Origin of the sequence: Halomonas sabkhae, assembly GCF_030409265.1 — a bacterium.
In the GTDB taxonomy this organism is placed as follows: domain Bacteria; phylum Pseudomonadota; class Gammaproteobacteria; order Pseudomonadales; family Halomonadaceae; genus Halomonas; species Halomonas halmophila.
The window spans coordinates 10073-125415 of sequence record NZ_JAUFPM010000003.1; the positions used below are offsets into that span (position 1 = coordinate 10073).

Sequence of the window (115343 nt, forward strand, 5' to 3'; positions counted from 1 at the left end):
TGCAGCTCCGGAATCAGGTCCGAGGGGCGCGACAGGTGGAAGGCGCCGGAGGCGATGAAGAGGATGTGGTCGGTCTTCACCATGCCGTGCTTGGTCGACACCGTGGAGCCCTCGATCAGTGGCAGCAGGTCGCGCTGCACGCCTTCGCGGGAGACTTCGCCGCCGCTCGACTGGCCGCTGCCCTTGGCGACCTTGTCGAGCTCGTCGAGGAAGACGATGCCATGCTGCTCGACGGCCTCGATGGCGCGCTGCTTGATGTCATCCTCGTTGACCAGCTTGGCGGCTTCCTCGTCACGCAGCAGCGAGAAGGCATCCTTGACCGCGACACGACGCGTCTCGGTCTTCTGCTTGCCCATGCTGGAGAACATGCTCTGCAGCTGGCTGGTCATTTCTTCCATGCCCGGCGGGGTCATGATGTCCATGCCCTGACCCTGGGGCGTGACCTCGATATCGATTTCCTTGTCGTCGAGTTCGCCCTCGCGCAGCTTCTTGCGGAAGCTCTGGCGGGTGGCGTTGTCGGTGCGCGGCTGGTCTTCCTGGCCGCGCGGCGGTGGCAGCAGCACATCGAGGATGCGGTCCTCGGCGGCATCCTCGGCACGATGACGTACCTCGTCCTTGGCCTGCTCGCGCACCAGCTTGATGGCGGCTTCGGTGAGGTCGCGGATGATCGATTCGACATCGCGGCCCACATAGCCCACTTCGGTGAACTTGGTGGCCTCGATCTTGATGAAGGGCGCGCCGGACAGCTTGGCCAGGCGGCGGGCGATCTCGGTCTTGCCGACACCGGTGGGGCCGATCATCAGGATGTTCTTGGGTGTGACTTCCTGGCGCAGCTCCTCGTCGAGCTGCATGCGACGCCAGCGGTTGCGCAGGGCGCTGGCCACGGCACGCTTGGCGTCCTGCTGGCCGATGATGTACTGGTCCAGGGCATGGACGATTTCGCGGGGGGTCATCTGAGTCATGATCAGAGCTCTTCCAGCGTGACGTGGTGGTTGGTGTAGACACAGATATCGCCGGCGATTTCCAGCGACTTCTCGGTGACCTCGCGGGCCGACAGGTCGGTATTCTCGAGCAGGGCGCGCGCCGAGGCCAGGGCATAGTTGCCGCCGGAGCCGATGGCGATGATGCCGCGCTCGGGTTCGAGGACGTCGCCATTGCCAGTGATGATCAGCGAGGCATGCTTGTCGGCCACCGCCAGCAGGGCCTCCAGGCGACGCAGCGCGCGGTCGGTGCGCCAGTCCTTGGCCAGCTCGACGGCCGACTTCACCAGGTTGCCCTGGTATTTTTCCAGCTGGGCCTCGAAGCGTTCGAACAGCGTGAAGGCGTCGGCGGTACCGCCGGCAAATCCGGCCAGTACCTGGCCACGGTAGAGGCGACGCACCTTGCTGGCGTTGCCTTTCATCACGGTATCACCCAGTGAGACCTGGCCATCGCCGGCCAGAGCCACCTGGTCGCCGCGGCGCACGGAAACGATCGTGGTCATGGAGGGAACTCCTTGTGGAAGCGAATGGCTCCCGATGACTGGCGGCGTCAGCGGGCTGACGCCGAGAACTAGCGTTATCCGGATAGGTGCGGGCAGCCGGGGGGAAATTCAACCGCCTGATGCGGGGCGGCAGGGCCGCCCCGTGGTCAGTTCTGCAACTGGATGAGCAGCGGCTCGATGCCCTGGGTGACCATCAGGTCCTGGGCGCGGGCGAGTTCGTTGCGGTCGGTGTAGGGACCGGCCTGAACACGGTGCCAGGTGGCGCCATCGCCGGTCTTGACCTCGGTGATGTTGGCCAGCAGGCCGAAATCCTTGAGGCGGTTGGCCAGTTTCCGGGCGTCGGCCGTCGAACGGAAGGAGGCCGCCTGCAGCATGTAGCGGCCGCCTTCCTCGACTTGAGGCTGGCTGGAGGATGGTTCCGAGGACTGGTTGGTATTGGCGGCGATGACCTCGGCGATCGGATCATCGGCAGGCGCGTCGCTGCTGGTGTCCGACTCGTCGCCGTCAGTGTCCTCGCCTTCCTGAGCCTGATCGCGAGAGGGCGGCGTGGCGGTGGATTCGGGCATGTTGCCGCCCGGGGCGACGACTTCGGATTCCGGCAGCAGGGTGTAGAATTCGAAGGTCGGCATGGCCGGTTCGCTGGGCTCGGCGTCGGCCTGTGACGCCGACTCGTCGTCCGCCCCGTCAGTCGCGGCCTCCTCGGTGGCCTGAGGGGCAACGGCGGTTTCGGGCGATGTCGTGTCGGCCTGCCAGGGAGCGGTGCCGTGCTGGTGCTGGGAAATCAGGAAACCGGCCACCAGGCCGCATAGCCCCCAGAGCCAGCCGGGAACGACACGCCGCGGCGCCGCTTGCTTGGTCTTCGAGCGCTGGTTGGTGGCGCCGCGCTTGCGTGGCGGCGCCTTCTTGCGGGTGGCCATGGCTTACATCTCCTCGGGGGCGCTGACACCCAGCACGTCCAGGCCGTTGCGCAGCACCTGGCGGGTTGCCAGGCCCAGCGCCAGACGGGCATTGCGCGCGGCCGCGTCGTCGACCATCACCTTGACGGCGTTGTAGCAGGTGTGGAATTCCGCGGCGAGGTCCTGCAGGTACTGTGCGACCTGCTGAGGTTCACGGGCGATGGCGGCACGTTCGACGACTTCCGGATAGCGCGACAGCCGGTTGAGCAGGGTCTTTTCCTGTTCGGTATCCAGTCGACCGAGATTGGCCAGGGCCTGGTCGTGGTCGAAGGGGCGTGATTCGGCCTCGGCCTTGCGCAGCATGCTGCAGACACGGGCATGGGCGTACTGCACGTAGTAGACCGGGTTGTCGTTCGACTGGGAGCGCGCCAGGTCGATATCGAAGGTCAGCTGAGAGTCGGCGCGGCGCGCGGCCAGGAAGAAGCGCGTCGCATCGCGTCCCACTTCGTCGATCAGGTCGCGCAGGGTGACGTAGCTGCCGGCACGCTTGGACAGCTTGACCTCGACGCCGGAGCGGGTGACCAGCACCATCTGGTGCAGCACATAGTCCGGCCAGCCAGCGGGGATGCCGGCTTCGAGGGCCTGCAGGCCGGCGCGCACGCGGGTCACGGTGGAGTGATGATCGGCGCCCTGCTCGTTGATCACGGTCGTGAAGCCACGCTGCCACTTGTCCAGGTGGTAGGCGACATCGGGCAGGAAGTAGGTGTAGTGACCATCCTGCTTGCGCATCACCCTGTCCTTGTCGTCACCGAAGTCGGTGGTGCGCAGCCAGGTGGCGCCATCCTGCTCGTAGGTGTGGCCGTTGTCCGCCAGGCGTGCGGCGGTGGCGGCCACCTTGCCTGCGTCATACAGCGAGGACTCGAGGAAATAGACATCGAAGTTCACGCCGAAGGCGTGGAGGTCCAGGTCCTGCTCGCGACGTAGATAGGCCACGGCGAAGTCGCGTATGGCATCCAGATCCTCGGGGTCGCCGCGGCCGGTGACATGGCGGTCATCCGCATGCACGGTCTCGCCGGCCATGTAGCTGCGGGCGACATCCGCGATGTAGCCACCGCGATAGCCGTCCTCGGGCCAGGCGTCGTCGTCCGGGGTCAGCCCCCGGGTGCGTGCCTGAACGGATAACGCCAGGTTGGCGATCTGCGCCCCGGCGTCGTTGTAATAAAACTCGCGGGTGACATCGAAGCCCGAGGCGGCCATCAACCGGCACAGGCAGTCGCCGATGGCGGCGCCACGACCATGGCCGACGTGCAGCGGCCCCGTGGGGTTTGCCGAGACGAACTCCACCTGGACCTTCTGGCCGCGGCCGATCATGCTGCGGCCGTAGGCATCGCCACTGTCGAGGATGTGGCGTACCACCTGGGCGGCGGCGTCGGTCGCGGCGAAGAAGTTGACGAAGCCGGGGCCGGCGATCTCGACCCTGCTGACGGCCTCGCTGTCGGGCAGTGCCGCCACCAGCTTGTCGGCCAGTTCGCGCGGGTTGAGGCCGGCCGGCTTGGCCAGCATCAGCGCCAGGTTGGTGGCGTAGTCGCCATGAGCCTTGTCCCGGGCCGGTTCGACCTTGATGGTCGGCGCCAGCTCGGCGGGAAGAACTCCCTGGTCCCGGAGTTCGGCCAGGGCGCTCTCCAGTAGCGAGATGATGGTGTCTTTCATGGGGCGTCGTCGATGTCCTGTGGCGCGGGCTTGTGGGGAGCGGCGGATGACGCGGCCCGGCAGGACCGCCACCCGGCGCCCCCGGCGCTCGCCCTTCAATGGGCAGTTGGTCGCGTATTATCGACAATTGTGGCGCGGCTTTAAACCCCGGTCGGCAAGGACGCGGCTACGCCGCTTGAAGAGGGAAGAGCGCCCGGCCTGTCGGCCGGGCTGGAAGTCGGAAGGATGGGAACTCGCGCCGAGCCTTGAGTCATGAAACTGCACTTTAGTATCTGGGCCCAACATACTTTCCTGCGCGCCACCTCCTTCTTCCTTCTTTTCTCTTCCAGCCTTCAGCTCAGTGTCTGCGGGTCGATGTCGAGCGACCAGCGGACGCGGCGTGCGCCGGGTTCGGCTTCCATCCAGGCGATCAGCTGGGCGCAGGCGGCGTGCAGGCGGCTGCGTTTGTCGGCGCCGAGCATGATCTGCATGTGGTAGCGGTTCTGGCGGCGTTCCATGGGCGCGGGGACGGGGCCGAGGCAGTCGATGTCCAGCTCGCTCTGCTCGATGAAGGCACGAGTGGCGGTGGAGGCGCTTTCGGCCAGACTGCTGACATCCTGCTCTGCGGGGCTCTCCAGGCGCAGCAGGGCGAGGTAGCGAAAGGGCGGCAGCGCGGCGGCGCGGCGTTCCTCCAACAATTGCTCGGCCAGGGCGTCGTAGCCGCGTGCGGCCAGCAGTCTCAGGTTGGGGTCATCCGGGTGCAGGGTCTGCACCAGGACACGACCCGGATGGGCGGAGCGTCCGGCGCGTCCGGCGACCTGTTCCAGCAGCTGGGCGCTGTGCTCCAGGGCGCGGAAATCGCTGGCGTAGAGGCCGGCATCGGCGTTGACCACCACCACCAGGTTGACGTGCGGCAGGTGGTGCCCCTTGGCCAGCATCTGGGTGCCGACCAGCAGACAGGGCTCGCCGCGCCTGACCTCGGTCAGGGTCTGTTCCAGGGCGTCGCGGCGCCGCGTGCTGTCCCGGTCGATGCGGTGAACCGGGGTGTCGGGAAAACGCTCGGCCAGGGTCTCCTCGGTGCGTTCCGTGCCACTGCCCAGCGGACGCAGGTCGGCGCTGCCGCAATCGGGGCAGGCATCGGGCAGGGGGCGACGGTGGTCACAATGGTGGCAGGCCAGCAGCGGTGGCTGACGATGCAGTGTCATGTGGGCATCGCAGTGATTGCACTCGGCCAGCCAGCCGCAGGCGTGACAGGCCAGGGTGGGCGCGAAGCCCCGGCGGTTGATGAAGACCAGCACCTGATGGCCGGCGTTCAGCGTCGTGGTGATGGCCTCGAGGACCGGCGTGATCAGGCCGCCCTGGCGGGTGCGGCCGCGCAGGTCCACCAGCTCGAGGCGTGCCGGCGCATGCCGGCTGGCACGCTGTGTCAGGCGAAGGTGGTGATAATCCCCGGCAGTGGCGTGCTGCAGGCTTTCCAGGGCGGGCGTGGCGCTGCCCATAACGACCGGGATGGCGTGATGCTGGGCGCGGATGATGGCCAGGTCGCGGGCGTGGTAGCGCAGGCCTTCCTGCTGCTTGAAGGAGCCGTCGTGCTCCTCGTCGACGATGATGGCCCCGGGGCGGGCCAACGGCGTGAAGATGGCCGACCGCGTGCCGATGACAATGGGCGCGCGGCCGCTGGCGGCGGCCTCCCAGGCGTCCAGGCGGTCGTTGTCGGTGAGCCCGGAGTGCAGGGCGACCACGGTGCACTGGAAGCGTTTGCGAAAGCGCTCCAGGGTCTGGGGTGTCAGGCCGATCTCCGGGACCAGTACCAGTGCCTGGCGCTGCCGGGTGATGACCGCCTCGATCAGTTGCAGATAGACCTCGGTCTTGCCGCTGCCGGTCACGCCATGCAGCAGGCAGGGATGGAAGGTATCGAGGCCGGCGTGGAGCCTGGCCATGGCGGCAGCCTGCTCGCCGTTCAGCGGCAGGGCGGGCTCGGCCAGTACCGCCCCCTGCGGCTGTTGCCCGCCGGTCATCGGCTCCTCGTGGCGTTCGACCAGCCCCTTGTTGACCAGCGCCTTGAGTTGTTCGCGAGTGAATGACTGGGCCAGCACGGCCTGGGTGACCAGACCCTGGGCATGCTGCTGCAGCATGTCCAGCAGAGCCGCCTGGCGCGGGGCCCGCGACAGTTCCGGAGGGGCGTCGCCGCGGGCCGCGTGGCTGGCCGTCCAGCGTTCCCGGGTGCGTGGTGTCAGCGAACGGCCCTGGCGCAGCAGGGCGGGCATGGCATTCTGCAGGGTGTCGCCGATGGCATGCTGGTAATAGCGCGCGGTGAAGCGGCACAGCCACAGCCAGTCCGCGGGGAGCGGGGCATCATCCAGCCGGGCGTCGATGGGCTTGAGCTTGTCCAGCGGCAGGTCACTGGTGTCGCGACACTCGATGACGACGCCGACGACCTGGCGGCGGCCGAAGGACACCTGCACACGCAGCCCGGGTTGCCAGCCGTCGGTGGGCGCCGGGCCGTCCGGCCGGTAGTCGAACAGGCGGCGCAGCGGCGAGGGAATGGCGACCCCCAGGACGCTGGGCGTGGTGCAGGATGTGTCGAGCAATTGGCCTCCGGTGCCGGCTCTGCTAGAATACAGGCCCGCCGCGTGACTGTCATCGACGCGGCCAGCCGGTTGAACGTTCCGATAACCCGTATGCGGTGCCTGGCAATGGATCAGGTGGCGGCATACAGCTTTGCGAGGCTCAAGATGAAACAAGGTATCCATCCGAATTACAAGACGGTCAGCGCGACCTGTTCCTGTGGCGCCACCTTCGACGTTGGCACCACATCCGGTCAGGACATCAACCTGGACGTCTGCTCTCAGTGCCATCCCTTCTACACTGGCAAGCAGAAGCAAGCGACCACCGGTGGTCGTGTCGAGCGCTTCAACAAGCGTTTCGGCGCTGCGATGAAGCGCTGAGACCCGCCGCTGCCGGCACGCCTCACGGCTGCATGCCGTCGAGACGCGACGAACCCGCCCTTCGAGGCGGGTTCTTTTGTTTATGGCGCCGCCAATGCGGGCGTGTGACTAATAGCGGCTGCAGGGCACCGGGGGTACGGGAAAGGAATTTGGTTATTTTACGAGAAAAGTCATAAAATAAGTGTGAATATCGCTAAAATGGCGTGAAAACCGGTCGAGTTGAGTCCCTGAGGGTTTTTCTATAATCTTTGCCGCCCTACCGCAAGGCAACCGGATCCATAGCATGACAGATGCGAAGAGACAGGCAGCGCTGGACTATCACGCCCACCCCATCCCGGGAAAACTGTCGGTGGAACTGACCAAGCCCACCGCCACGGCCCGTGACCTCGCCCTGGCCTATAGCCCCGGGGTCGCCGAGCCGGTTCGCGAGATCGCCAAGGATTCGGAAAATGCCTATCTGTATACCGGCAAGGGCAATCTCGTGGCGGTGATCTCCGACGGCAGTGCCATCCTCGGACTCGGCAACCTGGGCCCGCTGGCCAGCAAGCCGGTCATGGAAGGCAAGGGCGTGCTCTTCAAGCGCTTTGCCGGCATCAATGCCACGGACATCGAGGTCAATGCCGAGAGCCCGCAAGCCTTCATCGACACGGTGGCGCGCATTGCCGATACCTGGGGCGGCATCAACCTCGAGGACATCAAGGCACCCGAGTGCTTCGAGATCGAGCGCGCCCTGATCGAGCAATGTCATATCCCCGTCTTTCATGATGACCAGCACGGCACCGCCATTGTCACCGCGGCCGGCATGCTGAATGCCCTGGATATTGCCGGCAAGTCGCTGGAAGAGGCGCGGATCGTCTGCCTGGGCGCGGGCGCGGCCGCGATTGCCTGCATGAAGCTGCTGGTGTCATGTGGCGCACGCTCCGACAATCTGATCATGCTGGATCGCAAGGGAGTGATCCATACCGGACGCGAGGATCTCAACCAGTACAAGGCCATGTTCGCCGTCGATACCGACAAGCGCACCCTGACCGATGCCATCGAGGGTGCCGATGTCTTCGTCGGGCTCTCCGGTCCCGGCCTGATGTCGGCGGACCATATCCGTCGCATGGCCGACAATCCGGTGGTCTTCGCCTGTACCAACCCGGACCCGGAAATCGCCCCGGACCTGGCGCATGCGGCACGCCCCGACGTGATCATGGCCACCGGCCGTTCGGATTATCCCAACCAGGTGAACAATGTGCTGGGTTTTCCGTTCATCTTCCGTGGCGCGCTGGATGTGCGGGCCACGCGGATCAATGAGGAAATGAAGGTGGCGGCCGTGCATGCGCTCAAGGATCTGGCGCGTGAGCCGGTGCCTCGGGCCGTGCTGGAGGCCTATGATAGTCCGGCCATGAGCTTCGGGCGTGACTACATCATCCCGACCCCCATCGACGTGCGGCTGCTCGAGCGGGTCTCCTCGGCGGTCGCTCAGGCGGCCGTGGATTCCGGCGTGGCGCGGCGGCCCTATCCGTCGCATTACCCGCTGAAGACGGTGGATGACGTCTACGCCAGCTGATCGCTGGCACTGGCCCATACGACAATGCCGCCAGCGGGTGAACCGTTGGCGGCATTTTCTGGTGGGTCGTGAGTGGCCAGGGACAGCGCCCTGGCCCGGCACTAGAAGATGGCTTCATAGGTCCCGGTACCCTGGGAGCCGCTTTCCTGCTCGATTTCCTCGTCGACGCGGCGGGGTTGCTGGCTCGGCAGGTAGTCGGCGCGGAAGATTTCCGTGATGCCGCCGCCCTGATTGTCGCCCAGCAGGCGGCCGGTTTCCGGGTCGACCCGGCGTTCGACCACATTGTCGGGGCGCTCGGGCAGGCGCTCCGGGCGTCCTTCCAGGGCCTGGCTCATGAAATCCACCCAGATGGGCAGGGCGGCCTGGGAGCCATACTCGGCGGTGGGCGAGTTGTCGTCCTTGCCGACCCAGACGGTGGCGGCGAGGTCCATGTTGAAGCCGGCAAACCAGGCATCGCGCTGATCGTTGGTCGTCCCCGTCTTGCCGACGATATCCCCGCGCTCGAGGGCCAGGGCGCCACGCGCGGTACCGCTTTCCACCACTTCGCGCAGCATGTCGCGGAGGATGTACATGGAAGCCGGGTCGGCGACGCGCGGCGCGACACGGTAGGTCTCTCCGTCGATCTCGGTGGTCTCCTGGTCGGGCGCACAGTCGCGGCAGGCCACTTCGGGGTCGGCCTGTTCGATAATGGTCTGCTGCTCACCGCGCGAGACACTCTCGATGAACCAGGGCTGCACGCGGAAGCCGCCATTGGCGAGGGTGGCGTAGGCGCGGGTCATTTCCAGCGGCGTCAGGCTGGCACTGCCCAGTGCCAGCGAGAGGCCATTGGGCAGGCGTTGCGGATTGAAGCCGAACTGGTCGAGAAAGTTCAGGGTGTTGCTCAAGCCGATGGATTGCAGCAGGCGAATCGTCACCAGGTTGCGCGAGCGGGCCAGGCCGACACGCAGCCGGGTGGGGCCCCGGAAGTCGCCGCTGGCGTTGTTGGGACGCCACATCTCGCCGCTGCCATCCTGCATGACCACGGGTGCGTCATTGATGACCGTTGCCGGGTTGACCTCGCCGCTTTCGATGCCGGCCAGATAGACGAAGGGCTTGAAGATCGAGCCGGCCTGACGGCGCGCCTGGATGGCGCGATTGAACTTGCTGGCATCGAAGTCGAAGCCGGCCTGCAGGGCGAGAATCGCTCCGGTCTGCGGTTCCATCACGACCAGCGAGCCCTGGGCGCCGGGCTGCTGGGAGAGCCGCCAGCTGTCATCCTCCTGCTGAAGGATGCGCACCAGTGAGCCTGCCTCGGCAATCTCGGCGGCGTTGTTCGGTGTGGCGCCGCGACTGCTCGCGCTGAGGTAGGGGCGCGCCCAGTCGAGGCCTTCCCAGCCGATGGTCACGATCTCGCGGTCGGTGGTCAGCACCCGCATCTCACGGCCTTCACTGGCGATCACGATGGCCGGCTTGAGCGGGCCGAGCTCGGGAGTGCGCTCGAGTACCTGCAGCCAGTTGCTGACATCCCCGTCGATGCCCTCGACGCTGGTCTGGCTGCGTTCAGCGGCCTGACGTGCGGTTTCCATGACCTCCGGGGATTCCGACAGTTCTTCCTCTAGCCCCTGGCGCTCGGTCCGCTCCTGGGCTTCGGCCAGGCTGCGCGGAATATCGGTCTCTTCCGGTCCGCGCCAGCCATGGCGAGTGTCATAGGCAATCAGGCCGTTGGCCAGTGCCTGGCGTGCCATGGGTTGCAGCTCGCTGTCGAGCGTGGTGGTGATGCGATAGCCGCCGGTGTAGGCCTTGTCCTTGAAACGGTCGACGGCGAACTGGCGAGCCATCTCGGCCACGTAATCGGCCTGCACTTCGGCCTTGGTGATATGGCGGCGCGCGGTGACCGGACTCTGGACGGCCTCTTGATAGGTTTGCTGATCGATATAACCCAGGTCGCGCATGCGGAACAGGATCCAGTTGCGGCGAATCAGGGCGCGCTCGGCATTGGCCAGCGGGTTGAATGCCGAGGGGGCCTTGGGCAGGCCGGCGATCATGGCCTGTTCGGCCAGCGTCAGCTCGTCGAGCGGGCGGTCATAGTAGACCTCCGCCGCCGCGGCGATGCCATAGGCCCGGTGCCCCAGGAAGATCTTGTTGACGTAGAGCTCGAAGATGTCCTCCTTGCCGAGGATCTGCTCCATCTCGAGGGACAGCAGGATTTCACGCACCTTGCGGATATAGGTGCGATCCAGAGTCAGCAGGTAGTTGCGGGCGACCTGCATGGTGATCGTCGAGCCCCCCGACTGGATGTCGCCACCACTCTCGACCAGCTCGAAGGCGGCGCGCGCCAGGCCCTTGGGGGCCACGCCGTGGTGGTCGAAGTAGCTGGAATCCTCGGCGGCCAGCAGCGCCTGCACCATGCCTTGCGGTATCTCATCGAACTCCACCGGCATGCGCCGTTCTTCGCCGAACTCGCCGATCAGCTTGCCGTCCCGGGTGAAGATGCGCAGCGGGGTCTGCAGTTCGAAATCCTGCAGCTGTCGCACGTCGGGCAGTCCCGGGGCGAAGTAGAGCGCTGCGCCGACGACGGCCAGCACCGAGGCGGTGGTGAGTGAGACCAGCAGCCAGAGTGCTGAGAAAACCAGGGTTCTGAGGAACTTCATGAAAACGCGGTATCCGTGCTGAAAGCGAGAACGTCGTAGCGAGGTGCGGTCTTGGGCCTTGAGATTCGAGGGCCATTATAGGAAGACGGCAAGGGGACCACCAGCGTGGATCTTTGGCGACAGTCGGTTTGTGTGAAATTTGTCATTTATGGCTACCCTCGAATTACGGATCGTCGAGGCGATTCGTCGCAGCGCACGGAAGCGCTGAATGTCCGCACTGGTTGGAGGTACCTGCCGTGTTGCGACTCGGATCAGCCAGCAAGGGAAGGCTCGGCATCGATATAGGCGCGTCGGCCGTCAAGCTTGTCGAGCTTCGCATGGCGCGCGGCGCAATGCGGCTGTGCGGTCATGGTGTGGCGGCGCTGCCCCGCGGTGCCGTCAGTGACGGGCGCATCCACGATACGGATGGCGTCGTCGAGGCTCTCCAGCGGGTCAGGCGGCAAGCCGGAAGCCGTGCCCAGTGTGCCAGTGTTGCGGTGCCGGCTGAAGCCGCCATCATCAAGTCGCTGTCGTTTCCTGCTGGCTTGACGGAAGACGAGCTCGAGGCGCACCTGCAACTCGAATCCGACCAGCATATCCCCTTTCCGTTCAGTGAAGTGTCCTTCGATTTCCAGCCCCTGGGCGCGTCCGCCGATGACCCCGAACAGCAGGTCGTTCTGCTGGTGGCCTGTCGCCGTGAGGCCGTCGAGCAGCGTGCGCAACTGCTGCATCGTGCCGGCCTGAAGCCGGTCGCGGTGGATGTCGAGACCTTTGCCGTCGAGCGCTCGATGGCAAGGGTCATGGGCCGAACGGGGGCGCCCGACGATGCCGGGGAGCCAGCGGCGCTGGTCGACATCGGCAGTGAGCTCAGCAGCTTCCAGGTGCTGCAGCACGGCCGAACCCTCTATCGACACGAGATGACGCTGGGGAGCCGGGCGCTGCTCGAGGACGTGCTCGACCACGGCGGGGGCACCGCGCCCGACGTCATCCCGGGGAATCACGGCGCTCTGCCCGACGACGATCATGGCCGGCTGTTGGTGCCCTTCGTCGAGGACCTGGCCCAGCAGATCGACAGAGCCCTGCAGCTGTACCATACCGCCGGCCAGCGTCGGGAGGTCAATCACTTGTGGCTGGCGGGTGGCGCCAGCGTGCTGCCCGGGCTGGTCGAACGACTGGCCGAGGCGAGCGGCATGCAGCTCGCCCTGGCCGACCCACTGCACGATGTCGACCGGCACCCGGATGTGGATGCAGCCGCGCTCGCCGGCGTGGCCCCGGGCCTGCTGACGGCGTGCGGGCTGGCGATGCGGGGGTGGACATGACCATCGAGATCAACCTCCTGCCCTGGCGTGATGAACGGCGTGAGGCGCGACGTCGACGCTGGCGCGGCATGCTGCTGGGCTCGGTGCTGCTCGGGCTGGCTCTGGGATACGCCCTGGACATCCATTATGCGGCGCGCCTGGACGCCCAAAACAGCCGCCTGGCCATGATCGAACGCCATATGCAGGCCCTGCAGCCGTCGCTGCAGGCACGCGCGGAGGTGCAGGCGCGTCGCGACGTGCTGGATCAGCGTCTCGTCGCGCTGCGGGCGCGTCTGGGACAGCGCGGTCGAGGACTGGCCCTGTTCAACGGCCTGGCCGCCACCCTGATGGAAGGTGTGACCTATACGCGGCTCGAACAGCGCGAGGACAGGCTGGTACTCAAGGGCGTGGCGGCCAGTCATCAGCATATCGCGGCACAGTTGCAGTCGCTGCGGGCATCGTCTGTCTTCCGCGCGCCTTCGCTGTCGTTGGTGGCGCCGCAGGCGTCCGGCTGGCGTTTTCAGTTCAGCGTCGCGCTCGCGGAGGGTCGCTCATGAAAGGAGAGGCCATCAGACAGCGCCTGGCGCGGGTGGAATGGCGGGAGCTGGACCTTCGCGATGCGGCGCACTGGCCGCCGCTGGTGCAGTGGCTCTGCTGTCTGTTGCTGGTCGTGGCCCTGGCGTCGCTCAGCCTGTATTACCTGGCGCGACCCGACATGCAGGCCCTGACCATGGCGCAACGCGAGGAGGCGGAGTTGCTGAGTCGCTATCGCCACCAGCTGGATAGGGTGGCGAGTCTGCCGCAGCAGCGTGAGCAGCTGGCGCGACATCAGGAGGCTCTGTCCTGGCTTGCCGGGGCCTTTCCCGACTCGTCCGGGATGGCCGCGCTGATCGATGCGATCGGCAGGGCGGCACAGCAAAGCGGCGTGAAACTCGCCAACGTTGAGCTGCAGCCCGTCATCGAACGGCCGCCACTGGTCGTGCACCCCGTCTCCCTGAAAATCTCCGGGGCCTTTCATGACCTGGGCCGGTTCGTGGCGGATATCTCGACGCTCGAGCGCCTGGTGACCTGGCACGAACTGCGCATGGTCGAGAGCGATGCCGGGGTACGGCTATCGCTGCAGGCGCGCGCCTATCAGTTCGTCGCCTCGGGTGAGGAGGGTGGCGAGTGAAGGTCCGGAGCGGCTGTCTTGCGTTGCTGGGGCTGGCCGGGTTGCTGGCGGGCTGTCAGGAGGCTCGGCTCGAGACGCTCGAGCAGCGCCTGCAGGAGTGGCGTGCCGGCGCGGCCGCGCCGCCTGGTCAGGGGCTCATGACCTGGGTGCCGTCCGGAGCGCCGGCCTATCGCCATGCCCGGGCACGCAGCCCCTTTGGAAACGGGCCGCCGCAGGCGCCGACGAGTGCAGGGCCGCCGGCGGAGTCCGGGGCAGGCACCGCCAATGCCGCGGCCGTGGCGCTGGCCGAACTGCGCCTGGTCGGCACCCTGCGGGTGGCCGGTGAGGCCTGGGCCCTGGTCAAGCCACCCGACGGGCGGGTGCAACTGGTGCGTGCCGGCGACTCGCTCGGCGGAGGGAGTGTCCTGGCGGTCGAGGCGACTCGGATACGCCTGATGGCGGGACGCGGCACTGATACGGCAGGCGAAGCCGGGAAACGGGAAGTGCAACTGACGCTGGATGACTGAAGCGTCTGCCGACAGCAAGGAGGCTGGGGACATGACAATCCGGATATGGCGGTTGGTGCTGGTGGGGGTGGCCTGCCTGGTCGGGAGCGGTTCGGTGTCGGGGCAGGTGGCCTCGTCGGGCGACCCGGGTGAGGAGGTGCCGCCCATCTCGTTGAACCTGCGGGACGTGTCGGTGCGCACGGCGCTGGCCACCATCGCCGATGTCACGGGGTTCAATCTGGTGGCCAGCGACAACGTCTCCGGTCGGGTGACCCTGAACCTCGAGGAGGTGCCCTGGCAACAGGCGCTGGCGCTGATTCTCGAGAGTCATGGCCTGGCCAGTCGTCGCCGGGGCAACGTGATCATGGTGGCGCCACGCGAGGCAATGGCCGGGGCGCCGGCCAAGGCGGCCAGCCCGCCGGCGGCGCCGTTGACCACCGAGCGATGGCGCGTCGAGTATGCCCGGGCCGCTGAACTGGCGGCCATGTTGCGCGGCGAGAGTGGTGTCGGGCTGCTCACCGAGCGTGGTCGGGTCGCCGTGGACGAGCGCACCAACAGCCTGCTGGTGCAGGACACGGCCGAGCGGATCGCGGCGGTCCGGCAGATCATCGCGCAGCTCGATGTCGCGGTGCGCCAGGTGCGCATCGAGGCGCGTATCGTGATTGCCCGCGACAGTGTGGCCCGCGAGCTGGGCGTTTCCTGGGGCATCTCCGCCGCTGAGCAGGGCCAGCCGAGCGGACTCAATGCCAGTGGTGCCTCGAGCGGCATCGCCGAGAATGGCGGGTTGGCGGTGGATCTGGGCAGCGCCGAGGCGCCGGGGACCCGCTTTGCCTTCGGCTACCTCGCCGATGATGTGCTCCTCGACCTGGAGTTGCGTGCCCTGGAGAGCGAAGGCAGGAGCCGCATCATTTCCCAGCCCAGCGTGATCACGGCCAATCAGCGTGAGGCCCTGATCAAGCAGGGCACCGAGATTCCCTATCAGGAGGCGACCTCCAGCGGGGCGACCAATGTGGAGTTCAAGGAAGCCGTGCTGTCGCTGAAAGTGACCCCGCGGATCACGCCGGATGATCGCATCATCATGTCGCTTTCCATCAACAACGATACCGTGGCCCAGGAAACCTTCGGCGGGGCGCCGGCCATCGATACCAATCAGATTGCCACCCGAGTGCTGGTCGATGATGGTCAGACCGTGGTGCTGGGCGGCATTCTGACCACCCGGGAGGTCAGTCAGCTGTTCAAGACGCCCCTGCTGGGCGACCTTCCATGGCTGGGCCACCTATTTCGCTATACCGAGAACAGCAGCGATAAGGTAGAGTTGCTGGTATTCATCACGCCTCGAATACTGGTCGAAAATTTGGCGGCTCATTAATGTCAGCACTACCCAACCTCATCCTCGTCGGCCCCATGGGCGCCGGAAAAAGCACCATCGGTCGCCTGCTGGCGGCCGAGCTCGCGCGCGATTTCGTGGACAGCGACCACGAGATCCAGTCACGCTGCGGTGCCGACATTCCATGGATCTTCGATGTGGAAGGCGAGGCCGGTTTTCGCGATCGCGAGGCCCAGATGATCCGTGAGCTCGCGGGGCGCGAGGAGATGGTCATTGCCACGGGGGGAGGCGCCGTCCTGCGTGAGGAAAATCGTCGGGTGCTGCGCGACAGTGGCACCGTCATCTATCTGTATACCACGGTCAGCCAACAACTGCGGCGCACCGCCAAGGACCGCAACCGCCCCTTGCTGCAGCGTGATGACCGCCGCCAGGTGCTCGAGCGGATGTTCGGCGAGCGGGATCCGCTCTATCGGGCGACGTCGGACATCGTGGTACGCACCGACCGGCGCGGTCCGCGCGCCGTGGTGGGCGACATCCTGCGCCGCGTGCAGAGCCTGACCGATCCACTTCACTGCAAGGCCTGATGCCATGAACCAACCCGATGCCGCATTGACGACCCTGCGGGTCTCGCTGGGCGACCGCAGTTACCCGATCCATATCGGCCCCGGTCTGCTGGGCGACCCACAGTGGCTGACGCCGCACCTGGCCGGGCGCCAGGTGATGGTGGTGACCAATGACAGCGTGGCGCCCCTGTATCTCGAGACCCTGAAGCAGGGGCTGCCCGACGACCTGGACGTGCGTGAGGTCATCCTGCCGGATGGCGAGGCGACCAAGAGCCTGGCAAACGTCGAGCGGATCTGGGATGCGCTGCTGGCGGCGGGGTTCAATCGACGCTGTACCCTGATCGCCCTGGGGGGCGGAGTGATCGGCGACATGGCCGGCTATGCCGCCGCCAGCTATCAGCGTGGCGTGGCCTTCATCCAGGTGCCGACGACCCTGCTGGCCCAGGTGGACTCATCCGTGGGCGGCAAGACCGGCGTCAACCACCCGCGCGGCAAGAACATGATCGGCGCCTTCTGGCAGCCCCGGGCCGTGCTGGTCGATACGCATACCCTGGCCACGCTGCCGCCGCGTGAACTGTCCGCGGGGCTCGCCGAAGTCATCAAGTATGGCCTGATTCGTGATGTCGACTTTCTGGCCTGGCTGGAAACCAGCATGGCGATGTTGCGTGACCTCGATGCGGCGGCACTGGCCACGGCCATCGAGCGCAGTTGCAGCATCAAGGCCGAGATCGTCGCCGAGGATGAAACCGAGCAGGGGGTGCGGGCGCTGTTGAACCTGGGGCACACCTTCGGTCATGCCATTGAAACCCATCAGGGCTATGGTCACTGGCTGCATGGCGAGGCCGTGGGCGCCGGTATGCTGATGGCCGCCGAGCTTTCTCATCGGCTGGGCTGGCTCGAAGCATCCGATGTGGCCCGTGTCCGCGACCTCCTGGAGGCCGCCGCCCTGCCGCTGGCGGCGCCGGGCGACATGCGGGCCGAGGACTTCCTGTCGCTGATGCGCCTGGACAAGAAGAACCTCGATGATCGCCTGCGTCTGATCCTGCTGCGCCGGTTGGGCGATGCCTGCGTGCATGATGCGACGCCGCCCGAGATGCTGGTGACATTGCTCGAGGAATTTCCGCGTGCCTGATCGCTGACGCCAATCCTCTGCCCGCATGACGCCCGCGTTTCGAACGCGGGCGTCGTCGTCTGGGGGCAGGTCAGCGCTCTGCTTGCGGTAATCTGCATGTGTTATGCCATATCGGCATGGGGAAATTCGGCCTTATTAGACCAAAGTCGTATGCTTGGCATGGCGAAGCGGAAGCCGTCGTGGGTGCTTTGCAAGCCGTTGAGTTGCAGGGCCTTTTTTATCGATCCGGTGTGCAAGTCGCGGATTTGCTGGACAAAAAAGCGTGATGGAAGCTGTCGGGCGTTGCGCTGCTGGCGAGGGGTGGCTATTCTGGATTGCCTTTTACCGCGCAATAGACAGGCTGCTTTTTCAAGCCTTTATAAAAAGAAAAACCATAAAATATAACACGCAATACTCTTGTATAAAATACCTACCTAGCTGAGGCACGTCCATGAACCGAGGTCTCCACCAGCCCGACGAATTCCGTGACAATTGCGGGTTCGGCTTGATCGCCCACATGGAAGGGCAGGCAAGCCATGACCTGCTGAAGACGGCCATCGAGTCACTGACCTGCATGACCCACCGCGGCGGCATTGCCGCCGATGGCAAGACGGGGGATGGCTGCGGCCTGTTGTTGAAGATGCCCGATGCCTTCATGCGCGACGTGGCCCGCGAGGCGCTGGGCGTCGAGCTGGGCGAGCGCTATGCCGCGGGTGCGGTGTTCCTGCCGGATGATGATGCGCGTGAAGCCCATTGCCGCGAGACCCTGGAAGGCGAGCTCACCCGGCGTGGCCTGAAGGTGCTGGGCTGGCGCGAGATGCCGGTGGACCCGAGCGTCTGTGGCCCCATGGCCCTGGAGTGCCTGCCGCGGATTCGTCAAGTCTTCGTCGAGCCGGGCGACGTCGATGACACGACCTTCGATGTCGAGCTGTTCATGGGGCGTCGCCATGCCGAGCAGGCTCTGGCCGCCGAGACCGATTTCTATGTCAGCTCGCTGTCACCCAAGGTCGTTTCCTACAAGGGGCTGGTCATGCCGGTGGACCTGCCGGCCTTCTATCGTGACCTGGGGGACGAGCGCCTGGAAACGGCGATCTGCGTCTTCCACCAGCGCTTTTCCACCAATACGGCGCCGCGCTGGCCGCTGGCTCAGCCGTTTCGCCTGCTGGCGCACAATGGCGAGATCAACACCATCCAGGCCAACCGTGGCTGGGCCAACTCGCGCAAGGAAAACTTCACCAGCGAGCGCCTGCCCGACATCGCCGAGCTCGACGAGATCGTCAATACCACGGGGTCGGATTCGTCGAGCATGGACAACATGCTGGAAGTGCTGCTTACCGGCGGCATGGACCTGCACCGCGCGGTGCGCATGATGGTGCCGCCGGCCTGGCAGAACGTCGAGATGATGGACGGCGACCTGCGCGCCTTCTATGAATACAACTCCATGCATGCCGAGCCCTGGGACGGGCCGGCGGGCGTGGTCATGACCGATGGCCGCCAGGCGCTGTGCATGCTCGACCGCAACGGCCTGCGACCGGCGCGCTGGGTCATCACTCGCAATGGCTATATCACCCTGGCCTCGGAAATCGGCACCTATGATTACCGGCCCGAGGACGTGGTCGCCAAGGGCCGGGTCGGTCCCGGCCAGGTGCTGGCGGTGGATACCGAGACCGGCGAGGTGCTGCACACCCGCGATATCGACGAGCGGCTCAAGTCGGCCTATCCCTACAAGCGCTGGCTCAAGCAGGAGGCCAACTACCTGGAGTCGGCACTCACCGAGCTGGCCCGCTTCCAGAACATGGACGCCGACAGCCTGGCGGTGCAGCAGAAGATGTTTCAGGTCAGCTTCGAGGAGCGCGATCAGGTGCTGCGCCCGCTGGCCGAGAGCGGCCAGGAAGGCGTCGGCTCCATGGGTGACGACACCCCCATGGCGGTCCTCTCCCGCAAGCAGCGTTTGCTGACCGACTACTTCCGCCAGAAGTTTGCCCAGGTCACCAATCCGGCCATCGACCCGTTGCGCGAGGCCATCGTCATGTCGCTGGAAAGCTGCATCGGCGCCGAGCGCAATGTCTTCAAGTCGACCCCGGAGCATGCCCACCGCCTGATCCTGACCACGCCGGTGCTGTCGCCGCGCAAGTTCACGGCCCTGGTGACGCACGAGGACCCGGCCTTCGCCAGCCAGACCCTGTCGCTGGCCTATGATCCGCAGACCACCGGGCTCAAGGCGGCGCTGCAAGCGCTGTGTGCCGAGGCGGAAGAAGCCGCACGCGGCGATCGGGTGCTGCTGGTGCTGTCGGATGCCGAGCTCGAGAAGGGGCAGCTGCCGATCCAGGCGGCGCTGGCCGTCGGGGCCGTGCACCACCACCTGAACAAGACCGCGCTGCGCCCGCGGGTCAACCTGATCGTCGAGACCGGCTATGCCCGCGACGCCCATCAGATGGCCGTGCTGTTCGGCGTGGGCGCCACGGCGGTCTACCCCTGGCTGGCCTATCAGGTCATGGCCGACATGCATCGCACCGGCGAGCTGGTCGGCAATCCGGCGGATGCCCGCGAGAACTATCGCAAGGGCCTGCAGAAGGGCCTGTTCAAGATCCTCTCCAAGATGGGGATCTCGACCCTGGCCTCGTATCGCGGCTCCCAGCTGTTCGAGGCGGTGGGCCTGGCCTCCGAGGTCATGGAGCTTTGTTTCGATGGCATGGCGTCACGCATCGAGGGCACCGGCTTCGCCGAATTGCAGCTCCAGCAGGAACTGCTGGCCAAGGATGCCTGGAAGCCGCGCAAGCATATCGCCCAGGGTGGCCTGATGAAGTATGTGCATGGCCACGAATACCATGCCTACAACCCGGACGTGATCAAGGCCCTGCAGGAAGCCGTGCAGGAAGGCGATTACGCCAAGTGGAAGAAGTTTGCTTCGCTGGTCAACGAACGCGACCCGGCGACCATCCGCGACCTGCTCAAGCTCAAGCCCGCGGAGACGGCCCTGCCGCTGGAGGAAGTCGAACCCGTCGCGGACCTGCTGCCGCGTTTCGACAGTGCCGGCATGTCGCTCGGTGCCCTGTCGCCCGAGGCCCACGAGGCCCTGGCCCAGGCCATGAACGAAACCGGCGGGCGCTCCAACTCCGGTGAAGGCGGCGAGGACCCGGTGCGCTACGGCACCATTCGCAGCTCCAAGATCAAGCAGATCGCCTCCGGGCGCTTCGGCGTCACGCCGGCCTATCTGGCCAATGCCGAGGTTCTGCAGATCAAGGTGGCCCAGGGCGCCAAGCCCGGCGAGGGTGGCCAGCTGCCCGGCGGCAAGGTCAACGGCCTGATTGCGCGCCTGCGCTATGCGGTGCCCGGCGTGACGCTGATTTCGCCGCCGCCGCACCATGACATCTATTCCATCGAGGACCTGTCCCAGCTGATCTTCGACCTCAAGCAGGTCAACCCGGAGGCCCAGGTCTCGGTGAAGCTGGTCTCGGAGCCCGGCATCGGCACCATCGCCACCGGTGTCGCCAAGGCCTATGCCGACCTGATCACGGTATCCGGCTATGATGGCGGCACGGCGGCCAGCCCGCTGACGTCGATCAAGCATGCCGGCAGCCCCTGGGAGCTCGGCCTGCCCGAGGTGCACCAGGCGCTGCGCGTCAACGGCCTGCGCGACAAGATACGCCTGCAGACCGATGGCGGCCTGAAGACCGGCCTCGACGTGATCAAGGCGGCCATCCTGGGCGCCGAGAGCTTCGGCTTCGGCACGGCTCCGATGGTGGCGCTGGGCTGCAAGTACCTGCGCATCTGCCACCTCAACAACTGCGCCACCGGTGTCGCCACCCAGCATCAGGCGCTGCGCGACGAGCACTTCCGCGGCACGGTGGACATGGTCAAGCACTATTTCCGTTTCATCGCCGAGGAAGTACGCGAGCTCATGGCCATGCTGGGGGTTCGCCAGCTGACCGACCTGATCGGGCGTACCGATCTGCTCGAGATCCTGGAAGGCACCACGGCGTCGCAGCGCGGGCTGGACCTGTCGCCGCTGATGACCAACGACTTCGTGCCGGCCGAGGCGCCACAGTTCTGTCGCGTGAATCGCAACGTGCCCCACGACCCCGGGGCCAAGAACCAGGAAATGCTGGCGGCGCTGAAGACGGCCATCGAGACCAGGTCCGGCGGTGAGTTCGACTTCGCCATCACCAACTGTGACCGCAGTGTGGGTGCTTTGGTCTCCGGTGCCATCGCCAAGCGCTATGGTGAGGCCGGCCTCGAAGACGCGCCGCTGACGGTGCGTTTCCGCGGCGTGGCCGGCCAGAGCTTCGGGGTCTGGAACGCCCGTGGCCTCCATCTCTACCTGGAAGGCGATGCCAACGACTATGTCGGCAAGGGCATGAATGGTGGCCGAGTGGTGGTCGTGCCGCCTCGCGAGAGTCATTTCGAGAGCCACAGGACCGCCATCATCGGTAATACCTGCCTGTATGGCGCCACCGACGGCAAGCTGTTCGCCTCCGGTACGGCCGGCGAGCGCTTCGGGGTGCGCAACTCGGGCGCCCATGCGGTCATCGAGGGCGCCGGTGATCACTGCTGCGAGTACATGACCGGCGGCGTGGTGGCGGTGCTCGGCGAGACCGGCATCAACTTCGGTGCCGGCATGACCGGCGGCTTTGCCTATGTCTACGACGAGGACCGCACCTTCGTCGACAAGTACAACCACGAACTGGTGGAGATTCACCGGGTCAACACCGAGGCCATGGAGGCCCATCGCCGACACCTGAGGGAAGTCATCGAGGAGTTCGTCACTGAAACCGGCTCACAGCGCGGGCGCGACATGCTCGAGGACTTCAGCGACTACATCCGTCATTTCTGGCTGGTGAAGCCCAAGGCGGCGAGCCTCGCCAGCCTGCTGGATCAGTCCCGGAGCCAACCGGAATGACAATGGCGCATCGATCAGGTTCGTTCTCCAGGAGCACACAACATGGCTAACCGTCTGCACAACGACTTTCAGTTCATCGATGTCGGGCGCCAGGACCCCGACAAGAAGCCGGCGCGCACGCGAGCGAAACAGTTCGCCGAGATCTACGAGCCCTATCAGCCGCAGGATGCCGCGGCCCAGGCGCATCGCTGCCTGCACTGCGGCAATCCCTACTGCGAGTGGAAGTGCCCGGTGCACAACTATATTCCCAACTGGCTGCAGCTGGTCAGCGAGGGCAATATCCTGGAAGCCGCCGAGATGTCGCATCGCACCAACTCGCTGCCGGAGGTCTGCGGCCGCGTCTGCCCGCAGGATCGCCTGTGCGAGGGCGACTGCACGCTGAATGACGGCTTCGGTGCGGTGACCATCGGCTCGGTGGAGAAGTACATCACCGACACCGCCTTCGCCATGGGCTGGCGCCCGGACATGTCCAAGGTGTCCTGGACCGACAAGCGCGTGGCGATCATCGGGGCCGGCCCGGCCGGACTCGGCTGCGCCGACATCCTGGTGCGCAGCGGCGTCAAGGCCGTGGTCTACGACAAATACCCCGAGATCGGCGGCCTGCTGACCTTCGGCATCCCCGAGTTCAAGCTCGAGAAGACGGTCATGGAGCGTCGCCGTGCGGTCTTCGAGGAAATGGGCGTGGAGTTCCGCCTCGGCGTCGATGTCGGCAAGGACCTGGCCTTCGACGAGCTGCTCGACGAGTTCGATTCGGTCTTTCTGGGCATGGGCACCTACAAGTACATGGAAGGCGGCTTCCCCGGGGAAGACCTGCCCGGCGTGCACAAGGCGCTCGACTACCTGGTCGCTAACGTCAATCACTGCCTGGGCTTCGAGACCGACCCGGCCGACTATGTCTCCCTCGCCGGCCAGCGGGTGGTGGTGCTGGGCGGCGGCGACACCGCCATGGACTGCAACCGTACGGCGATTCGCCAGGGCGCCGCCGCGGTGACCTGCGCCTATCGGCGTGACGAAGAGAACATGCCGGGGTCACGCAAGGAGGTGGCCAACGCCCGCGAGGAAGGCGTCGAATTCCTGTTCAACCGCCAGCCGGTAGCAGTGGTCGGCGAGGAGCGTGTCGAAGGCATCAAGGTGGTGCGTACCCGTCTGGGCGAGCCCGACGAGAACGGCCGCCAGCGCCCCGAGGTGGTACCCGGGTCCGAGGAAGTGGTGCCCGCCGATGCCGTGGTCATCGCCTTCGGCTTCCAGCCGAACCCGCCTCCCTGGTTCGAGAGTGTGGGCATCGAGCTCGACGACAGGGGCCGGGTCAAGGCGCCGGAAGAGGGCGCCTACGCCTTCCAGACCACCAACGAGAAGATCTTCGCCGGTGGTGACATGGTGCGTGGCTCCGATCTGGTGGTAACGGCGGTGTTCGAGGGACGCCAGGCCGGCGAAGGCATTCTCGATTATCTGGATGTGTGACGCGCTGTTGGCGACGAGCTACGAGCTACGAGCTACGAGCTACGAGCTACGAGCTACGAGCTACGAGCTACGAGCTACGAGCGACGAGCTACGAGCTACGAGCTGCGAGTGAAGAGCTGCGAGTGAAGAGGGAAGAGGGAAGAGGGAAGAGGGAAGAGGGAAGATGCAGGCTGCCAAGCGTGTCGTGGGTCGAACTCTGACTCGGGACAATGCATTGGGGCCCGGGGACTAGTCGAAGAGGAGGTCCGACGCCATGGATGGCGTCGGTAGCCTACAGGGAAGTATTCATGGCGCCTCCTCGCAGACTTGTCGACGGGCCACTCCGCTGTGAATCGCCTCGATGTGGCCAATCGCCAAAATTGAGCGGGCGGTCCGGATCTGCTAATCTGTCGTCCCATCCTGGCGCGGCTTTCTGCCGGGCCTACCGATCACGTTTCGACAGGTTCTCCATGACACGATATATCTTCGTGACCGGCGGCGTTGTGTCCTCACTCGGCAAGGGCATCGCGTCGGCTTCGCTGGCGGCGATTCTCGAGGCCCGCGGCCTCAAGGTCACCATGCTCAAGCTCGATCCCTACATCAATGTGGATCCCGGCACCATGAGCCCCTTCCAGCATGGTGAGGTCTTCGTCACCGAGGATGGCGCCGAGACCGACCTCGACCTGGGGCATTACGAGCGCTTCATTCGCACCAAGATGACCCAGGCCAACAACTTCACCACCGGGCGTGTCTACGAACACGTGCTGCGCAAGGAACGCCGCGGCGACTACCTGGGGGGCACCGTTCAGGTCATCCCGCACATCACCGACGAGATCAAGCGCCGTGTCTACGAAGGCGGCAAGGGCTTCGATGTGGCGCTGGTCGAGATCGGCGGCACGGTCGGTGATATCGAATCGCTGCCGTTCCTCGAATCGATTCGCCAGATTCGCAGCGAACAGGGGGCCAGCAAGGCCATCTTCATGCACCTGACGCTGGTGCCCTATATCCAGACGGCGGGCGAGACCAAGACCAAGCCCACCCAGCACAGCGTCAAGGAACTGCGTTCCATCGGCATCCAGCCGGATATCCTGATCTGTCGCAGCGAAGTCGAGCTCGAGGAAAGCGAACGCCGCAAGATCGCGCTGTTCACCAACGTCGAGGAACGGGCTGTGGTGCCGCTGCAGGATGCCGATACCATCTATCGCATCCCGCTGATGCTGCACGAGCATGGCCTGGACGACATCGTCTGCGATAAGCTGCGTCTCGAACCCGGCGAGGCCAGGCTCGACGAATGGATTCGCGTGCTCGATGCCAAGCTCAACCCGCTCAAGTCGATCAACATCGCCATGGTCGGCAAGTACATGGAGTTGCTGGATGCCTACAAGTCACTGAACGAGGCGCTGATCCACGCCGGCATCCAGTCGCGCATCAAGGTCAACATCGATCATATCGACTCCGAGGACATCGAGCGTCACGGCCCCGAGCGCCTCGCCGGCAAGGATGCCATCCTGGTGCCCGGCGGGTTCGGCGAACGCGGCGTCGAGGGCAAGGTCGCCACGGCCCGCTTCGCCCGCGAGAACAATATTCCCTTCCTGGGCATCTGTCTCGGCATGCAGGTCGCCGTCATCGAGTACGCCCGCCACATGGCCGGCTGGGACGATGCCAACTCCACCGAGTTCACGCGCGACACCCAGCATCCGGTGGTCGGCCTGATCACCGAGTGGATCAGCCCGGAAGGCAAGATCGAGCTGCGCGACGAAGCCTCCGACCTCGGCGGGACCATGCGTCTCGGCGGCCAGGTCTGTCGCCTGGCGCCGAATACCCGCGCCCGCGAGGCCTACGGGGATGACGAGATCGTCGAGCGTCACCGCCATCGTTTCGAGGTCAACAACCAGTTCGTCGAGGGCCTGGAAGAGGCCGGCCTGGTGGTCTCGGGCAAGAGTGTCGATGGCTCCCTGGTCGAGATGGTCGAGCTCCCCGACCACCCCTGGTATGTGGCCTGCCAGTTCCATCCCGAGTTCACCTCGACACCGCGCGACGGCCACCCGCTGTTCACCGGCTTCGTCAACGCGGCACTGGAGCACAGGGCACTGCGCATGCGCGCTCATTCCACGCCTCAGGAGTAAGGCCGATGACCGACCCCGAACGCCTCATTGAATTTGCCGGCCTTCGGGTCGGCAACGCCCTGCCGCTGACCCTGTTCGGCGGCATGAACGTGCTGGAATCCCGCGACATGGCCATCGAGGTCGCCGACGCCTATGTCCAGGCCACCGCGAAACTCGGCATGCCCTATGTCTTCAAGGCCAGCTACGACAAGGCCAACCGCAGCTCCATCCACTCCTTCCGCGGCCCGGGCCTGGAAAAGGGGATGGAGATGCTCGCCGAGGTCAAGTCGCGTTTCGGGGTTCCGGTGATCACCGATGTGCACGAGCCCTGGCAGGCGGCCCCGGTGGCCGAAGTCGCCGATGTCATCCAGCTGCCGGCCTTTCTCGCCCGCCAGACCGACCTGGTCGTGGCCATGGCCGAGACCGGTGCGGTGATCAACATCAAGAAGCCGCAGTTTCTCGCCCCGCACGAAATGCGCCACATCCTGCGCAAGTGCGAGGAAGCCGGCAACGACCGCCTGATCCTCTGCGAACGGGGTTCCAGCTTCGGCTACAACAACCTGGTGGTCGACATGCTCGGCTTCGGCGACATGAAGCAGACCGGCTACCCGCTGCTGTTCGATGTCACCCATGCCCTGCAGCGCCCCGGTGGGCGGGCCGACAGCGCCGACGGGCGCCGTGCCCAGGTCGCCGAGCTGGCACGCGCCGGCGTGGCAGTGGGACTGGCGGGGCTCTTCCTCGAGGCCCACCCCGATCCCGCCAATGCCAAGTGCGACGGCCCTTGTGCCCTGCCGTTGAACCAGCTCGAGCCCTTCCTGACGCAGCTCAAGGCGCTGGATGACCTGGTGAAGGGATTTGACCCGCTGCGCATAGACTGATTTCTTCAACGCTGACCGACTCGATAAGGATGACAGGACCCATGACCAAGATCGTCGATATTCGCGCCCTCGAGGTGCTTGATTCACGTGGCAACCCGACCGTGCATGCCGAGGTGCGTCTGGACACCGGTGCCTGCGGCGATGCCTGTGCGCCCAGCGGGGCCTCCACCGGCTCGCGCGAAGCCCTCGAGCTGCGTGATGGTGACAAGACTCGCTATCTTGGCAAGGGCGTCTCCAGGGCCGTGGACGCGGTCAATGGCCCGATCCGCGAGCGCCTGACCGGCATGGACGCCACGGACCAGCGTGCCCTGGACAACGCCATGCTCGAGCTCGACGGCACCGACAACAAGGCCAACCTGGGCGCCAATGCCATCCTGGCGGTCTCGCTGGCCGCTGCCCGTGCCGCCGCCAGTACCCGCGACATGCCGCTCTATGCGCATATCGCTGAGCTCTATGGTCAGCCGGCGCAGTACCTGATGCCGGTGCCGATGATGAACATCCTCAACGGCGGCGAGCATGCCGACAACAATGTCGATATCCAGGAGTTCATGATTCAGCCGGTGGGCGCCGACAGCTTCCGCGAAGCGTTGCGCATGGGAGCCGAGGTGTTTCATGCCCTGAAGAAGGTGCTGGCCGGGCGGGGTCTGGCCACCGCCGTGGGCGACGAGGGCGGCTTCGCCCCGAACCTGGATTCCAATGCCGAGGCGCTGGCGGTGATCAAGCAGGCCGTGGCGGATGCCGGCTACGAACTGGGGCGCGATATCACCCTGGCCCTGGACTGCGCTTCGAGCGAATTCTATCGCGATGGTCAGTACACCCTGTCCGGTGAAGGCAAGTCCTATGATGCCGCCGGCTTCGTCGACTACCTGGCCGAGCTCTGCGACCAGTACCCGATCCTGTCCGTCGAGGATGGCATGGACGAGTCCGACTGGGACGGCTGGAAGGCGCTCACCGACAAGCTGGGTGACAGGGTGCAGCTGGTCGGGGACGACCTCTTCGTGACCAACACGCGGATCCTCAAGCGCGGTGTCGAGGAGCACATCGGCAATTCCATCCTGATCAAGTTCAACCAGATCGGCTCGCTGTCCGAGACCCTGGACGCCATCCGCATGGCTCAGGATGCCGGCTTTACCGCCGTGATCTCGCATCGCAGCGGCGAGACCGAGGACACCACCATTGCCGACCTGGCGGTGGGCACCAGTGCCGGCCAGATCAAGACAGGCTCGCTGTGTCGCAGTGACCGCGTCGCCAAGTACAATCGCCTGTTGGTCATCGAGCGCGATCTCGAGTCGCGCGCCCAGTATCCCGGGCGCCGCGCGATCAAGGGGCAGTGAGGCGGTTTCGCCGCCTTCCGCGCTTTGCCATGTAAGAAATATCCTACGCATGGCCGAAGAGATCTGATACAAAACTCCTCGGAAGACCGCTGCCTCAGGCAGCGGTCTTTTTTTATCCTTTTGATTCTCAGGAATTTTTTCTGAGAGATCGAGCCTGGTGGTATACGTTTCCGGCCGAGCCGCCGGCTTGTTAAGCCATCCAGACATGCCACAATGTACTCGGGACAAGGGAGAGCGGAGCTCTTCCGGCAGGATGCTACGGGATGCATCTCGAGTGCGCACGGTGTGACAGGATGTCGCCTCCGTGCAGGGACAGCACTCACAGGAAGTGGGCGAATGGATTCGCTCGAGGACTTTGCTAGGAGCGGGCGGCCTGCGGGCCGCCTTTTTTATGTCTGGCCACCGGGCATGCAGGGCCGGAAACAGGAGCGCCGAATGTCGCGAGACATCCGGCGCTCCTGTGTATCGGGGCCCTGGTCGGCCAGGCGCTCAGCGCTCCAGGTGTGCCAGCTTGCCGGGCTGACCGTCCCACTGTTCGGCGTCCTCCGGGGGATCCTGTTTCTCGGTGATGTTCGGCCAGGTCTCGGAAAGCTCGGCGTTGATCTCGATGAACTGCTCCTGACCCTCGGGCAGCTCGTCCTCCGAATAGATGGCCTCGGCGGGGCACTCCGGTTCGCACAGGGCGCAGTCGATGCACTCGTCGGGTTGGATCACCAGAAAGTTGGGTCCTTCGTAGAAGCAGTCCACCGGGCAGACCTCGACACAGTCGGTGTACTTGCACTTGATGCAGTTTTCGGTGACGACGAATGTCATGTCTGTCTCCCTTCCTCGGGCCGAGGTATTGTCGCGGCCAGTCGGTCACTTGTGATGAAGCTTGGTTATAAAAAAGAGCGATTTTATAATATGTTGGTGCTTTGGGCCCATTTTAGTCGCGGCGCGACGCCGATCGCAAGACGACTAGAGCCTTTCCTTCCAGTGATACAGCCACTCCAGCGCCTCGCGCGGTGTCATGTTGTCGATGCCCAGGTTGCTCAGGCTTTCGACCACCGGGTGGGGAGCGCTGGCGAAGAGATCGGCCTGCTGAGGCGCCTGGCGCGTCGTGGTGCCTTCCGGCAGTGACTGACCGCGCTGTCCCTGGTCGATCTCCTGCTGCTCGAGCAGCGCCAGCTTGTCGCGCGCGCGGGCAATGACGTCCTGGGGTACGCCCGCCAGCTGGGCGACCTGCAGGCCATAACTCTGACTGGCCGGCCCGTCTTCCACGCGATGCATGAAGACGATGCCGTCCTGGTGCTCGGTGGCGGTCAGGTGAACGTTGGCCACGCCTTCGACCTGTTCGGCCAGTGCCGTCATCTCGAAGTAGTGGGTGGCAAAGAGCGTGAAGGCCCGGCTGCGGGTCAGCTGTTCGGCACTGGCCCAGGCCAGCGACAGGCCGTCGAAGGTACTGGTGCCACGCCCGATCTCGTCCATCAGCACCAGGCTGTGGTCGGTGGCATTGTGCAGGATGTTGGCGGTCTCGGTCATCTCGACCATGAAGGTCGAGCGCCCTCCGGCCAGGTCATCCGAGGAGCCGATGCGCGTGAAGATGCGGTCCACCGGCCCGACCGAGGCGGCATCGGCGGGCACGAAGCTGCCGGTATGCGCGAGCAGGGTGATCAGCGCCGCCTGACGCATGTAGGTGGACTTGCCGCCCATGTTGGGGCCGGTGATCACCAGCATGCGCCGCTCGTCGTCCATGCGCAGGTTGTTGGGCACGAAGGGCGCGTCGCTGACCTGTTCGACCACCGGGTGCCGACCGCCCCGGATGTCCAGCCCGGGGGCTTCGGCCAGCTCGGGCTGAACGAAGTCGAGGGCCCGGGCGCGCTCGGCCAGGGTGGCCAGCACGTCGAGGGCGGCGAGCGCCTGGCCGGTGGCCTGCAGTGTCGCCAGCTCGGCGTTGAGGTCGTCCAGCAGGCTGTCATACAGCAGCTTCTCGCGTGCCAGGGCGCGAGACTTGGCGGACAGGGCCCTGTCCTCGAACTCCTTGAGCTCGGGGATGATGAAGCGCTCGGCGTTTTTCAGCGTCTGGCGGCGGATGTAGTCCACCGGCGCGTCCTGGGCCTGGGCGCGCGGGATCTCGATGAAGTAGCCGTGCACCCGGTTGTAGCCGACCTTGAGGCCGGGCAGGCCGGTGCGCTCACGCTCGCGGGTTTCGAGCTCGACCAGGTAGTCGCCGGCATGTTCGGCCAGTCCACGATGCTCGTCGAGCTCGGCGTCGAAGCCTTCGGCGATGACGCCGCCGTCGCGGATGACCACCGGCGGGTTGTCGACCAGGGCGCGACTCAGGGTATCGGCCAGCGTCGGGTAGGGGTGAATGCGGTGCTTGAGGTCGTCGAGCGCGGTGCCCGCGTCGAAGCGTGCCAGCTCGGCCTCGAGCTCGGGCAGGGCGTTCAGGGCATCGCGCAGCCGGGCCAGGTCGCGTGGCCGCGCACTGTAGAGGGCCACCCGGGCCAGGATGCGCTCCACGTCGCCGATGGCCTTGAGTGCGGTACGCGGGGCCTCATGGGCGTCGCCATCCAGCAGTGCGGCAACGGCCGCCTGGCGCCCGGCGACCTGGGCACGATCGCGCAGCGGGCGGTTCAGCCACCGCTTGAGCAGGCGCGAGCCCATGGCGGTGGTGGTGGTATCGAGCACACTGGCCAGGGTGTTGTCGTGGCCGCCGCCGAGATTGACGCCGATTTCCAGGTTGCGGCGACTGGCCGCGTCGATCACCACGGCGTCGTCGCGGTTCTCCACGCCGATGGCGGTGACGTGGGGCAATTGCGAGCGCTGCGTATCGCGCGCATAGTCGACCAGCACGCCGGCGGCGGTGATGGCGGCTTCCAGGTGGGCGCAGCCGAAGCCCTTGAGGTCCTGAACGGCAAACTGGTCACAGAGGGTGCGGGTGGCGCTTTCCAGATCGAACAGCCAATCGTTCTCGCGGCGCAGGCCCTGGTGGGTTTCCAGTTCCGGCGGCAGGGCCAGGCTCTCGGCGACCAGCAGCTCCGCCGGGTCGAGGCGCGTGATCTCGGCCAGGGCCTCGCTCTCGCTGTCGACCTCGAGCACGCTGAAGCGGCCACTGGAGAGCTCCAGCCAGGCCAGCCCCCAGCGCTCTCCCGCGGCGTTCAGGGCGACCACCAGGTTGTCGCGACGGGCATCCAGCAGGGCCTCGTCATACAGGGTCCCCGGGGTGACGATGCGCACGACCTGGCGTTCCACCGGCCCCTTGGCGGTATTCGGGTCGCCCAGCTGTTCGCAGATGGCTACCGACTCGCCGGCGGCGACCAGTCGCGCCAGGTAACCTTCGGCGCTGTGGTAGGGCACGCCCGCCATGGGAATCGGCTGTCCGGCGGACTGGCCACGCTGGGTCAGGGTGATGTCCAGCAGGGCGGCGGCACGCTTGGCATCGTCATAGAAGAGTTCGTAGAAATCGCCCATACGATAGAAGAGCAGCACGTTCGGGTGTTCGCGCTTGATCTTCAGATACTGGGTCATCATCGGGGTGTGAGAGGTGCTGGCCTTTGACATGGGCTTCCTTGGCTAGCCAGTGGCATGAGGCGATGAATGACAGTGGCGTACGTCATGCATGTCGCGGACAAAGCCAGTATTCTACGCTCAAGGAAGTGTGGCGTCAGGGCCTCGCGCGCTTCGTTGTTGCCCATCACCCTGTCAGCGACCGGAGGAGACATCATGGCGGTGCATGCCGAAAGCTCGGAACCCCTCGATATCGTGAGCCTGGCCGAGCGCCTGGGGGCCCTGTGTCGTCAGCGCCGGGTGGTGCTGAGCACGGCGGAGTCGTGTACCGGCGGGGGTGTCGCCAGTGCCATCACGGCCATTGCCGGCAGTTCCGACTACTTCGAGACGGGTTACGTGACCTATTCGAATGCCGCCAAGATGCGTCTGCTCGGCGTCGACGAGTCGCTGCTGATCAGCCACGGCGCGGTCAGCCGGGCCGTGGTCGAGGCCATGGTCGCCGGTGCCTGTGTCGACAGCGGTGCCGACCTGGCGGTGGCCATCAGCGGGGTGGCCGGGCCCGGTGGCGGCAGCCCGGAGAAGCCGGTGGGCACCGTCTGGCTGGCCTGGGGGCATCAGGGGCAGAGCGTGGCGGAATGCCTGCACCTGACCGGAGACCGTGATGCGGTACGCCAGGCCGCGGTTCAGGAAGCCCTGGCGGGGCTGGTGCGCTGGTTGTCCGGGGATGAGTGAGTCCCGCTGCGGGGCTGGCCGAGCGCCGCTTTTTTCGCCATAATACTGTTCAATCATACAGTGACAGGGGCAGCCCCGTTCCGCTGTCACCGATATTCTGCTATCGCTTAGGAGGCCTTTCATGGCTCAGGACGAGAACCGTTCCAAGGCGCTGGATGCCGCGCTATCGCAGATCGAGCGCCAGTTCGGCAAGGGAACCGTGATGCGGCTGGGCGACACGCCGCGTGTAGTGATGCCCTCGGTATCCACCGGCTCGCTGGGCCTGGATATCGCGCTGGGCATCGGCGGCCTGCCGTATGGCCGTGTCGTCGAGATCTTCGGCCCCGAGTCCTCGGGCAAGACCACCCTGACCCTGTCGGTCATCGCCGAGGCCCAGAAGCAGGGCAAGACCTGCGCCTTCATCGATGCCGAGCATGCGCTGGACCCGAGTTATGCGGAGCGCCTCGGCGTCAACCTGGACGATCTGCTGGTCTCGCAGCCGGATACCGGCGAGCAGGCGCTGGAGATCTGCGACATGCTGGTGCGCTCCGGTGGCGTCGACCTGATCATCATCGACTCGGTGGCCGCGCTGACGCCGCGCGCCGAGATCGAGGGGGAGATGGGCGATTCGCACGTCGGCCTGCAGGCTCGCCTGATGTCCCAGGCATTGCGCAAGGTCACCGGCCACATGAAGAACGCCAACTGCTCGGTGATCTTCGTCAACCAGATCCGCATGAAGATCGGCGTGATGTTCGGCAGCCCCGAGACCACCACGGGCGGCAATGCCCTGAAATTCTACTCCAGCGTGCGCCTGGACATTCGGCGTACCGGCTCGGTGAAGCAGGGCGATGAAGTCACCGGCAACGAGACCCGCGTCAAGGTGGTCAAGAACAAGGTAGCGCCGCCCTTCCGTCAGGCCGAGTTCCAGATTCTGTATGGCAAGGGCATCTACCATGCCGGCGAGGTGGTCGACCTGGGCGTGCAGTGCGGCCTGGTGAGCAAGGCCGGCGCCTGGTACAGCTACCAGGGCAACAAGATCGGTCAGGGCAAGGCCAATGCGGCGCAGTACCTCGAGGACAATCCGGCGGTGATGGAAGAAATCGAGAGCCAGATCCGCGGCCAGTTGCTGGCGACCCCGGAGCCGCGCGAGGAAGAGAGTGCAGACGAAGCGCCGGCCGGAGAAGCCGACGAGCGCGAGGATGGTCTGCTCTAGGCCATGCAGGCGACGAGCGACAGCACGCCGCGCGATGATGCCATCCGCTTGCTGGCGCGGCGCGAATATGCCCGGGGCGAGCTGCGGCAACGCCTCTCGGCCAAGGGGCATCCGCCGGACGAGGTGGAGTCCTGCCTGCACGAGCTGGAGCAGCAGGGGCTTCAATCGGACCGGCGCTTTGCCGAGAGCTTCCTGCGTTCACGCGTGGCTCGCGGGCAGGGTCCCGTCAAGCTGCGTGCCGAGCTCGGACAGCGCGGCATCGATGACGCCATCACGCGCGAGGCCTTTGAGGCAGTGGCCGACGAGGTCGACTGGTTCGAGCTCGCGGCGCAAGCGCTGGCGCGACGCTTTGCGGGCCCCGGCGACTCCCCGCGTGACAGAGCGCGGCGGGAGCGCTTCCTGGCCGGTCGCGGTTTTGATTTCGACCAGCTCAGGCACGCCATGACGCACGCCTGGGACGACATCTGACCCTGACCGGCCATTCCCACCCTGTCGTTGACGGATGACTGCGCTATAATGGCCGCCTTTGCCACGAAAGCAAGGTCGTCATGCCGCAAGGTGCCGGGTCAGGAGCCGGCGCATCCCGGAGCCTTCCCGCGGGCCGGATGCCGCCCGGACCGACACCTCTCTGCATCGTTATAAAGCAGCACAACAACGGGCATGTTCATCTGGCTTTCCAGTGCCCCGGGCAGCATGCCCGGCGGGCCACCATGCTTATTGTCACGGATATTCCATGAAAAGTGCAGACATCAGACAGGCCTTTCTGAGCTACTTCGCGGAGCGTGGGCATACCATCGTCCCGACGAGCTCCCTAGTGCCGGACAACGACCCGACCCTGCTGTTCACCAATGCCGGCATGGTGCCGTTCAAGGACGTCTTCCTGGGCCGCGACCCGCGTCCCTATGTGCGCGCGACATCGGCGCAGCGTTGCGTGCGTGCCGGCGGCAAGCACAATGACCTGGACAACGTCGGCTACACCGCGCGCCACCATACCTTTTTCGAGATGCTGGGCAACTTCAGCTTCGGCGATTATTTCAAGCGTGATGCCATCCAGTTCGCCTGGAGCTTTCTGACCGAAGTGCTGGGGCTGCCGCGCGAGAAACTGTGGGTCACGGTGCACGTCAGCGATGAAGAAGCCGAGCGCATCTGGAAGGATGACGTCGGCATCGACCCCGAGCGCTTCTCGCGACTCGAGGACGACAACTTCTGGCAGATGGGCGATACGGGCCCCTGCGGGCCGAGCTCCGAGGTCTTCTTCGATCACGGCCCCGAGGTCTGGGGTGGCCCGCCCGGCAGTCCGGAAGAGGACGGGGATCGCTACATCGAGATCTGGAACCTGGTGTTCATGCAGTTCGATCGCGACGCCGGCGGCAACATGAACCCGCTGCCCAAGCCGTCCATCGATACCGGCATGGGGCTGGAGCGCATCGCGGCGGTCATGCAGGACGTGCACTCCAACTACGAGATCGATCTCTTCCAGAATCTGCTGCAGGCCGCCGCCAGGGCCACCGGGCATAACGACATCATGGCGCCGTCACTCTGCGTGATCGCCGATCATATCCGTTCCTGCTCCTTCCTGATTGCCGATGGCGTCATGCCGTCCAACGAGGGGCGCGGCTATGTGCTGCGGCGGATCATTCGCCGCGCCGTGCGGCATGGCCACAAGCTGGGCGCCCAGGGCAACTTCTTCCATAAGCTGGTGACGGCGCTGGATGCGGAGATGGGCGCGGCCTATCCGGAGCTGCGCGAGGCCCGCGACCAGATCGAGCGTGTCCTGCTCAAGGAGGAAGAACAGTTTGCCCGCACCCTGGAACACGGCATGGGGATGCTGGGAGAGGCGCTGGACGCCCTGGAAGGCGATACGCTGCCCGGCGAGACGGTGTTCAAGCTCTATGACACCTACGGCTTTCCCTACGACCTCACCGCGGATGTCTGCCGCGAGCGAGGAGTGTCGCTGGACGAGGCGGGCTTCGAACGCGCGCTGGAAGCCCAGCGCCAGCGTGCTCGCGCGGCCAGTCAGTTCGGCGTCGACTATGGGGCGGCGCTGGAACTCGACGGCGAGACCGAGTTCACGGGTTATGAGCGCCTCGATGACACGGCCGGCGTGGTCGCCCTGGTCGACGCACAGGGTAATCCCCTGGAGCGTCTCGAAGCCGAGCAGGCCGGTGTCGTGGTGCTCGAGCGCACGCCCTTCTACGGTGAGTCCGGCGGCCAGGTGGGTGACACCGGCTACCTGGAACTCGAAGGCGGGCGTTTCCTGGTCGAGGATACCCAGAAGCAGGGCGGACACCACCTCCACCATGGGCGGCTGCTCGAGGGCGAACTGCGGGTCGGAACAAGCGTGACGCCGCGTGTCGACCCGCAGCTGCGCGCCGCCACGGTGCGCAATCACTCGGCGACTCACCTGCTGCACCAGGCCCTGCGCATGGTGCTCGGCGACCACGTCCAGCAGAAGGGCTCGCTGGTGACTCCGGAACGCCTGCGTTTCGACTTCAGTCACTTCGAACCGCTGACGGCGGAGCAGCTGGCCGAGGTCGAGCGCCTGATCAATGACCAGGTACTGGCCAATGCGCCCACTCGTATCGAGCAGATGACCCTCGACGAGGCCAAGGACAAGGGGGCGGCGGCGCTGTTCGAGGCCAAGTACGCCGACAGCGTGCGCGTCCTGACCATCGGCGCCGACGACTTCTCCATCGAGCTGTGTGGCGGCACGCACGTGGCGCGCAGCGGCGACATCGGCTGCTGCCACATCGTCGCCGAAGTCGGTATTGCCAGTGGCGTACGTCGCATCGAGGCCATCACCGGGGAGGCGGCGCTGGCCTACTTCCGTGAGCAGGAGGCACGCCTGGCCCGGATCGGCGAACGCCTCAAGGCCAAGCCGGAACAGGTCGAGGAACGCGTGACCTCGCTGGTCGACAGCAACCGCCAGCTCGAAAAGGAGCTCGAGCGCCTCAAGGCCAAGGTGGCCAGCGCGGCCGGCAGTGACATGCTCGCCGAAGCCCGCGATATCCAGGGCGTGAAGGTGCTGGCCAAGCGCCTCGAGGGAGTGTCCGGCAAGGAATTGCGCGGCCTGCTCGATCAGGTGAAAAACAAGCTGGGATCGGGCGTGGTGGTTCTCGGCGTCGGTGACGAGGCCTCCGGCAAGGTCAGCCTGATCGCCGGTGTCACCGCGGACCTGACCGGCCAGTTGCAGGCCGGCGAGCTGGTCAACCATGTGGCCTCCCAGGTGGGCGGCAAGGGCGGTGGGCGCCCCGACATGGCTCAGGCGGGCGGCAGCGATGTACCGGCACTGCCGGGCGCGCTGGACAGCGTCCCGGACTGGGTCGACGCCAAGCTCCAGTGACGCTCCCCGGGGCCGAAGGCGCAATACCTTCGGCCCCGGTTTTATCCGGAGCGTCCGTTTTCATTCGAACGTTAACCCGCAGATGAGGGGCAACGATAAATGGCACTATACGTACAGAAGTTTGGCGGTACCTCGGTGGGCTCGGTCGAGCGCATCAAGGCCGTGGCCGAGAAGGTCAAGCGATACCGCGATGAAGGACACCAGGTGGTGGTCGTGGTATCGGCGATGAGTGGCGAGACCAATCGCCTGATCGGCCTGGCCAACGACATCAATGACGAACCGACGCCACGCGAGATGGACATGCTGGTCTCCACCGGCGAGCAGGTCACCATCTCGCTGCTGGCCATGGCGCTGCACAGGCTCGGCGTGCCGGCCACCTCCTACACCGGCTCCCAGGTCGGCATCCTGACCGACAGCTCGCACACCAAGGCGCGAATCCAGCGCATCGAGACCGAGGACATGCGTGCCGACCTGAATGATGGTCAGGTGGCCGTGGTCGCCGGTTTCCAGGGCGTCGACGAGGAAGGCAACATCACGACCCTGGGGCGCGGTGGGTCCGACACCACGGGCGTTGCCCTGGCCGCCGCCCTGAATGCCGATGAGTGCCAGATCTACACTGATGTCGATGGCGTGTATACCACGGACCCGCGGGTCTGCTCCCGGGCCCGGCGCCTGGACGCCATCACCGTGGAGGAAATGCTCGAGCTGGCCAGCCTGGGCTCCAAGGTCCTGCAGATTCGCGCCGTCGAATTCGCCGGCAAATACAATGTCCCGCTGCGTGTGCTGTCCAGCTTCGAAGAGGGCCCGGGCACGCTGATCGTCGCTGACTCCGATAAAGACGAGGATTCCATGGAAGAACCGCTGATCTCCGGTATTGCCTTTACCGCCAATGAAGCCAAGCTGACCCTGCTCAATACGCCGGACGTGCCGGGCGTGGCGTCGAAGATTCTGGGGCCGATTGCCGATGCCAACATCGAAATCGACATGATCGTGCAGAACGTTGCACCATCGGGTGGCTATACCGACTTCACCTTCACGGTCGCCAAGGGCGATTACAAGCAGACACTCGGCATCCTCAAGGACCAGGTGCTGCCGTCGCTGGGCGAAGGGGAGATCAAGGCCGACGACAATATCGCCAAGGTCTCGCTGGTCGGGGTCGGGATGCGCTCCCATGCCGGCGTGGCGTCCAAGATGTTCCGTGTGCTGTCGGCGGAGAACATCAATATCCGCATGGTGTCCACGTCCGAGATCAAGATCTCGGTGGTCATCGACGAGAAGCACATGGAGCTGGCGGTGCGTGCGCTGCACGAGGCGTTCGGGCTCGACAAGGCCGACATCGAGCAAGAATAATACGCCAGATTCCGGCGACAACTTCTACGCTGGTAATCAGGCACCCGGGCACGGCCATCTGTGCACCCACGTGCGTACTGCCTCATGTCCCGGCAGTACGCTTGGCTCGAAGGCGACGACGTGCCATGGTCTAGATGCTATGGTGCTAGTCATGTCGTTCTCGGCCGATGAATGCATCCCATAGCTGCAAGCCAAAAGTCTGAAAAGGAGATCAGTCATGCTCATCCTGACCCGCCGTGTGGGCGAAACCCTGATGGTGGGTGACGAGATTACCGTCACCGTTCTCGGGGTCAAAGGAAACCAGGTCCGCATCGGCGTGAATGCGCCCAAGGATGTCGCCGTGCATCGTGAAGAGATCTATCAGCGCATTCAGCGCGAGAAGACCGACGACGAGCCCGATGACGAGACCCCCTGAGCCGTATTCCGATAGCGCTTGATGCCGGATTTCAACGAGAAAAATCCACCGAGCACTGGACAAGGCGCTATGTGATCGGTAGTATGCGCACCGTGCCGATGAGGGAGAGGTGGCCGAGTGGCTGAAGGCGCTCCCCTGCTAAGGGAGTAAGGGGTTAATAGCCCCTTCGAGGGTTCGAATCCCTCTCTCTCCGCCACACTTGGCACACTGAAGGTAAGCGCCCGTAGCTCAGCTGGATAGAGTACCTGACTACGAATCAGGCGGTCGGAGGTTCGAATCCTCCCGGGCGCGCCACTTGCGAGATGAGTCCTGCTTGTCCCGTCTGTTGAATCCCCTTCTTGCACGCCGACCATCACTCAGTCGTGTGATGCCTCGTGCCCCAGCGCCCGTAGCTCAGCTGGATAGAGTACCTGACTACGAATCAGGTGGTCGGAGGTTCGAATCCTCCCGGGCGCACCAGATATTGACCCGTCCTCTTCGCGAGGGCGGGTCTTCCTTTTTGGCAAGCTTGCCATTGGCGGAATCCGCGCGATCATTGTCCGGATTCCGCGATCGTTGAAGCGCCACTGCCTCGCCAGCCCCTGTCATCGGGGCGTCGAGCGGTGAGCGCTTCTTTTTTTGTGGGCCTTTGGCGTCCGCCGCCCGGCGCTCAGGCCGTGGACGCCAGCCGGGTGGTGTCCCGCGAGTCACGCAGTCCCGCCAGAAAATCCTCCAGCTCAGTGACCCGACGCAGGGCCTGGAAACAGGTCGCGGCCTCGGCATCATGGGCGCGCATGTGGTTCATCCACTGCTTTAGTCGAGCGACCACCACCCGCGCGGAAAGTATGCTACGCTGCAATGCAGCATAGGCGAGCAGGGTATCGGCCTTGCGCGACCAGGGGGTGGTCGGCAGCCGTTCGCCGGTGCGTTGCCAATGACGGATCCGTGCTGCCAGGTCGGGATCGGCGAGGGCGCTGCGGCCCAGCATGACATCGCGGCACCCCGAGAGGGTGCGGGCCTTCCAGTAATCCTCGAGGGTCCAGATATCACCGTTGGCCACGACCGGAATGCTCAGGCGCTGGCGCATGCGGCCGATCCACTCCCAGTGTGCCGGGGGGCGATAGCCCTCGTTACGGGTTCGGGCATGGACCACCAGCTGTTGTGCCCCGCCATCTTCGGCGGCATGCGCGCACTCCAGTGCCCGGCGTCGGTCGGCGAAGCCCAGGCGCACCTTGGCGGTGACCGGGATGGTGTCGCCCACGGCGTCATGAACGGCGGTGACGGCGGCGCGAAGACGCTCCGGGTCGCGCAGCATGGAGGCGCCCCCGTCGTGCCGGTTGACCAGCTTGGCGGGGCAGCCGAAATTGAGGTCGAGGCTGGTCGTGCCCAGGGCCAGCGCCTGGCGCGCATTGGCGGCCAGCGCGGCGGGGTCCGAGCCCAGCAATTGCAGATGCACGGGTGCGCCGCCGGGCGTGAGCGGCCTGCCATCGGCCAGCTCAGGGCAGTGGCGCAGGAAGACGCGCGGCGGCAGGCGGGTGTCCACCACGCGCACGAATTCGGTCACGGTCCAGTCGATGCCGGGCGAGCGGGTGAGGAGGTCGCGAGTCGCGGCATCGATGACCCCTTCCATGGGGGCTAGGCCGATACGACCCTGATGTTGTAAATTAACTACGTCAATGTGTGGCATGACGTCATTGTAATGCATAACGAAGCGGGCAGGTCACCCGGCCCCGAGATACACGCGCCCGTCGGCCCGGCGGCTGTCGGGCGCGGCAGGAGAAGATCGCATGCAGGATACGCAGTTGTTGAACGAGGGCCTGGCCCTTATGGGGCTCGGCATGGGTTTCGTGTTCGTCTTCCTGACGGTTCTGGTCATCACGACCACCCTGATGTCGCGGGTGATCGGCCGTTTCTTTCCCGAGCCGGCGCCGCCCGGGTCGCCATCGGTCGCCGGGCGGTCGGTCCCGGCTGCCGATGAAGATGTCATGGCCGCCATCAGTGTCGCCGTGCATCGGCACCGCCAGCGCCATCGGCACTGAATGGACGGCCACGGGATCCGCTCTCGTCTAGTTATATAACAAGATATTCAGGTTACAACGATAAGGAAACCTCTCATGACGGAGAATGCCAACCCTCTCGGCATCACGGATGTGGTGCTGCGTGATGCGCATCAGTCGCTGTTTGCCACGCGCCTGCGTCTGGACGATATGCTGCCGATTGCCGAAAAGCTCGATCGGATCGGCTTCTGGTCACTGGAGTCCTGGGGCGGCGCGACCTTCGATGCCTGCATTCGCTATCTCGGTGAAGACCCCTGGGAGCGCATTCGGGCGTTGAAGGAGGCCATGCCCAATACACGCCAGCAGATGCTGCTGCGCGGGCAGAACCTGCTGGGCTACCGTCACTATGCCGATGATGTGGTCGATCGCTTCGTCGAGCGCGCCAGGACCAACGGGGTCGATGTGTTTCGCGTCTTCGACGCCATGAACGACCCGCGCAACCTGGAGCGGGCGCTGCGTGCCGTGCGTGCCAATGACGGGCATGCCCAGGGCACCATTTCCTATACGGTGAGCCCGGTGCACACCATGGAGAGCTGGGTCGAGCTGGCCGGCACCATTGCCGACATGGGCGCCGACTCGCTGGCCATCAAGGACATGGCGGGCCTGCTGACGCCCTATGATGCCCATGAGCTGGTCTCGCGCCTCAAGCAGACGCTGGACATCCCCGTGCATCTGCACTGCCATGCCACCACCGGAATGTCCACGGCCACGGCACTCAAGGCGGTAGAGGCCGGCGTCGACAATGTCGATACCGCCATCTCGTCGATGTCGATGACCTATGGTCACAGCCCCACCGAGTCGCTGGTGGCCATGCTCAAGGGCACGCAGCGGGATACCGGCCTGGATCTCGAGGCGCTCGAGGACATCGCCGGCTACTTCCGCGCCGTACGCAAGAAGTACGCGCCATTCGAGGGCGCTCTCAAGGGCATCGACTCGCGCATCCTGGTGGCTCAGGTGCCGGGCGGCATGCTGACCAACATGGAAGGCCAGCTCAAGGAGCAGGGGGCCGGCGACAAGCTGGACGACGTGCTGGCGGAGATTCCGCGGGTGCGCGAGGACCTGGGTTACATCCCGCTGGTCACGCCGACATCGCAGATCGTCGGGACCCAGGCGGTGATGAACGTGATGATGGGCGAGCGTTACAAGTCGATCTCCAAGGAGGTTCAGGCGCTGCTCAAGGGCGAATACGGAGCCGCGCCGGCCGACTACAACAGCCAGCTCCAGGCCCGCGTCCTCGAGGGTGCCGAACCGATCACCGAGCGTCCGGCGGATCGTCTGTCGCCGGAGATGGAGCGCCTGTCCAGCGAGCTCGAGGACAAGGCCGCTGCCGATGGCATGCGCCTGGCCGAAGGTCAGTATCGGGTCGACGATGTCCTCACCTATGCGCTCTTCCCGCAGATCGGCCTGAAGTACCTGGCCAACCGGGATGATCCGGGTGCCTTCGAGCCGGCGCCACAGGCCCCGGAGGAAGCGTCGGCGACGGCCGCGCCCGTCACTGCGCCCGCCGCCGAGCCCGGTGCGCCCGAGACCTACACCGTCAAGGTCAATGGCAAGAGCTATGTGGTCGAGGTCGCCGAGGGCGGAGAGATCGACCGGGTCCAGGAGCAGGGCACGGCGCCCCAGGCCGGCGCCGCGCCTGCCGCCACCTCCTCGGGCGAGACCATCGCCGCGCCCCTGGCCGGCAACATCTTCAAGGTCAACGTCAAGCCCGGTGACAGTGTGGCCGAGGGCGATGTGGTGATCATCCTCGAGGCCATGAAGATGGAGACCGAGGTACGAGCCGCCAGTGCCGGCGTCGTCTCGGAGGTCAGGGTCAGCGAAGGAGACAGCGTGGCCGTCGGCGATACGCTGATCGCCCTCTAGGCGGCCGCACGTGCTCTGCGGAAAGCGCCGCGGCGGGCCTCGGTCCCGCCAGGCATTCTTTCGGCGCCTTCATCAAGGACATGGTAATGACAGATAAACTACTGACCCTGTGGCATGGCTCGGGACTCTACAATCTGGACCTCGGCCAGGCGGTCATGATTCTGGTGGGGCTGGGACTGCTCTACCTGGCCATCAACAAGAAATTCGAGCCGCTGCTGCTGGTACCGATCGGCTTCGGCGGCATTCTGGCCAATATCCCCGAAGCCGGGCTGGCCCTGTCGGCCGCCGAGCAGGCCGCGCATCATGCCGGTCCCCAGTTGCTCGAGCGCATGGCGGCGGCGCTGGAAGTGTCGCTGGAGCCGTCGGCGGGCATTGAAGCCGGCCGGCATCTGGTGAGTGAAGCCCTGCATGGCGATACCGCGCCGGACCTGGTGCGCGCCGCCAATGACGTGGCGGCCTCCGCCGGCTTTGCCCCGGGCATGCTCTATCAGTTCTACAGCGTGGCCATTGCGTCCGGTGTGGCGCCCCTGGTGATCTTCATGGGGGTGGGGGCGATGACCGACTTCGGTCCGCTGCTGGCCAATCCGCGCACCCTCTTCCTGGGCGCCGCGGCGCAGTTCGGCATCTTCGCCACCCTGCTCGGCGCGGTGGGGCTCTCGGCCATGGGCGTGCTCGACTTCTCGCTCAAGCAGGCGGCGGCCATCGGCATCATCGGTGGCGCCGACGGCCCGACCTCGATCTATGTCTCCAGCCTGCTGGCCCCCGAACTGCTGGGCGCCATCGCGGTGGCTTCCTACTCCTACATGGCACTGGTGCCGCTGATCCAGCCGCCGATCATGCGCGCCCTGACCTCGCAGCGCGAACGCGAGATCACCATGACCCAGCTGCGCCCGGTCTCCAAGCTGGAAAAGATCGTCTTTCCGCTGGCGCTGTTGGTGCTGGTGGTGCTCTTCCTGCCGGACGCCGCGCCGCTGCTGGGCATGTTCTGCTTCGGCAACCTGATGCGTGAATGCGGGGTGGTCGAGCGCCTTTCGGACACGGCGCAGAATGCCCTGATCAATACCGTGACCATCTTCCTGGGACTCTCGGTGGGCTCCAAGTTAATGGCAGACCGCTTCCTGGCCGTGGAAACCCTGGGCATCCTGGGGCTCGGCATGGTCGCCTTCGCCATCGGTACCGCCTGCGGCATCCTCATGGCCAAGCTGCTCAACGGGGTCAGCAAGCAGGCGATCAATCCGCTGATCGGCTCCGCCGGTGTGTCGGCCGTGCCCATGGCCGCCCGGGTCTCCAACAAGGTGGGGCTGGAGTCCAATCCGCACAACTTCCTGCTGATGCACGCCATGGGGCCCAATGTGGCGGGTGTCATCGGCTCGGCGGTGGCGGCCGGGGTAATGATCAAGTATCTCGGCTGAACGGCACTGCCTGCCCGACGCTGAACCCCTTCCGCGGCGCCCGAGTGGCGCCGCGGGTCGTTGCGGGGCGCCATCGTCCTGTCATCTTTCGCTCCTAGTCTGTGGCCATCGGCGCGCGGGCGCCCGGCTGGAGCGAGTCCCGGATGATCGATATCGAACAATCCCTGCTGAGCAGGTCCACCCGAGTGGCGGCCTGGCCCGCCTGGATGCGCCGGCCACTGGTGGCCGGGCTGCGACGGCTGGTGCATGAGCGCGAGGTCAACGACTTCCTGTCGCGCCATGGCCAGTTGGGCTGGCTCGAGTTCATCGACCAGGTCTTCGACCATTTCCGCTTCGGCTACACCCTGTCGTCCCGGGAGCGTGACAATATTCCCGCAACCGGCCGGGTGGTCATCGTGGCCAACCATCCCCTCGGGGCCCTGGATGGTCTGGCACTGCTGCGAATGGTCGCCGAGCTGCGTCCCGATGTCTGCATTCTGGCCAATGATCTGCTGTGCCAGATCGGCCCCTTGCGCGACGTGATCCTGCCGGTGGACAACCTGTCGCGCAAGGGCTATCGGCGCAGCCTGGGGCGCATGGTCGAGGCTCTGGAGGATGACCGTGCGGTGATCGTCTTCCCGGCCGGCGAGGTATCGCGAGCCGGCCCTGCCGGCGTGCGCGATGGCAAGTGGTTGTCCGGGTTTCTGCACGCCGCGCGGCGTACCAATGCGCCGATCCTGCCGGTGCATGTCAACGGCCGCAATTCAGCGTGGTTCTACGGCCTGGCGTACCTCCATGGCCCGCTGGGCACCCTGATGCTGCCCAGCGAGATGTTTCGTCAGCGGGATCGCCAGGTGGCACTGCGCGTCGGTGGCCTGATCCCGCTGGCACGCTTCGACCGGGAGGATCTGACCACCGCCGTCAGGATGAAACTGCTGCGCAAGCATGTGTATCGCCTGGGGCGGGGACGCAAGGGCGTCTTCGTCAGCGAGACCGGCATCGCGCGCCCCGAGAGTCGTCAGCGTCTGCGCGAGGAACTGCGCGGAGCCAGACGCCTGGGGGTCACCCAGGATGGCAAGCGGATCCTGTTGTTCGACAGCCATCCCGACTCGGCGGTAATGCGCGAGCTCGGCCGGCTGCGGGAGATCACCTTCCGGCGCGTGGGGGAGGGCTCCGGCAGCAAGCGTGACCTGGATGATTTCGATCACTACTATCGCCACCTGATCCTGTGGGATGACCAGGATCTGGAAATCGCCGGCGCCTATCGCCTGGGAGAGGTCGGCGCGATTCTCGATCGCCACGGCGTGGCCGGCCTCTACACTTCCACGATCTTCCAGCTCGATCAGGCCCCCTGGGAGCGGTGGCGTCATGGCGTCGAGCTGGGGCGCAGCTTTGTCCAGCCGCGCTACTGGGGACGGCGCAGCCTGGAATACCTGTGGGTCGGACTGGGGGCCTATCTGCGCGAGCATCCCGAGGTGCGCTGGCTGTTCGGGCCGGTCACCATTCCCAACCTGATGCCGCCCCTGGCGCGCGAGCTGCTGGTGGGCTACTACCAGCATTATCATGGTGATGGCAGCACCGGGATTCGGCCGCGGGCGCCCTATCGGCTGTCGCTGGCGGGCGAGCAGGAGGTCGAGCGCCTGCTGAGCGGTGATGATGCCCAGCAGGACTTCCGTCGCCTGCGTCATGCCCTGCAGGCGATGGGGGCCGGTGTGCCGGCGCTGTACAAGCAGTACATCGAGGTCGCCGAACCCGGCGGGGCTCGCTTTCTGGCATTCGGCGTGGATGCCGGCTTCGGTTACTGCACCGATGGCCTGGTGGAAGTGGATGTCACCCGGCTGAAGCCGGAAAAGCGGGCGCGTTACATCGGCCATGCGACACGGGGCGAGGAGCCGGCCGGGCGGCCCCGGGAGCCCCGTGATCCGTCGCTTGTCGTCGAGTGACAGCCGGAGCCGCGGGCTGGGGCGGTCAGCTCGGCGTGAGCAGGGTCATGCGGCCCTTCAGCCGGGCATTCAACGGGTCGAGGTCCGGGTCGCTGTCGAGTGGCCAGCCCAGGGTCAGGGTCACGCCATCGGCCTGATAGTCGACCGCTTCGACGGGAATGTCGTGCTCGCTGCACCAGGTACGGGCAATGGCTTCCCCGGCGAAGTCGACCCTGACGTCGAGCGGGGTACGCTCGACGACCTCGCGGCGCGGCAGGCCTGCCAGGGCGTCGCTCACGGCCTGGGCATAGGCGCGCGCCAGGCCGCCCGTTCCCAGCTTGATGCCGCCGAAGTAGCGGATCACGACGCAGCCGACCCGGCCCAGGTCGGCGCCTTCCAGCACCTGGAACATGGGGCGGCCGGCGGTGCCGCCGGGCTCGCCGTCATCGGAGAAGCCGATGGCGTTCTGCTCCCCGGGCGGGCCGGCGATGAAGGCCGAACAGTGGTGGCTGGCGTTCGGATGGGCCCGCCTGGCGGCGTCGAGCAGCGCCTCGAAGGCAGCCGTATCCGCGAGGCAGGCGGTCCAGGTGAGGAAGCGGCTGCGTTCTATCTCGAGCTCGGTCTCGCGCCACTCGCCCTCGGCCAGGTCGGGAATCGCGTAGCGCATCAGGCGGCCAGGTCCGGCTGGCGCACCACGCCCATGACCATGCCCAATACCTGGATATCACTGTTGTGCAGGAAGATGGGCGCCATGGATTCATTGGCCGGCTGCAGGCGAACGCCGGATTTCTCGATATAGAACTTCTTCAGCGTGACCTCCTGATCATTGATCATCACCACCGCGGTTTCGCCGTTCTCGGCACTCTCGCGGCGCGAGATGATAATGACATCGCCATCGAAGATGTTGCAATCGACCATGGAGTTGCCGTTCACTCGCAGTGCATAGGTGTTGCGGCGAACCATGCGCGTGGGCACCTCGATGCTGTCCGCATCCAGGCAGGCTTCGATGGGCATGCCCGCCGATACGCGCCCCAGCAGGGGGATCTCGACCTGCTCCTCGAGGTCGGCGGCGTCCAGCGGTGCCCAGGCCTCGGCAATCGGCAGGTTGGGCTGACGGAACAGGTACTGTGGTGAGGAACGAGGCATGGCGTGACGTCTCCCTGTTGGCAATGACTGTCTATTCATACAGTACTTGGTCAGGATAGCAGGCAATTCGCATCTGGCAAGGGTCGTGCCGTTGAAGCGCTGCCGGCCGCGTCGCGGCTCCGTGAACCCGGCCCGACTGGCGATGCGAACGATTTGCGTGTAACGTGCCGGGCCTGATGCCTGTTGTCCGGAGCCTATCTTGAGCCTGCAGCTGCAAGCCCGAAATCTGGCCTGTGAGCGAGACGGCCGCTGGTTGTTCGGTGCGCTCGATCTGGAGATCCAGGGCGGTGACATCCTGCGTGTCGAGGGCGCCAACGGCAGCGGCAAGACGACGCTGTTGAAAATCCTGTCGGCCCAGTCCCTCGACTATCAGGGCTCGCTGCTGTGGCGGGGTGAACCATTGCGCCGCGTCCGCCGGGACTTCCTGTCGCATCTGCTGTACATCGGTCATGCCTCGGCCCTCAAGCCGGCGCTCAGCGCACTGGAGAACCTGGCCTGGCATGCCGCCCTGGCCGGCCAGCCGTCCACCGAGGCGGAGCGGGTTGCGGCCCTGGCGACGCTGGGGCTGTCGGGCTTCGAGGACCTGCCGGTCGGTCAGTTGTCGGCCGGTCAGCAGCGCCGCGTCGCCCTGGCGAGGCTGGTGCTCGTGCGTCGCTGGCTGTGGATGCTCGACGAGCCCTTCACCGCCCTGGATCGGGACGGTATTCAGGCGCTTGAAGCGCTGCTGTCATCCCATGTCAGACAGGGCGGGAGTGTGGTGCTGACCACGCATCAGCCGCTGCGGGTCGAGGTGCCGGTGCGCCGCTTGCGTCTCGGCGAGGAGGGCGTGGATGTCACGACCTGAGCGATACGCCGAGCCCTCGGGGGCGAACAGGCCCCTGGTCGCCATGATGCGCCGCGATCTGCTGCTGCTGATGCGATCTCCGGGCGCCTGGCTCAATCCTTTGGCCTTTTTCGCCCTGGTGATTACCCTTTTCCCCGTGGGCATCTCGCCGTCGGCGTCGGTATTGGCGACCCTGGCGCCCGGCCTACTGTGGGTGGCGGCGCTGCTCGCGACGCTGCTGTCGCTGGAGGGCATGTTCCGGGATGATGCCGAGGATGGCAGCCTCGAACAGTTGTTGCTGGCGCCTCAGCCACTGCCGTTGCTGGTACTCGCCAGGGTCGCGGTACACTGGGTATCGACGGGGCTGCCCCTGGCGCTGATGGCGCCGGTCCTGGGGATCATGCTGGCGTTGCCGCCCGGGAGCTACCCGATGCTGATGGCCTCGCTGGCCCTGGGCAGTGCCGCGCTCAGCCTGATCGGTGCCATCGGGGCGGCTCTGACCATCGGGGTGGCACGTGGCGGCATCCTGCTGTCGCTGCTGGTACTGCCTCTTTACGTGCCGGTGCTGATCTTCGGCAGCGGGGCGGTTCAGGCGGCCATCGGCGGCACGCCCGTGGCACCACACCTGGCGCTGCTGGGTGCCTTGCTGGCGCTGGCGCTGGCGCTGGCACCCTGGGCCACGGCGGCTGCGCTGCGTATCAGTCTCAACGCTTGAGGTATCGTCGCATTGATGTGGGCCTTTCTTCACAAGCTGGCTTCTCCACAGGGCTTCTATGCCCTGAGTGCCCGGCTGTCGCCCTGGTGCTGGGGGCTGGCGGCGAGCCTGATCGGGGGCGGCATGATCTGGGGGCTGGGCTTCGCCCCGGCCGATTATCAGCAGGGCAACAGCTTTCGCATCATCTATGTGCATGTGCCCGCGGCCCTGCTGGCGCAGTCCATCTATGTGGCCATGGCCGTGGCCGGACTGGTGTTTCTGGTGTGGCGGGTCAAGCTGGCCGACATGGCCGCCACGGCGATGGCCCCGCTGGGCGCCGGCATGACCTTTCTGGCGCTGTTTTCCGGCGCCGTCTGGGGCGTGCCGACCTGGGGCACCTGGTGGCAGTGGGACGCCCGCCTGACCTCGATGCTCATCCTGCTGTTCCTGTATATCGGCGTCCTGGCGCTGCGCGGGGCGCTCGGCACCCGCCAGAGTGCGGCACGGGCGGTGTCGGTGCTGACCCTGGTGGGGGTGATCAACATTCCGATCATCAAGTACTCGGTGGAGTGGTGGTATACCCTGCATCAACCGGCGACCTTTTCCGTGACCTCGCGTCCCGCCATGCCCGCCGAGATGTGGTTGCCGCTGCTGGTCATGGTGCTGGGGTTCTACTGCCTGTTTCTGGCCGTGACCCTGACGCGAACCCGCCACGAGATCCTGCGTCGCGAAGCGTCGCGGCGCTGGGTCCAGGCGCTGACCGGGGAGGGACCCTGATGGCCTTCGACTCCTGGCATGCCTTTCTGGCCATGGGCGGCCATGCCACCTATGTCTGGTCCGCCTATGGTGTCACGCTGTTGTTGCTGGCGGGCGTCGGCCTGCATGTGCGCCTGGAGCGCCGGCAGCTGTGGCGCAGGCTGCAACGCCAGGCGCGACGCGAGCAGCGTCCGGCGCGCCGGGCGCATGACGGGAGGTCGCCATGAGGGCGCGCCGCCGGCAACGCTTGCTGATCATCCTGGCGATGCTGGCCCTGGCCGCCATTGCCGCCGGACTGATGCTGTATGCGCTGCGCAGCAACATCAATCTCTTCTTCAGTCCGGTGCAGGTGGTGGCCGGTGAAGCGCCCCTGGAACGGCAGATACGGGCCGGCGGCCTGGTTGCCGAGGGGTCGGTCGAGCGCGACCCGCAAAGCCTGGATGTACGCTTCTCGGTCACCGACCGTGTCGAATCCATCGAGGTTCGCTACAGCGGCATCCTGCCCGATCTGTTCCGCGAGGGGCAGGGGGTGGTCGTGCTCGGCGAGCTGCAGCCGGGAGGCTGGGTACGCGCCGAGGAGGTGCTGGCCCGCCACGATGAAAACTACATGCCGCCGGAAGTGGCCGAGGCGCTGAAGGAAGCCGGCTATGCGCCGGAGGACTATCGCGACAAGGCTGCCGAGGCGGGCCAGCGACTGGACAGCCGGCAGCGTGCCGACCAGGAGTAGAGCGGAGTCGCCATGCTGATCGAGATGATCCCGGAAGTCGGCCTTTTCGCCCTGATCATTGCCCTGCTGATGGCCGTGATCCAGGGCACGGTGCCGCTGGTCGGTGCCGCCACGCGACACCCGCTGTGGATGGCCTATGCGCGACCCATGGCCAGCGGGCAATTCGCCTTCGTGCTGCTGGCCTACGCCTGCCTGACCGCCAGCTATATGCTGGATGACTTCAGTGTGGCCACGGTCGCCAACAACTCGAACTCGATGCTGCCCTGGTACTACAAGTTCAGCGCGGTGTGGGGCAATCACGAAGGCTCCATGCTGCTGTGGAGCCTGATTCTGGCCGGCTGGACCTTCGCCGTCGGCCATGCTTCCCGGGCACTGCCCCATGACATTCTGGCGCGGGTGCTGGGGGTGATGGGCCTGGTCAGCAGTGGTTTCCTGGCCTTCGTGCTGTTGACGTCCAACCCCTTCGCGCGGCTGCTGCCGGACGTGCCCGCCGACGGCTCGGACCTGAATCCGCTGCTGCAGGACGTCGGCCTGATCATCCATCCGCCGATGCTCTACATGGGCTATGTGGGCTTCTCGGTGGTCTTCGCCTTTGCCATTGCCGCCCTGCTGAGCGGGCGACTGGACGCCGCCTGGACACGCTGGGTCCGCCCCTGGACCAATATTGCCTGGGCCTTTCTGACCCTGGGGATCGCCCTGGGCAGCTGGTGGGCCTACTACGAGCTGGGCTGGGGCGGCTGGTGGTTCTGGGACCCGGTGGAGAATGCGTCGCTGCTGCCCTGGCTGGCCGGTACGGCGCTGATTCACTCGCTGGCGGTGACCGAGAAGCGCGGCGCCTTCAAGAGCTGGACGCTGCTGCTGGCCATCTCGACCTTCTCGCTCTCGCTGCTGGGTACCTTCCTGGTCCGTTCCGGCGTGCTGACGTCGGTGCATGCCTTCGCCAATGACCCCTCGCGAGGGGTCTTCATCCTGATGCTGCTGGGCCTGACCGTGGGCGCCTCGCTGTTGCTGTTTGCCCTGCGGGCGCCGCGGGTCGGGCAGCGAGTGGGGTTCACCGGGTTGTCCCGGGATACCCTGCTGCTGATCAACAACCTGCTGCTGGTGATCATGACGGTCAGCGTGCTGCTGGGCACCATCTATCCGCTGCTGCTCGATGCCCTGGGGCTCGGCAAGATCAGTGTCGGCGCGCCCTATTTCAACAGCCTATTCGTGCCGCTGACGGTGCTGCTGTGCCTCTTCATGGGGCTCGGCCCGGTGTCACAGTGGAAGCGCACGCCGGCGCGGGCGTTGTGGCGTCACTGCTGGCCGTCTGCCGTCCTGGCTGTGGTCATCGCCGCCCTGGTGCCGCTGATCTATCGCGGGGCCTGGAGTCCGCGTGTCTCGCTGGGGCTGGCGGCCGCCCTGTGGATCCTGTTGCCGATGCTGAAAGGGCTCGTCGTGCGCAGCCGGCAGGCAACGTCGCGGCTTGCCGGCCTGCGCCGCCTGTCGCTGGCCTACTGGGGTATGCTGGTGGCCCATCTGGGGGTGGCGGTGACCATCATCGGTGTCAGTGTGGTGGCCAATTACTCCATCGAACGCAATGTCCGCATGGCCGAGGGCGACACGGCGAGCCTGGCCGGTTACACCTTCACCCTGACCGAGCTCGGCGAGCGTCGCGGGGCCAACTTCGTCGCCGACACCGCGCGGCTCGAGGTGCGTCATCAGGGGCAGTCGCAGGGTTTCGTGATGACACCGGAGAAGCGTCTCTACCTGGCCACCGGCATGCCGATGACCGATGTTGCCCTGCGCCCGGGGCCCTGGCGGGACCTGTACGTGGCCATGGGCGAAGAACTGAAAGATGGCAGCTGGGCCCTGCGGCTGCAGTACAAGCCGCTGGTCCGCTGGCTGTGGCTGGGGGCACTGTTGATGGCAGTGGGCGGCCTGCTGGCCGTGGTGGATCGCCGCTATCGCCGCCGCTCGGCGCGTCATGGCGCCGAGGAGGCAGCGGCATGAAACGACGCCTCCTGCTCTCGCTGCCGTTGCTCGGATTCGTCGTGCTCAGTGCGCTGCTGTATCGTGGCCTGGCGATGGATCCGGCGACGCGCGAGTCGGCGATGCTCGGCGAGCCCTTTCCCGATTTCGAGCTCACTACCCTGGCGGACCCCGATCGGCGGGTGGATGCCACCCTGCTGCAGGGCGAGGTGACGCTGGTCAATGTCTGGGGCGAGTGGTGCCCCACCTGCAAGCAGGAAATGCCGCAGCTGCAGGCACTCGCCGAGCGCGGCATTCGCCTGGTGGGCGTCGACTACAAGGACACCCGGGCCAAGGGGCGGGCCTTCCTGGCGGAATTCGGCGACCCTTTCGCGGTCAACATCTTCGACCCCGAGGGCCGCCTGGGCTTCGACCTGGGGGTCTATGGTGCGCCGGAGACCTTCCTGGTCGATGCCGAGGGCATCATTCGTTATCACCACACCGGTTACATCGCCCCGCCTGAGGTAACCGACGTGATCCTGCCGGAGGTGGCAAGATGGCGCGATTGACGACCTGGCTGCTGTGCCTGCTGACCGCCCTGGCCCTGCCGGCGCTGGCGGCCGTCGAGATGCGCGAGTTCGAGGATCCGGTGCTTGAGGAGCGTTACGCCGAGCTGACCGCGGTGCTGCGCTGCCCCAAGTGCCAGAACCAGGCCATCGATGATTCCGCTTCGCCGATCGCCGGCGACATGCGCGACCGGGTTTACCAACTTTTACAGCAGGGGCAGTCGGATCAGCAGATCCTGGACTACATGGTGCAGCGCTTCGGCGACTATGTGCTTTACAATCCGCGCCTCGAGGGTCGCACCCTGCTGCTCTGGGGTCTGCCGGTCGCCCTGGTGCTGATGGGCGGCCTGCTGGTGTTCATGCTGGTACGCGCGCGACGCCATGTGGCGGCGCGCGGGCTCAGCGAGACAGAGCGCGCCAGGCTCGATTCGCTGGTCAAGCGCGAGGCGCCGGACGACGCCGGGAGTTCACACGAGTCGACGCGGCGCTCCACGCGCGGGAAGGGTTCATGACCGCGTTGTGGCTGGCCTTTGGCGCTCTGCTGGTGCCGGCACTGTGGTGGCTGGTGATGCCCCTGCGCCTGGCCCACCGCGTACGCGCCGCACAGCGCGATACCGAGGCCCGGGAGCCGGGAACCGAGGACAACCTGGCGGTCTATCGGCGTCGCCTGGCCTCCCTCGAGTCGGCGCTGGCCCGCGGCGATTTGTCGACGCAAGGCTTCGAGACTGACCGCCTGGAGCTCGAGCGCGAGCTGCTCGAGGATACGCGGCGCACTCGGCGGTCGCCGCTCAGGGCCAGCCGTGCCGGGCGCTTACTGGTCCCGGTGCTGATGGTGGCCGTGGTGATCACCAGCCTGCTGGCCTATCAGCAGTCGGGCTCCGAGGGCGACCTGGCCCTGCGTGCCGCCCAGCAGCAGGTGCTGAACGGGCCCGAGGCGTCGCCGGCCCGGCTCATCGAGGCGCTGGAAGAGCAGGCGGCGCGCCAGCCCGACAACCCGAATGTCTGGCGTTCGCTGTTTCCGCTGTACCGCGACAGCGGGCGCCTCGAGGCGGGGCAAAGGGCGCTGCAGCGCCTGATCGAACTCCAGGGCCGGCGTCCCGCGCTGCTCGCCGAACTGGCGCAGTTGCGCTACTTCGCGGGCGGGCGGCGACTCGATGCCGACATCCAGGCACTGGTCGACGAGGTACTGGCCGAGGCGCCGGCACAGCCCACCATCATGGGCATGCTGGGCATCGAGGCCTTTCAGAATGCCGAGTATCAGCTGGCCATCGAGCGCTGGCGCAAGGCCATCGCGGGCATGGGTGACGAGCGCTCGAGTCGCGCCCTGCGTCAGGGCATCGAGGCGGCCAGGCAGCGACTCGGCGCCGACCAGGCGCCGCGCCCTGATCCCCAGGACAAGACGAGCACAGAGAATTCCCGGGCGCCCGAGCGCGTCATCGACAAGGTGGTCGAATAAAGCATGCGTCTGACATCCATCCGCCTGGCCGGCTTCAAATCCTTCGTCGATCCCATCAATGTGCCCTTCGACGGCAACATGACGGCGATCGTCGGCCCCAATGGCTGCGGCAAGTCGAACATCATTGATGCCGTGCGCTGGGTGATGGGCGAGTCCTCGGCCAAGACGCTGCGCGGCGAGTCGATGGCGGATGTCATCTTCAACGGCTCGACCGGTCGCAAGCCGGTCGGCCAGGCGTCCATCGAGCTGATGTTCGACAACCGCGATGGTTCCATGGGCGGCGCCTACGCCCAGTATGCCGAGATCTCGGTCAAGCGCCAGGTCACCCGGGAAGGCCAGTCCAGCTACTTCTTCAATGGCCAGAAGTGCCGGCGGCGGGACATCGCCGACCTCTTCCTGGGCACCGGACTGGGGCCGCGCTCCTATGCCATCATCGGCCAGGGCATGATTTCGCGCCTGATCGAGTCGCGCCCCGAGGAGCTGCGCGCCACCCTCGAGGAAGCGGCGGGCATTTCCAAGTACAAGGAGCGTCGGCGCGAAACCGAGAATCGCATGCGCCGCACCCAGGAAAACCTCGAGCGGCTGGAAGATATCCGCGAGGAGCTCGACAAGCAGCTGGAAAAGCTCAAGCGCCAGGCCGATGCCGCGAAGCGCTACCAGACGCTCCAGCAGGAGGAATATCAGCTCAAGGGCGAGCTGGCAGTGCTGCGCAAAAGGGCGCTGGCGGCCAGCCAGGCCGAGGAAGAAGCGCGCGTCGCCGAGCTCGAGACCAGAGTCGAGCGCGAGGTCCTGGGGCTGCGCCAGTGCGAAACGCGCCTCGAGGAGGCCCGGGCCGAGCATGATCGCCTGGCCTCCGAACTGGAGGGGTATCAGGCGCGGTTTCACGAGACCACCACGGCTATCGCGCGGCTCGAGCAGGACCTGGAACACACCCGCTCGCGTGATCAGCAGCTGGCCAGCGACCTGGAGAGTGCGCGTCGCGAGCTGGAGGACCTCAAGCAGGTCGGCGAGGACGATGGCGATCGCCTGGCGCGCCTCGACGAACGCCTCGAAACCCTTGGGCCGGAACAAGAAGAGGTCGCCGAACGCCTGGCCGAACTGGACGCTGCCCTGGAGGACGCCGAGCCGCATGCCGAGCAGGCCGATGCCGACTGGGAAGCCTTCGGCGAACGCTGGCAGGCGGACAGCCGCGAAGCCGAGCGCGCCCAGGACCGGCTGCGCGAACAGGAGTCACGGCTGGAGCGCATTCAGGGAGACATCGCCAAGCGTCGCGAGCAGCGCGAGGAACTGCCGGACCTGGCCGAACTCGAAGCGCAGCGCGGCGAGGTGGCGGAACGGCTGGCCGAATTCGATGAACGGCTCGCCGCCAGCGAGGAACAGCGTGCCAGCTGGCAGGCGCAGCGCGATGACGCCCGGGAGCGTGGGCGTCAGGATGAAGAGGCCCGCGATCTCGAGCGCCAGCGGCGCAGTACTCTGCAGGGCGAGCTGGCCTCGCTGGAAGCCCTGATTCAGGCGGCGCTGGCCGACCATGACGAGCAACTCGACCAGCATCTGGCCGAGCATGGCCTGGAAGCGGCCCCGCGACTCGGCGAGCGGCTCGAGGTCACCCCGGGCTGGGAGGACAGCGTCTCCTGGGTGCTGGCGCCCTGGCTCAAGGCGCGCATGGCAGTCGCCGATGACGCCGCCGGAGTGTTCGGTGCCGAGCTTTCGGCCGAGCTCGGGCTCTTGTCCGAGGCCACGCACAGCCGCCCGGCAGGCAGCCTGGCGGCCGAAGTCCAGGGGGCAGGGGCCGCGACCCAGTGGCTGGCCTCGATTCGCTGCGTGGCCAGTCGCGAGGCGGCCTGGGCCGGTCAGGCATCCCTGGCCCCCGGGGAAAGCCTGATCACGGCGGACGGTCTCTGGGTCGGTGATGGCTGGGCGCGGCATCGTGGCCAGGCGGACGGCCCGGATGCCTTGCTGGTCAGTCGGCGCCGCGAGGCCGAGGTGCGTGAAGAGCTCGCCGAGGTCGAGGAGCGCCTGGAGAACCTGGCGCAGCGTCTCGCCGATGCCGGCGAGGAAGAGCAACGCGCCGAGGCCGGACTGGAAGACGTCCGGGTCGCGCAACGCGAGCTCGACCAGCAGCGCCAGCAACTGGCGGTTCAGGACAGCGGGCTGGCGAGCCGTCTCGAGCATCTGCAGGGCAGGGCCGCGGAGCTGGCGGACGAGATCGAGGGGCTCGAGGCCTCGGCGGAACAGGCCCGTCTCACCATCGAGGAAACGCGCGAGCACTGGCAGGCCGCCCTGGAGCGCCTGGAAGACGGGGCCGAAACCCGCGAGCGACTGGAGCGCGAACGACGCGAGGCACGCGAACGCTTGACGTCCCTGCGCAGCCAGCGGCAGCCACTGGCCGAGCAGGCGCAGCGGCTGGCCCTGGAACAGCAGCGGCTGTCTGCCGAACGCTCCGGCCTGGCCGAACAGCAAGGGCGCTCGGGGGAGGCCCGCCAGCGTCTCGAACAGCGCTGCCGCGAGCTCGAGGAGGCCCGCGAGGGGCTGCACGAGCCGGATGAAGAACGCCGCGAGCAGCTCGACGAGCTGCTGCACCGCCGCGAGCGCGAGGAACGCGAGCTCAACGAGGCACGCTCGCGGGCCTCGGCCCTCGTCGAACGGCTGCGCGAGGACGAACAGTCCCGGCAGGGGCACGAGCGGCAGCTGGAGGGGATGCGCGAGCGTCTCCAGGAAGCACGCATGCAGGGGCAGGCACTGGCGCTGAAGGCCGAGTCACAGGACGAGCAGCTACGTGAGCTGGGCCATGACGCGGATGCTCTGGCCGAGGGGCTGGATGCCAATGCCACGGAGTCGGCCTGGCAGACGCGCCTGGAGGAGGTCGGCGAACGCATTCGCCGGCTCGGGGCCATCAACCTCGCGGCGATCGAGGAGTACGACCAGCAGGCCGAACGGCGGGACTACCTGGAAGGCCAGCATGCCGAGCTCAGTGATGCACTGGAAACCCTCGACCGGGCCATCCGACGTATTGACCAGGAAACCCGGACGCGTTTCCGCGATACCTTCGAACGAGTCAATACCGGGCTGCAGACACTTTTTCCCAAGGTCTTCGGCGGCGGGACCGCGTGGTTGACGCTGACCGGCGACGATTTGCTGGAGACCGGTGTCGCCATCATGGCACGCCCGCCCGGCAAGAAGAACACCACGATTCACTTGCTGTCTGGGGGAGAAAAGGCCCTCACAGCGTTGGCCATGGTGTTTGCCATCTTCCAGCTGAATCCGGCACCTTTCTGTATGCTGGACGAAGTCGATGCGCCGCTGGATGATGCCAATGTGGGACGCTATGCCAGATTGGTGAAGGAAATGTCGGAGTCGGTACAGTTCATCTATATCACTCACAACAAGATTGCCATGGAGTCATCGGAGCGATTGATGGGGGTGACCATGCAAGAGCCGGGGGTATCGCGGCTCGTCTCGGTCGGTGTCGAGGAGGCCGCAGCCTTGGCCGATGCCTGATGGACTTGAACAATAATGACTCGAGGGTTTACAACTAAGGCAGCAATGTTGCAATGCGTGCTTCTGCAGGGATTGGTGAAGGGTGAAAGTTCAAGGCCCATTCCTGGCTCGAGGGAAATTTTTCGAGCTTGACAAACAAAAAAAGTGGTCTTTTTTGGGGCAATCGCGCTATGCTGTTGTCGAACAACCTTCAGGCATGGAGCCTTAGCAAAAAGGCATGACGACCCATGGAACTTAGAGAGTGGCTGATCATTCTTGGGCTGGCACTGGTGACACTCATCGTCATCGATGGGGTGCGTCGCCTCCAGCGCCAACGTCAGGTACCGCGTCTCGACCGGGCCGGCTCCGAGCCGGCAAACGACGAGGCAGCGGATTCCGAACAGGACCCGGATGAGGCGGCGCTTCAGGCCGAGCTCAGCTGGGAGCTGCCCAATGGAGGGGCACGCGTCGTCAGGCCGGCTGAGCAGTCCGATGTTCAGTCCAAGCCCAAGTTGCAGCGCCAGGATCATCCTGGTCCATCCCGCGTGCTCTCGGAATTCCGTCGCCAGCGTCACGAGGATGACGCCGAGGTCGGAGTCGCGGATGAGTCGGTCGCGGCGCAGACTGCCTTCACCGCACGATCCGCCGATGCCGGCATGGCGCCTGCGTATGCGAGTGCCGACATGGCCGGTGCCGGTCGGGCCGAGGCCGAGCCCGTCGCAGCGCATCCCGGCGATGCGTCGCCCGGAGCCGCCGAGGAGCCGACGCTGGCCTTCACCGATGACGGCGAGGGCGAGCGTCGCGAGCCCGGCCTGGACATCGGCGACTCGGAGGCCGAGCAGCCGGCGCCGACGTCCGCGGATGAAGAGCAGCGCCGCGCGCCGCTTGCGGCCGACCCGAGCGATCACGACGCCTATCAGGATGAGGAGGAGCGTTATCGCCTCGTCGACCTGGAAGGCATGGGCGATTCGCTGAAGAGTGGCTCCAGGCGCATGGGATCCTCGGTGCATCGCTTCGGCTCATCGCTGCAGAAGTCGCTTTCCCAGCGTCGTGCCCGCAAGGAGCAGGAACGCGCCGAGCGCCGCAAGCGTGAAGAAGCCGAGCGCGAGGAAAAGGCGCGCCGCGAGCGTGAAGCGGCGGAAGCCAGGGCGGCCCGCGAAGCCGAGCCGGCCCCGGCGCCTGAAGCCGAACCGGCCCCGGCGGCGGCCATGGATCATGCCGATGACGTCGATGAGGCGGATTTCGAGGATGATGTCGTCACCACGCATCCGGTGCTGGAGAAGGCGCTGCGCCACGATGTGACCGCCGAGCATGCTCGCCAGACGTTGAGCAATGCCGACGAGGTCATCGTCATCAGCGTGATGTCACGTGATGAGAAGGGCTTCTCGGGCGCGGCACTGCTGGACCTGATGCTGGCCTGCGGCCTGCGTTACGGTCGCGACATGGGCATCTTCCACCGCTTCGAGACCGCCGACAGCGAAAGCCCGCTGCAATTCTCGATGGTCAACGTGGTCAAGCCGGGCACCTTCCCCATCCACTCCATGGATGACTTTGCCACGCCCGGCGTCACCCTGCTGCTGCCTCTGCCGAGCACCTGCGATACCTCGGCGGCCTTCGAGGCCATGGTCGAGACGGCCATGGTCGTGGTTCGTCACCTGGGTGGCGAGCTCAAGGACGAGAACCTCAGCGTTATGACCGCCCAGACGGTGGAGTTCGCCCGTCAGCGGGTTCAGGAATTCGAGCGCCGCCACCGGCTGGGTCGCTATCAGGTCAACTGAAGCCGGAAGCCGGAAGCCGGAAGCTGGAAGCTGGAAGTCGACCCCCCGGACATGATGTCCGGGGGGTTTGACGTTTCTGGGCAGTCGGGCAAGATACTGCCTTCGAGCTTCGAGCTTCGAGCTTCGAGCTTCGAGCTTCGAGCTTCGAGCTTCGAGCTTCGAGCTGCGCCCGCCCTGGAACGAGAAACGGACTGTCATGACCCAGCCTGATCAGCGCATCCTCGATGAAGTGGCACAGTTGCGTACCACCCTCGATGATGCCAACTATCGCTATTACGTGCTCGATGAGCCGCAGTTGACCGATGCCGACTATGACCGCCGACTGCGGCGCCTCCAGGAGATCGAGGCGGAATATCCCGAGCTGGTGACGGCGGATTCGCCGACCCAGCGGGTGGGTGCCGCGCCGGCGGACGGCTTCCCCGAGATCGAGCATGCGGTGCCCATGCTGTCGCTCGACAATGCCTTCGATGAAGAGGAACTGGCGGCCTTTGTCAGCCGTGTCGCCGAACGCCTGGAGGTGGATGGCGAAGCCCTGGCGTTCTGCTGCGAGCCCAAGCTCGACGGCGCCGCCGTGTCGCTGGTCTACGAGCGAGGCGAGCTGACCACCGGCGTCACCCGTGGCGATGGGCGCACCGGCGAGGGTATCACCTCCAACCTGCGCACCCTGAGGTCGATCCCCCTCAAGCTGCGCGGCCAGCAGTGGCCGGAGGTACTGGAAGTGCGTGGCGAGGTCACCATGCGCCATGCCGACTTCGAGGCCATGAATGAGCGCGCCCGCGAGGCGGGTGGCAAGGTGTTCGCCAACCCGCGCAATGCCGCAGCCGGCAGCCTGCGTCAGCTCGATCCGCGCATCACCGATCAGCGCCCCCTGGAATTCAGTGCCTATCAGGCTGCACGTATCCAGCCCGATGCCGGTGATAGCAGTCACAGCCAGCTGATGGCGCGGCTCGCCGAGTTCGGTTTTCGCACCAGCGCCGAGCTCGAGGTGGTGCAGGGGGCCGCGGGCATCATCGACTACTGCCGTCGACTCGGCGCGAGGCGCGACGCCCTCGGCCATGACATCGATGGCGTGGTGATCAAGGTCGATAACCTGCGACTGCAGCGTGAGCTCGGCTTCGTCGCCCGGGCACCGCGCTGGGCCATTGCCTTCAAGTTTCCTGCCCAGGAAGAGGTCACGCGCCTCAATGATGTCGAATACCAGGTCGGACGCACCGGTGCGATCACCCCCGTGGCGCGTCTCGAGCCGGTGTCGGTGGCCGGCGTGACGGTGTCCAATGCCACCCTGCACAATGCCGACGAGATCGCCCGGCTGGGCGTGATGATCGGCGACCAGGTGACCATCCGGCGTGCCGGTGATGTCATTCCCCAGGTGGTGCGGGTGCAGGTCGACCAGCGGCCGTCGGATGCCCGCGCCATCGTCTTCCCCGAGCGTTGCCCGGTCTGCGATTCGCAGATCGAGCGCCTCGGCGACGAGGCCGTGGCACGCTGTTCCGGCGGACTCTATTGCCCGGCTCAGCGCAAGGAGGCCTTGAAGCATTTCGCCAGTCGTCGCGCCCTGGATATCGAAGGCCTCGGCGACAAGTTGATCGATGGTCTGGTCGAGCGCGACTGGGTGAAGACGCCGGCCGATCTCTTCCTGCTCGAGGTCTCGCGTCTGGCCACGCTGCCTCGCATGGCCACCCGCTCCTCGGAGAACCTGGTGGCGGCCCTGGAGAAGGCCAAGGCCACGACACTGGCGCGCTTCATCTTTGCGCTGGGTATCCGCGAAGTCGGTGAAGCGACGGCTGCCAACCTGGCCAGCCACTTCGGCACCCTGGAAGCACTGATGGAAGCCGACCGCGAGGCACTGGAGAAGGTCGCCGATGTCGGCCCGGTCGTGGCGGCCCATGTGCACACCTTCTTCCAGCAGCCCCACAACCGCACCACCATCGAGGCGCTGCGCCGAGCCGGTGTCCACTGGGAGGAAACGACCGTGGTCGCCGGCCCGACGCCCCTCGAGGGCCAGACCTGGGTGCTGACCGGCAGCATGGAAAGCATGACGCGTGATGACGGCAAGGCACGCCTGCAGGCACTGGGGGCCAAGGTGTCGGGCAGTGTCTCGAAGAAGACGGCCTGCCTGGTGGCGGGCGAAGCCGCCGGCAGCAAGTTGACCAGGGCCGAACAGCTGGGCGTTGAGGTCCTCGACGAAGCGACCTTCCTGGAGCGCCTGGCGGCCTGGGAAGCAGGAGACGATAGCGATGGGTGAGCGTTTCATCGAAGTGCCGTATCGCATGCTGCCGGGGGAAACCCTGGATGCCCTGCTGGAGGCCTTCGTGACCCGGCAGGGCTACGACACCAGCGACACCGAGCAGGGCATGGGCGGCTGGACGCAGCAGCTGAAGCACCAGCTAGAAAGCGGCGAGCTGCTGATTGCCCACGACCTGGAGACCGAGACCACCGAGGTCATGACCCTGGCGCAGTGGCGAGCCTTCGGCCGCGACCTGGCCGACGACGAGGAAGAAGGCTAGCGGGCGGACTGTGTTGGGCGAAGGGCGGGATACCGGCTCGAGCCGCCCATCGGCCGGACTTCATCATGCTGCTCGCAACTCGCAACTCGCAACTCGCAACTCGCAACTCGCAACTCGCAACTCGCAACTCGCAACTCGCAGCTCGCAGCTCGAAACTCGTCATTTGCCCTGTATCAGATCGCGGATCAATCGCCGGCCCGGGTGCAGGTGGTCGATCAGTGGCGCTTCCAGCGGCATGGGCTCATCACAGATACGCGAGGCGATGACTTCGGCACACAGTGGTGCGCTGGCCAGTCCGCGCGATCCGTGGGCGGCGCTGAGCCACAGGCCGGCATGATGGCGGCCCGGGGCGTCGGGCACGCGCGTGGCGTCCTTGGCCAGCAGCGCATAATCCTCCCGCCAGCCTGCCGCATCGGGGACGGGGCCGGCATAGGGCGTCTTGTCCGGGCTGGCGGCGCGAATGGCGGCGCGCCCCGTGAGGGCGGAGGCCTCGAGGCCAGCTCCATGGGCCGCGAGCTGCTCGGGATAGCCGGGCAGGGTCCGGGCCAGCTCCTCGAGATTGGCCTGATGATCCGCGGCGGTGACGCCTCGATCGCGCTGCTTCGGCTGGAAGGTGGCGCCGAAGGTCAGTTCGCCGTTCAGCGGAGGCGTCACATAGCCGCCGGCACAGACGGCACGCTGCGGCGCAGGCGCGCCCTCGGGCAGCTTCAGCGTCGATACCTGGCCGCGCACCGGCTGTAGCGGGATCTCGGCGGTCTGCGCAAAGCACTGGGCCTGGCTCGCCGTGGCGATGACCACCTGGTCGGCCTCCAGGTGATCGGGGTCACCGTCGCCGCTCAGAGTTAGCCGCCATCCCGACGCGGTAGCGTGGAGCGAGCGGACCTCGGCACACAGCGAGGTGACGCCCGGGCTGGCAGCGAGATGCCGGCACAGGGCATCCGGGCGCACCCAGCCTCCACATGGATACGCCAGGCCGCCGTGCTCGAGGGGCAGGCCGGCGAGCCGGCTGGCGCCCGCCGCGTCGACGGCGTGGGCCACACCCTCGGGCAGCGGGTGATTGTCCACGAAGCGGGCCTGACGGCGCTGCTCGCGGGCATGCGTGGCGAGCTGCAGGACACCGCCCGGCTGCCAGAGTGTTCGGCCCGGGTCGATGGCCTCCAGCCAGCGCCGGCTGTGCAGCAGGCCGGCGAGATAGCAGCGGCTCTGGTCGTTGGTCTCGGCGGCGAGCTTGATGTAGAGCACGCCCTGAGCATTGCCGGACGCACCGGCTCCGGGGCCCTCACGGTCGATCAGCGTGACCCGCACGCCGCGTCTGGCCAGGCAGGCGGCCACACTGGCGCCGGCGATTCCGCTGCCGATGACCGCCACATGGCGTCTCGGCAGCGGGGCCGGGGGCGTGAACCAGGGCGTGTGGCGACGACGCTGGTCGGCCGGTGGATGGTCGAGCTCGCCGGCCAGCATTTCGCGCTTGTGGCCGAAGCCTGGCACCTTGCGCCAGCGAAAGCCGGCGGCGGCCAGCCCGCGCTTGACGACACCGGCGCAGGTGAAGGTCGCCAGCGTCGCGCCGGGGCGTGAACGGGCGGCCATGGCCTCGAACAGTGCCGGCTGCCACATCGCCGGGTTGCGTGCCGGGGCGAAGCCATCCAGGAACCAGGCGTCGACCCGGCCGTCGAGGCGTTGGAGACGCTCGGTGGTGTCGCCGAAGTGCAGGTCCAGGGTGACCCGGGTGTCGAGCCACAGACGGTGCACCCCGCGGACCGGTTGCGGCCACTGGGCCAGCAGGATGGCGGCGCGTTCGGCGAGGTCGGGCCAGGCGCTCAGCGCCCGCGACAGATCCTCGTGTGCCAGTGGGTAGAGCTCCGTGGAGATCAGGTGCAGGCGGGCCTCGGGGGGCGCATGTTCATCGAAGCAGGCCCAGGCGCAGAGCATGTTGAGCCCGGTGCCGAAGCCGGTCTCGCCGACCACGAAGGGGCGGGCCTCGTGCCATTCCCGCAAGCGCTGTGGCAGCCGGTTGGCCTCGATGAAGACATGCCGGGTCTCGGCACGGCCGTCGTGGCGCGAGAAATACACATCCTCGAACTCGCGGGAGTGCGGCGACGCCGTGCCGTCGGCTGCGCGCGGCCAGTCGAGATGGGCCGGCGTCAGGCCGGCGAGAGGCGGCAGGGCGTCATGAGCTGGAGGCAAGGTGGCTCACCCGGGGTTGGTTAAATGTTGACCGGTATCGGCATGGCGGCATGCCGACCGGCTCCTGGCGATGCATCCGCGGCGTTTCAACAATCTTGTCCACAACAGCTGTGGGAAACTGCCGGTGGATAACTGCATGGCGTCGCCCAGCCGGCATGGCCCGTTCATGTGGCGTCAGGGGAGGGTGCGCTTGAAGGGCTTGACGGTCACATTGGCGTAGACGCCGGCAATCACGAAGGGATCGGCATCGGCCCAGGCCCGGGCGCTTTCCAGGTCCTCGAACTCGGCGACCACCAGGCTGCCGGTGAAACCGGCGTCGCCCGGGGCCTCGCTGTCGATGGCGGGATGCGGGCCGGCCAGCACCAGGCGACCCTCGTCGCGCAGTGCCTCGAGCCTGGCCAGGTGGTCGGGACGGGCGGCCAGACGCCGCTCCAGGCTGTTGTTCACATCCTCACTGATGATGGCGTAGAGCATCTCGGAACATCCTCGGTTGAGCGGACTCGTGCCGCGTGATCACGGGCTCGCCATTGACCCCCGCAGGAGCGGCGAGCACCATGGCGGATATTCTGACAAAGACTCCTGCCAGCGTCATGCCAATGAATGCACTTCCCGAGCGTTTCGATGGGCAAGCGCTGCCGATAGATCTCCACATGCACTCCACGGCGTCCGATGGTGCCCTGTCGCCCGAGGCGCTCATGGAGCTGTGCGCGTCCCGCGGACTGACGCACGTCGCGTTGACCGATCATGACAGCGTGGCCGGCGTCGAGCGGGCGGTGGCGGCCGGGCGGCAGGAGGGCATCCGGGTGCTCCCGGGGACCGAGCTGTCCTGTCAGTGGCGCGGCATCAACATCCATGTGGTGGGCCTGCTGCCGTCCGGCGTCAGCGACGCGCTGGCGGCTGGCTTGACGGCTCAGGCCGAGGCCCGCCGGCGCCGTGCCGAGCAGATTGCCGAGCGTCTCGAAAGGGTCGGCCTCGTGCAGGCCCTCGAACGCGCTCGCGAGCAGGCGGGCAGTGACCGCCCCCTGGGGCGTCCCGACTTCGCGCGCGCCCTGGTGAGCGCCGGGCTGGTGCCGGACATGGCCACGGCCTTTCGACGTCACCTGGGTAGCGGCAAGGCCGGTGACATCAAGGCGCACTGGCCGACGCTGGCCAGCGTGGTGGCCTGGCTGCTCGAGACCGGCGGCGTGGCGGCCCTGGCGCACCCCCTGCGCTACGGCCTGACGCGCCGCAAGCGTGGCCAGTTGCTCGAGGATTTCCAGGCGGCAGGCGGGCAGGCAGCCGAGCTGGTCAGCGGGTTCCAGAACCCCGATGTCACCCGTGATCTGGCGCGACAGTTGGCCGAGCGGGGACTCCATGCCTCGCTGGGCAGTGACTTCCACTTCCCCGGTGGCCATCTGGCACCGGGCAGCATGACGACGGTGCCGCGCAGTGCCGTGGCACCGGTATGGACGCACCCGCGCCTGCAAGCGGCGATGGGTGACGTTGCCCCCGTGGCGTGACGCGCCATGGGCAGGCCGGCAGGTCGTCTGGCGATGCCCCGTTCACCGCCAGCGCCGCGCCGATGAACAGTCCCGACGAAAAGGAAGTGCTCATGAGCCAGTTCTTTCAGATGCATCCGGAAACGCCCCAGAAGCGCCTGATTGCACAGGCGGTCCGCATCATTCGCGAGGGGGGCGTGGTCGCCTATCCCACCGATTCGGGTTACGCCCTGGGCTGTCATCTCGGTGACAAGAAGGCCATCGAGCGCATCAAGTGGCTGCGTTCGCTGGACGACAAGCACAACTTCACCCTGGTGTGCTCGGACCTGTCCGAGATCGGCACCTACGCCAAGGTGGACAATGCCGTCTTTCGCCTGCTCAAGGCACATACGCCGGGCGCCTATACTTTCATCCTGACGGCCACCACCGAGGTGCCCCGGCTGCTGTTGCACCCCAAGCGCCGCTCCATCGGGGTCCGGGTGCCGGATCACCCCATCCCGCGCGCCCTGCTGGCGGAGCTGGGGGAGCCGCTGATGAGCGTGACCCTGATCCCGGTGGGCGAGGACCTGCCGATGACCGATGCCGAGGCTATCCGCGAGCGGTTCGGGGCCCATCTGGATCTGGTCATCGATGGCGGTGCCTGCCACCTGGAGCCCACCAGCGTCATCGACATGCGCGAGATACCGCCGCACATCGTCCGCGAAGGGCGCGGTGACACCTCGGCCTTCGCTGAGTGACAGGCCGCGACGACTCAGGCGGCCGTGCGCCGCCTGCCCGTGAAACGCAGCACGATCAGGCCGATGCCGGCGACCACCAGGGCCCCGCCGAGCAGCTTGTGAGGCCCCAGGGAGTCGCCCAGCATCACCACGCCCAGTCCCACCGCCAGCACCGGCACCAGCAGCGTCAGGGGAACCACCCGGTTGACCGGATGACGCCGCAGCAGGCCATACCAGGCGCCATAGGCCACGATCGATGACATGACGGCGGTGTACAGCACGGCGCCCCAGCCGGTCCAGCCGGCCGCTCCCAGGGCCGTCAGCTGTCCCTGCTCGAACCACCAGGACCCCAGGGCCACCTGGGGCGTGGCGAACAGCGCCACCCAGCCGGCCAGGGCCATGGGCGAGATGTTGGGCCCGCGCTTGATCAGCAGTTGCGAGACGGCCCAGCCCAGGGCGCTGGTCAGCAGCAGGGCGGTGGGCAGTGCGGCCGGGAGTGTCGGTCCGCCGGCGAGGACCACGATCCCCGCAAAGGACAGGATCAACCCGACCAGGCGCCGGATCCCCAGTTTTTCCTTGAGCACGATGACGGCCAGCAGGGTGGCGAACGGCGTCCCCATCTGCACCAGCAGGGCGCCGGTGCCGGCCTCGGCCTGGCTGAGGCCGATGAACAGCAGCGCGAAGTGCAGGGTGCCGAAGGTCAGCGAGAGCACCGCCAGAAAGGGCAGCTGGTGACGCGCGACAGGGTGAAAGGGCACCAGCAGGAGTGCCACCAGGGCAAAGCGCAGGGTGGTCAGCAGCAGGGGCGGCAGGTCGGTCACGCCGACCTTGATGACGATGATATTGAGTGCCCAGATGAGGATGACACCCAGGCCGATGGCCAGGTCGCGAAGCGGCACGAGAGGTCCTTGTCTACGGTTGCGGTATGGAGGCCAGCATATCAGAGGTCGAGCCCGTCGCGACCTGCCACTGCTTCCCGATCAGGCCTTGTGGAAGGACCTGCCTTCCATGCATATTGAACAAGGATGACACCACGAAAACCAATAACCGCCCTGCGGACATCAAGGACACGCCATGCCCATGACTCGCCCTCTCGCCCGATTCGCCGCCGGCCTGGCCGGTGCTGCTCTTCTGACTTCCGCCCTGAGCGTCCAGGCGCGCGAGCTATCCGTTTCCACGGTACTCTCCGATGCCTTTCCCTGGGGCCAGGCCGCCGAAAAATGGGCGGATCTTGTCGAGGAGCGTTCCGACGGTGAACTGACATTGCGGGTCTACCCCAATGCACAGCTGGTCAGCGGCGACCAGACCCAGGAATTTTCCGCCATGCGCTCCGGGTTGATCGACCTGGCCGTGGGTTCGACCATCAACTGGTCGCCTCAGGTACCGGCCCTCAACCTCTTCTCGCTGCCCTTCCTGTTGCCCGATACCCAGGCCGTTGATGCGGTGACCGGCGGCAAGGCCGGCGAGATGATCTTCTCGGCCATCGAGGACAAGGGGGTGATCCCGCTGGCCTGGGGCGAGAACGGCTTCCGGCAAGTGTCCAACTCGAGCGGCGCCATCGATGAGCCCGCGGATCTCGAGGGCCTGAAGATTCGCGTGGTGGGCTCGCCGTTGTTCCAGGATACCTTCTCGGCGCTGGGCGCCAATCCGACCCAGATGAGCTGGGCGGATGCCAAGCCGGCCCTGACCACCGGTGCCGTGGACGGCCAGGAGAACCCCTTGTCGGTCTTCGACGTGGCGCGCATCGATCAGGTAGGCCAGACGCACCTGACGCTGTGGAACTACATGAACGACCCACTGGTGTTCGCCGCCAACCGTCAGGTATGGGGCTCGCTCAGCGAATCACAGCAGCAGATGCTGCGCGAGACAGCCGTCGAGGCCGGTGCCTGGGAAATCGCCAAGACACGCGAGGAAGAGGCCGACCGGCTGGAGGCGATCCGCGAACGCGGCGTGACCGTGACCGAGCTCGACGAGTCGCAGCATGAAGCCTTTGTCGAGGCGACCGAGAGCGTGCATGACAAGTGGGTGCCGCGCATCGGCGAAGACATCGTCGAGGCCGCGCGCAACGACATCGCCGCGCCCTGATGTGACACCGGCATGCGCCCGGCGAGTGCGTCGGGCGTGATCTGACTCACGCCAGGACAACCTGTCATGAAAGATCCCGATGCAAGCATCGAGCGCGTACTGGCGACCCTGGCGATCGTCATCATTGCCTTGATCAGCCTGGCCAATGTGGTCGTGCGCTACATCACCGATGCCTCCTTTGCCTTCACCGAGGAATTCTCGGTCTTCCTGCTGGTGCTGCTGACCTTTGCCGGCGCCTCGGTGGCGCTGCGGCGCAACCGCCACATCCGTATCAGTCTGCTGGAGCGCTATCTGCCCGGCAGGCTGCGTCAGGGGCTGATCCTCTTTCAGGGCCTGTGTGGTCTGGTCGTGCTGGGCCTGGTGGCCTGGTTCGGGGCCAGGCTCGCCTGGCAGGAATATCAGTGGCAGACCCTTTCGCCGGGCCTCGGGCTGCCGCAATGGTGGTATCTGGTCTGGTTGCCGCTGCTCGCCGTGATGATGCTGTGGCGTCAGTGCCAGCAGATCCGCGATCGACTGCGCGGGGGGCTCGATGATGAGTCCTGATCTGTGGATGCTGCTGGCCTTCGCCGTTCTGTTGGTCGCCGGTGTCCCGGTCGCCTTTTCACTGGGGCTGGCCGGGGCGGTGGGCATCATCGCCGGCCTGTCGCCGGACATGCTCGCCACCCTGGGCACCAACACCTACAACAGCGTCGCCAAGTACCCGCTGATCGCGATTCCGCTGTTCATTCTCACCGGATTGATCTTCGAACGCGCGGGTGTCGCCGCGCGCCTGGTGCGCTTCGCCCGGGCGCTGATCGGCCCGCGTCACGGCGGGCTGGCGCTGGTCGCAGTGCTGGTCTGCATGATCATGGGCGGCATGAGCGGCTCGGGCCCGGCGGATGCCGCCGCGGTGGCCATGGTGATGCTGCCGAGCATGACGCGGGCCGGCTATCCGCGACCCTTCTCGGCGACGCTGATCGCCGCCTCGGCCTCCACGGCGATCCTGATTCCACCCTCGGTGGCCTTGATCCTGTATTCCATCGTGGTCCCCGGCGTCGATCTGCGGGCGCTGTTTGCCGCCGGGCTGTTCCCGGGAGTGCTGGCGGGGATGGCGCTGCTGGTGCCGGCCTGGTGGCTGTCGCGCCGACATGGCTGGGAGGCGCCGGAGGAGGCCGAGCGAGAGCCGCTCGGCGAGAGCTTCCGTCAGGCCATTCCGGCCCTGTTTGCCCCGGTACTCATTCTGGGCGGCCTGCGCAGCGGACTCTTCACGCCCACCGAGGCCGCCGTGGTGGCAGTGGCCTACGGGACGGTGGTCGGGCTCTGGCTGACCCGCGAGCTGCGCTGGAGGGACCTCTGGGAGCTGTTCGGCGAGGCGGCGGTGATTTCCGGCGTGGTCATGCTGATCATCGCCCTGGCCGGCATCTTTGCCTGGGCCGGCACCATGCTGGGTACCTTCCGGCACCTGGCCGAATGGGTGATCGGTCTTTCCGACAATGGCACGCTGCTGCTGGTGATGATCATGCTGGCGGTTCTGGTGGCCGGCATGCTGCTGGATGCCATCTCGATCTATCTGATCATGATGCCGATCCTGATCCCCGTCATGCAGCATTTCGAGTGGAACCCGGTGTGGTTCGGCATCCTGCTGGCCATGAACATTGCCATCGGGCAGTTCACGCCACCGGTAGCGGTCAACCTGATGGTCACCACCGAAGTGGCCAGGGTGCGTTTGGAGCAGACCCTGGGCTGGGCGATGATCTTCGTGGTTGCCATGGCCGGTGCCCTGGCGATGGTGGCGGTTTTTCCCGAGATCGCGCTGTGGTTGCCCAGGGTGCTGGGGTATAACGTCTAGTCGCTAGCTACGAGCTACGAGCTACGAGCTACGAGCTACGAGCGATGCGGTGGGGTAGCGTGGACCATGGACATAAAAATTAACGAACGCTAAACGCTGCAGCCAGCTAGACTGTCTCGGTAGTTCCGTTACTGCATGAAGTTGCTGTATTTTCGGTAAACTGGAAAAGGGCGGTTATGCCGCCGGTGACCGGCAACTTCAGCCTGTCGGTCAAGCGCTTCGACCATAACGTCACAATGAGGTGTGTTCATGAAACGCCATGCTTTCTCTGCCGCCGCCTTCTCGGGTGCCCTGCTCGGAGCCGCGATGTTCGCGTCTCCCGTCATGGCCCAGGAAGAAGAGCAGTTCATCACCATCGGCACCGGTGGTCAGACCGGCGTCTACTATGTGGTCGGTCAGTCCGTCTGTCGTCTGGTGAATCGCCTGGAAGACGCCAACATCAAGTGTAACGCGCCCTCCACCGGTGGTTCCGTGGCCAACATCAACGGCATCCGCAGCGGTGAGCTGAACATGGGCGTTGCCCAGTCCGACGTTCAGTACCAGGCCTATAACGGTACCGGCAATTTCGAGGACGATGCCTACGAAGAACTGCGCGCGGTCTTCCGTGTGCATGGTGAGCCGCTGACCATCCTGGCGCGTTCCGATGCCAACATCGAGAACCTCGACGACCTGGCCGGCAAGCGCGTCAACATCGGCAACCCGGGCTCCGGCCAGCGCAACACCATGGAAGTGGTGATGGATGCCAAGGGCTGGACCGAGGACACCTTCTCCCTGGCCTCGCAGCTCGATGCCGCCGAGATGGCCTCCGCCCTGGCCGACAACAACATCGATGCCATGGCCTATGTCGTGGGTCACCCCAACGGCGCCATCCAGGAAGCCACCACCACGGTCGATGCCAACCTGGTGCCGTTGAACGATGAAGCCATCCAGGGACTGGTCGAAGAGTATCCGTATTACTCCATGTCCACCATCCCGGGTGGTCTCTACAAGGGCAATCCGGATGACGTCGAGACCTTCGGTGTCGCGGCGACCTTCGTGTCCACCACCGAGACCGATGCGGATGTCGTTTATCAGACCGTCAAGGCTGTGTTCGACAACTTCGATCGCTTCAAGAAGCTGCACCCGGCCTTCGCCAACCTCGAGCCCGAGTCCATGGTCTCGGAAGGCCTGTCGGCCCCGCTGCATGAAGGAGCCGCACGCTACTATCGCGAGCAGGGCTGGATCGAGTAAGTCGTATTCAGTGACAGCTCGTACCTTGTAGAAGGATGCGCGGCCCCTTGCCGAGGGGCCGCGCTTTGCGTTTGCGGTGCCGGTCGGTCGCCGGCGACGCACGAATCGTGTCAACCGATACAGAGCAGGGCTCACATATGACGGAAGATAAGAAGAGGGGGCCGGAAACCGAAGTCGACCTCGAGGACATGGTGGCCTCGACCGACTCGGGTGCCCGTAAACCGGCGGGAATGCCGGGCAAGCTGCTGGTGAGCATTGCCGCGGTATGGTCGCTCTTTCAATTGTGGATCTCGTCACCGTTGCCCTTCATGATGGGCTTCGGGGTCTTCAACGCCACGGAATCGCGCTCCATTCACCTGGCCTTTGCGCTCTTCCTGGCGTACATGGCCTATCCGGCGCTAAAGCGTTCGCCCCGTGACCGGATTCCCATCCAAGACTGGATCCTGGCCGCCCTGGCGGCCTGTGCCGGGGCTTACATGTTCGTCTTCTATGAACAGCTGGCGCAGCGACCGGGCGCGCCCATCCTGCAGGACGTGATCGTCGGGGTGGTGGGTATCCTGCTGCTGCTCGAGGCAACGCGCCGAGCGCTCGGGCCGCCGCTGATGATCATCGCCAGCATCTTTATCTTCTATTCGCTGGCCGGGCCCTGGATGCCGGGCATCCTGGCGCATGGTGGCGTCAGCCTGGCGGGCCTGATCAATCACCAGTGGCTGACCACCCAGGGGGTGTTCGGTATTGCCCTGGGGGTCTCGACCAGTTTCGTCTTCCTCTTCGTGCTGTTCGGCGCCCTGCTGGACAAGGCCGGGGCCGGCAACTACTTCATCAAGGTGGCCTTTTCCATGCTCGGCCACTACAAGGGCGGGCCGGCCAAGGCGGCCGTCGTCGCTTCCGGCATGACCGGCCTGATCTCCGGCTCCTCGATCGCCAATACCGTGACCACCGGCACCTTCACCATCCCGATGATGAAGCGGGTCGGCTTCTCGTCCGAAAAGGCGGGCGCCGTCGAGGTTTCCTCCTCGGTGAACGGTCAGATCATGCCGCCCGTCATGGGCGCGGCGGCCTTCCTGATGGTCGAGTATGTCGGGATCTCCTATGTCGAGGTCATCAAGCATGCCTTCCTGCCGGCGTTGATCTCCTATATCGCGCTGATTTATATCGTCCACCTCGAGGCCCTCAAGGCCAACATGCAGGGCCTGGAAAGCAGTAACCCGGCCAAGCCGCTGGTGCGCAAGGTGGTCGGCTTCCTGGGTGGCCTGTTGCTGATGATGATCACGGCACTGGCGGTGTATTACGGACTGGGCTGGTTGAAGCCGGTACTCGGGCCGGCGACCCCCTGGCTCGTGGCCGTCGCCCTGGTGGCGATCTATGTGGCCCTGCTCAAGCTGGCTTCCGGGTATCCCGAACTGGAAGTCGACGATCCCAACGAGCCCATCTTTACCCTGCCGCAGACGCGCCCCACGGTGCTGGTCGGGCTGCAGTACATTCTGCCGGTCGTCCTGCTGATCTGGTGCCTGATGGTCGAGCGTCTGTCGCCCGGGCTGTCGGCGTTCTGGGCGACCGTGCTGATGATGTTCATCATGCTCACGCAACGTCCCATCACGGCCATCTTCCGGCAGCGCAGCGATTTCGCGGCCGACGTCCGCGAAGGCTTCCTCGACCTCTGGGATGGCCTGGTGACCGGTGCGCGCAACATGATCGGCATCGGCATCGCCACGGCGACCGCCGGCATCATCGTCGGCGCCGTGTCGCAGACCGGCGTGGGGCTGGTACTGGCCGACGTGGTCGAGACCATTTCCATGGGCAATCTGCTGCTGATCCTGCTGTTCACCGCGGTGCTCAGCCTAATCCTCGGCATGGGGCTGCCGACCACGGCCAACTACATCGTGGTATCGGCCCTGCTGGCCCCGGTCATCGTGCACCTGGGCGAGCAGAACGGCCTGCTGGTGCCGCTGATTGCCGTCCACCTGTTCGTGTTCTACTTCGGCATCATGGCCGATGTGACACCACCGGTGGGGCTGGCGTCATTCGCCGCGGCGGCGGTGTCGGGCGGGGATCCGATCCGCACTGGCTTCCAGGCGTTCTACTACAGCCTGCGTACCGCCGCTCTGCCGTTCCTGTTCATCTTCAATACCGACCTGCTGCTGATCGATGTCTCGCTTATGCAGGGGGTGCTGATCTTCGTGGTGGCGACGCTGGCGATGTTGATCTTCGCGGCGGCGACCCAGGGCTTCATGATCACGCGCAACCGCTGGTATGAGTCGGTCCTGCTGCTGCTGGTGGCTTTCACCCTGTTCCGTCCCGGTTTCTGGATGGACATGGTGCATGATCCCTATCGCTCGATTTCGCCGACACAGTTCGTCGAGGCGTTGGGCAATGTGGATGGCGACAGCACGCTGCGCCTGCAGATCCAGGGCGAGGATGCCTACGGGGATCCGATGACTACCTACATGACCATGCCGGTCCCGGATGGAGAAACCGGGGAAGAGCGCCTGACCAACCTGGGCATGGAGCTGCGCATGGAAGGCGAGAGTGCCGTGGTCGACATGGTGACCTATGGCAGCCAGGCATCCGAGCTCGGCTTCGACTTCGATCAGGAAATCATCGAGGTCCTGGCACCGGTGGATGGTTGGTCCAAGGAGTGGATGTGGATACCCGCCTTCGGGGTGTTCGCTCTGGTGGTGATGCTGCAGCGCCGGCGTCGTGATCGCGATGTCGCGCCGGCAACGGCCTGAGGAGGTACACGATGTACAGCAAGATCCTGTTCCCGGTCGACCTCAACGAGGAGGCCTCGTGGTCCAAGGCGTTGCCGACCGCCCTGACCCTGTGTCGCAGTTTCGGGGCCTCCCTGCACGTGGTGACGGTGTTGCCCGATGTGCAGATGCCGCTGGTCGGGGGCTACTTTCCCCCCGACTATGCCGGCAAGGCGCGCGAAGCGGTCGGTGAAGCCCAGCGCAACTTCATTCGCGACAATGTGCCCGAAGATGTCCAGGTGCAGAGCGTGATTGTCGAGGGTTCGCCCTGGGAGGCGATCATCAAGGCGTCCGAGCAAGTGGAAGCCGACCTGATCGTTATGGCCTCGCATACCAAGCGCAAGTTCGTCGACTATGTGCTGGGGCCCAATGCCGAGCATGTGGTGCACCACAGCAAGGTATCGGTGATGGTCGTGCGCTGAGACCTCGCGGGTCGTGGCCGTATCCCGGAGTCATGGCTTCGGGGTGCGGCTTTCGGGATGGAGGCTGCACGAGGACGCTATATCGCGTAGTATCCCGACCACGACCGGTTTGCGAGGAGTACGACATGCCCCTCAGATCATTGCGAGTGATGCCCGTCGTCATTCTCCTGGTCGTCGCTCTGGCTCCCTTCAGGGCCGTGGCCGCTCTCGAGCCGCTGCCCGAACCGAGCGGAGAGGTGATCCTGACCATCAGTGGTGATATCGCCCATGCCAATGCGGGAGACGAGGCACGTTTCGACCGTGCCATGCTGAATCGTCTCGCTTCGCGCACTATCGTGACCGATACCCCCTGGCATGAGGAAACGGGCCGTTTCGAGGGACCGCTGTTCACGGCCCTGCTGGATGCCGTCGGTGCCGAGGCCGAGCAGGTTCGGGTTGGCGCCCTGAACGGCTTCGAGGCGAAGATTCCGGTGACGGACTTTCAGCGCTACGATGTCATCCTGGCCATGCGCTTCAATGGCGACAGGGTGCCGATCCGCGATTTCGGTCCCCTGCTCGTGATGTATCCCTTCGATGAACACCCCGAACTGCATACCGAAGTGATCCGCTTCCGCTCGGTGTGGCAGGTGGATCGTATCTTCGTCTACTGATTCGCTCTGGAGAGCCTGGTGCTGCAACATTACCCTCTGCGCCTCAAGCTCGGGGCGATTTCCGCCCTGTTGCTCTTCGTGGGGGCCCTGCTGGTAGTCGGCCTGGTGGTCTGGCGTCAGGACAGTCAGTTGTGGCGGGTCGGCGAGGACATGACCTGGCATGCCTACAAGCTCGATCGGGATGTGGTGCAGCTGCGCAATTTCCTGCTGTCGGACCGGCCCGGTGCCGAGAGTCTGGAAGGCGTGCGCCTGCGCTTCGAGCTGCTCTACAGCCGCCTCAACCTGCTGGAAAGCGGCGACATTGCCGAGCTTCTCGACTCGGTCCCGCCGGCCGCGAGCCTGGCCCAGGATATCCAGGCGCATATCCGCACCATCGATGACATTCTCGGCCAGGCCGATGTCATGAATGACACCGTCAGGGATCGCATGGAGCGCGAGCTGGCGGCCATGAGTGAGCCCACGGAACGCCTGGTGGTGTCGATCAATTCACACCTGGCGGAGTCGACGACCCAGGAGCGCGAGCGCCTGAAGTGGTTGTACGGCCTGCTGCTGGTGCTGATTCTGGCCATGAGCGTGGCGGCGATGATGGTGGTGGCCTTCCTGTTCCGCGAGTCGCGGGACAATGCGCGGGCGCGCCGCACCCTCGAGGAGTTGAGCGACGAGCTCGAGATCACGGCTCACCAGGCCCAGTCGGCCAGCCAGGCCAAGTCGGAGTTCCTGGCCACGGTCAGTCACGAGATCCGCACGCCCCTCAACGGCGTCATCGGCATGAGCGAGCTGCTGACCGAGCATGACCTGCCGAGTGACGCCAGGCACTATGCCGACACCATTCATGACAGTGCCCAGCGCCTGCTGGAGCTGATCAACGACATCCTCGACTTCTCCAAGATCGAGGCCGGCCGCCTCGACCTGGAAGCGCGATCGCTGCCGCTCGACGAGCTGTTGAGCGGCGCCACCTCGCTGTTCGCACCCCATGCCGAGGCGCGTGGAATCCAGCTGACAACCTGGATCGATCCCGAGCTGCCGTCCCATGTGGTCAGTGATCCGGGGCGTTTGCGTCAGATACTGCTCAACCTGCTGTCGAATGCCATCAAGTTCACCGACCAGGGCGAAGTCCGGGTGTCGGCCTTCGTCGCCGAGGGAGACGAGCTGGCCATCGAGGTGGTCGACAGCGGCTGCGGCATCGAACCCGAGCGTCAGGCACAGCTGTTCGAGCCCTTTCATCAGGGCGACCCCTCGACCGCCCGGCGCTTCGGTGGAACCGGACTGGGACTGGCCATCTGCAAACGCCTGGTCGAGGCCCTGGGAGGACGCATCGGCATGCACAGCCAGGAGGGGCTGGGCAGTCGTTGCTGGGTTCGCCTGCCGCTCGTGGCGGGTGTCGAGGAAGTCGAGGACGCGGCCCTGGGTACCGCGGACGACGATAACAGTGCCCTGCAGGGCACTCGTCTGCTGGTCGTCGAGGACAATCCGGTGAATCGTCAGGTGGCAATGGCCATGCTCGAGCGCCTGGGATGCCGGGTCAGCCTGGTCAGCTCCGGGGCGGAGGCGCTGGAGCGCATCAAGACGCAAGTGTTCGACCTGGTGTTCATGGATGTGCAGATGCCCGACATGGACGGCCTGGAGGTCACGCGCCGCCTGCGCGCCAGTAATGGCTGGGCCGCCGAGGTGCCCATCGTGGCCATGACGGCCGGCGGCTATGGCGGCGATCAGGCACGTTGCCTGGCGGCCGGCATGAACGGCTATCTGGTCAAGCCGATGTTCCAGGACGACCTGCAGGCGGTATTGCGGCGTCATCTGCTGCACGCCCAGGGGGAAATCCGGGCGCGTGAGGTGACGGTCGGTCCCGAGCAACTGCTGGATGAGGCCGTCATCGAGGCCCTGGAACAGAGCCTCGGGCGGGGCGAGCTGCAGGAGCTCCTCGCGCATTATCGTCATCAGGCCGGGCTTCAGCTAACGGCGCTGCGCGAGGCCATGGCGGGTGGGGACGACAGTGACGCCATCCACCAGGCGCATCAGCTCAAGGGGGAATCGGCCAGCCTGGGCGCCGTCAAGGTCGCCGGCGCGGCCATGCGCCTGGAGCTGGCCGGCAAGGAGCAGCGGCTCGACGCGCAGCAGCACGAGCTGCAACACCTGGAAAGCCTCCTCGAGTCGAGCATTCAGGCACTCGAGGCCCGCTGGGGGTAATCATTCGCGGGAGCGTCGGCGCAGGGTGCGCGCGATGACCTGCTGGCCGGGCGAATAGTCGCCGTGGATGGCGGCTTCCACACGGGCCAGGGTGGCCTCGGCGATCTGCACGTGATTCTGCACCGCCGAGTCCACGGCCAGTGGCAGGAAATCCAGCAGGCGATCGTCGCCGAAGGTGGCCAGGCGCAGCCGGTCGGGCAGGCCGCCACGCTCGAGCAGGGTATCGAGGACCCCTTCGAGCAGGGTATAGGACGCGGTGACCAGCGCGTCCGGCAGGCCTTCGCCATCGAGCAGGTCGCGCATCAGGCCTGCGCCGGTGGCCCGGTCATAGCGTTCGCCACTGTACAGCTCGGCTGCCACGCTGCGTGACGCCAGGGCCTGCTGAAAGCCGGCACGCCGTTCGCGGCTGATCGACAGCGCCGGTACTGCATCGAACCAGGCAATCCGCCGGTCCGGCGACGGCAGTACCGCGCGGGTGAGATGCGCCGCGGCATCCCGGTCATTGCTGACGACACTGACGAAGTGCTGCGGGTCCAGTCCCCGGTCCATGCCGACGACCGGCAAGCCGCCCTGCATCAGCTCACGATAGAAGGCGGCCTCCATGGGCAGGCAACTGGCGGTGATCAGGGCCGCACAGCCCTGGGCACGCAGCGCCATGGCGACTTCCTGCTCACCCGCCGGGTCGTCTTCCGAGCCCGCGATCAAGAGGTGGTACCCCCGCTGACGGGCCTTCTGCTCGAGCAGCTTGGCCAGCCGTGCATAGCTGGCATTCTCCAGATCCGGGACGATCAGCCCCAGCAGCTGGCTGGAGCCGCGGCGCAGCGCGGCGGCCTGGGCGTCGACCCGGTAGTGATGCTGACTCACCACGGCCATGACCCGATCGACCGTCGCCTGGCTGATGCGGCGCTGGGCGGCCTTGCCGTTGATGACGTAGCTGGCGGTCGTGCGTGACACGCCGGCCAGCCGGGCAATTTCAGCGAGTGTCATGAGTCCTTCCGTTGAGTGGCGGGCGGCGATGAGGGTACCCCAGGTCGCCGGAGCATGCGAACTCCTGCCAAAGTCGTAGAGATTCGAGCTTGCCTTGTAGCATGAATCGATTCAGCATTGCACCTACAAGGTGACACGATTCAGCAAACAGGCCATCCCGTTCGCGTCACCACCGCACAGGAGACATGCATGCTGACGCTACGCGAGAGTGATATCCAGCTCGATTGCCGCGCCGATGACTGGCGCGCGGCCCTGGACCAGGCCGCCGCCTGCCTGGTGGATGCCGGCCTCACCACCCCGGACTACCGTGAAGGGCTGCTGTCCCGCGAGACCCAGTCCTCGACCTATCTGGGCAATGCCATTGCCATTCCCCATGGCACGCCGGAAAGCCGCGCCCATGTCCTCAACACCGGGGTGCGCGTGCTGCAGTTTCCCGAGGGCGTCGAGTGGCACGATGGTCAGAAAGTGCATGTGCTGGTCACCATTGCCGCCCGGAACGACGAACACCTGGACATCCTTCGCCAGCTGACCCATGTGCTGGACCGCGACGATGTCGCCCAGCGTCTGGCCGGGGCCTCGGACACAGAAGAAGTCGTGGGCCTGCTGTCGCGTGCACCGCTCAGGGCGCGGCTGGATGCCGAGACCCTGTGCCTGGGCATGCCCGCCCGTGATCTCGGGGAGCTGGCCATGGCCGGGGCCGCCCGGTTGCGTCAGGCCGGCTGTGTGGGCGATGGCTTCATTGCCGAGCTGGCGAGCGCCCGGCTGCAATGGCTGGGGCAGGGGATCTGGCTGGCCATCTCGAAGCGTGACGTGGTGACGCCGGCCCTGTCCCTGGTCACGCCGGCGGACGAGTTGGAGGCGCGCGGCGAGAGCGTCAACGGCGTCTTCTGTCTGGCGGCCAGTGGCGACAGCCACCTCGGCCTGCTCGATCAGGTCGCGATGCTGCTCGAACACGGCGAGCTGGAGACCCTCAGGCGTGGCGATGCCGCGACCCTGCTGGCGCTTCTGGCCGGCGAGGGCGGGGCGACGCGGACCCGTCAGGTGCGCGTGCTGAATGCTCATGGTCTGCATGCCCGTCCGGCCAAGCAGCTGGTGCAGGTGGCCCGCGAGCAGGCGTTGCCGATTGGCGTACGCCTGGCGGAAGGCGGCGTCGAGTCGGTGTCGGCGACCAGCCTGACCAAGGTGATCGGCCTGGGCGCACGGCGTGGCCAGTGGCTGGTGCTGTCCGCCGCTGGCGAGGAAGCCGACAGCGCCCTGGCCGCCGTGGCGGATGCCGTCAATGATGGTCTCGGTGAAGCCGTGGAAGCCTTCGATGACAGCCATGAGGACATGCCGGCGGCCACGCCGGCGGAGGCGTCACCGGCGCCCTCACCCTTGCCGGACGACACCGCCCATCAGGCGGTGGCCGCCTCGCCGGGGCTGGCCATTGCGCCGGTCTTCGTCATGCGCCTGCCGCGTTTCGACTATGCCCGGCTGGCCGAGGATGCGGCCGCCGAGACCCGGCGGCTCGAAGCCGCGGTCGCCGAGGGCGCGGCGCAGCTGGCGACCCTGACCCGCAGCGCACCGGGTGGTGAGGTCGCCGAGGTGCTGTCCATGCACGAGGAGATGCTCGATGACCCGGAGCTGCTGCAGGCCGCCCGTGAAGGCATTCAGGAGGGCTACTCCGCCGAGGCCGCCTGGTGGGAAGCCATCGATACCGCGGCATGCGCCCAGGAAAGGCTCGCCGATCGCCTGCTGGCGGAGCGCGCGGCCGACCTGCGCGATGTCGGCCGGCGTGTCCTGGGGCGGCTGTGTGATGTGGAACTGCCCGAGCCGCCGGCCCATCCCTACATCCTGGTCATGGAAGACGTGGGCCCCTCGGATGTGGCGCGCCTCGATACCCAGCGCGTGCGCGGCCTGCTGACGGCGCGTGGCGGTGCCACGGCGCACAGTGCCATCCTGGCCCGGGCACTGGGAATTCCGGCGGTGGTCGGTGCCGGAGATCGGATCATGGCGCTGGCCAATGACACGCCGCTGATTCTCGATGGCGAGAGTGGTCGCATCGTGCCGGCCCCCAGCGCCGCGCGCCGCGAACGCGCCGAGCAGCAGCTGGCGGACCGCGAACGCCGCGAACGTGACGCCTGGGAGGCCCGTTTCGAGCCCGCCCAGACCCGCGATGGCCAGCGCGTCGAGGTGGCCGCCAACCTGGGCAACACCGCCCATGCGGCCGATGCCGTGTCGCGCGGCGCCGAGGGCGTCGGCCTGCTGCGTACCGAGTTCCTGTTCATGGCCCACGCCCAGGCACCGGACCTGGACACTCAGATCACCGAGTACCGTGAGGCCCTGGATGCCCTGGACGGGCGGCCCCTGGTGGCGCGGACCCTGGACGTGGGCGGTGACAAGCCGCTGCCGTACTGGCCCGTGCCCCAGGAAGACAACCCCTTCCTCGGCTTGCGTGGCATTCGCCTGGCCCTGACACGCCCCGAGGTACTGGCGACCCAGCTCGAGGCTCTGCTGAGAGCGGCCGTCGGCAGGCCACTGCGCATCATGCTGCCCATGGTCAAGGATGTCGCCGAGCTGCGCACGGCGCGTGCCATGCTCGACCGCCTGCTTTCGGACATTGCACCGGACGCGCGGGCCACCGATGTACAACTGGGCGTGATGATCGAGGTGCCCTCGAGTGCTCTGCTGGCCTCCAGCCTGGCCGTGGAAGCGGATTTCTTCTCGGTGGGCACCAATGATCTGACCCAGTATGCGCTGGCCATCGACCGTGGCCATCCCGAGCTCTCGGCCCAGGCCGATGGCCTGCATCCTGCCGTGCTGCGGCTCATCGAGATGACCGTCGAGGCCGCCCATGCTCAGGGCAAGTGGGTCGGGGTGTGCGGCGAACTGGCCTCGGATGCCACCGCCGTGCCGGTGCTGGTGGGACTGGGCGTCGACGAGCTGTCGGTCAGTGCGCGTCAGGTGCCCATGGTCAAGGCCCGGCTGCGCGACATCAGCATGGACACTGCCCGGGATCAGGCGCGGCGGGCGTTGAGCCGGGCCACGGCGGCCGAGGTGCGTGACGCCCTGGAGCAGGCATGATGGCGTCGATTCTGGTGGTCAGTCTCAATCCGGCACTCGACCTGTCGGTGACGCTCGAACAGCTCACCCCGGGCCGGGTCAACCGCACCCACCACACCCAGTTGAGCGCCGCCGGCAAGGGCTTGAACGTGGCCAGCGTGCTGGCGGCGCTGGGCCACCGCGTGACCCTGTCGGGGTTCCTCGGTGCCGACAACGACGAGGCCTTTGCTCAGGCCTTCGCGAGCCAGGGTATCGTCGATGCCTGCCGACGCCTGCCCGGGGAGACGCGCATCAACGTCAAACTGGCCGAGGATGATGGTCGTGTCACCGACATCAACGGCCCGGGCATGACCATCGACGACGCGGCCTGGCGGGCCCTGAGCGACGGCCTGGCCGAGACGCTGGGCGAGCGTTCTGCCGGGCCCCGGGCCATGGTCATCGCCGGCAGCCTGCCACCCGGGGTCACGCCGGCCATGCTGGCCGAGCTGGTGAGCCGGGGACGCGACGCCGGACTGCCGGTCTGGGTGGACACCAGTGGTCCGGCGCTGGCCGCCGCCATCGACGCGGAGGCCACGGCCGTCAAGCCCAACGAACATGAACTGGCCGCCTGGCTGGGACGTCGGCAGCTTGCCGCTGCGGACCATGCCGGGGCGGTTCGCCACCTGCAGCAGGCCGGTGTCGAGGAGGCCGTGATGTCCGCCGGGGCCGAGGGCGTGCTGTGGTTCAGCCGGCGTGGTGCCTGGCAGGCGATACCGCCCGAGGTACCGGTGGTCAATACCGTCTGTGCCGGCGACACCCTGGTCGCGGCCTTGCTGCACGGCGTGCTCGAGGACGTGCCACCCGAAGAGGCCCTGCGGCTGGCCACCGCCTTGTCCGCCGAGGCCGTGCGACACCCCGGCGTCGGACGCCTGGACGCCGCCGATCTTTCCCAACTCCAACGACAGACTCGCGTATGCCGCCTGGCAGAGGGTGGCGACGCAGGGGGAGCTTTTGCATGAATGTGATTCTGATCACCGCCTGCCCGAGCGGCATGGCCACCTCCTATCTGGCGGCGCGTCGCCTGCAGGGGGCCGCTGACCGCCGTCATTGGCAGGTCAGCGTCGAGGCCCATGGCGTGGCACAAGCCGCCACGCCCGTGGATGCGGCGACCCTGGCGGCGGCCGACCTGATCGTGGTGGCCGCCGAGCATGTGCCCGAGGGCGAGCGCTTCAGCGGCAAGCCCGTCTTCCAGGCGCCCATCGAGACGGCCCTGCCGGACCCCGATGCCTTTCTGGCGCGCGCCGAACGCGAGGCCCGGGCCTACCAGCCGGAGACGGCGGCCCGCTCGAGTCCGGCAAGCGCCTCCCAGGCTCAGAACATCGTGGCCGTGACGGCCTGTCCCACCGGCGTGGCGCATACCTTCATGGCCGCCGAAGCGCTGGCCGAGGCCGGGCGCAACCTGGGCCATCGGATGCGCGTCGAGACCCAGGGCTCGGTCGGCGCCCAGGATGCATTGACCGATGCGGAAATCGCCGCCGCCGATGTGGTGATCCTGGCCTGTGATATCGAGGTGGACCCGGCCCGTTTCGCCGGCAAGCGGACCTACCGTACCTCCACCGGCAATGCCCTGAAGAAGCCGCAGCCGACCATCGAGGCGGCCCTGGCGGAGGCCCGGGTGGAGAGCGCAGGGGCCGGGTCGGGCAACAGCAGCCAGAGCGGGCAGAGCTTCAAGGAGAAGGGCGTCTACAAGCACCTGCTGACCGGGGTGTCCTTCATGCTGCCCATGGTGGTCGCCGGTGGCCTGCTGATTGCCCTGTCCTTCGTCTTCGGTATCGAGGCCTTCAAGGAAGAGGGCACCCTGCCCGCGGCCCTGATGCAGATCGGCGGGGATACTGCCTTCGCGCTGATGATCCCGGTGCTGGCCGGTTACATCGCCTATTCCGTCGCCGACCGGCCGGGCATCGCGCCCGGCATGATAGGCGGCATGCTGGCGTCGAGCATCGGCGCCGGCTTCATCGGCGGTATCCTGGCCGGCTTCCTGGCCGGCTACACCGCCTGGGCGATCACCCGCTACATCAAGCTGCCGGCGAGCGTCGAATCGCTCAAGCCGATCCTGATCATTCCGCTGCTGGCCAGCCTGGTCACCGGTCTGGTGATGATCTATGTGGTCGGCGAGCCGGTGGCCGGCATTCTCGCCGCCCTGACGGCCTTCCTGGAGAACATGGGCTCGGCCAATGCCGTGCTGCTGGGGACCCTGCTGGGCGCCATGATGTGTTTCGACATGGGCGGGCCGGTCAACAAGGCGGCCTACACCTTCGGCGTGGGCCTGCTGGCCTCGGAAAGCTATGCGCCCATGGCCGCCATCATGGCCGCCGGCATGGTGCCGGCCATTGGCATGGGCATCGCCAGCATGGCGGCGGCGAGCAAGTTTTCCCAGCCGGAGCGCGAGGCGGGCAAGGCCTCCTTCGTGCTGGGGCTGTGCTTCATCAGTGAAGGCGCCATCCCCTTTGCCGCCAAGGATCCGTTGCGCGTGATTCCGGCCAGCATGGTCGGTGGGGCGCTGACCGGCGCCCTGGCGATGCTGTTCGGCGCCGAGCTGATGGCGCCGCATGGCGGCATCTTCGTGCTGTTGATCCCCAATGCCATCACGCCGGTCGTGCTCTACCTGCTGGCCATCGTCGCCGGTTCCCTGGTCACGGGGCTGGGCTATGCCATGCTCAAGCGTGGCGAGAACCCGGTGGCCGTGGAGGGCTGAATCACCGGGCCGGATGAGGTACTCCCGCCGCACCCCCGTCGCGCCAGGCGCGACGGGGGTGTCCTGCCAAAGGCGTATATTCCTGTCACGCGCAATGGCCAACACTGAGGGGGCATATCCCCATCAATGTCAGGAGCCATGTCATGATCTACGCCAATCCCGGTACCCCCGAGGCGCTGGTCGACTTCGCGGCGCGCTACGGCAACTACATCGGCGGTGAGTTCGTGCCGCCGGTCAAGGGGCAGTACTTCGATAATGTCAGTCCGGTCAATGGCGAGGTGTTCTGCGAGATACCGCGCTCCAGCGGAGCCGACATCGACAAGGCGCTGGATGCCGCCCATGCCGCGGCCCCGGCCTGGGGTCAGACCTCGGCGGCCGAGCGCAGCAACCTGCTGCTGAAGATCGCCCAGCGCATCGAGGACAACCTGGAAGCCCTTGCGGTCGCCGAGTGCTGGGACAACGGCAAGGCGGTCCGCGAGACGCTGAATGCCGACCTGCCGCTGGCCATTGATCACTTCCGCTACTTCGCCGGTTGCATCCGTGCCCAGGAAGGCACGGCCGCCGATATCGATGCCAATACCGTGGCCTATCACTTTCATGAACCCCTGGGCGTGGTCGGCCAGATCATTCCCTGGAACTTCCCGCTGCTGATGGCGACCTGGAAGCTTGCCCCGGCGCTGGCCGCGGGCAACTGCGTGGTGCTCAAGCCGGCGGAGCAGACGCCGGCCTCGATTCTCAAGCTGATGGAGGTGATCGGCGACCTGCTGCCGGCCGGCGTGCTCAACATCGTCAACGGCTACGGGGCCGAGGCAGGGGAGGCGCTGGCGACCAGCTCGCGCATCGCCAAGATCGCCTTCACCGGTTCGACACCGGTGGGCTCGCACATCCTCAAGTGCGCGGCGGCCAACATTATTCCGTCGACCGTGGAACTGGGCGGCAAGTCGCCGAATATCTATTTCGCCGACATCATGAATGCCGAACCCGAGTTCATCGACAAGGCGGTCGAGGGCCTGGTGCTGGCCTTCCTCAACCAGGGCGAGGTCTGCACCTGCCCGAGTCGTGCGCTGATCCAGGCGTCCATGTACGAGGACTTCATGGCCCGCGTCATCGAACGCACCCGGTCGATCAAGCGTGGCAATCCGCTGGATACCGAGGTGCAGGTGGGGGCCCAGGCCAGTCAGGAACAGTACGACAAGATCATGTCGTACATGGACGTGGCCCGCGAGGAAGGTGCCGAGTTCCTGACCGGCGGTGGCAAGGAGAGCTTCGATCCCGCCTATGACAAGGGCTATTACATCCAGCCGACCCTGCTCAAGGGCGACAACAGCATGCGTGTCTTCCAGGAAGAGATCTTCGGCCCGGTGGTCGGGGTCACGACCTTCAAGGACGAGGCCGAGGCACTGGCCATTGCCAATGACACCGAGTTCGGACTCGGCGCCGGCGTCTGGAGTCGCGACATGAACGTGGCCTTCCGCATGGGGCGCGGCATCCAGGCCGGGCGCGTGTGGACCAATTGCTATCACCAGTATCCCGCCCATGCGGCTTTTGGTGGCTACAAGAAGTCCGGCGTCGGCCGCGAAACCCACAAGATGGCCCTCGAGCACTACCAGCAGACCAAGAACCTGCTGGTCAGCTATGACAGCAATCCCATGGGCTTCTTCTGAGCGCCACGCCCGGGCGATGCCATGTCCCGGAAGGAGGGACACACACGAAAGCGGCGGCCCGAGGGCCGCCGCTTCGCGTTTCAGGCAGGCGCAAAGCGCCCGTCAGGTCTGTGAAGCGGCCTCGGGCGGCTCGCCCACGGAGCCCGGCATGGCCTGGACCTCGCCGGCCAGCACCAGGAAGTGGATATGGCGCTCGTACTCGGCCAGGAGGTCGCCGATGACCTGGCCACGGGTGTAGCCGTTGACGTCCTTGTCGGCGCCGCCTTCGGCCAGGTAGACGTCGAGACGCACATAGTAGTCGTCATCCACCGGCAGGAAGCTGGGCGTGCGCAGTCGCCGAGCGCGCACCTGGTAGACGAAGCTGGAGGCGTTGTCGAAGTCCACCTGCAGGGTCAGGCTGGGCAGTGGCTCGTCATCGAGCCGGGTTTCCTCGACACTGGCCTGCTGGCCACGCGACTCGAGCTCCGCGGCGAACTGCTGCATGGCCGGGCGGATGGCGTGCTCGATGGTCGCGGCAGCACCGGCACGGTTGGAGGTGTCCAGGGCCCGGTCCAGACGTTCCCGCCAGTCCCCGCCGGGCGAGCCGGCACTGACATAGTGGCGGGCATCGGACTTGGTGCTCTCGAGTTTCAGGGCGCGCGTCATGCCCGCCATGATGGCGAATATCACCAGCGAGAAGGGGACGGCGGTGATCACCACGGCGCTCTGCAGGGCCGACAGGCCGCCGGCCATCAACAAGGCCACGGTGACCAGACCGATGGCCACGGACCAGAAGATGCGCAGACGGATCGGTGCGTCGTGGTTCACGTCGGCCAGGATCGAGGTGAAGTTGGCCAGCACCAGGGCGCCGGAGTCGGCGGATGTGACGAAGAAGACGATGCCCAGCAGGGTGACCACCGAAGCCGTTACCCCGATGTAGGGATACTGCTCGAGGAAGGTATAGATCGTCGTCTGCGGCGAGTTCAGTGCCTCCTGGCCGAGTTCGGTCAGGCCATGGTTGGCGACCATCTCGATGCCGCTGTTACCGAAGATCGACATCCAGGCCATCATGAAACCGAGCGGAATCAGCAGGGCACCGGTCACGAATTCACGGATGGTCCGGCCCCGCGAGATGCGCGCCAGGAAGAGGCCGACGAAGGGCGTCCAGGCGATCCACCAGCCCCAGAAGAAGATGGTCCACCAGCCACGCCACTGCTGTGCATCCTCGCCGGCGAAGGCATAGGTATCGAAGCTCATGCCGACGAAGCCGCTGAGGTAGTCACCGGCGTTGAGGACCAGCGCATCCAGCAGGTGCAGGGTATCGCCCTGAAAGAGCACGAACAGCAGAAGCAGCAGGGCCAGGCCCATGTTGAACTCGGAGAGACGCCGGATGCCTTTCTCCACGCCCGTGACCACCGAGATGGTAGCGAGTATCACCACCATCACGATCAGCACCACCTGGGTGGCCAGGCTTTCGGGGATGCCGAACATGAAGGTCAGCCCGTAGTTGAGCTGCATCACGCCGATGCCGAGGCTGGTGGCGATACCGAAGACCGTCGAGATGACCGCGGTGATATCGACGGTGTTGCCGATGGGGCCATGAATGCGCTTGCCGAGCAGCGGATAGAGCGCGCTGCGGATGGCCAGCGGCAGGCGATGGCGGTAGCTGAAATACGCCAGTGCCATGCCCATCAGCACGTACATGCCCCAGCCGGTAAGCCCCCAGTGGAGGAAGGTCTGAGGCACGGCGGCGCGCATGGCCGCGGCGCTTTCCGGCGCCAGGTCGGGCGGTGTCATGTAGTGCGAGAGCGGCTCGGCGACACAGAAGAACAGCAGGTCGATGCCGATACCGGCCGCGAACAGCATCGAGGCCCAGGAAACCAGCGAAAATTCCGGTCGGGCATGGTCCGGCCCCAGACGAATGCGGCCGACACGCGAGCAGCCGATCACGATCACGAAGACCAGATAGGCCACGGCGGCCAGCATGTAATACCAGCCGAAGGTATCGCTCACCCAGGCCAGGCCGGCGTCGAAAAAGGCGCCGGCCTCCTCGGTGAACGTCATGGTCAGCACCAGGAAGATCAGGATCCCGATCACGCTGCCATGAAAGACGGTTCGATTGATCCGGCCATGCTGGTCCGGACCCGCTAGGTTGGTCGACATTCAGAACATCCTCTTTGGCTTGGGTAATTCTTTTTTGAATGAATGTTCAAATAAAATAACACATCATGCGCAGACTGCAAGCCGCGGGCAGGGGCATCGGCGGGCAGGGTGATGTGCCGCACTGGCGGGGGCTGAACGCAAGACGCCCGGCTCGGGGCCGGGCGCAGAAGAGAGTGAAAGGGTGAGGGAGGGCGGGGTCAGGCGTCGTTGTGGGCCTCGTCCTTGTCGCCCTCGTGCGGATGGCCACCGCCTTGCGGCCCGCCGCGTCCCTGGGGACGCATGGCGTCGCCCAGTGCCTTCATCTGCTCTTCGTCGAGATGCTCGGAGAGGGCGTCACGCTGGGTGGTGATCAGCTCTTTCCAGGCCTCGCGACGCGCCTCGGTACTCTCGAATTCCTTGGCCTTCAGGGCCTCGGCTTCGGAGCGGAACTGCTCGCGCTGCTGCTCGAGGGTGTCACGGGTGTCGTCGGACAGTTCCCACTTGTCGAAGAGCGCCTGGATGCGCTTGTCGCGCGCGGCCTTCTGCTCGGCACGCTGTTCTTCACGCATTTCCTGCTTGGCCTTTTCGAGGGCGGCCTGGCCATCTTCGCCGAGGATCTCCTCGACCTTTTCGCGGTGCTCGGTGCGCAGTTCCATCATCGAGTCACGGTAGTCCTGGCGGGCTTCCTTGAGCTCGTCACGCGTCTGTTGATCGATGCCGGCCCGTTCGAAGAGCTGCTGCTTGAGGTCCGAACGCTGGTCGGGGGAGGCACTGGCGGCCAGTGACAAGGGGGCGATGAGTGAAGCCAGCAGGGCGGGCATCAGCAGCTTGCGTGTCAGTGACATTGTCATGAAAAGGTTCCTTGTGTCCTTGAGTGACAGGTTCAGTATCCACTCATGAAGTGCAAGGTTGGTGTAGCAAGCGTGCAAAGAGCGTGTAGATGGCGGTCTGAGGGACTCACCACGCAAGCGCATGATGTCCTGGCAGCGTCCAGTCCTGCTCCTCACACCTCATCCCTCTCACTCTTCCGGCTGGTACTTGTAACCGACGCCATAGACCGAGCGGATGATCTCGCGCTCCGGCCAGATATCGGCGATCTTGCGGCGCAGTTTCTTGACGTGGCTGTCCACGGTGCGCTCGGAGACGATGCGGTGGTCGCGGTACATGTGATCCATGAGCTGCTCGCGGGAGAAGATGCGGCCGGGCGAGTGCATCATCACGCGCAACAGCTGGAACTCCACCGCGGTCAGGGCCAGGTCCTGGCCATCCGCCAGGGCGACCCAGCCATCATCGTCCAGGCTGAGGGGGACGCTGGGGGTGGCATCCTCCAAGGCGGCGCGGCTGCGGCGTAGCACGGCACGCGCCCGAGCCACCACTTCACGGGGGCTGAAGGGCTTGCAGATATAGTCATCGGCCCCCAGCTCCAGGCCCAGCAGTCGATCGACCTCCTCGACCCGGGCGGTGAGCATGATGATGGCGACGTGCGGCCAGCGCTGTCGAATCTCGCGGCTCAGCGTCAGGCCATCGGTGCCCGGCAGCATCAGATCGAGCAGCACCAGCTCGGGGGGATGGTCGCGTGTCTCGATCCAGGGCAATACTTCATCGCCGTGATCGATGTGATAAGTGATGTAGTCGCTGCCCTCGAGGTAGTCGGCCACCAGGCGAGCGATCTTGGGTTCATCTTCCACGATCAGGACGCGGTTGGTTTCGAGGCGGCTCATGTGTCATCCCTTGTCAGCTGGTGGTCGTCGATGGCGGGAAAGGTCAGTGTCCAGCATAACCCGCCCAGCGTCGAAACGCCCGGCGTCATCTCGGCCCCGTGGGCCCGGGCCAGGGCCATGGCGATCGAGAGCCCCAGGCCGCTGCCACCGCTGGCCCGGCTGCGCGAGCCTTCGACGCGATACAGGCGTTCGGTGAGGCGCGGCAGGTCCGCCTCGGCTACGCCGGGTGGCGTGTCTTCCCAGCTGAGTCGCCAGTGTTCGCCCTGCCGGGTCAGGGCGACGTGCAGCTTGCCGGGGGCCCTGGTGTAGGCGCAGGTGTTGTCCAGCAGGTTGGTCCATAGCTGGCGCAGGCGTTGCGTGTCGCCGCGAATCCAGGCGGGCCCTTCGATATTGGTGGTCAGGCTGAATCCCTGGTCACTCAGCGCGCCCTCGGCTTCGTGGAGCTTGGCCGCCAGGCCGTCGGCCAGATCCAGCGGGGCCAGCTGAACTTCCAGGGCGCCGGCATCGCTCTGCGAGAGCAGGCGCAGGTCGGCCACCAGGCGCTCGAGCTGTTCGACTTCCTGGCTCAGCGAGCCCAAGCTGTGCTGATCCAGGCTGCGCACGCCGTCCTGCATGGCCTCGATCTCGCCGCGCAGCACGGCCAGCGGGGTGCGCAGCTCATGGGCGATATCCGAGACCCAGCGGCTGCGGGCCTCGCGACTGGCCTCCAGGGTGGCGGCCAGGACATTGAAGTCGCGTGCCAGGCGCGACAGCTCATCGCCCCCGCGCTCGGTCAGGCGCGTGCTGTAGTCGCCGTCCGTCAGGCGGCGTGTCGCCAGCGTCATGCTGCCGGTCCGGCGCCCCAGCCACCAGGACAGGCCGCCGGCCAGCAGCAGAGAGGCGAGGCCGAGAGCGGCGACGATGATGGCCAGATTGCGGCGCTGCTGGGACAGGAAGATGCGGTCCATGCGTGCCATCAACTGCTGGGGTGGGCGATACCCGAGGGTGCCGACCTGCCGGCCATCGCTGTTGATCGGCAGCCAGCGCAACTCGGCCGCCTCCTGATCGTTGTCCGGCGGGAGGCCGATCACCGGCAGACCATTGGCATCGTGCAGCACGAAATCCCGGGGGTCGCCCAGACGGCGCTCTATGCCCTCGGGCGGGGCCGCTTCGCCCGGCCACAGCTGGTGGCGCACCAGATAACGCCAGGCGCGCGGCGACTGACGCAGCCACTGCCAGTTACCGCGCCTTGCCCATTCGTCGGCCAGCCCCTCGGCGAGGGTCTCGGCGCGCCGTGTCTGGGTGCGGTCGAGATATTCGATGAAGCCCTGGTCGAGGCTGCGGGAAACGCCGATGAAGACCAGCCCGGAAATGGCCACGTTGACCACCAGGATGATCACGAACAGCTTGATGCCGAGCCGCGAGAAGGAGGGAAGGGAGAAGCGCATGTTCGGGGGTTCCGCCAGGGTCGTCGATGAGGGTGTCGCCTGTCAGGATACTCGCGATGGCCGGCGGCTTCGTGCAAGCCTCGTGAAAGTCCTTCCCTGTGTATATCCTGAGCCCTGCGCCCTCCGCCTCACGGGCAGCTTTCACCGATGATGAGCTCGGTGTCCAGCCGCTTATCCTCCGCCGGATCCAGGCCCAGGATCATGCGCGCCGCAATGCGGCCCTTCTCGACACTGTTCTGACGCACCGTGGTCAGACGCGGAGCCCGGTACTGACCTTCGGCGATACCATCGAAACCGGTCAGCCGCAGGTCATCGGGGACGCGCAGGCCGCGCTGTTCGGCCAGGGTCAGGGCCGTCAGCGCCAGGCGATCCGACATGCACAGCAGCAGATCGGGGCGCTCGTCGTCCGGCAGGTCGAGGATCGCGGCGATGACCGGCGCGCAGACATCGTGGGTGTTTTCCTCCACGTTCCATACCGGCACCGAGTCAGGTTCCATGTCATGCGCTTCGAGGGCCTGGTAGAAGCCGTCGAGTCGCTCGCGGGTAATGGTCTGCCCCGCGCTCAGCCAGGCCAGGTCCTCGGTGACGCGACCGTTGCAGGGCTGCTCGGTGAGTCGCAGCGTGATGATCCCCACCCGGCGGGGGCGCTGCGCCAGGGCATGATCGGCAATGGCGCGGCTGGCCGGCAGGTTGTCGACATGCACGGTCGGCTGATCGTCCAGGTTGAAGTCCACCGCGACCAGCGGACGGCTCGGCGGCAGGGTGTCGATGAGTTCCAGGCTGGGCATCAGGCCGTAGACGATGAAGCCATCGGCGATGCTCACCGAACCGGGGAGCTGCCCCGGCGCCTGCCGACCCGAGAGCAGCAGCAGGGTGTGATGCTGGGCATCCAGGACTTCGGCGATGCCCGAGAGCATCTCGCTGGCCACGGCGTCATTGAGGCTGTAGGTCAGGCTCTCGGCCAGAATCACCGCGATGATCTGCGAGCGGCCCGTGCGCAGGCTACGGGCCTTGGCATCCGGGCCGTTGTAGCCGAGGCGCTTGGCTTCCCGGAAGACGCGCTGGCGCAGCTCGGGGGAGAGCTGGTCGGGGCGATTGAACGCATTGGAGACCGTCGCTGTCGAGACGCCCAGCTCGGCGGCCAGCTCCTTCAATGTGATGTGGCGTGACGATGGAGGCACGTTCGTTTCCAGGCTAATAAGCTGACCGATCAGGATACCCTGCGAGAGTGCTGCGGTATAGCGGGTTCTGTCGAGGCCAGCACCACCGCAGAGCGTTGCGCGTCATCATGTCAGCCACGGCCGGATCGCTTCGGCCGCGGCCAGGCAGAGGAGCCGGCCCGACCGGACGGGTTGATCGGCACGCAGCGGGGCTGGTTCAGGCACGCGAAACTCCTGGTGGCGTGGCAGGCCCGGCCCGAGGCCGGGCAGGGTCGAGGTTACCAGGCACGGCGACCGAGCCGTTCGAGCTGGCTCTGGAGTTGCTCGACGGCTTCGGCGCCTTCCTGTTCACCGGACAGCACACTGTGGGTGGCGTTGAAGAAGGCATTGGAGACCCGCGCATAGGCATCGCCGGTGGCCGAGGCGGGACGCGCCACGCCGTTGAGCAGGTTCTCATGGACGCTGGTCACCGCCGGGTTGTTTTCCAGTACCTCCGGGTCCTGATACAGCGACTCGATGGTGGGATTGCGGTTCTTTCGGATGGCATGAGCCTTTTGCTGGGGCCTGGCGGTGATGTAGGCCACCAGATCGGCAGCGAGTTGCGGCGTTTCGGAGTAACGCGAAACGGCCAGGCTCCAGCCTCCCAGGGTGGCCGCCGGCTCTCCGTCTGGCCCGTGAGGCAGGGCTGCCATGCCGACCTTGCCGGCCACCTCGCTGCCCTCACTATTGACCAGCGACCAGACGTAGGGCCAGTTGCGCAGGAACAGGGCCTCCCCGGACTGGAAGACCCCGCGGGTTTCCTCCTCGGTGTAGTTGAGCACACCCTCGGGGCTGATGTTGCCAATCCAGCTTGCGGCTCGGTCGAGGGCGGCCGCGGCCTGCGGGTTGTCGATCGTCACCTGCCCCTCGGCGTCGACGATGGTGCCGCCGCCGTGACTGGCGACCCACTCCAGGGCGTTGCAGGTCAGGCCCTCGTAGGCGCGGCCCTGGAACACATAGCCCCAGAAACCATCATTGCCGGCCTCGCGCTCGGCAGCCTGAATCGCCTCGGCGGTGTCGGTCAGCTGCTGCCAGGTTTCGGGCACCTCGTGGCCATGCTTGTCGAGCAGGTCCTTGCGGTAGTAGAGCAGCCCGGCGTTGGTGTACCAGGGCATGGCGACCAGTCGCTCATCGACGGTGTTGTTGTTGATCAGCGCCGGGAAGAAGCCCTCGGTGGCATCATCCTCCAGATAGTCGTTCAGATCGACGAGGTGTTCGGCGAGCAGTCCCGGCCAGACGGTATCGATCATCATCACGTCGATGTCGCTGGACTGGCTGTTCAGCAGCTGCTGCAGCAGGGACAGGCGTTCGGTGGCACTGTTGGGCGTCGAGACCACCTCGACCTCATGCCCCGTCTTCTCGGCCCACTGCTGTGCCAGGGTCGGGCAATAGTCGGTGGCGTCGCCGGGACCGCAGGCGATGGAGACCTCCGCGGCCAGGCTCTGTTGAGCCCCCAGGGCGGCGCCGCCCAGCAGCAGCGAGGTAACCAGGGGGCGTGTAGCGCGATGGAAAGGCGTGATGGGCATTGTCATGACTCCTGATGTTCTTGTGGTGGCTGATGTCATGCCGGGTGCTGCCGGGCTTACCAGTTGCGACGGCCGAGTCGCTCGAGCTGATTCTGCAACTGCTCGACGGCTTCGTCGCCCTCCAGCTCACCGGACAGCACACGGTGGGTGGTGTTGAAGAAGGCATTGGAAACGCGGGCGTAGGCGTCGCCGGTCACCGTGGCGGGTCGGGTCACCCCATGTGTCAGGGTTTCGTAGAGGTCGCTCATGGCGGGGTTGTGCTGGAGCACTTCCTCGTCCTGATAAAGTGACTCGATGGTCGGGTTCATGCCCTTGGCAAGGGCATGGTCCTTCTGCTGTGCCCGAGCCGTGATGTAGGCTACCAGCTCCGTTGCCAGCTGCGGATGCTCCGAATACCGGGACACCGCGAAGTTCCAGCCACCCAGCGCGGCCGCGGACTCACCATCGGGGCCGTGGGGCAGTGGTGCCATGCCCACCTTGCCGGCTACCTCGCTGCCTTCGCCGTTGGCCAGTGCCCACACATAGGGCCAGTTGCGCAGAAAGAGCGCATTGCCGGACTGGAAGATGCCTCGGGTCTTTTCTTCGGTATGATTCAGCGTGCCTTCGGGGCTGATCGTGCCGATCCAGGCGGCGGCCCGGTCGAGTGCCTGCGCCGCTTGCGGGTTGTCGATGGTGACCTTGCCGTCACTGTCGATGATGGTGCCCCCGCCATGACTGGCGACCCACTCCAGGGCATTGGTGGTCAGGCCTTCATAGGCGCGCCCCTGGAAGCTGTAGCCCCAGAAGTCCTCATTGCCTGCCTGGCGCTCGGCGGCCTGCACTTGGGTGGCGATGCGGGTCAGCTCCTCCCAGGTCTCGGGTACCGCGTGGCCATGCTTTTCCAGGAGATCCGTACGGTAATACAGCATGCCGGCATCGGTGTACCAGGGCATGGCCACCAGGCGCCCGTCGACGGTGTTGTTGTCGATCAGTTCGGGAAAGAAGCCTTCGCTGGCATCCTCCGGGAGGTATTGGGAAAGATCGATCAGGTGCTTCGCCAGCATCCCTGGCCAGACGATATCGATCATCATGACATCGACATCGCTGGACTGGCTGTTGAGCAGTTGCTGAAACAGCGAGAGCTTTTCGGTGGTGGCATTGGGTGTCGACACCACCTTGACGTCGTTACCGGTTTTCTCGGCCCATTCCTTGGCGACGGTGGGACAGTAGTCGGCCGCATCACCCGAGCCGCAGGCAATGGCGATCTCGGTGGCCAGACTCGGTTGAGCCCCCAGGGCGGCGCCGCCCAGCAGCAGCGAGGTCATCAGTGGGTGTTTCGTCTTGCGGAGGTTGTTCAAGCGCATTGTTATCACTCCTGACGTTGGCGGGACAGAATTGTGGTCGCGGCTGTTTACTGCCAGGGAACCCAGGGGCTGTCATCCGGGCACCGGATAATGCCAATGCCGTGGGCGGGCAGTTCGAGGGTACTCCGACGCAGGCAGCCATTGATGACGTCGGGCGTTGCCTCGCAGTACCCGGCGCTCGAGGGTACGGACAGGCTGCGAGGTGAGGCGGCAAAATTGAGGGCTATCAGCAGCCGGCCGGACGCTGTTGTGCGTTCGAGACAGATCACCTCGTGCTGGAGTGGCAGATAGTGAATCTGTCCATGACGCAGTGCCGGCTGGTGACGTCGGAACTGCAGCAGAGCGCGAGTGGCGGCCAGCAGGGAGTCCTCGCGGCTGGCCTGGCGATCCACGGCCAGCGGCCGATGCTCTGCCGGAATGGGTAGCCAGGGCTGACCATTGGTGAAACCAGCGTTTTCAGCATCCGCTTGCCAGGGCATTGGGGTACGGCAACCGTCGCGTCCCTTGTAGGCCGGCCAGAAGGTGATGCCCGCTGGATCGACCAGTTGTTCGAAGCTCAGTTCGGCCTCGGTCAACCCCAGTTCCTCGCCCTGATACAGGCAGACGCTGCCGCGCTGGGTCAGCAGGAAGGCGAGGAAGAGACGCTGTCGGGCCGGCGCATGGTCGGCGTTCCAGCGGGAGGCCAGTCGTGTGATGTCATGATTGCCGAGCGCCCAGCAAGGCCAGCCGTCACCGATACGCGCTTCCATTTCGGTGACGATGGATAGCAGGTGTGCCGGATCATGATTCTCGGTGAGCAGGTTGAAGGAATAACACATGTGCAGCTTGTCGCCGCCCTGCGTATATTCCGCCATGATGCCGGTGGCATCGTCATCGCCCACCTCGCCGACACTGGTCGTGCCCGGATACTCGTCGAGCAGGGCGCGCAGTCGTCTCAGCACCTCCAGGTTCTCGGGTTGCGACTTGTCGTGCAGGTGGCGCTGAAAGCCGTAGGGGTTATCGGGGCGCACGCCGATGAAGCCGGCGGTGATTGCCTCGCGGGGTGGATTGTCCTGCAGTGCGCCATGAGTGCAGAAATTGATGGCGTCGAGACGGAAGCCGTCGACGCCTCGTTCCAGCCAGAAGCGCACTTCCTCGAGCATGGCGTCGACCACCTCGGGGTTGCGGAAGTTGAGATCCGGTTGTGCGGCAAGAAAATTATGCAGGTAGTACTGGCATCGCCGCGTGTCCCATTGCCAGGCCGAACCGCCGAAGACCGATTGCCAGTTGGTGGGCGGCGTGCCGTCCGCATTTGGGTCGGCCCAGACATACCAGTCGGCTCTGGGGTTGTCGCGATTCTGCCGGCTCTCGGTGAACCAGGGGTGCTGGTCGGAGGAATGTGACAGTACCTGATCGATGGTGACTTTCAGGCCGCATTCATGAGCAGCCTCGACGAGACGGTCGAAGTCTTCGAGGCTGCCGAACATGGGATCGACACCGCGGTAGTCGCTGATGTCGTAGCCGAAGTCCTTCATCGGCGAGGTGAAAAAGGGCGACAGCCAGATGGCGTCGACCCCCAGAGAGGCGACATGGTCGAGTTTGTCGATGATCCCCTGGAGGTCGCCGATACCATCGCCATTGGCGTCCATGAAGCTGCGGGGGTAGATCTGATAGATGACGGCACCGCGCCACCAGTCAGGGTTTGACGAACTCGAGGGTCGGGACGCAGGCATGAGATCTCCTGAAAACGGGAGCCGGGACTCCCGTCATGAAGGATCAAGCGGTAGCGCTGAGGGTTATCAGGCCGCTTCGGATTGGCGGGCTAGCCCCAGTGCCTGGTCATCACTGTCGAACAGGTGGATGTGCTCGATTTCCGGCGCCAGGGCGGCCTGCTGCCCGACCTTCCAGTCGCTCGGGGCTTCGGTTCGATGGACCAGCAGGATGTCGCCGGCCTTGGGCTCAAGATAGACATAGACCTCGTTGCCCAGGTACTCGACGTTGACGATCTCGAAGGCATTGTCGCCCTGGGCCTCTTCCAGACGCAGGTGTTCGGGGCGCACGCCCAGCGTCAGCTCCTGGCCGGTGTTGACGCTGCTGGCGTCCTGGGGCAGCGCGATCTCGCCCACGCCGGGGACCTTGACGCGGCAGCCGTCGGCATTCTGCTCGAGCAGCTCCGCCGGCATGAAGTTCATCGTCGGCGAGCCGATGAAGCCGGCCACGAAGCGCGTCTCCGGGCGCTGATAGAGGTCGTGAGGGCTACCGACCTGTTCGATGCGGCCGTCGCGCAGCACCACGATCTTGTCGGCCAGGGTCATGGCCTCGACCTGGTCGTGGGTCACGTAGATCATGGTCGAGCCCAGCCGGTGGTGGAGGCGGGCGATCTCGTTGCGCATCTGCACGCGCAGCGAGGCATCCAGGTTGGACAGCGGTTCGTCGAACAGCAGGATCTGCGGCTCGCGGGCCATGGCACGGCCCATGGCGACGCGCTGGCGCTGGCCGCCGGACAGTTCCTTGGGCTTGCGCTGCAGCAGATCCTCGAGCTGGAGGATACGCGCCGTGCTCATGACACGGTCATCGACGGTCTCGTTGGACATCTTGGCCAGCTTGAGGCCGAAGGCCATGTTCTCGTAGACCGTCATGTGTGGATAGAGGGCATAGGACTGGAAGACCATGCCGACGCCACGCTCGCGCGGCGGCAGTTCGTTGACCACGCTGTCGCCGATCTGCATGGTGCCGTCGGTGATCGACTCGAGGCCGGCGATCAGGCGCAGCAGGGTCGACTTGCCGCAACCCGAGGGGCCGACGAAGACCACGAACTCGCCGTCGCCAATCTTGAGGTCGACGTCCTTGATGATATGGGTGCTGCCGAAGATCTTGTTGAGCTTCTCAAGGGTCACGCTTGCCATGTGACATCTCCTTGTCGGCGTGTGCCGGTGTTGTTGTGTTCAGGAATCCAGGCTCATGTAGGCTGCCTGGTAGGGCGGCAACGTCAGGGTGTCGCCCTCCAGTTCACAGCAAAAGCCAAGGTCATCGATGAGCTGGCCGGTCGTGGCCAGTCGCGTGCTTTGCGTATCGCCTGTCAGATTGAAGAGGCACAGCAGGCGTTCTGCGTCGCGCTCGCGAATGAAGCCGAGCAATGAATCGCCGACATCCAGCAGTGTCAGGTCACCGTCATGCAGGGCCGGGTGCTGACGCCGGAAGGCCAGGAGCTTGCGTACGGTATTGAGGGTGGAGGCCGGATCCTGTTCCTGCTCTTCCACCGCCAGCACCAGATGGCGGTCATCGAGAGGCAGCCAGGGTTCGGCAGTGGAGAAACCGCCGCGCTCGGTCTGCCGCCACGGAATGGGAGTCCGGCAGCCATCGCGACCCTTGAACTCGGGCCACAGGACCTTGCCATAAGGATCCTGAATGCGCTCGAAGGGCACTTCGGCTTCCGGCAGGCCCAGCTCCTCGCCCTGGTACAGGCAGACGCTGCCGCGCAGCGAGAACAGCATGGCCAGTGTCACCCTGGGGTAGGCGGCGTGATCCTCGCTGGCTCCCCAGCGTGAGGCACTGCGCTCCACATCATGGTTGGACAGCGCCCAGCAGGGCCAGGCGTCGGCCGACAGCGTCTGAAAGCGCTCGATTACCTGGCGGATGTAGCGCGGCGAGCGTGGCTCGTTGAGCAGGTCGAAGGTGTAGGCCATGTGCAGCTTGTCGCCACCATCGGTGTACTCCGCCATGCGCTCCAGCGGTGAATCGTCGCCGATCTCGCCGACCGTGGTGGTGCCGGGATAGGAATCCATCAGCGCCCGCAGGTCCTTGAGGAAGTCCAGGTTTTCCGGCCGACTGATGTCGTACTGGTGTTTCTGCCAGGTGTAGGGGTTGCTGTCCGGTGCCCCCAGCGTCTTGGATTCACCCTCGAGCACCGGCGGGTTATCGCGCAACGCCGGGTCGTGATAGTAGAAATTGACGGTGTCCAGGCGGAAGCCGTCGACCCCGAGGTCCAGCCAGAAGCGCATGTTGTCGAGCTGGGCCTGGCGAACCTCCGGGTTGTGGAAGTTCAGGTCCGGCTGGCTGGCAAGGAAGTTATGCAGATAATACTGGCGACGACGCGAGTCGAAGGTCCAGGCCGGCCCGCCGAAGATCGACAGCCAGTTGTTGGGCGGCGTGCCGTCCGGCTTGGGGTCGGCCCAGACGTACCAGTCGGCTCGAGCATTGTCACGATCCTGACGGCTCTGCTGGAACCAGGGGTGGCGATCCGAGGAATGGCTGAGTACCTGGTCGATGATCACCTTCAGGCCCAGCTCGTGGGCGCGCCGGATCAGGGCCGTGAAGTCTTCCAGTGAGCCGAACATGGGATCGACACCGCGGTAGTCGCTGATGTCGTAGCCGAAATCCTTCATTGGTGAAGTGAAGAAGGGCGACAACCAGATACCGTCCACTCCCAGGCTCGCCACATAGTCCAGGCGGCTGGTGACACCGGCCAGGTCGCCGATGCCATTGCCGCTGGCATCCATGAAGCTGCGTGGGTAGATCTGGTAGATGACGCCGCCACGCCACCAGAAGGTATTGTCTTGCATCTTGCATTCCTTAATTCGAGGGGTACCCGGGGACAAACCCCATGAGCACCTTGTTCGTCGTTTAGGCGTCAGCCCTTGACCGCGCCGGCTGTCAGTCCCGAGACGATGCGTCGCTGGAAGATCATCACCAAGATGACCAGGGGGACGGTGACGGTCACCGAGGCCGCCATGATGGGCCCCCAGGGCAGTTCGTGCTGGCTGCCGCCGGAGATCAGGGCGATGGCCACCGGCACGGTGCGCTGATCATCGGTCAGGGTGAAGGTCAGGGCGAACAGGAACTCGTTCCAGGCGGCGATGAAGGCCAGCAGGCCGGTCGTCGCCATGGCCGGCCACATGAGTGGCAGGAAGACGCGAGTGATGGTCACCCAGGGGGTGGCGCCGTCCATGATCGCGGCTTCCTCGAGCTCCTGCGGCAGTTGGCGCATGAAGGTCGTCAGTACCCAGACCGTGAACGGCAGGGTGAAGATGGTGTAACTGAGCACCAGGCCGGCCGGGTTGTTGTAGAGGTTCAGGGTACGAATGACCTCGAACAGCCCCGACAGCACGGCCACCTGCGGAAACATCGAGACACCGAGGATGGTCAGCAGCACGGTGGTGCGCCCGCGAAAGCGCACGCGCCCCAGCGCATAGGCGGCGGTGATGCCCAGCAGCAGGGCGATGAAGACCACCGACAGGGCGACGATGATGGAGTTGAAGATGGCGCGCACGAAGCTGCCCTGGCTGAGGATCTGCGCATAGTTGCTGAAGTCCACGGAAGACAGCCAGAAATCCACCTGGAAGAGGTCACTGGACGGCTTCAGCGAAGTGATCACCGCGTAGTAGAACGGGAAGACGGCGTAGACCAGCACCACGGCGATCAGGGCATAGAGGCCGACGCGCTTGAGGAGTTTCATCAGTTGATACTGGTTCATTGGTCGACTCCCAGTTGACGACGCCCCAGGTACAGGTAGATGACCACGGCCAGGGCGATGATGAAGAACAGCATGGTCGAGGCGGCACTGCCGTAACCCACATCCTGGAACTCCACCAGTTGCTGGCGCGCATAGATGGACATGGTCATGGTGTTGGTCGAGTTCGAGGTGAGCACGTAGATCACGTCGAACACGCGCAGGGCATCCAGCAGGCGGAAGATGACGGCGACCAGCAGAGTCGGCGTGATCAGCGGCAGGGTGACGCGGAAGAACACCTTCACGGGGGAGATGCCATCGACCTCGGCGGCCTCGTAGCAATCCTTGGGCAACATCTGCAGGCCGGCCAGCACCAGCAGGGCAACGAAGGGAATGGTCTTCCACACGTCGACCATGATCACCGCCCACATGGAGAGGTCGGCATTGGCCGTCCAGGCCAGTGGCGCATCGATCAACCCCAGTGCCATCAGCATGTGGTTGATGATGCCGAACTGGTCATTGAGCATCCAGGCCCACATCTTGGCCGAGACGATGGTCGGAATCGCCCAGGGGATCAGCACTGCCGCACGGACCAGCATGCGCCCCTTGAACTCGGCATTGAGCAGCAGGGCGACAATGACGCCGAAGACCACTTCCAGCGACACCGAGACGATACTGAAATAGAAGGTATTCCACACCGACTGCCACCACACCGGGTCGGTCAACAGGCCGTACCAGGCGCCGTCAGCGTAGACCAGGTAGTTCTCGAAGCCGATCAGGGCGGCGCGTCCGGTATCCGACAAGGACGCGTCGGTGAAACTGAAGTAGAAGGTGCGCAGCAGTGGCCAGCCGGCCACCAGCACCAGGGTGACCAGCATGGGCGCCAGGAATATCCAGGCGGCGCGTACGCGCTGGCGGCGAACCTTGGTGCTGCGATAACCGGTGGCAGGTGCGGCGCCCCCTTCCTGGGGGGCGCCTTGAGTGGCAGATTGGGACATGAGAAGCCTCCTGGCTTACCAGCGACGACGCTTGATACGCGACAGTTCACTATCCAGCTGTGATACGGCTTCGGCTCCGCTCTGGTTGCCGGAAAGCACGTTGTGCACGGCGTTGAAGAAGCTGTTGCTGACGCGGTTGTACTTGTCGCCGGTAGGCGCCGAGGGACGCGCGACGGCGTTGGTGAAGGCCGGATACAGGGTCTTGAAGAAGGGCACCGCTTCGATGACTTCCTCGTCCTGATACAGGGCGTCGATGGTCGGGTTGTAGGAGGCCTCGATGGCGCGGCGCTTCTGCTCTTTCTTGGAGGTCAGGTACTGCACCAGATCGACTGCGAGCTCCGGGTTCTCGGAGTAGCGCGACACGGCCAGGTTCCAGCCGCCCAGGGTCGCGGCGCTCTCGTTGCCTTCGCCGTGGGGCAGGGCGACGACGCCGACCTTGTCGCGGACCTCGCTTTCTTCGCTCTGCGCCAGCGACCAGGCATAGGGCCAGTTGCGCATGAAGACGGCATCACCCGACTGGAAAATGCCGCGGGCCTGCTCTTCGGTGTAATTCAGGGCGCCTTCCGGCGAGATATCGCCGATCCAGGTGGCGGCCAGGTCCAGCACCTCGGCGGCCTGCTCGTTATCGATGGTGATCTCGCCGTCACTGTCGATCAGGGTGCCGCCACCGCTGCTGGCGATCCACTCCAGGGCGTTGCAGGTCAGGCCCTCGTAGGCGCGCCCCTGGAAGACATAACCCCACATGTCCTCATTGCCGGCTTCGCGCTCGGCCTGCTTGATGCGGCGCGCGGTCTCGGTGAGTTCCTGCCAGGTCTCCGGTGGCTCGGCGTCGTATTTCTCCAGCAGGTCCTTGCGGTAGTAGAGCACGCCGGCATCGGTGAACCAGGGCATGGCGACCATGCGGCCATCCACGGTGTTGTTCTCGACGATGGCCTCGAAGTGGCCTTCGGCGACGTCGTCGCCCAACTGATCCTTGAGATCGACCAGATGGTTGGCCAGCAGGCCGGGCCAGATGACATCGATCTGCATGACGTCGATATCACTGGACTGGGCCGAGAGGATCTGCTGATAGAACGACAGACGTTCGGTGGAAGAATTGGGCGTCGAGACGATATCGACCGAGTGCCCGGTCTTTTCCTCCCAGGCGTTGACGCCTTCCTCGCATAGCTGGAGTTCGGCACCCACGGCACCGCAGGAGATGGTCAATTCTTCGGCATGGGCCTGCTGGGCGGCCAGGCCGGCGAGGGCGATAGCGGGAATCCATTTGCTGTTCATAGTGCTCCTCAGGCGAATTTCTTGTTGTGTGGCTCGACATTCGTGATGGCGTGCATGCCGGTGTCGATGCGAAAAGGCGATTCATCCTGTCGCTGTCTTAAACGATTAAGACATGTTGTCAGTTAAGCTAGGAAGTCACAGGCGCGCAACCTAAACTTTTGTCGTAAAGGCGCCGTGGCTTCGCGCATGCGCTTGATACATCACGCTGAAGCGGATGCAAAGCGGATCGGTCGACGGTTTACCATGTGTTGCAATTCAGTGCCTGTATTAGACCTAGGTGGTATTTAAAAACCGCCGACAGCGAACTATTTTCTTAATCGATTAAGTTCGGTTTGTCGCTGAAATGTCATCCGATGTTATTTGGCTTGGCTGCTAGCGTCGCCGGCTGGTCTTTCCCCGTGACAACAACAAAGGCTTTGAACGAGATGACATCTGCGAACGCACGCCCAAGGAAGTCTCCGCTGGTTCTGGCTGTGGCTGCGGCGGCCATGACGGCCAGCGCACTCTCCCATGCGCAGTCGAACAGCGAACTGGAAGAACGCCTGGCCGAGCTGGAGCAACGCATCGTGGCGGCCGAAAAGCGTGCCGCCGCCGCCGAGCAACGCGCCGATCAGGCCGAGCAGGAAATGGCCGAGGTACAGGCCAGCGAATCGGAGTCCGTCAGCCAGGACATCGAGTCACGGCTGGCCGAGGTGGAGCGCCATGCCAATGGTGAAGAAGGCTTCTCCTTCAACGTCTATGCCCGCTCCGGTCTGTTGATCGGCGAGGATGGCAGAAGCTCCGAGGGTGGCCCCTATGTGACCCCGGCCGGGAGCCAGGGCGGTCCCGTGGGGCGCCTGGGCAATGAGCCGGATACCTATGCCGAAGCGATCCTCAACTACAAGATGCGCTTCGACAATGGCGCCAAGGCCAAGTACACCACCATGATCGCCGACGGCGTGACCACCAGCAACGACTGGACGGCCGGCGAGTCGAATCTCAACGTGCGTCAGGTCTACGCCGAATTCAGCGACCTGCCGAGCTTCACCGGTGCCTTCGAGGATGCCAAGATCTGGGCGGGCAAGCGCTTCGATCGTGACAATTTCGACATCCACTGGCTCGACAGTGACTTCGTATTCCTGGCCGGTACCGGTGGCGGTATCTATGACATGCAACTGGCCGACAACTGGAAGTCCAACCTGTCCGTCTATGGCCGCAGCTTCACCGACTTCCCGGTGGACAGCATGAGCCCGGCGGCGGAAGAGACCGACAGCACCGATAGTCTCATCCTGACCTCCAACAACTACTTCGGTAACTGGCAATGGATGGTCAGCGGCATCAATGCCACCGACAACGATGAGCGGCTGACCCCGAGCTCCCTGGATGCCGCCGACAATGGCGTGCACACCATGGTGGCCTATCATGGCGATGACTTCTTCGGTCTCAATGACGGCAACTTCAAGGCGGCCGTCATGCATGGCCAGGGTCTCGGGGCCGCGACCAAGACCATCGGCAGTAACGGCGACCTGACCGAGGATGCCACCGCCACGCGCATCGGCCTGTATGGCACCACCTATATGGCGCCCAAGTGGCGTGTCGCACCGGCCATCCTGGCCGAGACCAGCGAGGACCGTTATGTCCAGGGCGACCAGTACGACTGGGCGACCTTCAACGTCCGTCTGGCCAACGAGCTGACCGAAAACTTCGAGATGCAGTACGAGGGCAGCTACCAGTGGATGGACATCTCGCCGGAAGGCTATGGCGGCAACAACGCCGTCGAGGGTGACTACACCAAGCTGACCATCGCACCGACCTTCAAGCCCGAGGTGGGCGGCTTCTGGCAGCGTCCGGAGATTCGGGTCTTCGCTTCCTGGAGCGACTGGGATGAAGAGCTGAATAATTACAGCGCCGGTGACTCCTTTGGTAAGCCCGGCTTCACCGGCGACGACTGGTCCTTCGGCGTGCAGACCGAAGTCTGGTTCTGACGGTCGCGTCTTTCTTGTCCAGTATCCCTGTGCTGTTGTGATGCACTTGCCCGCGCCCTGCGCGGGCTTTTTTTTTGTCGTTGGCTGCCTGGAGCGTCAGCAGGAACAGGATCAGCGGCGGCGAGAGCAGCGAGAGGATAAAGCCGCTGACCACGGCCACCGGGACGCAGGCGACGCCGCCGTGTTGCTGGGTGAACCCGGGAGAGCGGCAGGGTGAAATGGGGTTACAACGTCAGCAGAAACAGGATCAACGGCGGCGAGAGCAGCGAGAGAATAAAGCCGCTGACCACGGCCACCGGGATGCAGGCGCCGCCGCCGTGTTGCTGGGTGAACCCGGGAGAGCGGCAGGGTGAAATGGGGTTACAACGTCAGCAGAAACAGGATCAGCGGCGGTGACAGCAGCGAGAGGATAAAGCCGCTGACCACGGCCACCGGGACACAGGCGACGCCGCCGTGTTGCTGGATCACCGGCAGGGTGAAGTCCATGGAAGTGGCGCCGCCGTAGCCGATGGCCAGCGCCGGGTGTCGCTTGATGACCAGCGGGATCAGTACGAAGGCCAGCAGCTCGCGGATCAGGTCATTGAGAAAGGCGATGCCGCCGAGCAATGGCCCCAGCTGATCACCGATCAGGATTCCGGACAGCGAATACCAGCCGAAGCCGGCGGCCATGGCCAGGCCCTCGTTCCATGGCAGGTCGAGCAGGGGGGCGGCCAGCAGCCCGCCGATCAGCGAGCTGGCGGCCAGCACGCTGGCAATGGCCAGGCCGAAGCGGTTGAGCAGGATCTGCCGCAGGGGCATGCCGGAATTGCGCAGCTGGCAACCGATCAGTGCCAGCAGCAGATACAGGACCCACTCCGAGAGGGTCTCGGCCGCGTCGAACAGGCGCAGGCCCAGCGGCCCGCTCGCCAGCAGGCCGAGGATGACGCCGGCCAGCACGGCCCCGATCAGCGACATGGAGCCGGCCATGGCGGCCAGCTTGCTGGTCGGCGCATCGGCCACCGAGGTCGAGGCCGCGACTTCAAGGCGCAGCCGGCGTGACAGCCAGGCCAGGGCCGCCAGGTTGCAGGCGGAGATCACCACGCACAGCAACAGTGACTGCCCGCCCAGCTGCGACAGCTTGCCGCCCAGATCGTCGAGGCCCGCCAGGCTGATGCCCATCAGCAGCAGGATCACGTAGATGGAGGCGCTCACGCCCCGGTTGATCGCATCGAGTACCCGAGGCTGGCGGACAGGCACCAGATAGCCGAGCACCAGTGGCAAGAGGACGATCAACAGACTGCTCAACATCGCAGGATTCCTTCCATGGAGGCGTGCGCACAGCGGCGTTTAGTGCACTAATGAAATGCCATTCTAGGCGCTCCTGCCTGAGCAGTGGAAGGGCCGTCGCCGATCAGGGCGTCTCGAGTCGGGTCAGCTCCAGCTGGCTCTTGCGCTTGCCATCGCTGTAGTAGGTCATCGACAGCAGCAGGCCGGGCAGGCGCGGCAGGAAGTCGAAGACCAGCCGGCTGTCGTCATCGTCAGGCTCGGTCACCTCCACGCGCAGGGCCTCGAATTCGCCGGCGGGCAGGGTCAGCGATCGGCGGCCCAGCACGCGATAGTCGACGCTTTCCTGGCGACCGCGATGGTCCAGGTACTCGACGCGGCAGGCCGTCTCGCAGGGCCGGTCGATGGCGCGGCGTGACAGGGCGAAGAGCGCGCTCTGACGGTCCGGCCGATCGGCGAGGGCCTCATGGTCGAGTCGATAGGACTTCTGGATCCCCAGCAGTGAATAGCCGGAAGCGTAATAGTAGGACTGCAATGCCCCCTGGCCGACGCGGAAGCGGCCCGTTTCGTGGCCGCTGATGCCGGGCAGCCTGGCACTCATCTCGCTCTCCCAGCCGCTGGCCGTGGCCGTCAGGCGGTGCTGGATATCGGCATCCGGCCAGCCGTCCACTGTGAGATGGTAGTGCGCCTCGAAGGGGCGCGGCGGTGTGTCGGCGGCCAGGCCGCTGCCGGCCGGCAGCATCAGCAAGAGGAGCAGCGTCGGGAGCAAGCGCTGGGTCATGAGACTTCCTTGTGTCGTCGAGATAGCGGGCATGGTCATCAGATGCCGCGGGGCGGCTGGAGGTTCCCGAGCCGGCCGCGAACGTCGTGGCCGCTGCCAATATATCCTATGCTGGCATAAGCCACTCAGCGATCCAGTATGCATCAGGAGATGACATGGCCAGATTACTGCTCATTGCCGGCGACTTCGTCGAGGACTATGAAATCATGGTGCCCTTCCAGGCGCTTCAGGCCATGGGGCATACGGTGGATGCCGTGTGTCCCGACAAGCGCGAGGGAGACAGCGTGCGCACCGCCATCCATGACTTCGAGGGCGACCAGACCTACACCGAGAAGCCAGGGCACAATTTCATCCTCAATGCCTCCTTCGCCGAGGTCGCGCTGGAGGACTACGACGCCCTGGTGGTACCCGGCGGGCGTGCCCCCGAATATCTGCGCCTGGATGAGCGAGTGCTCGAGATGGTGCGGCACTTCTTCGAACACGACAAACCGGTGGCGGCGATCTGCCATGGCGCCCAGCTGCTGGCCGCCGCCATTTCGCTGGAGGGCTTCCGGGTCTCGGCGTATCCCGCCTGTGCGCCGGAGGTCACGCTGGCCGGCGGCAACTTCGCCGAGCTCCAGGTCGATCAGGCGATCACCAGCGGCAAGCTGGTCACCGCCCCGGCCTGGCCGGCGCATCCCGCCTGGTTGGCGCGTTTCAACGAACTGCTGTAACGCGACGCTCCGCTCCAGCGGATCAGCGCCAGGCGGCGAGTGCCTCGCTGAGCGTCACCGGATAGTCGCTGACGCCCGGTTCGAGGCGGGTCAGGCTGTCCGGAAAGCGCCCGCGGGCCTCCATGACGCGCTCCCGGGCGGAGGCCGCCAGTGCCATGCCGTCGGCATCGGGCTGGCCGCCGCTCACGCTGCGCACCAGTAGCGGCGTTCCCTGATCGAGTCGCTCGTCGCGCCGCGCGATGGTGTCGCCGGCGTAGCGTCCGGCAGCGTCGAGGTGACGATAGACCTGCTTGGGCCCCGGCAGGTTGGCCTTGCCCGGCGACTGCTTGACCCGGGGCTCGCCGGCGTATTCCACCAGCTTGTAGGACAGGTCGATGACCGGGGCATCGGTCGAGGCACCCATCCGGGTGCCGACGCCGAAGGCATCGATCGGCACGCCGGCGCTGAGCAGGGCTTCGATGGCCTGCTCGTCCAGGCCGCTGCTGGCGATGATCTTGACCTCGCCGAGGCCGGCGTCGTCGAGCAGTCGGCGTGCGTCCGGTGCCAGCTGCTCGAGGTTACCCGAGTCGAGCCGGATGGCGCCGATGCGCAGCTCGGGCTCGTCCTGCAGCAGGGCGATGACCTGGCGCACGCCGGCCAGGGTGTCGTGGGTATCCACCAGAAGGGTGGTGTCCGGCATGTGGCGGGCGAAGGCCTGAAAGGCCTCGCGCTCGCTGTCGTGGGCGAGGATGTAACTGTGCGCCATGGTGCCGTTGAGCGGCAGATCGTGGCGCAGGCCGCCGAGGACGTTGCTGGTACCGGCCAGTCCGGCGCTGCGATAGGCGCGCACGCCGCGTACCGCGGCGTCCAGGCCGTGCATGCGACGCAGGCCGAAGTCGACCACCGGGCGTCCCCGGGCGGCCATGACCAGGCGTACCGCCTTGGAGGCCAGCACTGTTTCCAGCTGCACCAGGTTCATGAGCAGGCTCTCGAGCAGCTGAGCCTGGGCGATGGGCGCATCGACCTCCAGCAGGGGCTCGTCGGGGAAGACCGGCGTGCCCTCCGGCAGGGTCCAGATGTCGCCCTCGAAGCGCCAGTTCGCCAGCCAGTCGAGGAAGGCGGCATCGAAGCGTCCGGTGGCGGCCAGGCGTGCGATGGCGCGCTCGCCGAAGCGTAATTGACTGACCAGCTCGGCGGCATGCTGTTGGCCGCAGGCGAGCATGAAGCGACGCTCGGCCGGCAGACGACGGAAGAACAGGCTGAAGGTCGCCCGGTCGTCCATGCCCTCGCGCCAATAGGCCTGGATCATGGTCAGCTGGTAGAGATCGGTCAGCAGCGCCAGCTCGTCTTCCTCCACCGTCAGCGGGGCGGTCATCGGCATAGTTCGGCACCGGCATCGCTGAGGGTGGCGTGGCAGGCCGCGATGGCCTGCGGGTCCACGGCCGCGCTCAGGTCGTCGAGCAGGCGGGTGGTGAACCCTTCGTGCAGGGCGTCGAGCGTCGTGGCCTTGACGCAGACATCGAGTGCCAGGCCGCAGACCGTGACACGCTCGATCCCGCGTTCGCGGAGATAGTCACCGAGGCCGGTGGCGTCGAAGGCCGAGTAGGCGTCGCGGTCGAAGGCGGTGGCCTTGCTGACGCGAATGGTCGCCTCGGGCAGCGCCAGCTCGGGGTGGAAGGCGGCGCCCGGAGTGTCCTGCACGCAATGTACCGGCCAGGGCCCGCCGCGATGGGAGAAGCTGGCATGGTCCACGGGGTGCCAGTCCCGGGAGGCGATGATCAGGGCGCCGGCCTGCCGGGCGGTGGCCATCTCGGCGTTGATCCCCGGTACCAGGGCGTCGCCTCCGGCCACGGCCAGGGCGCCGCCCGGGCAGAAGTCGTTCTGCATGTCGACCACCAGCAGGGCGTCGCGGCTTCCATAGTCCAGAGAGGGCCGCGACCCGGTGGCCCGAGAGTGGGTGGTCCGAGACATCGCGCACCTCCTTGATGGGCATCGGTGGGTGTCACCGGGGCGGGATTGCCCCTGTTATCCATCAGCGTATCGCCTGCCGGGCCATTCGTGTAGCGCATGGCATCAGTAGCCGGCGTCCGGGTCGATGGTCGGCTGGGGTGTGCCGGCCTCGAAGGCGCGCAGTGCCTCGGCGACCTGATCGACGGCATCCTTCAGCGGCGTGGGACCGGCCATGTGAGGCGTGATCAGAATGCGTGGATGTGACCACAGCGGGCTCTCGGCGGGCAGCGGCTCGACCGGGAAGGCATCCAGCAGGGCGCCGCGCAGCTGGCCGCTGTCCAGGGCGTCGAGCAGGGCCGACTCTTCGATCAGCGAGCCGCGGCCGGGGTTGATCAGGCTGGCGCCCTGCGGCAGTTGCCCCAGTGTCTCGCGGTTGATCAACTGATGCGTGGCCGTCGTGCCCGGCAGCAACAGCACCAGGCTGCGCACCCGACCCAGCAGGCCGGTAAGCCCCTCATCACCATGATGACAGGTCACGCCCTCGAGGGTCCTGGGCGAGCGGCTCCAGCCGTGAACCGGAAAGCCATCGGCGGCCAGGCTGGTGGCGACCTTGGCGCCGATGGCACCCAGCCCCAGTACGCCGACCGGCCAGTCCGCCTTGTCGGTCACGGCGTGCTCGCACCACTCCGCGTCGGCTTGCTGGCGGGCATAGCGGTCGAAGTCGCGCTGGAAGTGCAGCACGCCATAGCGCACATAGTCGGCGATGGGGCCGGCCATGCCGGCGTCGCGCAACTTGACGATGGGCAGGTCGCGGGGCAGGGCGGGGTTGTCGAGCAGGGCATCGACGCCGGCGCCCAGGTTGACGATGCCCTTGAGCCGCTTGAGCTCGCCGAACAACTCGGCGGGTGGCTGCCAGGCCGCCAGGTAATCGACGTGGCGGCGCTGTTCGGCGCTCGCCTCGGCGGTCAGGATCTCGGCGTGCGGCAGGCGGCGCGACAAGGCCTCTCGCCAGGCGTCCGCGTTGCCATGGTGAATGAGTACGCGCATGGTGTCCGCTCCCTTCAATAGACGAATTGCATCATGGGCGGTGGTGCCTCGCCCAGCAGATTGACGAGGCGCTGCAGGCCCTCCTCGAAGCGCTCGATGTCCGGTTCCGCGCCGACACTGACGCGCACCCGGCGGGGCGCGGCCGTCTGCTCCACCATGAAGGGCACGGCCGTGGTGATGGCCACGCCTTCCTGTTCGGCCTGCTGCTGCAGCTCCTCGGTCCGCCATGCCGTGGGCAGCCCCAGCCAGACATGCATGCCGGTGGCGCGCGCCGTGCGCTCATGGCCGCTCAGCAGGCGGCTGGCCAGGCGCTGGCGCTCGGCCAGCAGGTGGCGCTGCTCCGCGGCCATCTCATCGACCGTGCCGTCGGCCAGCCAGGCATCGGCGATCTCGAAGATCAGCGGGGTGGCCATCCAGGTGGTGGCCCGCATGCGCGGCAGGGTATGGTGCAGCTGGCCGCGCGGCACGCTCAGGTAGCCGGCGCGCAGCCCCGGCATGGTGGCCTTGGTCAGGCTGGTGACATGGAAGCCCAGATGCGGCACACGCGCCGTCAACGGCGTCAGTCCTGGCGGCTCGAGCAGGGCCAGGACGTCGTCCTCGATCAGCCAGACCGCGTGTCGCTCGAGCACCTCGGCGACTGCATCCCGGCGTTCCTGGGGCATGGTGGCGCCGGTGGGGTTGAGCTGGGTGGGGGTCAGGCACACGGCTCGCGGCTTGAAGCGCCGGCAGGCCATGTCCAGGGCTTCCGGCAGGACGCCCTGCTCGTCGATGGCCACGCCGCGCAGCTGGAATCCCAGGGTGCGCGACAGGGCGATCAGACCGTGGTCGGTGAGAGCCTCGGTGAGCACCAGGTCGCCGTGCTGCACGATGGTGGCGACGGCCAGCAAGAGCCCGTGGGCGGCACCGTTGCACAGGATGCGCTCATCCGGCTCCCCGGGCACACCGAGGCGCTGTGTCAGCCACTGGCTGGCCCGCTCGCGATGATGGGGCAGTCCGGCAATGGGGCGATTGGCGGTGATGATATCCGGACTCGCCTGTTCGGCGAGCTGCGCCAGGGTTTCACGAAAGCGTAGGTGATGGCCCGGCGGGCACACCGGGTGGGCAATCGACAGATCGATGAGCGCGTCTTCATGGCGCGGTTCCGGCTTGCGCAGATAGGCCGAGTCACGCGAGTCATCCAGGGCGTTGACCCAGGTGCCGCTCCCGGTGCGTGCCTGCACCAGCCCCATCTTTTCCGCCTGGGCATAGGCCCGCGAGACGGTCTGCACGCTGATGCCCATGGCCTCGGCCAGCTCGCGATGAGTGGGCAGTCGGGTGCTGGGCGGCAGCTCTCCCTGGCGGATGGCCTCGGAGAGTGCCCTGGCAATGGCGAGATACTTGGGCCCCGAGTCCGTTAGATAGCGTGAGAGATCAATTGTCATGATTCAATAAAGCCTTTGACCGCCCGCCAAGTGGTGGTGATAGTATCACCATACCGGTACGGGCCGTGTATTGTCATGATGTTGAACGGTAATTTCATGACAACGACGGCCAGATTACGGTCGGCAAGAGTGTCAGCATTGGTTCAGTGCTATGCCCCGGCGCCTGAGGAGAACAGGTGACCGGATATTGGTAGTGTGGTCGTTTGGCGAGCGATGTCATGATTCAGGTTTCTCTTCCCTTCACTCGTGAAGAATATGCTGGCCGTCTCTGGAAGGTTCGCGCCGAAATGGCGAGCCGCGGAATCGACGTGCTGATCATCAGTGATCCGTCCAACATGGCCTGGTTGACGGGGTATGATGGCTGGTCCTTCTACGTGCATCAGTGTGTGCTGCTGGGTCTCGAGGGAGAGCCGGTGTGGTACGGGCGGCGCATGGACGCCAATGGTGCACTGCGTACCTGCTGGATGGATCCGGACAACATCACCTATTACCCGGATTACTATGTCCAGAACCCGGACATGCACCCCATGGACTACCTGGCACAGACCATCCTGCCCGACCGGGGATGGCACAAGGGCGTCGTGGGCATGGAAATGGACAACTACTACTTCTCGGCCAAGGCCTATCAGTGCCTGCTGAAGGAGCTTCCCCACGCTCGCTTTGCCGATGCCAACTCCCTGGTGAACTGGTGTCGTGCCATCAAGTCGCCCCAGGAAATCGAGTACATGCGGATCGCCGGCAAGATCGTGGCCGGCATGCACTCGCGCATTCTGGAATGTGTCGAGCCGGGCCTGCCCAAGAGCAAGCTGGTATCGGAAATCTATCGTGTGGGCATCGAGGGCTGGACGTCCCCGGAAGGCAAGGTCTTCGGTGGCGACTATCCGGCCATCGTGCCGATGCTGCCCACCGGCAAGGATGCCGCGGCGCCCCACCTGACCTGGGATGACTCGCCGTTTCGCGAGGGCGAGGGCACCTTCTTCGAGATCGCCGGTGTCTACAAGCGCTATCATGCGCCGATGTCGCGGACCGTTTACCTGGGCCGCCCGCCGGCGGAGTTCGTGCGGGCCGAGTCGGCCCTGCTGGAAGGCATCGATAATGGCCTGGCCGTGGCGAAGCCCGGCAATCGGACGGCCGATATCGCCATGGCACTGGGCGCGGCCATGGACAAGTATGGCTTCGACCGGGGCGGTGCACGCTGCGGTTACTCCATCGGCCTCAGTTATCCGCCCGACTGGGGCGAGCGCAACATGAGTCTGCGTCCCTCGGACGACAGCATTCTCGAGCCGGGCATGACCTTCCACTTCATGCCGGGCCTGTGGGTGGAAGACTGGGGACTCGAGATTACCGAAAGCATACTGATCACCGAAAACGGCTGTGAAACGCTGGCGGACTTTCCGCGCCAGTTGTTCGTCAAGTAAGGAGTCCTCATGAGCAACTCAACCGGCCCGCTGCGGCCCAGTCCGATTTCCGCCACCGTCGATTTCGAGGCCGACGGTGTTCAGCATGGTTTCCTCAAGCTGCCGGTCTCCAATGATGAGTCGGCCTGGGGCGCGGTGATGATTCCCGTCACCGTGGTCAAGAACGGCGAGGGCCCCACGGCGCTTTTGACCGGCGGCAACCATGGCGATGAATACGAAGGCATCACCGCCCTGCACAAGCTGTCCAGCCGTCTGCGCGCCGAGGACGTCACGGGCCGCGTGATCATCGTGCCGATGATGAACACCCCGGCCTGCATGGTCGGACGTCGCACCTCGCCCATGGATGCCGGCAACGCGGGCAATCTCAACCGCAGCTTTCCGGGCGACCCGGACGGCAACGTGACCGAGAAGATCGCCGACTACTTTACCCGCGTGATGGTGCCGATGAGCGACGTGGTGCTCGACCTGCACTCCGGTGGTCGCACCCTGGACATCATTCCGTTCGCGGCCTCCCATGTGCTGGATGATGCCGAGCAGCAGCGCAGCGCGCTGGAAGGCGCCAAGGCCTTCGGGGCGCCCTACGCGATCATGATGTTCGAGCTGGATGCCGCGGCCCTGTTCGACACCGCGGTCGAGCGTCAGGGCAAGATCTTCGTGGCCACCGAACTGGGCGGCGGCGGCACCTCGACGCCGCAGAGCCTGGCGATCACCGAGCGCGGTATCGATAACTTCCTGATCCACTATGGCCTGGTCGAGGGCGAAGTCGAGATGCCGGCCGAGCCCCAGGCCTACCTCGACATGCCGGATGCCTCCTGCTATGTGCAGAGTGAGCACACCGGCCTGCTCGAGCTGACGCTGGCGCTGGGCGATACGGTGACACAGGGTGATGTCATCGCGCGGGTGTACGACATGACGCGCAGCGGCGTGGCGCCCGTCGAATACCGAGCACAGCGTGACGGCGTCCTGGCGGCCCGGCGGTTCCCGTCCAGTGTCAACATGGGTGACACCATCGCGGTGATCGCCGAGGTCGTCGAGTCACTCGGCTGAATACTCAGAGTCAGGTAAACCCATGAAGCTCGATCGTTACGATCTGAAGATCCTTGAAATTCTCTCCCGCGACGGACGCATCACCAAGTCCCGGCTGGCCGAGGCCATCAATCTCTCGGTCAGCCCCTGCTGGGAGCGCGTGCGACGCCTGGAAAAGGCGGGCGTCATCGAAGGCTACAGCGCTCGCTTGAACACCGATGTGCTGGTCAAGCGTACTCCGGTCTGGGTGCAGGTCGAGCTCAAGGCCCACAATGCCGAGAGCTTCGCGCGCTTCGAGGCCCTGGTGCACGACACCCCGGAGGTCACCGAATGCGTGGCCGTCGGCGGCGGGCTCGACTATCTGGTCAAGATCGAGGCCGCCTCGATCGATACCTATCAGCGCCTGATCGACGACTGGCTGACCTCGGATGTCGGCATCGAACGCTATTTCACCTACATCGTCACCAAGACGGTCAAGCGTCCTGCGGACCACGTTACCGAAGCCGATCTCGCGGCACATTGAGCGTGCTCAGCCAGGTGTTTCCTCTGCGTTGATTCGTTTCGCCGCTCATGGCATAAGCTAGTGGGGTGTGGGAGAAGTACCAACATTGCCGGGCGATCCCACCGGCGGTCACTGGAGTCGAGTCGCCGGCCGATGGACGGAGCCCGTAGTGATTCGAGATCGCCTGACGCAGAGGGTATGACATGTCCTACTTCACGATTGCTGGTGTCCAGATGCATGCCTTGCATCACGGCGATAACACCGAGGCCATGCGGCATCGCATCGATGTTCTGATGAGCCGTTTTCCTCAAGTACAGATGGTGCTGTTCAGCGAGTTGATGCCGATGGGCGCCTCGCCGCATCACGCCCAGCCGTTTCCCAACCCGGCTGAGGCGTTATTTTGCCAGCTGGCCGAGCAGTATCGCATCTGGTTGATTCCCGGTTCCATGTTCGAGCAGCGCGAGGATGGGACTTATAATACGTTGTCGGTCATCAACCCCCATGGCCAGGTGGTTGCCCGCTACCGCAAGATGTTTCCCTTCCGCCCCTACGAGGCGGGGGTGGAGAGCGGCAGCGAGTTTGTCATCTTCGACGTGCCCAACATCGGGCGCTTCGGGGTGTCGATCTGCTATGACATGTGGTTTCCCGAAACCACTCGCACCCTGGCATCCCTGGGGGCCGAGGTGATTTTGCACCCGACCATGACCGATACCATCGACCGTGACATCGAGTTGGCCATCGCGCGGACCAACGCCGCGGTCAATCAGTGTTACTTCTTCGACATCAACGGCGCCGGAGCACTCGGTAATGGTCGTTCCATCGTGGTGGGGCCCTCGGGCGATGTCATCCACCAGGCCGGCACCGGTGAGGAGATCATGC

The 115343-nt window shown here is 65.8% G+C and carries 91 protein-coding genes and 3 tRNA genes (1 of these 94 cut by a window edge); 60 read left to right on the forward strand and 34 right to left on the reverse strand.

The genetic code is table 11. The features are described 5' to 3' along the window. From hslU to QWY79_RS01840, 5 genes are all read right to left on the reverse strand, one after another. The coding region (gene hslU / locus QWY79_RS01820; protein WP_290269327.1) for an ATP-dependent protease ATPase subunit HslU at nucleotides 1-962 on the reverse strand (962 nt) is incomplete at its 3' end. 2 nt (nucleotides 963-964) lie between these two features. After that, the gene (gene hslV, locus QWY79_RS01825) at nucleotides 965-1483 is read right to left on the reverse strand and encodes an ATP-dependent protease subunit HslV (RefSeq protein WP_290269329.1); all 519 of its coding nucleotides are present in this window, start codon (nucleotides 1481-1483) and stop codon (nucleotides 965-967) included. Between the two features lie 146 nt (nucleotides 1484-1629). After that, on the reverse strand, nucleotides 1630-2400 hold the full coding sequence (locus tag QWY79_RS01830; protein ID WP_290269331.1) for an SPOR domain-containing protein: 771 nt from the start codon (nucleotides 2398-2400) through the stop codon (nucleotides 1630-1632). Nucleotides 2401-2403: 3 nt separating this feature from the next. Further along, nucleotides 2404-4089 (reverse strand): arginine--tRNA ligase, encoded by a 1686-nt coding sequence (gene argS / locus QWY79_RS01835; RefSeq protein ID WP_290269333.1) that lies wholly within the window; start codon nucleotides 4087-4089, stop codon nucleotides 2404-2406. Between the two features lie 332 nt (nucleotides 4090-4421). Continuing rightward, nucleotides 4422-6659: a primosomal protein N' gene (locus QWY79_RS01840; protein WP_290269335.1), complete on the reverse strand. Its 2238-nt coding sequence runs from the start codon at nucleotides 6657-6659 to the stop codon at nucleotides 4422-4424. 144 nt (nucleotides 6660-6803) lie between these two features. Here QWY79_RS01840 and rpmE point away from each other — a divergent pair, with 144 nt between their 5' ends. Beyond that, nucleotides 6804-7016, forward strand: a complete 213-nt coding sequence (gene rpmE / locus QWY79_RS01845) for a 50S ribosomal protein L31 (RefSeq protein ID WP_141317094.1) — start codon at nucleotides 6804-6806, stop codon at nucleotides 7014-7016. 283 nt (nucleotides 7017-7299) lie between these two features. Continuing rightward, on the forward strand, nucleotides 7300-8571 hold the full coding sequence (locus QWY79_RS01850; protein WP_290269336.1) for a malic enzyme-like NAD(P)-binding protein: 1272 nt from the start codon (nucleotides 7300-7302) through the stop codon (nucleotides 8569-8571). Between the two features lie 101 nt (nucleotides 8572-8672). Here the strand turns inward: QWY79_RS01850 and QWY79_RS01855 are convergent, their stop codons facing one another. Further along, a complete protein-coding gene (locus QWY79_RS01855; RefSeq protein WP_290269338.1) occupies nucleotides 8673-11201 on the reverse strand; it encodes a penicillin-binding protein 1A in 2529 nt (842 codons plus the stop codon). Nucleotides 11202-11437: 236 nt separating this feature from the next. On the opposite strand from QWY79_RS01855, the gene pilM reads away from it, so the two are divergent. The 12 genes from pilM to eno all read left to right on the forward strand — a co-directional run bounded on the left by pilM (nucleotide 11438) and on the right by eno (nucleotide 27792). Further along, entirely contained in the window at nucleotides 11438-12499 is a 1062-nt protein-coding gene (pilM, locus tag QWY79_RS01860) for a type IV pilus assembly protein PilM (protein ID WP_290269340.1), read from the forward strand. After that, on the forward strand, nucleotides 12496-13035 hold the full coding sequence (locus QWY79_RS01865; protein WP_290269342.1) for a PilN domain-containing protein: 540 nt from the start codon (nucleotides 12496-12498) through the stop codon (nucleotides 13033-13035). The genes pilM and QWY79_RS01865 overlap by 4 nt, the downstream gene beginning before the upstream one ends. Next, a complete protein-coding gene (locus QWY79_RS01870) occupies nucleotides 13032-13649 on the forward strand; it encodes a type IV pilus inner membrane component PilO (RefSeq protein WP_290269344.1) in 618 nt (205 codons plus the stop codon). Before QWY79_RS01865 ends, QWY79_RS01870 begins: the two co-directional genes overlap by 4 nt. Next, nucleotides 13646-14155, forward strand: a complete 510-nt coding sequence (locus QWY79_RS01875) for a pilus assembly protein PilP (RefSeq protein WP_290269346.1) — start codon at nucleotides 13646-13648, stop codon at nucleotides 14153-14155. Before QWY79_RS01870 ends, QWY79_RS01875 begins: the two co-directional genes overlap by 4 nt. A gap of 31 nt (nucleotides 14156-14186) precedes the next feature. After that, nucleotides 14187-15503 carry a type IV pilus secretin PilQ gene (locus tag QWY79_RS01880; protein WP_353960354.1) on the forward strand — a complete coding sequence of 439 codons (1317 nt, stop codon included), beginning with the start codon at nucleotides 14187-14189 and terminating at the stop codon, nucleotides 15501-15503. Continuing rightward, entirely contained in the window at nucleotides 15503-16045 is a 543-nt protein-coding gene (aroK, locus tag QWY79_RS01885) for a shikimate kinase AroK (protein WP_290269348.1), read from the forward strand. The genes QWY79_RS01880 and aroK overlap by 1 nt, the downstream gene beginning before the upstream one ends. A gap of 4 nt (nucleotides 16046-16049) precedes the next feature. Beyond that, nucleotides 16050-17156 (forward strand): 3-dehydroquinate synthase, encoded by a 1107-nt coding sequence (gene aroB, locus QWY79_RS01890; RefSeq protein WP_290269350.1) that lies wholly within the window; start codon nucleotides 16050-16052, stop codon nucleotides 17154-17156. A 430-nt stretch (nucleotides 17157-17586) separates the two neighbouring features. Further along, entirely contained in the window at nucleotides 17587-22035 is a 4449-nt protein-coding gene (gene gltB / locus QWY79_RS01895; RefSeq protein WP_290269353.1) for a glutamate synthase large subunit, read from the forward strand. Nucleotides 22036-22077: 42 nt separating this feature from the next. Beyond that, nucleotides 22078-23496 (forward strand): FAD-dependent oxidoreductase, encoded by a 1419-nt coding sequence (locus QWY79_RS01900; protein ID WP_290269355.1) that lies wholly within the window; start codon nucleotides 22078-22080, stop codon nucleotides 23494-23496. Between the two features lie 449 nt (nucleotides 23497-23945). After that, nucleotides 23946-25601 carry a CTP synthase gene (gene pyrG / locus QWY79_RS01905; RefSeq protein WP_290269357.1) on the forward strand — a complete coding sequence of 552 codons (1656 nt, stop codon included), beginning with the start codon at nucleotides 23946-23948 and terminating at the stop codon, nucleotides 25599-25601. A gap of 5 nt (nucleotides 25602-25606) precedes the next feature. Further along, entirely contained in the window at nucleotides 25607-26458 is an 852-nt protein-coding gene (gene kdsA, locus QWY79_RS01910; protein WP_290269360.1) for a 3-deoxy-8-phosphooctulonate synthase, read from the forward strand. A gap of 41 nt (nucleotides 26459-26499) precedes the next feature. Further along, on the forward strand, nucleotides 26500-27792 hold the full coding sequence (gene eno, locus QWY79_RS01915) for a phosphopyruvate hydratase (protein WP_290269362.1): 1293 nt from the start codon (nucleotides 26500-26502) through the stop codon (nucleotides 27790-27792). Nucleotides 27793-28281: 489 nt separating this feature from the next. On the opposite strand, the gene fdxA is transcribed toward eno, so the two are convergent. After that, nucleotides 28282-28605 (reverse strand): ferredoxin FdxA, encoded by a 324-nt coding sequence (gene fdxA / locus QWY79_RS01920; RefSeq protein WP_290269364.1) that lies wholly within the window; start codon nucleotides 28603-28605, stop codon nucleotides 28282-28284. Nucleotides 28606-28749: 144 nt separating this feature from the next. Further along, nucleotides 28750-31335 (reverse strand): DNA mismatch repair protein MutS, encoded by a 2586-nt coding sequence (gene mutS / locus QWY79_RS01925; RefSeq protein ID WP_290269366.1) that lies wholly within the window; start codon nucleotides 31333-31335, stop codon nucleotides 28750-28752. Between the two features lie 162 nt (nucleotides 31336-31497). Between mutS and QWY79_RS01930 the strand changes: the two genes are divergently transcribed. The 9 genes from QWY79_RS01930 to QWY79_RS01970 all read left to right on the forward strand — a co-directional run bounded on the left by QWY79_RS01930 (nucleotide 31498) and on the right by QWY79_RS01970 (nucleotide 38772). Beyond that, nucleotides 31498-32013: a CinA family protein gene (locus QWY79_RS01930; RefSeq protein WP_290269368.1), complete on the forward strand. Its 516-nt coding sequence runs from the start codon at nucleotides 31498-31500 to the stop codon at nucleotides 32011-32013. A 121-nt stretch (nucleotides 32014-32134) separates the two neighbouring features. Continuing rightward, nucleotides 32135-33205, forward strand: a complete 1071-nt coding sequence (gene recA, locus QWY79_RS01935; RefSeq protein WP_290269370.1) for a recombinase RecA — start codon at nucleotides 32135-32137, stop codon at nucleotides 33203-33205. A 3-nt stretch (nucleotides 33206-33208) separates the two neighbouring features. Next, nucleotides 33209-33673 (forward strand): regulatory protein RecX, encoded by a 465-nt coding sequence (locus QWY79_RS01940; protein ID WP_290269372.1) that lies wholly within the window; start codon nucleotides 33209-33211, stop codon nucleotides 33671-33673. Nucleotides 33674-33938: 265 nt separating this feature from the next. Further along, entirely contained in the window at nucleotides 33939-36548 is a 2610-nt protein-coding gene (gene alaS, locus QWY79_RS01945) for an alanine--tRNA ligase (protein WP_290269373.1), read from the forward strand. A gap of 99 nt (nucleotides 36549-36647) precedes the next feature. Next, nucleotides 36648-37898 (forward strand): aspartate kinase, encoded by a 1251-nt coding sequence (locus tag QWY79_RS01950; protein WP_141317115.1) that lies wholly within the window; start codon nucleotides 36648-36650, stop codon nucleotides 37896-37898. A 217-nt stretch (nucleotides 37899-38115) separates the two neighbouring features. Then, the gene (gene csrA, locus QWY79_RS01955) at nucleotides 38116-38313 is read left to right on the forward strand and encodes a carbon storage regulator CsrA (protein WP_141317116.1); all 198 of its coding nucleotides are present in this window, start codon (nucleotides 38116-38118) and stop codon (nucleotides 38311-38313) included. Nucleotides 38314-38416: 103 nt separating this feature from the next. Beyond that, nucleotides 38417-38509: transfer RNA gene (locus tag QWY79_RS01960), tRNA-Ser, on the forward strand. A 21-nt stretch (nucleotides 38510-38530) separates the two neighbouring features. Then, a tRNA-Arg gene (locus tag QWY79_RS01965) sits at nucleotides 38531-38607 on the forward strand. A gap of 88 nt (nucleotides 38608-38695) precedes the next feature. Beyond that, a tRNA-Arg gene (locus QWY79_RS01970) sits at nucleotides 38696-38772 on the forward strand. Nucleotides 38773-38962: 190 nt separating this feature from the next. On the opposite strand, the gene QWY79_RS01975 is transcribed toward QWY79_RS01970, so the two are convergent. Then, on the reverse strand, nucleotides 38963-39922 hold the full coding sequence (locus QWY79_RS01975) for a tRNA dihydrouridine synthase (RefSeq protein WP_290269374.1): 960 nt from the start codon (nucleotides 39920-39922) through the stop codon (nucleotides 38963-38965). 157 nt (nucleotides 39923-40079) lie between these two features. Between QWY79_RS01975 and QWY79_RS01980 the strand changes: the two genes are divergently transcribed. From QWY79_RS01980 to olsF, 4 genes are all read left to right on the forward strand, one after another. Then, nucleotides 40080-40331: an OadG family protein gene (locus QWY79_RS01980; RefSeq protein ID WP_290269375.1), complete on the forward strand. Its 252-nt coding sequence runs from the start codon at nucleotides 40080-40082 to the stop codon at nucleotides 40329-40331. Nucleotides 40332-40406: 75 nt separating this feature from the next. Beyond that, nucleotides 40407-42212 (forward strand): sodium-extruding oxaloacetate decarboxylase subunit alpha, encoded by a 1806-nt coding sequence (oadA, locus tag QWY79_RS01985; RefSeq protein ID WP_290269376.1) that lies wholly within the window; start codon nucleotides 40407-40409, stop codon nucleotides 42210-42212. Nucleotides 42213-42298: 86 nt separating this feature from the next. Then, nucleotides 42299-43624, forward strand: a complete 1326-nt coding sequence (locus tag QWY79_RS01990) for a sodium ion-translocating decarboxylase subunit beta (RefSeq protein WP_290269377.1) — start codon at nucleotides 42299-42301, stop codon at nucleotides 43622-43624. A 143-nt stretch (nucleotides 43625-43767) separates the two neighbouring features. Beyond that, on the forward strand, nucleotides 43768-45546 hold the full coding sequence (gene olsF, locus QWY79_RS01995) for a bifunctional ornithine lipid synthase OlsF (RefSeq protein ID WP_290269379.1): 1779 nt from the start codon (nucleotides 43768-43770) through the stop codon (nucleotides 45544-45546). Nucleotides 45547-45571: 25 nt separating this feature from the next. Here olsF and QWY79_RS02000 read toward each other — a convergent pair whose 3' ends face one another. Together QWY79_RS02000 and lexA are read right to left on the reverse strand one after the other, a co-directional pair. Next, on the reverse strand, nucleotides 45572-46192 hold the full coding sequence (locus tag QWY79_RS02000) for an IMPACT family protein (RefSeq protein WP_290269381.1): 621 nt from the start codon (nucleotides 46190-46192) through the stop codon (nucleotides 45572-45574). Beyond that, on the reverse strand, nucleotides 46192-46671 hold the full coding sequence (lexA, locus tag QWY79_RS02005) for a transcriptional repressor LexA (RefSeq protein WP_290269383.1): 480 nt from the start codon (nucleotides 46669-46671) through the stop codon (nucleotides 46192-46194). The genes QWY79_RS02000 and lexA overlap by 1 nt, the downstream gene beginning before the upstream one ends. 199 nt (nucleotides 46672-46870) lie before the next feature. Here lexA and ccmA point away from each other — a divergent pair, with 199 nt between their 5' ends. The 13 genes from ccmA to QWY79_RS02070 all read left to right on the forward strand — a co-directional run bounded on the left by ccmA (nucleotide 46871) and on the right by QWY79_RS02070 (nucleotide 61405). Then, on the forward strand, nucleotides 46871-47515 hold the full coding sequence (gene ccmA / locus QWY79_RS02010) for a cytochrome c biogenesis heme-transporting ATPase CcmA (protein ID WP_290269385.1): 645 nt from the start codon (nucleotides 46871-46873) through the stop codon (nucleotides 47513-47515). Then, nucleotides 47502-48209 carry a heme exporter protein CcmB gene (gene ccmB / locus QWY79_RS02015; protein WP_290269387.1) on the forward strand — a complete coding sequence of 236 codons (708 nt, stop codon included), beginning with the start codon at nucleotides 47502-47504 and terminating at the stop codon, nucleotides 48207-48209. The genes ccmA and ccmB overlap by 14 nt, the downstream gene beginning before the upstream one ends. A gap of 15 nt (nucleotides 48210-48224) precedes the next feature. Next, a complete protein-coding gene (locus QWY79_RS02020) occupies nucleotides 48225-48965 on the forward strand; it encodes a heme ABC transporter permease (RefSeq protein WP_290269389.1) in 741 nt (246 codons plus the stop codon). Further along, nucleotides 48965-49171, forward strand: coding sequence for a heme exporter protein CcmD (gene ccmD, locus QWY79_RS02025; protein WP_290269391.1), 207 nt, complete (start codon nucleotides 48965-48967; stop codon nucleotides 49169-49171). Before QWY79_RS02020 ends, ccmD begins: the two co-directional genes overlap by 1 nt. Further along, nucleotides 49168-49671 carry a cytochrome c maturation protein CcmE gene (ccmE, locus tag QWY79_RS02030; RefSeq protein WP_290269393.1) on the forward strand — a complete coding sequence of 168 codons (504 nt, stop codon included), beginning with the start codon at nucleotides 49168-49170 and terminating at the stop codon, nucleotides 49669-49671. Before ccmD ends, ccmE begins: the two co-directional genes overlap by 4 nt. A 12-nt stretch (nucleotides 49672-49683) precedes the next feature. Further along, complete coding sequence (locus tag QWY79_RS02035) at nucleotides 49684-51663, forward strand: heme lyase CcmF/NrfE family subunit (protein ID WP_290269395.1); 1980 nt, start codon at nucleotides 49684-49686, stop codon at nucleotides 51661-51663. Next, entirely contained in the window at nucleotides 51660-52190 is a 531-nt protein-coding gene (locus QWY79_RS02040; RefSeq protein ID WP_290269398.1) for a DsbE family thiol:disulfide interchange protein, read from the forward strand. Before QWY79_RS02035 ends, QWY79_RS02040 begins: the two co-directional genes overlap by 4 nt. Further along, nucleotides 52178-52699, forward strand: a complete 522-nt coding sequence (locus QWY79_RS02045; RefSeq protein ID WP_290269401.1) for a cytochrome c-type biogenesis protein — start codon at nucleotides 52178-52180, stop codon at nucleotides 52697-52699. Before QWY79_RS02040 ends, QWY79_RS02045 begins: the two co-directional genes overlap by 13 nt. Further along, complete coding sequence (ccmI, locus tag QWY79_RS02050; protein ID WP_290269402.1) at nucleotides 52696-53643, forward strand: c-type cytochrome biogenesis protein CcmI; 948 nt, start codon at nucleotides 52696-52698, stop codon at nucleotides 53641-53643. The genes QWY79_RS02045 and ccmI overlap by 4 nt, the downstream gene beginning before the upstream one ends. A 3-nt stretch (nucleotides 53644-53646) precedes the next feature. Then, on the forward strand, nucleotides 53647-57141 hold the full coding sequence (gene smc / locus QWY79_RS02055) for a chromosome segregation protein SMC (protein ID WP_290269404.1): 3495 nt from the start codon (nucleotides 53647-53649) through the stop codon (nucleotides 57139-57141). 227 nt (nucleotides 57142-57368) lie between these two features. Next, nucleotides 57369-58898, forward strand: a complete 1530-nt coding sequence (gene zipA / locus QWY79_RS02060) for a cell division protein ZipA (protein WP_290269406.1) — start codon at nucleotides 57369-57371, stop codon at nucleotides 58896-58898. A gap of 196 nt (nucleotides 58899-59094) precedes the next feature. Beyond that, nucleotides 59095-61143, forward strand: coding sequence for an NAD-dependent DNA ligase LigA (ligA, locus tag QWY79_RS02065; RefSeq protein WP_290269408.1), 2049 nt, complete (start codon nucleotides 59095-59097; stop codon nucleotides 61141-61143). Beyond that, nucleotides 61136-61405 (forward strand): YheU family protein, encoded by a 270-nt coding sequence (locus QWY79_RS02070; protein ID WP_290269409.1) that lies wholly within the window; start codon nucleotides 61136-61138, stop codon nucleotides 61403-61405. Before ligA ends, QWY79_RS02070 begins: the two co-directional genes overlap by 8 nt. A gap of 159 nt (nucleotides 61406-61564) precedes the next feature. Here QWY79_RS02070 and mnmC read toward each other — a convergent pair whose 3' ends face one another. Both mnmC and QWY79_RS02080 read right to left on the reverse strand, forming a co-directional pair. After that, nucleotides 61565-63589, reverse strand: coding sequence for a bifunctional tRNA (5-methylaminomethyl-2-thiouridine)(34)-methyltransferase MnmC2/FAD-dependent 5-carboxymethylaminomethyl-2-thiouridine(34) oxidoreductase MnmC1 (gene mnmC / locus QWY79_RS02075; RefSeq protein WP_290269412.1), 2025 nt, complete (start codon nucleotides 63587-63589; stop codon nucleotides 61565-61567). A 174-nt stretch (nucleotides 63590-63763) separates the two neighbouring features. After that, nucleotides 63764-64063, reverse strand: coding sequence for a YciI family protein (locus tag QWY79_RS02080; protein ID WP_290269413.1), 300 nt, complete (start codon nucleotides 64061-64063; stop codon nucleotides 63764-63766). Between the two features lie 80 nt (nucleotides 64064-64143). Here QWY79_RS02080 and QWY79_RS02085 point away from each other — a divergent pair, with 80 nt between their 5' ends. Together QWY79_RS02085 and QWY79_RS02090 are read left to right on the forward strand one after the other, a co-directional pair. Further along, a complete protein-coding gene (locus QWY79_RS02085; RefSeq protein WP_290269416.1) occupies nucleotides 64144-65088 on the forward strand; it encodes a PHP domain-containing protein in 945 nt (314 codons plus the stop codon). Between the two features lie 92 nt (nucleotides 65089-65180). Continuing rightward, a complete protein-coding gene (locus tag QWY79_RS02090; protein WP_290269419.1) occupies nucleotides 65181-65804 on the forward strand; it encodes an L-threonylcarbamoyladenylate synthase in 624 nt (207 codons plus the stop codon). A gap of 14 nt (nucleotides 65805-65818) precedes the next feature. On the opposite strand, the gene QWY79_RS02095 is transcribed toward QWY79_RS02090, so the two are convergent. Next, nucleotides 65819-66682 (reverse strand): DMT family transporter, encoded by an 864-nt coding sequence (locus tag QWY79_RS02095; RefSeq protein WP_141317143.1) that lies wholly within the window; start codon nucleotides 66680-66682, stop codon nucleotides 65819-65821. A 175-nt stretch (nucleotides 66683-66857) separates the two neighbouring features. On the opposite strand from QWY79_RS02095, the gene QWY79_RS02100 reads away from it, so the two are divergent. The 8 genes from QWY79_RS02100 to QWY79_RS02135 all read left to right on the forward strand — a co-directional run bounded on the left by QWY79_RS02100 (nucleotide 66858) and on the right by QWY79_RS02135 (nucleotide 76935). Continuing rightward, nucleotides 66858-67868, forward strand: coding sequence for a DctP family TRAP transporter solute-binding subunit (locus QWY79_RS02100; RefSeq protein WP_290269421.1), 1011 nt, complete (start codon nucleotides 66858-66860; stop codon nucleotides 67866-67868). 66 nt (nucleotides 67869-67934) lie between these two features. Beyond that, nucleotides 67935-68411, forward strand: a complete 477-nt coding sequence (locus QWY79_RS02105; RefSeq protein WP_290269423.1) for a TRAP transporter small permease — start codon at nucleotides 67935-67937, stop codon at nucleotides 68409-68411. Then, nucleotides 68401-69696, forward strand: coding sequence for a TRAP transporter large permease (locus tag QWY79_RS02110; RefSeq protein WP_290269675.1), 1296 nt, complete (start codon nucleotides 68401-68403; stop codon nucleotides 69694-69696). Before QWY79_RS02105 ends, QWY79_RS02110 begins: the two co-directional genes overlap by 11 nt. Nucleotides 69697-69945: 249 nt before the next feature. Further along, nucleotides 69946-70926, forward strand: a complete 981-nt coding sequence (locus QWY79_RS02115) for a TAXI family TRAP transporter solute-binding subunit (RefSeq protein WP_290269425.1) — start codon at nucleotides 69946-69948, stop codon at nucleotides 70924-70926. Between the two features lie 137 nt (nucleotides 70927-71063). After that, nucleotides 71064-73658: a TRAP transporter permease gene (locus tag QWY79_RS02120; protein WP_290269428.1), complete on the forward strand. Its 2595-nt coding sequence runs from the start codon at nucleotides 71064-71066 to the stop codon at nucleotides 73656-73658. An 11-nt stretch (nucleotides 73659-73669) separates the two neighbouring features. Continuing rightward, complete coding sequence (locus QWY79_RS02125; protein ID WP_290269430.1) at nucleotides 73670-74098, forward strand: universal stress protein; 429 nt, start codon at nucleotides 73670-73672, stop codon at nucleotides 74096-74098. A 125-nt stretch (nucleotides 74099-74223) separates the two neighbouring features. After that, nucleotides 74224-74748, forward strand: coding sequence for a putative pterin-binding protein (locus QWY79_RS02130; protein ID WP_290269432.1), 525 nt, complete (start codon nucleotides 74224-74226; stop codon nucleotides 74746-74748). A gap of 18 nt (nucleotides 74749-74766) precedes the next feature. After that, complete coding sequence (locus QWY79_RS02135) at nucleotides 74767-76935, forward strand: ATP-binding protein (protein WP_290269435.1); 2169 nt, start codon at nucleotides 74767-74769, stop codon at nucleotides 76933-76935. On the opposite strand, the gene cra is transcribed toward QWY79_RS02135, so the two are convergent. Beyond that, nucleotides 76936-77922 (reverse strand): catabolite repressor/activator, encoded by a 987-nt coding sequence (cra, locus tag QWY79_RS02140; RefSeq protein WP_290269436.1) that lies wholly within the window; start codon nucleotides 77920-77922, stop codon nucleotides 76936-76938. It lies immediately after the preceding gene. Nucleotides 77923-78111: 189 nt separating this feature from the next. Between cra and ptsP the strand changes: the two genes are divergently transcribed. The 4 genes from ptsP (at nucleotide 78112) to exaC (ending at nucleotide 85362) form a co-directional block, all read left to right on the forward strand. Further along, on the forward strand, nucleotides 78112-80985 hold the full coding sequence (gene ptsP / locus QWY79_RS02145; protein ID WP_290269438.1) for a phosphoenolpyruvate--protein phosphotransferase: 2874 nt from the start codon (nucleotides 78112-78114) through the stop codon (nucleotides 80983-80985). Further along, entirely contained in the window at nucleotides 80985-81962 is a 978-nt protein-coding gene (gene pfkB, locus QWY79_RS02150) for a 1-phosphofructokinase (protein ID WP_290269677.1), read from the forward strand. The genes ptsP and pfkB overlap by 1 nt, the downstream gene beginning before the upstream one ends. Then, nucleotides 81959-83698, forward strand: a complete 1740-nt coding sequence (locus QWY79_RS02155) for a PTS fructose-like transporter subunit IIB (protein ID WP_290269440.1) — start codon at nucleotides 81959-81961, stop codon at nucleotides 83696-83698. The genes pfkB and QWY79_RS02155 overlap by 4 nt, the downstream gene beginning before the upstream one ends. Before the next feature lie 143 nt (nucleotides 83699-83841). Further along, on the forward strand, nucleotides 83842-85362 hold the full coding sequence (exaC, locus tag QWY79_RS02160; protein ID WP_290269441.1) for an acetaldehyde dehydrogenase ExaC: 1521 nt from the start codon (nucleotides 83842-83844) through the stop codon (nucleotides 85360-85362). Nucleotides 85363-85464: 102 nt separating this feature from the next. Here the strand turns inward: exaC and betT are convergent, their stop codons facing one another. The 13 genes from betT to QWY79_RS02225 form a co-directional block, all read right to left on the reverse strand. Then, nucleotides 85465-87504, reverse strand: coding sequence for a choline BCCT transporter BetT (betT, locus tag QWY79_RS02165; RefSeq protein WP_290269442.1), 2040 nt, complete (start codon nucleotides 87502-87504; stop codon nucleotides 85465-85467). 197 nt (nucleotides 87505-87701) lie between these two features. After that, nucleotides 87702-88334, reverse strand: a complete 633-nt coding sequence (locus QWY79_RS02170; protein WP_290269443.1) for a hypothetical protein — start codon at nucleotides 88332-88334, stop codon at nucleotides 87702-87704. Nucleotides 88335-88502: 168 nt separating this feature from the next. After that, the gene (locus tag QWY79_RS02175) at nucleotides 88503-89204 is read right to left on the reverse strand and encodes a response regulator (protein WP_141317160.1); all 702 of its coding nucleotides are present in this window, start codon (nucleotides 89202-89204) and stop codon (nucleotides 88503-88505) included. After that, nucleotides 89201-90631, reverse strand: a complete 1431-nt coding sequence (locus QWY79_RS02180; RefSeq protein ID WP_290269448.1) for an ATP-binding protein — start codon at nucleotides 90629-90631, stop codon at nucleotides 89201-89203. The genes QWY79_RS02175 and QWY79_RS02180 overlap by 4 nt, the downstream gene beginning before the upstream one ends. A gap of 128 nt (nucleotides 90632-90759) precedes the next feature. Then, complete coding sequence (locus QWY79_RS02185) at nucleotides 90760-91812, reverse strand: LacI family DNA-binding transcriptional regulator (protein ID WP_290269451.1); 1053 nt, start codon at nucleotides 91810-91812, stop codon at nucleotides 90760-90762. Nucleotides 91813-92069: 257 nt separating this feature from the next. Beyond that, nucleotides 92070-93356 (reverse strand): ABC transporter substrate-binding protein, encoded by a 1287-nt coding sequence (locus tag QWY79_RS02190; protein WP_290269452.1) that lies wholly within the window; start codon nucleotides 93354-93356, stop codon nucleotides 92070-92072. Nucleotides 93357-93412: 56 nt separating this feature from the next. After that, nucleotides 93413-94699: an ABC transporter substrate-binding protein gene (locus QWY79_RS02195; RefSeq protein WP_290269454.1), complete on the reverse strand. Its 1287-nt coding sequence runs from the start codon at nucleotides 94697-94699 to the stop codon at nucleotides 93413-93415. A gap of 47 nt (nucleotides 94700-94746) precedes the next feature. Further along, on the reverse strand, nucleotides 94747-96411 hold the full coding sequence (locus QWY79_RS02200; protein WP_290269456.1) for an alpha-amylase family glycosyl hydrolase: 1665 nt from the start codon (nucleotides 96409-96411) through the stop codon (nucleotides 94747-94749). A gap of 66 nt (nucleotides 96412-96477) precedes the next feature. After that, the gene (locus tag QWY79_RS02205; RefSeq protein ID WP_290269458.1) at nucleotides 96478-97584 is read right to left on the reverse strand and encodes an ABC transporter ATP-binding protein; all 1107 of its coding nucleotides are present in this window, start codon (nucleotides 97582-97584) and stop codon (nucleotides 96478-96480) included. A 39-nt stretch (nucleotides 97585-97623) separates the two neighbouring features. Then, the gene (locus tag QWY79_RS02210; protein ID WP_290269460.1) at nucleotides 97624-99240 is read right to left on the reverse strand and encodes an alpha-glucosidase; all 1617 of its coding nucleotides are present in this window, start codon (nucleotides 99238-99240) and stop codon (nucleotides 97624-97626) included. Between the two features lie 68 nt (nucleotides 99241-99308). Then, nucleotides 99309-100151: a carbohydrate ABC transporter permease gene (locus QWY79_RS02215; RefSeq protein WP_290269463.1), complete on the reverse strand. Its 843-nt coding sequence runs from the start codon at nucleotides 100149-100151 to the stop codon at nucleotides 99309-99311. After that, nucleotides 100148-101125 (reverse strand): carbohydrate ABC transporter permease, encoded by a 978-nt coding sequence (locus tag QWY79_RS02220; protein ID WP_290269464.1) that lies wholly within the window; start codon nucleotides 101123-101125, stop codon nucleotides 100148-100150. Before QWY79_RS02220 ends, QWY79_RS02215 begins: the two co-directional genes overlap by 4 nt. 15 nt (nucleotides 101126-101140) lie before the next feature. Beyond that, complete coding sequence (locus QWY79_RS02225) at nucleotides 101141-102400, reverse strand: ABC transporter substrate-binding protein (RefSeq protein ID WP_290269466.1); 1260 nt, start codon at nucleotides 102398-102400, stop codon at nucleotides 101141-101143. 425 nt (nucleotides 102401-102825) lie between these two features. On the opposite strand from QWY79_RS02225, the gene QWY79_RS02230 reads away from it, so the two are divergent. Beyond that, nucleotides 102826-104364, forward strand: coding sequence for a carbohydrate porin (locus QWY79_RS02230; RefSeq protein ID WP_290269468.1), 1539 nt, complete (start codon nucleotides 102826-102828; stop codon nucleotides 104362-104364). A gap of 360 nt (nucleotides 104365-104724) precedes the next feature. Here the strand turns inward: QWY79_RS02230 and QWY79_RS02235 are convergent, their stop codons facing one another. Continuing rightward, on the reverse strand, nucleotides 104725-105651 hold the full coding sequence (locus tag QWY79_RS02235) for a LysO family transporter (RefSeq protein WP_290269470.1): 927 nt from the start codon (nucleotides 105649-105651) through the stop codon (nucleotides 104725-104727). A 103-nt stretch (nucleotides 105652-105754) separates the two neighbouring features. Then, nucleotides 105755-106408, reverse strand: coding sequence for a hypothetical protein (locus tag QWY79_RS02240; protein ID WP_290269472.1), 654 nt, complete (start codon nucleotides 106406-106408; stop codon nucleotides 105755-105757). A 155-nt stretch (nucleotides 106409-106563) separates the two neighbouring features. Between QWY79_RS02240 and QWY79_RS02245 the strand changes: the two genes are divergently transcribed. Next, a complete protein-coding gene (locus QWY79_RS02245) occupies nucleotides 106564-107121 on the forward strand; it encodes a DJ-1/PfpI family protein (RefSeq protein ID WP_290269475.1) in 558 nt (185 codons plus the stop codon). Between the two features lie 22 nt (nucleotides 107122-107143). Here QWY79_RS02245 and QWY79_RS02250 read toward each other — a convergent pair whose 3' ends face one another. The 4 genes from QWY79_RS02250 to ehuR all read right to left on the reverse strand — a co-directional run bounded on the left by QWY79_RS02250 (nucleotide 107144) and on the right by ehuR (nucleotide 111518). Further along, entirely contained in the window at nucleotides 107144-108481 is a 1338-nt protein-coding gene (locus QWY79_RS02250) for a nicotinate phosphoribosyltransferase (protein WP_290269477.1), read from the reverse strand. Continuing rightward, the gene (locus tag QWY79_RS02255; RefSeq protein WP_290269479.1) at nucleotides 108472-109071 is read right to left on the reverse strand and encodes a nicotinamidase; all 600 of its coding nucleotides are present in this window, start codon (nucleotides 109069-109071) and stop codon (nucleotides 108472-108474) included. The genes QWY79_RS02250 and QWY79_RS02255 overlap by 10 nt, the downstream gene beginning before the upstream one ends. Before the next feature lie 102 nt (nucleotides 109072-109173). Then, complete coding sequence (locus tag QWY79_RS02260) at nucleotides 109174-110097, reverse strand: 2-hydroxyacid dehydrogenase (protein WP_290269481.1); 924 nt, start codon at nucleotides 110095-110097, stop codon at nucleotides 109174-109176. Nucleotides 110098-110111: 14 nt separating this feature from the next. Then, nucleotides 110112-111518, reverse strand: coding sequence for a MocR-like ectoine utilization transcription factor EhuR (gene ehuR, locus QWY79_RS02265; protein WP_290269484.1), 1407 nt, complete (start codon nucleotides 111516-111518; stop codon nucleotides 110112-110114). Nucleotides 111519-111736: 218 nt separating this feature from the next. On the opposite strand from ehuR, the gene doeA reads away from it, so the two are divergent. From doeA to QWY79_RS02285, 4 genes are all read left to right on the forward strand, one after another. Beyond that, nucleotides 111737-112936 (forward strand): ectoine hydrolase DoeA, encoded by a 1200-nt coding sequence (doeA, locus tag QWY79_RS02270; RefSeq protein WP_290269486.1) that lies wholly within the window; start codon nucleotides 111737-111739, stop codon nucleotides 112934-112936. A gap of 9 nt (nucleotides 112937-112945) precedes the next feature. Further along, nucleotides 112946-113983 carry a N(2)-acetyl-L-2,4-diaminobutanoate deacetylase DoeB gene (doeB, locus tag QWY79_RS02275; protein WP_290269488.1) on the forward strand — a complete coding sequence of 346 codons (1038 nt, stop codon included), beginning with the start codon at nucleotides 112946-112948 and terminating at the stop codon, nucleotides 113981-113983. Between the two features lie 22 nt (nucleotides 113984-114005). After that, nucleotides 114006-114485, forward strand: coding sequence for an Lrp/AsnC family transcriptional regulator (locus tag QWY79_RS02280; RefSeq protein WP_290269490.1), 480 nt, complete (start codon nucleotides 114006-114008; stop codon nucleotides 114483-114485). A 182-nt stretch (nucleotides 114486-114667) separates the two neighbouring features. After that, nucleotides 114668-115343 carry the 5' portion of a carbon-nitrogen hydrolase family protein gene (locus QWY79_RS02285; RefSeq protein WP_290269492.1) on the forward strand. Its footprint extends 194 nt past the window's final position, so the window shows 676 of its 870 coding nt (coding positions 1-676); its start codon is at nucleotides 114668-114670; the stop codon falls past the right edge of the window.

Coding starts and splice junctions, on each gene's coding strand:
- QWY79_RS01950 (WP_141317115.1), top strand. CDS start 36,648: ATGGCACTATACGTACAGAAGTTTGGCGGTACCTCGGTGGGCTCGGTC.
- QWY79_RS02240 (WP_290269472.1), bottom strand. CDS start 106,408: ATGACCCAGCGCTTGCTCCCGACGCTGCTCCTCTTGCTGATGCTGCCG.
- ccmD (WP_290269391.1), top strand. CDS start 48,965: ATGGCCTTCGACTCCTGGCATGCCTTTCTGGCCATGGGCGGCCATGCC.
- pyrG (WP_290269357.1), top strand. CDS start 23,946: ATGACACGATATATCTTCGTGACCGGCGGCGTTGTGTCCTCACTCGGC.
- hslV (WP_290269329.1), bottom strand. CDS start 1,483: ATGACCACGATCGTTTCCGTGCGCCGCGGCGACCAGGTGGCTCTGGCC.
- QWY79_RS02205 (WP_290269458.1), bottom strand. CDS start 97,584: ATGGCAAGCGTGACCCTTGAGAAGCTCAACAAGATCTTCGGCAGCACC.
- QWY79_RS02080 (WP_290269413.1), bottom strand. CDS start 64,063: ATGCTCTACGCCATCATCAGTGAGGATGTGAACAACAGCCTGGAGCGG.
- QWY79_RS02180 (WP_290269448.1), bottom strand. CDS start 90,631: ATGCGCTTCTCCCTTCCCTCCTTCTCGCGGCTCGGCATCAAGCTGTTC.
- eno (WP_290269362.1), top strand. CDS start 26,500: ATGACCAAGATCGTCGATATTCGCGCCCTCGAGGTGCTTGATTCACGT.
- fdxA (WP_290269364.1), bottom strand. CDS start 28,605: ATGACATTCGTCGTCACCGAAAACTGCATCAAGTGCAAGTACACCGAC.
- QWY79_RS02190 (WP_290269452.1), bottom strand. CDS start 93,356: ATGCCCATCACGCCTTTCCATCGCGCTACACGCCCCCTGGTTACCTCG.
- QWY79_RS02215 (WP_290269463.1), bottom strand. CDS start 100,151: ATGAACCAGTATCAACTGATGAAACTCCTCAAGCGCGTCGGCCTCTAT.
- QWY79_RS01865 (WP_290269342.1), top strand. CDS start 12,496: ATGACCATCGAGATCAACCTCCTGCCCTGGCGTGATGAACGGCGTGAG.
- QWY79_RS01980 (WP_290269375.1), top strand. CDS start 40,080: ATGCAGGATACGCAGTTGTTGAACGAGGGCCTGGCCCTTATGGGGCTC.
- ccmB (WP_290269387.1), top strand. CDS start 47,502: ATGTCACGACCTGAGCGATACGCCGAGCCCTCGGGGGCGAACAGGCCC.
- QWY79_RS02235 (WP_290269470.1), bottom strand. CDS start 105,651: ATGTTGAGCAGTCTGTTGATCGTCCTCTTGCCACTGGTGCTCGGCTAT.
- QWY79_RS02170 (WP_290269443.1), bottom strand. CDS start 88,334: ATGACAATGTCACTGACACGCAAGCTGCTGATGCCCGCCCTGCTGGCT.
- ccmI (WP_290269402.1), top strand. CDS start 52,696: ATGACCGCGTTGTGGCTGGCCTTTGGCGCTCTGCTGGTGCCGGCACTG.
- QWY79_RS02000 (WP_290269381.1), bottom strand. CDS start 46,192: ATGCGCTACGCGATTCCCGACCTGGCCGAGGGCGAGTGGCGCGAGACC.
- QWY79_RS02210 (WP_290269460.1), bottom strand. CDS start 99,240: ATGCAAGACAATACCTTCTGGTGGCGTGGCGGCGTCATCTACCAGATC.
- pfkB (WP_290269677.1), top strand. CDS start 80,985: ATGGCGTCGATTCTGGTGGTCAGTCTCAATCCGGCACTCGACCTGTCG.
- betT (WP_290269442.1), bottom strand. CDS start 87,504: ATGTCGACCAACCTAGCGGGTCCGGACCAGCATGGCCGGATCAATCGA.
- exaC (WP_290269441.1), top strand. CDS start 83,842: ATGATCTACGCCAATCCCGGTACCCCCGAGGCGCTGGTCGACTTCGCG.
- QWY79_RS02200 (WP_290269456.1), bottom strand. CDS start 96,411: ATGCCTGCGTCCCGACCCTCGAGTTCGTCAAACCCTGACTGGTGGCGC.
- ehuR (WP_290269484.1), bottom strand. CDS start 111,518: ATGACAATTGATCTCTCACGCTATCTAACGGACTCGGGGCCCAAGTAT.
- QWY79_RS02105 (WP_290269423.1), top strand. CDS start 67,935: ATGAAAGATCCCGATGCAAGCATCGAGCGCGTACTGGCGACCCTGGCG.
- aroK (WP_290269348.1), top strand. CDS start 15,503: ATGTCAGCACTACCCAACCTCATCCTCGTCGGCCCCATGGGCGCCGGA.
- QWY79_RS02175 (WP_141317160.1), bottom strand. CDS start 89,204: ATGAGCCGCCTCGAAACCAACCGCGTCCTGATCGTGGAAGATGAACCC.
- QWY79_RS02125 (WP_290269430.1), top strand. CDS start 73,670: ATGTACAGCAAGATCCTGTTCCCGGTCGACCTCAACGAGGAGGCCTCG.
- QWY79_RS02110 (WP_290269675.1), top strand. CDS start 68,401: ATGAGTCCTGATCTGTGGATGCTGCTGGCCTTCGCCGTTCTGTTGGTC.
- zipA (WP_290269406.1), top strand. CDS start 57,369: ATGGAACTTAGAGAGTGGCTGATCATTCTTGGGCTGGCACTGGTGACA.
- lexA (WP_290269383.1), bottom strand. CDS start 46,671: ATGCCTCGTTCCTCACCACAGTACCTGTTCCGTCAGCCCAACCTGCCG.
- gltB (WP_290269353.1), top strand. CDS start 17,587: ATGAACCGAGGTCTCCACCAGCCCGACGAATTCCGTGACAATTGCGGG.
- alaS (WP_290269373.1), top strand. CDS start 33,939: ATGAAAAGTGCAGACATCAGACAGGCCTTTCTGAGCTACTTCGCGGAG.
- QWY79_RS01930 (WP_290269368.1), top strand. CDS start 31,498: ATGGCGGTGCATGCCGAAAGCTCGGAACCCCTCGATATCGTGAGCCTG.
- QWY79_RS02120 (WP_290269428.1), top strand. CDS start 71,064: ATGACGGAAGATAAGAAGAGGGGGCCGGAAACCGAAGTCGACCTCGAG.
- rpmE (WP_141317094.1), top strand. CDS start 6,804: ATGAAACAAGGTATCCATCCGAATTACAAGACGGTCAGCGCGACCTGT.
- olsF (WP_290269379.1), top strand. CDS start 43,768: ATGATCGATATCGAACAATCCCTGCTGAGCAGGTCCACCCGAGTGGCG.
- QWY79_RS01990 (WP_290269377.1), top strand. CDS start 42,299: ATGACAGATAAACTACTGACCCTGTGGCATGGCTCGGGACTCTACAAT.
- QWY79_RS02100 (WP_290269421.1), top strand. CDS start 66,858: ATGCCCATGACTCGCCCTCTCGCCCGATTCGCCGCCGGCCTGGCCGGT.
- QWY79_RS02255 (WP_290269479.1), bottom strand. CDS start 109,071: ATGTCTCGGACCACCCACTCTCGGGCCACCGGGTCGCGGCCCTCTCTG.
- QWY79_RS02070 (WP_290269409.1), top strand. CDS start 61,136: ATGGGTGAGCGTTTCATCGAAGTGCCGTATCGCATGCTGCCGGGGGAA.
- QWY79_RS01880 (WP_353960354.1), top strand. CDS start 14,187: ATGACAATCCGGATATGGCGGTTGGTGCTGGTGGGGGTGGCCTGCCTG.
- QWY79_RS02130 (WP_290269432.1), top strand. CDS start 74,224: ATGCCCCTCAGATCATTGCGAGTGATGCCCGTCGTCATTCTCCTGGTC.
- QWY79_RS02220 (WP_290269464.1), bottom strand. CDS start 101,125: ATGTCCCAATCTGCCACTCAAGGCGCCCCCCAGGAAGGGGGCGCCGCA.
- QWY79_RS02195 (WP_290269454.1), bottom strand. CDS start 94,699: ATGCGCTTGAACAACCTCCGCAAGACGAAACACCCACTGATGACCTCG.
- kdsA (WP_290269360.1), top strand. CDS start 25,607: ATGACCGACCCCGAACGCCTCATTGAATTTGCCGGCCTTCGGGTCGGC.
- argS (WP_290269333.1), bottom strand. CDS start 4,089: ATGAAAGACACCATCATCTCGCTACTGGAGAGCGCCCTGGCCGAACTC.
- mutS (WP_290269366.1), bottom strand. CDS start 31,335: ATGTCAAAGGCCAGCACCTCTCACACCCCGATGATGACCCAGTATCTG.
- QWY79_RS02155 (WP_290269440.1), top strand. CDS start 81,959: ATGAATGTGATTCTGATCACCGCCTGCCCGAGCGGCATGGCCACCTCC.
- QWY79_RS02115 (WP_290269425.1), top strand. CDS start 69,946: ATGAAACGCCATGCTTTCTCTGCCGCCGCCTTCTCGGGTGCCCTGCTC.
- QWY79_RS02020 (WP_290269389.1), top strand. CDS start 48,225: ATGTGGGCCTTTCTTCACAAGCTGGCTTCTCCACAGGGCTTCTATGCC.
- recA (WP_290269370.1), top strand. CDS start 32,135: ATGGCTCAGGACGAGAACCGTTCCAAGGCGCTGGATGCCGCGCTATCG.
- QWY79_RS01900 (WP_290269355.1), top strand. CDS start 22,078: ATGGCTAACCGTCTGCACAACGACTTTCAGTTCATCGATGTCGGGCGC.
- QWY79_RS01870 (WP_290269344.1), top strand. CDS start 13,032: ATGAAAGGAGAGGCCATCAGACAGCGCCTGGCGCGGGTGGAATGGCGG.
- QWY79_RS01830 (WP_290269331.1), bottom strand. CDS start 2,400: ATGGCCACCCGCAAGAAGGCGCCGCCACGCAAGCGCGGCGCCACCAAC.
- aroB (WP_290269350.1), top strand. CDS start 16,050: ATGAACCAACCCGATGCCGCATTGACGACCCTGCGGGTCTCGCTGGGC.
- QWY79_RS02045 (WP_290269401.1), top strand. CDS start 52,178: ATGGCGCGATTGACGACCTGGCTGCTGTGCCTGCTGACCGCCCTGGCC.
- doeB (WP_290269488.1), top strand. CDS start 112,946: ATGAGCAACTCAACCGGCCCGCTGCGGCCCAGTCCGATTTCCGCCACC.
- csrA (WP_141317116.1), top strand. CDS start 38,116: ATGCTCATCCTGACCCGCCGTGTGGGCGAAACCCTGATGGTGGGTGAC.
- QWY79_RS02040 (WP_290269398.1), top strand. CDS start 51,660: ATGAAACGACGCCTCCTGCTCTCGCTGCCGTTGCTCGGATTCGTCGTG.
- QWY79_RS01940 (WP_290269372.1), top strand. CDS start 33,209: ATGCAGGCGACGAGCGACAGCACGCCGCGCGATGATGCCATCCGCTTG.
- QWY79_RS01855 (WP_290269338.1), bottom strand. CDS start 11,201: ATGAAGTTCCTCAGAACCCTGGTTTTCTCAGCACTCTGGCTGCTGGTC.
- smc (WP_290269404.1), top strand. CDS start 53,647: ATGCGTCTGACATCCATCCGCCTGGCCGGCTTCAAATCCTTCGTCGAT.
- ptsP (WP_290269438.1), top strand. CDS start 78,112: ATGCTGACGCTACGCGAGAGTGATATCCAGCTCGATTGCCGCGCCGAT.
- ligA (WP_290269408.1), top strand. CDS start 59,095: ATGACCCAGCCTGATCAGCGCATCCTCGATGAAGTGGCACAGTTGCGT.
- oadA (WP_290269376.1), top strand. CDS start 40,407: ATGACGGAGAATGCCAACCCTCTCGGCATCACGGATGTGGTGCTGCGT.
- QWY79_RS02090 (WP_290269419.1), top strand. CDS start 65,181: ATGAGCCAGTTCTTTCAGATGCATCCGGAAACGCCCCAGAAGCGCCTG.
- QWY79_RS02260 (WP_290269481.1), bottom strand. CDS start 110,097: ATGCGCGTACTCATTCACCATGGCAACGCGGACGCCTGGCGAGAGGCC.
- cra (WP_290269436.1), bottom strand. CDS start 77,922: ATGACACTCGCTGAAATTGCCCGGCTGGCCGGCGTGTCACGCACGACC.
- QWY79_RS02035 (WP_290269395.1), top strand. CDS start 49,684: ATGCTGATCGAGATGATCCCGGAAGTCGGCCTTTTCGCCCTGATCATT.
- QWY79_RS02280 (WP_290269490.1), top strand. CDS start 114,006: ATGAAGCTCGATCGTTACGATCTGAAGATCCTTGAAATTCTCTCCCGC.
- QWY79_RS01850 (WP_290269336.1), top strand. CDS start 7,300: ATGACAGATGCGAAGAGACAGGCAGCGCTGGACTATCACGCCCACCCC.
- QWY79_RS02245 (WP_290269475.1), top strand. CDS start 106,564: ATGGCCAGATTACTGCTCATTGCCGGCGACTTCGTCGAGGACTATGAA.
- doeA (WP_290269486.1), top strand. CDS start 111,737: ATGATTCAGGTTTCTCTTCCCTTCACTCGTGAAGAATATGCTGGCCGT.
- QWY79_RS02225 (WP_290269466.1), bottom strand. CDS start 102,400: ATGAACAGCAAATGGATTCCCGCTATCGCCCTCGCCGGCCTGGCCGCC.
- ccmE (WP_290269393.1), top strand. CDS start 49,168: ATGAGGGCGCGCCGCCGGCAACGCTTGCTGATCATCCTGGCGATGCTG.
- QWY79_RS02230 (WP_290269468.1), top strand. CDS start 102,826: ATGACATCTGCGAACGCACGCCCAAGGAAGTCTCCGCTGGTTCTGGCT.
- QWY79_RS02085 (WP_290269416.1), top strand. CDS start 64,144: ATGGCGGATATTCTGACAAAGACTCCTGCCAGCGTCATGCCAATGAAT.
- QWY79_RS02250 (WP_290269477.1), bottom strand. CDS start 108,481: ATGCCGATGACCGCCCCGCTGACGGTGGAGGAAGACGAGCTGGCGCTG.
- QWY79_RS01975 (WP_290269374.1), bottom strand. CDS start 39,922: ATGGAAGGGGTCATCGATGCCGCGACTCGCGACCTCCTCACCCGCTCG.